This window comes from Acinetobacter sp. YH16056_T, assembly GCF_024605895.1.
Taxonomy (GTDB): domain Bacteria; phylum Pseudomonadota; class Gammaproteobacteria; order Pseudomonadales; family Moraxellaceae; genus Acinetobacter; species Acinetobacter amyesii.
Window position 1 is genome coordinate 1 of record NZ_CP094545.1, and the last position, 115,343, is coordinate 115,343.

The following is a 115,343-nucleotide window of genomic DNA, read 5'->3' on the forward strand; positions in this document are numbered from 1 at the left end:
ATGCTTTGGACAGACTGCTTAACTCGCTTGCGACAAGAGCTTTCAGGAAATGTCTATACAATGTGGATACGCCCACTGGTGGCAGAAGATGCAGGTGATAGTCTAAAACTCTATGCACCGAATCCGTATTGGACACGCTATATTCAAGAGCACCATTTAGAACTGATTTCAATTTTAGCGGAACAGTTGTCTGAAGGTCGGGTACGTAAAGTCGAGATTTTGGTTGATTCACGGCCTGGTGCAATTTTATCTGCAGCTGAGCAACCTGCAACAACCACCGCAGCATTAGAGTCAACGCCACAAGTGTCGGCACCAACACGTCCTAAAAAAGAAAAAGAAGAGACGTCTTCAAAAAATAACCGTAAGCGTCAGCTTAACCCATTATTTACCTTTTCCTTGTTTGTTGAAGGTCGTTCCAATCAGATGGCGGCAGAAACCTGTCGTAAAGTCTTGACGCAGCCCGGTGCTTCGCAACATAACCCGTTATTTTTATATGGACCGACTGGTTTAGGTAAAACCCATTTAATGCAAGCCGTAGGTAATGCATTATTACAAGCGAAGCCGAATGCACGTGTGATGTACATGACGGCTGAAAGTTTTGTACAAGACTTTGTGAGCTCGTTACAGCAAGGTAAGGTCGAAGAATTCAAGAAAAATTGTCGTTCGTTAGATTTGTTATTGGTGGATGATATTCATTTGTTAGCGGGTAAAGAGGCCAGCTTGGTTGAGTTTTTCTATACCTTCAACGCGTTATTAGATGAATCCAAGCAAATCATTTTAACTTCGGATCGTTATCCAAAAGAACTGACTGAGTTGGATCCACGTTTGGTTTCACGTTTTTCGTGGGGCTTATCGGTGGGTGTTGAACCGCCTGATATTGAAACCCGTATTGAAATTTTACTGAAAAAAGCGGAAAGCAATGGGGTGGAACTTCCACGGAATTGTGCGCTGTTTATTGCTCAACAAGTGGTTGCCAATGTCCGTGAACTAGAAGGTGCGCTGAATAAAGTCGTAGCCATTTCTCGTTTTAAAGGCACCCCAATCGATCTAGATGTGGTGCGTGAATCGTTAAAAGATGTGTTGGCAATTCGTGCGCGCACCATCAGTACTGAAAACATTCAGCGTGTGGTGAGTGAATATTTCCGTATTCCATTGAAAGAATTGGTTGGTCCAAAACGTACACGTATTTATGCACGTCCACGTCAGTTGGCTATGGGGCTAGCACGTGAACTGACAGGGGATAGTTTCCCTGAAATTGGTATGGCTTTTGGTAATCGTGACCACAGTACTGTGATGCATGCCTGTGAAAAAGTACAAAGCCTGCGTGAAGAAGATCCAATCTTCAATGAGGACTATAAAAACTTGCAACGTCTGCTGCAAAGTTAAGTCTTTTCGTTCAAATTCTGTTCTTGCAATGCGGTATATTCTGCCGCATAGTACACTGCTAAAAAATTAATTTATTTTGTCTATCTTCAGTTTTTAGAGGAATGTATCGTGCGTTTAAAAATCGCGAAAGAAAGCTTACTGAATGTTCTATCACATGTCGTAGGAGCGGTTGAACGTCGCCATACCTTAAATATTTTATCCAATGTAAAAGTACAGGTAACTGAGCAAGCTTTGACCATTACCGGTTCAGATCTTGAAGTTGAACTGGTTGCAAGCACACCACTTACTGAAGGTGCATGTTTACAAGCAGGAGTGACGACTGTTCCTGCACGTAAATTGATGGATATCTGTAAATCATTACCGTCAGCGGCATTGATTGATTTGCAAATTACTGAAGATCAACGTTGTATTTTAAAATCTGGCAACAGTCGTTTTGTATTGGGTACTTTGCCTGCAGAAGACTATCCATTATTAACCACTGAAAATACTCAAGGCACTCAAGTCGGTGTGACTCAACGTGAGTTAAAGCGTTTATTTGAAAAAACGTCTTTTGCCATGGCGGTTCAAGATGTGCGTTTTTATTTGACGGGTACTTTGCTTGAAATTGATGAAAATCAATTGCGTGCAGTAACGACCGATGGTCACCGTTTAGCGATGTGTGAAACAGTGGCAAGCTCGAATGCGACACAAGCAATGCAAGCGATTGTTCCACGTAAAGCTGTAGGTGAATTGCAGCGTCTATTGAGTGTTGAAGACGAGCAATTATCGTTGTTGATTGGTCGTGAATTATTAAATGTAACGATTACCATTGCCAGCCGTGATAAAGAGCAGGGTGATATTACCGTACGTTTCACCACAAAATTGATCGATGGTAAATTCCCTGACTACCGCCGTGTGATTCCACGTGGTGGTGATAAAAATGTGCGCATTGCACATGATGTATTTAAACAATCACTACAACGTGTGGCGATTTTAAGTAATGAAAAATTGCGCGGCGTATTCTTGAAGTTTGATGCGGACACTTTACAACTTCGTGCCAATAACCCTGAGCAGGATGAAGCTATCGAAGATCTCGCGATTCAATATGCTGATGCACCGATGGAAATGTCATTCAATGCACAGTACTTATTGGAAGTTCTGAATGTATTGGATGGTGATGATGTTGCAATGACCATGACAGAAGCGAACCAGTCGGTATTGGTACAAGATCCACAACAACAAGATCAAACCTATGTTGTGATGCCAATGCGTGTTTAATTTGGACTGACGTCTCAATTATTATGCATATCACGCGTTTACATGTAGAACGTGTTCGAAATTTAAAGACGGTTGCACTCTCTGGGTTGCAGCCGTTTAATGTCTTTTATGGGCAAAATGGTTCAGGCAAAACTTCTGTATTAGAAGCAGTACATTTGCTGGCAACAGGCCGTTCTTTTCGAACTCATATTCCGAAAAACTATATTCAAAATAATAGCCCTGACGCTGTCGTCTTTGCGCAGTCTGCAACAGATCGTATTGGTATGCAAAAAATGCAGTCGGGCGAGCAAGTGATTAAAGTCAATGGCGACCTTGTGGGGACACAAGGGCAGTTGGCTAAGATTTTACCACTACAACTCATCGACCCACAAAGTACCGATATTATTGATCATGGTGCGAAGCCACGACGTCAACTTTTAGATTGGTTGATGTTCCACGTGGAACCGGAGTTTTACCATGCATGGCAATATTATGCGCGGGCATTAAAACAGCGGAATAGTTTGCTGAAATCACGACGTCATTTGAGTTTGTCTGACCTAGAACCGTGGAACAAAATGCTCAGTGATTATGGTGAGATATTACATAGTCTGCGCAGTAATGTGGTGGAACAGTGGACGCGATATTTCCAACAAGATCTCGAAGCATTATTGCCGCATTTAACAGTGACATTGGAATATAGTGCAGGCTTTCATGCTGAAACAGGACTGCTGAATGATCTGACCAATCAGCACTTTAAAGACTGCGAACGTGGCTATACTGAGTATGGTCCGCACCGTGCAGATTTAAGGTTGAAAACCGCTATGGGTGATGCAGATGTTGTGCTCTCTCGTGGGCAAAAAAAGTTATTGATCATGGCGTTAAAACTGTCACAGATTGCAATGCTACATGCTTGTAATAAGGAAACTGTGGTATTATTAGATGATCTGACAGCAGAATTAGATTTAACCGCACAACAGCGTTTAATTGAGCGTTTAAGCCATCTTGGTAGTCAAGTTTTTATTACCACTTTAGACCATGATTCAGTGCAAAAACACTTACATGATTTATCTATTTCTTATCAATTATTCAAAGTTGAAAATGGTACGGTGCAGGCTGTTGTGCAATGAAATACCACCTTTGGATAGACCTATTTTTCACTAGGGAGAAACCATGAGTTCAGAAGATCAAGCTGCTTCTCAAACAGAACAAACCATAGAAAAAGCTTATGATTCCTCTAGCATCAAAGTATTACGTGGTCTAGACGCTGTACGTAAGCGTCCGGGCATGTATATTGGTGATACTGACGATGGTACTGGCCTACACCACATGGTGTTTGAAGTTGTCGATAACTCAATTGATGAAGCGTTGGCAGGTCATTGTGACGAGATCAATGTAACCATTCATGAAGATGAATCTGTAAGCGTATCGGATAACGGTCGTGGTATTCCTACCGACATTCACCCAGAAGAAGGTGTTTCTGCAGCAGAAGTGATTTTGACGATTCTGCATGCGGGCGGTAAATTTGACGATAACAGCTATAAAGTTTCAGGCGGTCTACACGGTGTAGGTGTATCCGTGGTGAATGCGCTTTCAAGCAAGCTCGAATTAACCATTCATCGTGCAGGTCAAATCCACCAGCAAGAATATAAACACGGTGATTCCGTGTATCCATTAAAAGTGGTGGGTGAGACAGATCGTACCGGTACACGTGTACGTTTCTGGCCAAGTGCTGAAACCTTCAGTCAAACGATTTTTAATGTCGATATTTTGGCACGTCGTTTACGTGAATTATCGTTCCTGAATGCAGGTGTACGAATTGTGCTACGTGATGAACGTATCAATTTAGAGCACGTTTATGATTATGAAGGTGGTTTGTCTGAGTTTGTAAAATATATCAACCAAGGCAAAACCCATCTGAACGAGATCTTCCACTTCACTACTCAAGCGGATAACGGCATTGGTGTGGAAGTTGCATTGCAGTGGAACGATTCTTATCAGGAAAATGTTCGTTGCTTTACCAACAACATTCCACAAAAAGATGGTGGTACGCATTTAGCGGGTTTCCGAGCTGCATTAACCCGTGGCTTAAACAGCTACATGGAAAGCGAAAACCTACTCAAAAAAGAGAAAGTGGCGGTTTCTGGTGATGATGCCCGTGAAGGTTTAACTGCAATTGTTTCGGTGAAAGTGCCTGATCCAAAATTCTCTTCGCAAACCAAAGAAAAATTGGTGTCGAGCGAAGTGAAAACTGCGGTTGAGCAAGCCATGAATAAATCGTTCTCTGAATATCTTTTAGAGAACCCACAAGCTGCTAAATCGATTGCAGGCAAAATTATTGATGCAGCACGTGCACGTGATGCAGCGCGTAAAGCACGTGAAATGACACGTCGTAAGAGTGCGCTTGATATTGCAGGCCTGCCAGGTAAATTGGCCGATTGTCAGGAAAAAGATCCTGCATTGTCTGAACTTTACTTAGTCGAAGGTGACTCTGCGGGCGGTTCAGCTAAACAGGGCCGTAACCGTAAGATGCAAGCGATTTTGCCGCTGAAAGGTAAAATCCTCAACGTGGAACGTGCACGTTTTGACAAGATGATTTCTTCTCAAGAAGTGGGAACGCTGATTACTGCTTTAGGCTGTGGTATTGGCCGTGAGGAATATAACCCAGATAAACTACGTTATCACAAAATCATCATCATGACCGATGCTGACGTCGATGGTTCGCACATTCGTACGCTACTATTGACCTTCTTCTTCCGTCAAATGCCAGAACTTGTGGAACGTGGTTATATTTATATTGCACAGCCACCGTTGTATAAGCTGAAAAAAGGCAAGCAAGAACAGTACATCAAAGATAATGATGCGCTTGAGACGTACCTGATTTCAAATGCAATTGATGAGCTTGAATTACACATCAGTGCAGAAGCGCCAGCCATTCGTGGTGAGGCTTTAGCTGGCGTGATTGCGGATTATCAAACCTCTCAAAAGAGCTTGCATCGTCTGACTGTACGTTATCCTGCAAGTGTGTTGGATGGTTTATTGGCAGTAGAAGGCTTTAAGTTAGATCAAGCAAATAACCAAGACTATGTACAGACTTGGGGGGAGCAGCTACGTGCCAATATTGAGAAAACTCAGCCTAGCTTACGTCCTGAATTAAGCTTAGAAACGTTTGAGCATGAAGATACCGAAGGCAATAAGTCAGCGACCTATTTCCCGCGTATTACCATCTATGTTCATAACTTACCGCACCAATACTTGTTAGATTCAGGTCTATTGGGTTCAGGTGAATATGCGCGTTTGCTCAAAAATTCGAAGAGTTGGTTCACCTTATTGGAAGAAGGTGCTTACCTGCAAAAAGGCGAGCGCAAAATTCCAGTGAGTAGCTTCCATCAGGTTTGGCAAAACATCCTACAAGACTCACGCCGTGGAATGATGATTCAGCGCTATAAAGGTTTGGGTGAGATGAATGCTGAACAGCTTTGGGAAACTACAATGGATCCTGAGAACCGTAACATGCTGCAAGTAACGGTACAGGATGCGATTGAAGCTGATCGTATGTTCTCTTGCTTGATGGGTGATGATGTGGAACCACGTCGTGCTTTCATTGAAGAAAATGCGTTAAATGCGGATATTGATGCCTAAATTCTGATTACAGAATCATTCAAAAAAGCACTCTTCGGAGTGCTTTTTTTTGTGCTATCTTAAATAAAATTGAATATTAAATCGCCAATTTGTGTTTTATAAAATTGACTTATTCTGATGCTAAGCTCACATCAAATTGAACTTAGCAGCTAAAAATAAGAGGTCTATATATGATGGACAATCAACTTGAACACATTCGTGACATCTGGGTAAATGCATTTTTTACCGGAAATTATACCGTTCTAGCCGAATACGAAGATGAGCACTTTAAGGTGGTTTATGAGCAAGACGGGCGTGTCGAAAGTAATTATGTCCGCTATGAACGTATTGCACATGCGGTGAAAAATGGGGTTTGGAAACCACAAAAACCAGACGTAGAATTTGAAGAATATGAGTTTAATCGTGACCAAACTGAGTGCAAAATTTTAATTGGTTTAGCTGAAACACTGCAGCAAATACAGGAAATCTGGCATTTTGATCAGACCTGGAAAATACAAGAATTACGTTTTTTAAAGGCAAAAAAAGCCCATCCTTCTGCCTTATCTTAAACAATAAAAAGTTTAAATTGATGTAGTCAGTGGAGATAAAATGCATCCATCTTGCAAATGTGGATAAGTTTTGTGAATTTTCACATTTAATAGTGTTCAACATCAAAGTCATTTATAATTGTGGATAATATCATTTAAAAATATTTATCCACAAAAAGGTGGTTCGATATTTTGAATTTAAAAAATAAAAATGAATTTAAAACCAAGATTTGAATTTAAAAATGGCTTTTGTGGATAACTGTGGCAATGAGTTTGATGTGAAGTGTATTTTTTGAATTCATTTATAAAAGTAGGATAAAAGCTATCGCTGAATTTTTAGATTCTTTCTGAATAGAAATGCCTTAACGATGCAATAACCAGTTGGATATGAACATTCGATTTTTTAAATATTTTTTAGATTTATAGTGTGATTATTATTGTGAAGTATAAATAAAAAATCGCCGTGGAACATTTAAACTTCACGGCGATTGATTTTTTGAGCTTAAGTTAGGTTTTCTTAATAATGCAAATCTAGGGTTTTGCTTTTTAAATTAAGCTTCAAAACTACTTTCCATTTCTTCTAATTCCATCATTAGTTCCAGCATCTGTTCTTCGGCTGTTTCCAGTTTGGCTTTCAGCTCAGTTTGCTCATTCATCAGTTTGAGCAAATCATTTTTACGTGAGGCATCATATAAAGCACTATCTGCCAATAATTCCTCGATTTCGTTTAAGCGTGGCTGAATTTTGCTGATTTGCGCTTCATTTTTTTCGATATTTTTACGAATCGGGCGGCTCAGTTCCCGCTGGCGTGCCGCTTCCTTACGCTGTGCTTCTTTGTCCAGTCTGGAAATGGTTGCTTTGACTTCGACCTGAGATTTCACCGGCTCGGCTGGCTTCTGCCCGTTTTTGATCATCTCAATGCGGGCCTGACGTAACCAGTCGGCATAAGCGGTCAGATCACCGTCAAATTCACGGCATTGACCATTATGTACCAGCAGCAATTCATCACAGACACTGGCAATCAGCTGGCGCTCATGCGATACCAGCACCACAGCACCTTCAAAATCCTGCAAGGCCATGGTCAATGCATGACGCATATCCAGATCTAAATGGTTGGTCGGCTCATCCAGAATCAACACGTTTGGACGCTGCCAGACAATCAATGCCAGAGCCAGACGGGCACGTTCACCGCCTGAGAAACTTTCACTTGGCGTATCCATGCGTTCGCCGCTAAAACCAAAACTGCCCAGGAAAGAACGCAGGCTGGCTTCACTGATTTTTTTATCGGCAATACGGGCCAGCTGTAACATCGGGCTGGCATTGCCATCCAGTGCATCCATTTGGTGTTGGGCAAAGTAGCCAATATTGAGCAGTTCTGAATCTTTACGCAGACCCTGAAGCAATTTTAAATCACCGACCAGCGATTTAATCAGGGTGGATTTACCGGCACCATTCATCCCGAGCAAACCAATCCGGCTGCTTGGCGTGATCTGTAAATTGACATTGGTGACAATCAGCTTGTCACCATAACCAATATCGGCATGTTCCAGTTGCAATAAAGGCGAACTCATTTTGGTCGGTTCACGGAAACTGAAGGTAAATGGTGTATCAACATGGGCAGCAGACAGTTCCTGCATACGCTCCAGCTGTTTGATCCGGCTCTGTGCCTGCTTGGCTTTGGTGGCTTTCGCTTTAAAACGGTCAATATATTTTTGCAGATGTGCGCGGGTTTCCAGCTGCTTTTCATAAGCCTGTTGCTGCTGCGCCAGACGTTCACTGCGGGTGCGCTCGAAGGTCGAGTAGTTACCGGTATATAAAATCAGTTCCTGATTTTCAATATGTAAAATATGATCGGTAATCGCATCGAGGAAATCCCGGTCATGCGAAATCAGCACCAGCGTACCTTCATAGGCTTTCAGCCAGTCTTCGAGCCAGAGAATGGCATCCAGGTCTAAATGGTTGGTCGGTTCATCAAGAAGGAGTAAATCGGAACGGCTCATCAGGGTACGCGCCAGATTCAGGCGCATGCGCCAGCCACCAGAAAAACTTGAAACATCCAGTTGGGATTGATGTTCAAAAAAGCCCAGACCGGCCATCAGTTGCGAAGCTTTGGCCGGCGCAGAATAACCTGAAATTTCATCAAAACGGCCATATAAATGGGCCAGTTCTGCATCATCCAGCTGATCTGGCTGCTCCAGTTTCTGTTGAATATCCCAGTATTCTTCATCGCCGGACAAGACGAAATCAATGGCTTTCATATTCAGCGCTTTGATTTCCTGCGCCATATGCGCCACGGTCCATACCGCAGGACGGGTCAACGAACCGGTGTCTGACTCCATGCCACCAAGCAAAGCTGAAAACAGGGTCGATTTCCCGGCACCATTGACACCGGTTAGGCCAATTTTCCATCCTGGGTGTAACTGCATCGACGCTTTTTGAAATAAAACACGTCCACCGCGACGTATAGATAACTGGTCTAACTGAATCATGGAACTAACTAAACAAGAAGAATGTGGGGCTATTCTAATGGATGGCTTTGCAAAAGAAAAAACAAAGCATCGCAACCATCTGAAAAAATGTGACAGATTCCACGTATTTAGGTATATTGAACGGGCTTTAGTATTAAAAAAATATTTCAAGTTGTTGTTTTAAATGGATTAATAAAACATATTGGAAATATAAGAAATGAGAAAAGGAATTTTAATTTTATCGCTTCTTTCAGGTGTGATGTCTGCACAAAGCTATGCCAATCAGAAGGTTTGTGTGTTCGATTTACTTGGAAAAGCGGGGGAATCTTATAAGCTAATGGAAGAGTGGTCTCTGGCCAGTAAGGCATGGGGAGCACAAGTTCAACTGATTTCATATCAAGATGAATCCAAAGTCGATAAAGATTTTAAAGAAGGGAAATGTGACGCATTTTATATGACCTCGATGCGGGCACGTGCGTATAACAAATTTGCTGGTTCGATTGATGCCATTGGCGGTGTACCGAACAATACCATCGCACAAAAAGCCATTACCTATGTCTTAGATAAGCGGAACAGTAAGCGACTGATTACCAATTCAGGTAAAGATAGTTATGAAGTGGCAGGGATTGGGCAAATTGGTTCAGCCTATATTTTTGTCCGTGATCGCAATATCAATAATTTAGAAAAAGCTGAAGGTAAAAAATTTGCCATTTTGCATTATGACTATGCGCAAAAAGAGATGGTCGACCGTGTCGGCGCTGTGCCAGTCATGTCGGAAATTTCCAATTTTATTCGCAAATTTAATCAGGCCGAAGTTGAAATTGTGGCTGCGCCGGCTTATGCCTTTAAGCCACTCGAAATTTCAAAAGGCTTAGGCACTACTGGGGCGATGGTTAATTTTCCTGTGGTGAATGTCACGGCAGACCTGATTATTCGTAACAATAAATTCCCAGATGGTTTTGCTGAACCCTCTCGGCAATGGTTCGTTAAACAATTACCGAAAAGTTTTGCCATGGTAAAACGCATGGAAGCTGAAATTCCTGCCAAATATAAGATGAATCTCAGCAAAGATGATCAGTTGAAATATCAGAAAATTTTGCGTGAAGGACGGATGGATTTAACCAAACAAGGAATCTACGACTCCACCATGATGACGGTACTGAAAAAAGCACGTTGTACGATTGAGCGAACCAATTTTGAGTGTTCAGTGGCGGGTGAATAAGCTTTTTTCTGTATTTCTTTGTAAAGTTTCATAAAAAGGCTGTAAATGCAAAAAGCCTTTTTTGCATACAACATGATGATTATATTTATAATTTTGCCTTAAATAAAAAAGTGATATTAATCACAAAAAAACAGAATGTGCCAAAATGACATAAATAAATGGAGTAAATGCTCTATTTTTTTTAAATTAACTTGCTTAATATCGGCGTTGTGTAAGGACACCTCTGAACCATAAAAAGATTTGAAAGGAAAATAGAATGAAAAAAACGCTCCTATCATTGGCTACATTTGCTGCAATTGGCTTTGCTGGTTCAGCTCAGGCAGCAAAAGTAGATATCTGTGTATTTGACTTACTGGGTAAGTCAGGTGAGTCATACCAAATGGCTCAGGAATGGGCGCTTGCAGCAAAAGGCTGGGGTGCTGAAATTAACTTAATTCCGCGTCAAGATGAAGCAGTAGCCGACAATGATTTTAAAGCGGGTAAATGTGATGGCGTATTTATGACGGCAATGCGTGCTCGTCAATACAATAAATTTGCAGGTTCGATTGATGCGCTTGGTGGCGCACCGAGCAATGCAATTGCGCAACGTGCGATTACCTTTGCATTAGACCAACGTAATGCTGCAAAAATGGTCAGCAACCTAGGTGGTAAGAAATACGAAGTGGCGGGTATTGCTCCACTGGGTTCAGCATTCATCTTTGTCAAAGACAAAAAAATTGACTCAATTGAAAAAGCAGCAGGTAAAAAGTTTGCAGTATTAGGCTATGACGAAGCACAAAAAATTATGGTGCAACGTGTCGGCGCTCAAGCTGTGGTTTCAGATGTATCTAACTTTGTGGCGAAGTTTAATAATGGTCAGGTCGATATGGTGGGTGCGCCTGCGTATGCCTACAAACCATTAGAGATTTATAAGGGTTTAGGTACCAATGGTGCGATGTTTAACTTCCCAGTTTTACAAGTGACCGCGGACTTTATTATTCGTCCTGATCAGTTCCCAGCAGGCTTTGGTCAAAAATCTCGTGATTGGTTTGTGAAACATTTACCGAAGAGTATTGCGATGATTAACCGTTTAGAGGCGGGTATTCCTGCGAAATATAAACTTAACTTAAGTGCAGAAGATAAAACCAAATATCAAAAATTATTGCGTGAAGGTCGTATGGATATGACGAAACGTGGCATTTATGATGCGGGCATGATGTCAGTATTGAAAAAGGCACGTTGTTCTGTCGATAAAGCCAATTTTGAATGTTCACTTAGCGGCGAATAAACTGATATTTAAAGAAAAAAGCCTGGATTTATCCGGGCTTTTTTTCGCAAATGCATAGGTCATTTTCGCCATTGAGTCAGCAAAATATTCAGGTAATCTAAATTGAAATCGAGGGCTGTGAGTATATTTAATCATACTCCGCATGACCCAAAAATCAAAAAATGGTTAAAACAAAAACAGTAAAAAACAAGGAAAGTCAGTATGAAACAATGGACAAAGGCATTGAGTATTGCTGCTGCGTTAATGGCGGTGAATGGCGTAGCTCAAGCAAAGCAAGTGGTGTGTGTATTTGATTTGGTTGGTAAAAATGGTGATGTTTTTACCCTGATGAGAGATTACCAATTGGCGGCAAAAAACTGGGGCGCAGACATTGAGCTCCGCGTCAGTCAAAATGAAGCGGTGATTGCGGAAGATTTTAAAGCCGGTAAATGTGATGGGATCAGTGTCACAGGTATGCGTGGTCGTCAATTTAATAATTTTACCGGTTCTTTAGATGCGATTGGTGCAATTCCAGATTTGAAACTTGCGGTTAAAGTGATGCAAGGTCTTGCGAGTCCAACGTTTGCTAAAAGCATGGTCAATAGTAAATATGAAGTGGCAGGTGTGATACCTGTTGGTGATGCCTACCTGTTGGTGAATGATCGTAGTATCAATACTGTCGCTAAAGCCGCAGGTAAAAAAATTGCGGTGCTTGATTATGATGAAGCGCAGAAAATTATGGTGCAGCAGGTCGGGGCTCAAGCGGTCAGTGCCGATGTAACCAATTTTGGCGCTAAATTTAACAATGGTCAGGTGGATATTATTGGTGCTCCTGCAGCTGTGTTCAAACCATTAGAATTACACAAAGGTTTAGGCAGCAAAGGCGCAATCGTCAATTATCCAATTTTACAAGTCACGGGAAATATCATTATTCGCCCAGATAAATTCCCAGCAGGTTATGGGCAAAAATCACGTGATTGGGTCAAAACACAATTACCTCGTGCATTCACGATTTTAGGCAAAATGAAGTCAGAAATTCCAGCTAAATATTGGATGGATGTTCCCACTGCAGACAAAGCTGGTTATCAAAAAATGATGCGTGAAGCGCGTATTGATTTGACTAAACGTGGCATTTACGACAAGCGAATGATGAAATTATTATGGCAATTCCGCTGTAAACAAGACCCGAAAAACTTCGAATGCGCATTACAGGAAGAAAACTATAAATAGGTTTTAAATGAATCTTGAGAAAAATACTCTGATTTAACTTTAAACTGTGAAGACTGACCATATATTGAGTATGTTATACTTGAAATATGGTCTTTTCTTTTTAAAGACACCCCAATGACTCAGAGGAATCCATCATGAATGCTCAAGCACTTGTGCTGACTGACAATGCTGCCAATAAAGTACGCCAATTGCGTGACAGTGAAGGTAATCAAGACCTCATGTTACGTGTATATGTGACTGGTGGTGGTTGTTCAGGTTTCTCATATGGATTTAATTTTGCAGAAAGCCAAAACGAAGATGATGCTGAATTTATCAATGAAGACGTGAAAATGTTGGTAGATTCACTTAGTTATCAATATTTGGTTGGTTCAACAGTCGATTATATTGAAGGTCTTGAAGGTTCTCGTTTTGTGGTACAAAACCCGAATGCGACAACCACGTGTGGATGTGGATCTTCATTCTCGATCTAATCAGGATGATGAATTGAGCCATAAAAAAGCCCTCATTTTGAGGGCTTTTTTAATGTTTAAAATCGATATTAGGCTTCAAATTTAAGCGCTTCTAACAGATCTAAAATCACTGTGGTCACGTCTTGACTCAATTGATAATTATTAAAAATTTCATAAGCCGTAATGGTGACATCGGTATCACTCGGAAGCAGGCGTTGTTCTTCTTCAATGAGGTCACGGATCGGCAAAAGGGTTTGTTTGACTTGTAAATGCAAGACATCTTTAAACTCAAGATTTTCGTCTTCGAGTTCGATGAGTTGCTCATTAAAAAATGGTAAAAGTACCGCATGGAGATAAGGTTGAATTTCGGTAATATCAAAAAGCTCAATATCACGGGTTTGTTCAATCGTGCTGATGTGGTCATTCACTTCAATTAAGATATGGTAGTAACTCACATTGCTCTCCACGGAAGATGTCATTGATATAAGGGGATTATTGCAGATCAACAATAACATGAAATGCTGATTTTTGTTGGTGAATCCTGCAATATCCTTATAAATTGTATGGTTTTTTATGCTCAGGGCACACTAGCGATAATACAGTAAGCTTTGGTCTGCTGGCATCAGTTTAAAGTTTTCTAATTGTTGCGCGCCCAAGATTGGGTACATTAATGCAGCAGGGTCATTATGGTGAGATAAGCCGAGAGCATGTCCGAGTTCATGGGCAAGGGTGAGGCGTAAATCATCTTCGGCATCAAATTGATAAATCTGAATCTGATCCCCCATAAAGACACCTTTATGAAACTCTCGTGCAGGAAAGCGCTGACTGGCTTGTATCACGCCTGCATTATATTGATCGATTTGCTGGTTATAGCTTGAGACTTGTTGGTTAAATTGATCATTTTGCTGATTAAATCGATCTATTTCTTGGTCTAATTGCATCGCTTGTGCTTTGACTTGCGCAAGTTCTCTTTCAACGCGTTGCATATTGGGGCCTTGCGCATGCTCGATTCGGCTCCAACTCATACGTTCTTGCGACAGCTGTGCGATTTCCGCACGGATCATGGCTTGTTTTGATCGGAGCTGTTGCTCATTCATCTCCAGACCTTTTCTCGAATTTGTTAAGTTCTCGGCATATAAATCATTACGGGCTTTATCTGCAGCTAAGGTCTTTTGGACTTGCTTATAGGCATTGTATTGTTCTTGGCGATCATCATAAATTAGATGGATCGCCAGTTGTGCATCTGGATCATAGATAAATAACGGTTTGAGCGTCCCTGCATGCCATATCTCTGTAGCCTCTTGGCTAAGTTGAATGACTTGTTGCTGGCTTAATCCAAAACGCGGATCTACATCAGCAACCCGATAACGCAGTCGGGTATCGAGAGGGTGTAAAAGTCGATCTGAAATTGAATTAAATTTCAGTTGAGGATGCTGCTTGGTTTGATAGATCCACCAAGTACTCAAAACGATGACAACAATAATTAAAATCAAACGCATAGCGTCGCAAAACTTGATTATTTTGCATTAATTTAACTGAAATTTAGCGCTATGCAAATCTAAGTTTAGATTGATAGTGAGTCGAGAAGAATGTGGCTGTTTGAACGTTTGCGTGTTATTTGAATATTGCCTGATGCAGATAAAATCATCCACAAAAAAAACCGCGCTTTCGCGCGGTCTTTTTGAGCTTTGAAAGACTCAGTTAAAGCGACAAATTATTTTTTGTCATCTTTCACTTCAGTGAACTCAGCATCTACAACGCCGTCATCTGCTTTTTGAGCTTGACCTTCAGCGCCTTGGAAAGCGTTAGGATCAAAACCTTCAGCACCGCCTTGACCTTGTGCAGCTTCATAAGCACGTTGAGTGATCGGCATAATGATGTTTTGAAGTGCTTCAGTTTTCGCTTTGATTGCATCTACATCGTTTTCTTTAGTTGCTGCTTCGAGCTCAGCTACAGCAGCATCGATTGCAGATTTCTCATCAGCAGTTACCTGTTCGCCAAGATCTTTTACTGCTTTTTGAGCAGAAGAAACAAGTGCATCAGCTTCGTTACGTGCTTTCGCTAATTCTTCAAATTTACGATCTTCTTCAGCATTCGCTTCAGCATCTTTGATCATCGCTTCAATTTCAGCATCGCTCAAACCAGAGTTAGCTTTAATTTGAATTGATTGCTCTTTACCTGTGCTCTTATCTTTTGCAGATACTTTCAAGATACCATCAGCGTTGATGTCAAATGATACTTCAATTTGTGGTACACCACGTGGAGCAGGTGGAATATCGCCCAATTGGAAGTTACCCAACAATTTGTTTTGTTGAGCCATTTTACGTTCACCTTGGTAAACTGAAATGTCTACAGCTGGTTGGTTGTCTGCAGCAGTTGAGAACACTTGAGATTTCTTCGCAGGAATCGTCGTGTTTTTCTCAATGATCGCTGTTAACACGCCACCCATTGTTTCAATACCAAGTGTAAGCGGAGTTACGTCAAGAAGAAGTACGTCAGTTTTATCACCTGAAAGTACTGCACCTTGAATCGCAGCACCCATCGCTACAGCTTCATCTGGGTTCACGTCTTTACGTGGCTCACGGCCGAAGAACTCTTGTACTTTTTGTTGTACAAGTGGCATACGAGACTGACCACCCACCAAGATTACGTCAGAGATGTCAGAGGTTGAAAGACCTGCATCTTTAAGTGCAATCTTACATGGTTCAATTGTACGAGCAACCAATTCAGCAACTAAACCTTCAAGTTTAGAGCGAGTCACGTTGATCACTAAGTGTTTAGGACCAGTCGCATCTGCTGTGATGTATGGAAGGTTGATTTCTGTTGCATTCGAAGAAGAAAGCTCGATTTTTGCTTTTTCAGCAGCTTCTTTTAAACGTTGAAGTGCAAGAGGATCTTGTTTCAAGTTTACGCTTTGTTCTTTCTTGAACTCTTCAACCAAGTATTCAATTAATGCATTATCGAAGTCTTCACCACCAAGGAATGTATCACCGTTTGTAGACAATACTTCGATTTGTTGGTCGCCATCAAGATCAGCGATTTCAATGATTGATACGTCGAAAGTACCACCACCTAAGTCGTAAACCGCAACTTTACGGTCGCCTTCTTTTTTGTCCATACCGAACGCAAGTGCAGCAGCCGTTGGTTCGTTGATGATACGTTTAACATCTAAACCAGCAATTTTACCTGCATCTTTCGTTGCTTGACGTTGAGCATCGTTAAAGTACGCAGGAACAGTAATTACCGCTTCAGTTACTGTTTCACCAAGGTAGTCTTCAGCTGTTTTTTTCATCTTTTTCAAGATTTCAGCAGAGATTTGTTGTGGTGCAAGTTTCTTGTCGTTTACGTCAACCCAAGCATCGCCATTGTCAGCTTTGATGATTTTGTAAGGTACAAGGCCGATATCTTTTTGCACAGCTTGGTCTTGGTACTTACGACCGATCAAACGTTTGATTGCAAATAATGTGTTTTTAGGGTTAGTCACTGCTTGACGTTTAGCAGATTGACCGACAAGGATCTCGCCATCTTTATACGCAATAATAGATGGAGTTGTACGAGCGCCTTCAGCGTTGTCGATTACTTTTACTTTGTCGCCTTCAAGTACTGCTACGCAAGAGTTTGTAGTACCTAAGTCAATACCAATGATTTTCGCCATTTGGATGTTTCCTCTAAAATTCTTTTATTCCCAAACTCTTCCCTTTCTCAAAGGGAAATAAAAAGGGATTTACTTGTTATCCGATATGAGAGCCAATCAAAAATTTTCAAGTAATATTGGTTAAAATTTTTAATTCGTCTCAGAAAATTTGGGTTTATGCACCAACCATAACCATAGCTGGACGTAATAGACGACCGTTTAAGCTATAGCCTTTTTGCAATACTGTCCCGATTTCATTCGATTTGGCATTTGGATCGATGCCCACAGCTTGGTGAAGATCTGCATTGAAACCATTTGCAGTATCCACAGCAACCACACCAAATTTTTCTAAAGTGCTGAGCAATGATTTCAGTGTAAGTTCTACACCTTCAGATAAACCTGATTTTTCATCACCTGCCGCAGCGATGGCACGTTCAAGGTTATCAACCGAATCAAGCAATTGTTTTGCAAATTTTTCCAGCACAGTGTCTTTATGCTTTTCAGATTCGCGTTGAATACGCTCTACACTTTTTTGCGCTTCATATACAGCATTTGCAGTACGTGCTTTTTCAAGTTTTAAGCTTTCTTCTAAATTGGTGATTTGTGCTTGTAAATCTTCAACTGAAACTTCAGCTTGCTCGTTTTCAGCTTGAGTTTGCTGTTCTGCTTGCTCTTGTTGAAGATCTTGAGCGTCTTGGTTTTGCTCAGTCGCCATTGATTTACTCCGTTTAAATGGGTTCTTAAACATGTTCAGTCCTTATAGCTGTGCGTTCAAACGACATCGATGCGTAACTGCCATGCGTTTTGAATTCATGATTAATAGAAGAAATCGGGGCAGGGGATAAAAATTCAAGCGAAGTCAGCGATTAAATGCAGTTTTTTATTCAAAAAAATGGTTTTTCAGCCAAATATCGACTGCAAAATTAAATTCTATGAAAATATAAATTATTGATTTAAATGTATAATCACATTTTGATCGGATTTATAGATTTTCATCATAAATTTTAACGGTTTCTCTTTGTGCCTGAAAATTTGCATAATTTATCTATCGGAAGTGACCATATCCACTGGAGAGAGGGATATGGTGACTACCTCTAGATTTTAGAAACACTTTTCCATGCTGATTTCCCAAGAATCAGCATTTTTTTTGCCTCAAAAATAGTGGTTAATATTTATACATAAAAACTCTTAGTATCAGTTTTATTAAATATTTCACAAAAAATGATCAGCACAGTATTCTTTGTTTCAGATTCTATCGCTGTAGTTTCCGAATTTATTTCGAATGTGTTTTTCATGGCCTGCTTCTCTCATAAGCAGGCTTTTTTTTGCATGAAATTTATAAAAACAGCCACTTAAGTAACTGAGCTGCAAGTTTTGTTGGTCTTTGTTGTATTCAAAAGCTCTGATCACGCTTTATTTAAAACTATTTATATTTATTTTATTAATAAAAAACAAAGCACTTGAGTTAAATAAATGATGTAAAGCCTCAAAATGAATGAAAACTGCCTGATTAATAAAACGTTTCATAAGCTGTACCGTGCCTCGTACAAAGTACAACTCAGAAGGTGGGAACTTCACAGAATTATTTTCCATTATGACTCGGGCAAAGTTGAGCTTTGCTTTTAATGATTCAATGAAGGAAATAATGAAGATGAAAAAAATTGGTTTATTCGCTGTCGCAGTTTTAGGTTTTGGTTTAGCTGCGGTAGGTTGTACTTCTCAAGAAACTGTAGAATCTCCAGAAACCGCACAAGTAACGTCTGCAACTGAAGCATCTGTAACGACAGAGCAATCGGGTGCTGTGGTTCAAGCAGATCCATCAGCTCAAGGTGCTGAAGTTCAATCTGCGCCTGCACCACAACCTACAATTCAGCAATAAGATTGTTTAATGCTCTCTGACCTGTAACAACAGGCAGTCAAGAATAGACAGAAGATAGGATGCCTCTTCTGTCTATTTTCTTTTCTATTGCTTTTTTTTATCTTTTCTATTTTTAGTGAACGAAAAAAAAGCCCATCATGTAGATGAGCTTTTTACTTTTAACCGATCTGCAAAAACAACAATTAACGGCGATTTTCCCACGCGCGACGACGTTCTTCAGCCGCTTTACGTTGTTGATCTGATGCCTTTCTTAAATCTTGAATATTTTTTTTGCGCTCTTGCTCAATTTGTTTTCTACGATCTTGACTGGCTTTACGGCGCTGTTCTTCTAAGCGCTGACGCTCTTTGCTGACTTTTTGACGATCTTGTTCAGCACGTTTACGACGTTCAGCTTCAGAGTATTTACGCTGTTGTTCTAGACGTTGACGTTCGAGTTCGTTTTTACGACGATCCCACTCTTGTTGATTTTTACGATTCTGTTCCCAGTTACGCTGGTCAAGTTGCTGCTTTCTACGTTCGAGCTCTAAACGATTACGTTGTTGTTGCTGACGTTCCCATGTACGGCGGTCTTGTTCATAACGACTGTCGTAACGGCGATCATAACGATTATCATAGCGTCGATCATTATTATCATAACGGCGGTCATAACGTTGATCATAACGTCCATCGTAGTAACCATCTTCAGGGAATGCTACGCAGCCTACAGCCAAAAAAGCAGTCGCAAAAGACAGAAGGATGATCTTTTTAGCCATGGTGAGTATCCTTTATCGAGAATGGGTTAGCATAATCAACCCATAAAACTTGGGTAAATTGTCAATGACAACTCTATAAAAGAAGATTAGCTTAACTAGGTTTGTACTATGTATGTCGATGTTGAGACTTATATGTGAATATGGTCACATTTGACCTAGATCATGTAGAAAGTATGAAGAGCATAATTCGAAGGATAGAGCATGTTTGCATTGAATGAATCACTTAAAAATATGAAAGATAAAGGCCAAGGTACGGCTGCTCGGTTACTTGATCGTCTTCCTAACTTTGCCAAAGAAAGCCTCGCAAAACGTCTCGATTATCCGTTTATTTTTCCAGAATTAGATCCGCTGGTGAAATGCATGATGGCGGCTCAACTCAAGCAAGGTAAGTCAGGCTTTGTGACCGAAGACTATGTGAAGTCTCGTAAATTATTTGATTTACAGATGGAGTCGATCAAGACCAAGCCGACCTTTGTGAAACAAGTGCAAGATATACGTCTACCTTTACAAAGTGCAACGCTGTTTGCGCGTCATTATCATCCTGCTCCAAATAAAAAATTACCGATGATCGTGTTTTATCATGGTGGTGGTTTTGTGGTGGGTGGTTTAGACACGCATGATGAAGTTTGTCGTTTATTGGCTGTGCATGCCAAAACACAAGTTTTAAGTATTGATTATCCTTTAACACCAGAAGCCAGCCCAGCTCAATTAATGCAAAGTTGTGAAGATGCATTGGCTTGGACTTATCAAAATAGTCGTCAGTTTAAAATTCTAAAAAATCGAATTGCGGTGGCAGGGGATAGTGCAGGCGGCAATATTGCTACTGCGGTTGCACAGCGCAGTGCTCAAAAAGTTTTTGCCCCGCAAGCTCAGCTATTAATTTACCCAGTAGTGGATTTTAAGAGTCGCCACCCATCTTTCTATGCGTATAAAGATGGTCTGGTTCTGACTGAAAAAGATATTGATGTCGTAACCGCTTTATATGCGGAACAACATGCAGTGGCCTTGGATGATCCATTAATTTCACCGACCTATGGAAAATTGGCAGGTATCGCACCCGCGTATATCGTGACGGCAGGGCATGATGTTTTACATGACGAAGGTGAAATTTATTCGCATAAACTCCGTCAGCAAGGGGTGAAAGTGTTTTATCAAGAATATACCGATCAAACCCATGGTTTTATCAATTTAACCCCGGTTTCGCACCGAGCTAAAAAATACGTGATCGAGATCAGTACGAAGTTCCGTAAATTTTGGGATAAACGTAGCTAATCATTCCTTTATATAAAGTAAACCCAGTGTTTCACGTGAAACACTGGGTTTTTATTTATTGGGTTATTTATCTTGGATTTTTGCAGCAGGAAAAACGAGGCTAAATTCTGGGATATAAAAGCTTTGCAATAATCGTGCTTCAGAAAAATTTGGAAAAATGTCCTGTGTGTTGTGCCATTCTACCTGTTTCAGTTTAGAGAGCCGTCCACGAAACTTCGGTGAAAATTGATAACGCTTACCTTCCCACGCTTGTCTGATTTGCAACATCGCTGCAGGGATATGATGACTATTAATATAGAAAGAACGCTGTGAACGTGATTTTTTTAAACGGATCTGCATTTTGTGTTGTTCAACTTCTATAGTACAGACCACTTCATTGTCATGTTGTTGCCATTCAAACTTTGCCAACTCTTTAGGAATACCCCAGAGTTTTTGACCATGAATGACAGAGATATCTGTCGAAACATAAATCTTAGGAATCGAACTTAACCTTTTCTTACTCCATAAAGGGTGATCTAAAATTAGCAATTCGTCATAAGGGCCCACAGGTGAATCATGGTATCGGACCAATAACACCTGAACCACACGACCTAAAGGCGATGTCGCTAAACGGAACATCTGCGCTTGTTGGATAAAACTCGGAGAGATCCAATAATTCAAAATAAAAGCATCGCCACGCAGTTGCCAAGGCGGTAAATGTGTCAATGCAGTGTCCGACGGTATTATTTGCGTCATCATTGTTCTCGTTTTAATAATGGCAGAATAATTACTTTTTAATCATCAAAGACTAATATACAGTCAATAACAAGTACGAGATCAACCAGAAGAGTTAGCAAATGTTAAAACAGATTTTATTTACCGCAGCACTTGGCTGTGTGAGCTTAAGCAGTTTTGCTGCCAATACTATTGTCGAAATGAAAACCTCTCAAGGCAATATTGAAATTGAGCTATTCAATGACAAGGCACCTATCTCAGCTAAAAACTTTGAAAGCTATGCAAAAGAAAAATTTTATAACGGCACGATCTTTCATCGCGTGATTCCTGGATTTATGGTTCAGGGTGGGGGCATGGATGTCAAAATGCAGGAGAAGCCAACAAAAGCGGCTATTAAGAATGAATCAAGTAATGGCTTGAGCAATAAGCGCGGCACATTGGCAATGGCACGGATGAATCATCCTGATTCAGCAAGTAGTCAGTTCTTTATTAATGTTGCAGACAATGACTTTCTCAATAAAAGTGCAATGAATGCGGGATATGCTGTTTTTGGTAAGGTCACTAAAGGTATGGATATCGTCGATAAAATCGTAAAAGTTCCAACTGCGAACTATGGAATGCATCAGAATGTCCCTGTAAACCCAGTAGTTATACAGAGTGTGGTGATTAAAGCAGCACCTGTAAAAAACTAAGCACACAAAATAGGAAAAATATTTTACATGATATTTGTAATAAATATCATGTATTTATGTGAGTAAAGTGTGTTTTTTGAACCATAATGGTGCATAAAAATAAAACACTCGTGTTCTTTGTGAGTGAAAAGCACTTGCACGTGTAAGAAATTGCCCTATAATGAGCACCATACCGACGAGATAGACGGAAACGAACGAAACGCGAAGCGTTGAGTTGTTAAGTTTATCGAAGTCCAGCTTCTAGCATTGACGAGATGTTAGGAAGATCATTAAGAGATTATGAAGAACAACTTGTGTGGATTTTTACTGATTGATTGATCGAAATTATTTTCATTGATTGATGGTAGAAATTACTCGAAGTTTATTTGAGCAAATTTTTGTCAGTAATTGATGAGCCAAGATTGGTACACTATATGTACTATTGATTTTAAACTGAAGAGTTTGATCATGGCTCAGATTGAACGCTGGCGGCAGGCTTAACACATGCAAGTCGAGCGGGGGAAGGTAGCTTGCTACTGGACCTAGCGGCGGACGGGTGAGTAATGCTTAGGAATCTGCCTATTAGTGGGGGACAACATTTCGAAAGGGATGCTAATACCGCATACGTCCTACGGGAGAAAGCAGGGGATCTTCGGACCTTGCGCTAATAGATGAGCCTAAGTCGGATTAGCTAGTTGGTGGGGTAAAGGCCTACCAAGGCGACGATCTGTAGCGGGTCTGAGAGGATGATCCGCCACACTGGGACTGAGACACGGCCCAGACTCCTACGGGAGGCAGCAGTGGGGAATATTGGACAATGGGGGGAACCCTGATCCAGCCATGCCGCGTGTGTGAAGAAGGCCTTTTGGTTGTAAAGCACTTTAAGCGAGGAGGAGGCTACCTTAGTTAATACCTAAGGATAGTGGACGTTACTCGCAGAATAAGCACCGGCTAACTCTGTGCCAGCAGCCGCGGTAATACAGAGGGTGCGAGCGTTAATCGGATTTACTGGGCGTAAAGCGTGCGTAGGCGGCTTTTTAAGTCGGATGTGAAATCCCCGAGCTTAACTTGGGAATTGCATTCGATACTGGGAAGCTAGAGTATGGGAGAGGATGGTAGAATTCCAGGTGTAGCGGTGAAATGCGTAGAGATCTGGAGGAATACCGATGGCGAAGGCAGCCATCTGGCCTAATACTGACGCTGAGGCACGAAAGCATGGGGAGCAAACAGGATTAGATACCCTGGTAGTCCATGCCGTAAACGATGTCTACTAGCCGTTGGGGCCTTTGAGGCTTTAGTGGCGCAGCTAACGCGATAAGTAGACCGCCTGGGGAGTACGGTCGCAAGACTAAAACTCAAATGAATTGACGGGGGCCCGCACAAGCGGTGGAGCATGTGGTTTAATTCGATGCAACGCGAAGAACCTTACCTGGTCTTGACATAGTAAGAACTTTCCAGAGATGGATTGGTGCCTTCGGGAACTTACATACAGGTGCTGCATGGCTGTCGTCAGCTCGTGTCGTGAGATGTTGGGTTAAGTCCCGCAACGAGCGCAACCCTTTTCCTTATTTGCCATCGGGTTAAGCCGGGAACTTTAAGGATACTGCCAGTGACAAACTGGAGGAAGGCGGGGACGACGTCAAGTCATCATGGCCCTTACGACCAGGGCTACACACGTGCTACAATGGTCGGTACAAAGGGTTGCTACTCCGCGAGGAGATGCTAATCTCAAAAAGCCGATCGTAGTCCGGATTGGAGTCTGCAACTCGACTCCATGAAGTCGGAATCGCTAGTAATCGCGGATCAGAATGCCGCGGTGAATACGTTCCCGGGCCTTGTACACACCGCCCGTCACACCATGGGAGTTTGTTGCACCAGAAGTAGGTAGTCTAACCGTAAGGAGGACGCTTACCACGGTGTGGCCGATGACTGGGGTGAAGTCGTAACAAGGTAGCCGTAGGGGAACCTGCGGCTGGATCACCTCCTTAACGAAAGATTGACGATTGGTAAGAATCCACAACAAGTTGTTCTTCATGACGATGTATCTGAGGGTCTGTAGCTCAGTTGGTTAGAGCACACGCTTGATAAGCGTGGGGTCACAAGTTCAAGTCTTGTCAGACCCACCATTCTGACTAACGAAGTATTTGAATAAAATACGGAAGCAAACAGAAAATCAGACACATTGACTTATTGATAAGCTGGGGACTTAGCTTAGTTGGTAGAGCGCCTGCTTTGCACGCAGGAGGTCAGGAGTTCGACTCTCCTAGTCTCCACCAAATTTCAAGATAAGAAAAACAACGTTTTTCCTTGAAATTTAAGCAAGAAGCTACGCTTCGCGCAGTATGTGATCATGCAGTGTTGAAGTTGTTTAGTCCTTAAGCGATCAAGTGTTTAGGTTATAGAGCTTAGCAACAAAGTGGCGTATGATTCGCTCCATTGTTATTAAGCTCTGTGATTTATCACAGTTTCCTGACCTGACGAAGGCTGGAAAAATCATTAACAGAATATATTTGAGTTGAAATAATTTGTTCATACTCGTTTGATTTAACCTAACAAGCAATTGTGAAAGTTGAATGAAATGAGTTACTAGCGAAATTAACTGAATCAAGCGTTTTGGTATATGAATCTAATTGAAGCTGTACAGTGATTAAGTTCACGAGACTCTAACTGTGGCAATTAAGTTTGCGACGCGAAATACAACTTGTATGTATTAGCGACTGTTTGGGGTTGTATAGTCAAGTAATTAAGTGCATGTGGTGGATGCCTTGGCAGTCAGAGGCGATGAAAGACGTAATAGCCTGCGATAAGCTCCGGGGAGGCGGCAAATATCCTGTGATCCGGAGATTTCTGAATGGGGAAACCCACCCGCTATAAGGCGGGTATCATAAACTGAATACATAGGTTTATGAGGCGAACGAGGGGAAGTGAAACATCTCAGTACCCTTAGGAAAAGAAATCAATTGAGATTCCCTCAGTAGCGGCGAGCGAACGGGGAAAAGCCCATTAAGTTATCTAAGCTTTAGTGGAACGCTCTGGGAAGTGCGACCATAGTAGGTGATAGTCCTGTACGCGAAAGGGCTTAGATAATGATGTCGAGTAGGGCGAGGCACGTGAAACCTTGTCTGAATATGGGGGGACCATCCTCCAAGGCTAAATACTCCTGACTGACCGATAGTGAACCAGTACCGTGAGGGAAAGGCGAAAAGAACCCCTGTGAGGGGAGTGAAATAGATCCTGAAACCGCATGCATACAAGCAGTGGGAGCCAACTTGTTTGGTGACTGCGTACCTTTTGTATAATGGGTCAGCGACTTACATTCAGTAGCAAGGTTAACCGATTAGGGGAGCCGTAGAGAAATCGAGTCTTAATAGGGCGTTTAGTTGCTGGGTGTAGACCCGAAACCGGGTGATCTATCCATGAGCAGGTTGAAGGTTGGGTAACACTAACTGGAGGACCGAACCCACTGTCGTTGAAAAGCCAGGGGATGACTTGTGGATAGGGGTGAAAGGCTAATCAAACTCGGTGATAGCTGGTTCTCCCCGAAAGCTATTTAGGTAGCGCCTCGGACGAATACCATTGGGGGTAGAGCACTGTTTCGGCTAGGGGGTCATCCCGACTTACCAAACCGATGCAAACTCCGAATACCAATGAGTACTATCCGGGAGACAGACTGCGGGTGCTAACGTCCGTAGTCAAGAGGAAAACAATCCAGACCGCCAGCTAAGGCCCCAAAATTATAGTTAAGTGGGAAACGATGTGGGAAGGCATAGACAGCTAGGAGGTTGGCTTAGAAGCAGCCACCCTTTAAAGAAAGCGTAATAGCTCACTAGTCGAGTCGGCCTGCGCGGAAGATGTAACGGGGCTAAAACTATATGCCGAAGCTGCGGATTTACACATTAGTGTAAGTGGTAGGGGAGCGTTCTGTAAGCCGATGAAGGTGGATTGAGAAGTCTGCTGGAGGTATCAGAAGTGCGAATGCTGACGTGAGTAACGACAAAACGGGTGAAAAACCCGTTCGCTGAAAGACCAAGGGTTCCAGTCCAACGTTAATCGGGGCTGGGTGAGTCGACCCCTAAGGCGAGGCCGAGAGGCGTAGTCGATGGGAAATTGGTTAATATTCCAATACTTCAGTGTAATGCGATGAGAGGACGGAGAAGGTTAAGTCAGCCTGGCGTTGGTTGTCCAGGTGAAAGGAAGTAGGCATGTATCTTAGGCAAATCCGGGGTACTCTATGCTGAGATCTGACAGCAAGCTGTACTTGTACAGTGAAGTGGCTGATACCATACTTCCAGGAAAAGTCTCTAAGCTTCAGTTACACTGGAATCGTACCCGAAACCGACACAGGTGGTCAGGTCGAGTAGACCAAAGCGCTTGAGAGAACTCTGCTGAAGGAACTAGGCAAAATGGTACCGTAACTTCGGGAGAAGGTACGCTGCTTTTGGTGATGGAACTTGCTTCCTGAGCTGAGAGCAGCCACAGAAACCAGGCCCCTGCAACTGTTTATTAAAAACATAGCACTCTGCAAACACGAAAGTGGACGTATAGGGTGTGATGCCTGCCCGGTGCTGGAAGGTTAATTGATGGGGTTAGCGTAAGCGAAGCTCTTGATCGAAGCCCCAGTAAACGGCGGCCGTAACTATAACGGTCCTAAGGTAGCGAAATTCCTTGTCGGGTAAGTTCCGACCTGCACGAATGGCATAATGATGGGGGCGCTGTCTCCAGCAGAGGCTCAGTGAAATCGAATTCGCCGTGAAGATGCGGTGTACCCGCGGCTAGACGGAAAGACCCCGTGAACCTTTACTGCAGCTTGACATTGAACTTTGATCTTACTTGTGTAGGATAGGTGGGAGGCTTTGAAACCGAGACGCTAGTTTCGGTGGAGCCAATCTTGAAATACCACCCTGGTAATATTGAGGTTCTAACTCTGTCCCGTTATCCGGGACGAGGACCATGTCTGGTGGGTAGTTTGACTGGGGCGGTCTCCTCCTAAAGAGTAACGGAGGAGTACGAAGGTGCGCTCAGCGTGGTCGGAAATCACGCGTAGAGTATAAAGGCAAAAGCGCGCTTAACTGCGAGACCCACAAGTCGAGCAGGTACGAAAGTAGGTCTTAGTGATCCGGTGGTTCTGTATGGAAGGGCCATCGCTCAACGGATAAAAGGTACTCTGGGGATAACAGGCTGATACCGCCCAAGAGTTCATATCGACGGCGGTGTTTGGCACCTCGATGTCGGCTCATCTCATCCTGGGGCTGAAGCAGGTCCCAAGGGTATGGCTGTTCGCCATTTAAAGAGGTACGCGAGCTGGGTTTAGAACGTCGTGAGACAGTTCGGTCCCTATCTACCGTGGGCGCTGGAAATTTGAGAGGATCTGCTCCTAGTACGAGAGGACCAGAGTGGACGAACCTCTGGTGTACCGGTTGTGACGCCAGTCGCATCGCCGGGTAGCTATGTTCGGAAGGGATAACCGCTGAAAGCATCTAAGCGGGAAGCCTACCTCAAGATAAGATTTCCCTTGGACTTTATGTCCACTAAAGAGCCGTTGAAGACTACGACGTTGATAGGTTGGATGTGGAAGTGCGGTGACGCATGAAGCTGACCAATACTAATTGCTCGTGAGGCTTGACTATACAACACCCAAACAGTTGTATGTAAAGCATCAATTGATTCACTTATAATCAAAGCAACTTGATTTAGTTGAAAAGCTTAGTAAAATTGAATATGAGCGAGAAGTTAAAGCACTGCTTTAACCGAAGCGCAAGTTTAACTCAGATATACCTGTTAATAACTCATTTGACCAAGCAACGGCACTGAAAAGATAAGACCAAATGCAAAGTCATAACAGTTGTGCTGGCGACCATAGCAAGAGTGAACCACCTGATCCCTTCCCGAACTCAGAAGTGAAACCTCTTAGCGCTGATGGTAGTGTGGGGTTACCCATGTGAGAGTAAGTCATCGCCAGCTCATTATTCGAAACACCCCCAACTTAAACGTTGGGGGTTTTTTTTATGCGTGGAGAAAAAAGGGAAAAAAATAATAAGAAAAGCAGCAGGATAAAATAGGGAAATGATAAAAATATTGTTAGATTGAGGCTTGAATTATTTAAACATGGATGATTATTAGACAATCAACGCATTCAAAAATCATCAATTAAAGTAATTCTCAGCTTAAAATGCCGGAAAATCTGAATGTAAGTCAGCTAAAACAACAGTTTAAATGTCTAACTATCGACTTAAGTGATGTCTGATGACTTATGATTTAGAAATCTACGACTTAGATCGTAGAGTTGCGATTTTTTTCTATAAAATTTGAGTTTTATTCTGACAATTTTCATATCAAATAATCTATCGTCTGATTGTGATTTAGCTTCTAATAACACATTGATAATTAATCATTATAAAAACTAGACCCGCAGTCCATCGACTTTTTTATGTATAAATATTTCAAAAATATCCGAGTTTTTATGACATTTTATTCCCAAACAACATGGATATATCTGAAAGGTATGGGTCTATACCTTTGTAATTTTGGACAATTTACAGTCAAAAACGGCATTGTAGCGAAAAATAAAACTCACAATTGGAGGTGAGGTTCAATGTCTACAAGCACAATGAATGTGAATAGCGTTGTCGATAACGCTAAGTTCACAAAATCGCATTTTAGCATCATGATGTGGTGTCTAATTCTTATTTTATTTGATGGTTACGACTTAGCGATCAATGGTGTTGCGCTGCCTTTATTGATGAAAGATTGGGGATTAACAGCTGTTCAGGCAGGTATGCTAGCGAGTACAGCACTTGCAGGGATGATGTTTGGTGCCATGATGTTTGGTACTTTGGCTGATAGGATTGGCCGTAAAAAAGTTATCATGATTTGTGTATTTTTATTCAGTACATTCACATTTTTAGGCGGTTTTGCATCAAATCCAACGGAATTTGGCGCGTTACGTTTTATTGCTGGACTTGGCATTGGTGGGGTATTACCGAACCTTGTGGCATTGACATCTGAATATGCACCTAAGCATCTACGCAGTACTTTAGTGACCACTATGTTCAGTGGTTATGCAATGGGTGGCATCATGGCGGCTCTCTTTGGTTCATGGTTTACTGCGGATTATGGCTGGCAAATCATGTTCTTCATTGCGGGTATTCCACTGTTACTGTTGCCATTTGCTTGGAAATTTTTACCTGAATCGCTCACATTTTTGGTGAAGGTGAATCGTCATGATGAAGCACGTCGTATGATTCAAACCATTGCACCTGAACAAACCGTGACTGCAAATACTCAACTGGAACTGACTGAAGTTGCGGTTCCGGGTGGAACATCTGTTAAAGCGTTGTATAAGCAAGGTCGTGGCGTAAGTACGATGTTGTTTTGGCTGTGTTTCTTTATGTGTCTATTAACGCTTTATGCATTAGGCAGTTGGTTACCAAAACTAATGATGGCCGCAGGTTATTCATTAGGTAGCAGTTTGACCTTCCTATTGGCGATGAATATTGGTGCCGTAATTGGTACGATTGGCGGCGGTATTTTAGCGGACAAATTCCACTTAAAACCGGTGATCATTACATTATGTCTTGCAGGTGCTGTGGCACTATCTTTACTCGGCTTTAATTCACCACAGCCTGTGATCTATCTTTTGGTTGCTGTCGCAGGTGCATCGGCAATTGGTTCGCAAATCTTGCTGTATAGCTATGTTGCACAGTACTATCCGTTGTCTGTACGTTCGACAGGTATTGGATGGGCATCTGCAGTCGGTCGTACAGGTGCGATTGTTGGCCCTATTCTGATCGGCTATTTATTATCACAAGAATTGCCACATCAAATTAACTTTATGGCCGTAGGAATTCCAGTAGTCATCGCAGCGATTGCAGTGTTCTTTATTCGCAAAGCGCAAACGGATGAAGAGGTTGCCGCTCTAGAAAATGTGAATAAGGCTACAGTCAAAACACAGCGTTCGTATAGTTAAAATTTAGATTTAAAAAAGCCCGTTATTTGATGGGCTTTTTTATGTTGTACTCATAAATTTTATCATTGAATTTAGGTTGAATGATTTATTAAAAAATTGATAAATAATGAGATTTAATATTTTTAAACAGCTCTTCTAATTTAATTTCATCGTTATATAGAGACTCGATCATACGTTTTTCAGTGCAAGCAGAGATCTGAAAATAGGGGTTAATATTCAAGGCATTTAGGTAGCTGAGTTTGACGCTTGTGGTTCATTTTGTTACTTAAATATAGTGAACTCTGTGCTCAGTCAGCGCATGATAGAGGCATAGATTTATTCACATTTATCAATAATGTCTCAAGATCATGGAAATATCGTCATGTCCAAAGCCGTACAAGATATAAAAGATTATCCGCTCTATGTTGCAGGTAAAGCAGCGACTACCGATCAGTGGTTAGAAGTGAATCAAAAATATACCCAAGACGTATATGCACGCGTTGCGCTCGCAGATGCTGCAACCATTGAAAAAGCCATTGATTCAGCGGTCAAATCTAGTGCTGCAATGGCGGCATTGGAACCTTTTCAAAAACAAAAAATTTTACTGCACTGTGTTAAACGTTTTAATGAAATGCGTGCAGAATTGACTGAAATTTTAATTGCGGAAGGTGGAAAACCGTGTAAAGCCGCAGCTGCTGAAGTTGAACGTTTAATTAATACCTTTCAAATTGCTGCCGATGCTGTCACACAGATGGATGATGGTCGCATGATCCCATTGGCGGTTACTGCAGCGGCATCTGGCTATCAAGGCATGGTCAAACATGTGCCGATAGGCCCTGTATCCTTGATCAGCCCGTTTAATTTTCCGATCAATCTGACTGCGCATAAAATTGCACCTGCCATTGCCGCAGGCTGTCCATTTGTTTTGAAGCCTGCAAGTTTGACGCCTATTTCAGCTTTAAAAATTGCGGAAGTTTTGGCAGAAACGGATTTACCTAAAGGTGCTTTTTCAGTTTTACCTTGTCCACGTGAACATGCAGATGTCTTGGTAACAGATGACCGATTTAAACTGCTCAGCTTTACCGGTTCCGATGTTGTCGGCTGGGATATGAAAGCGCGTGCGGGGCGTAAAAAAGTGACTTTGGAACTCGGTGGCAACGCTGCTGTATTGGTTGAGCCTGATACTGAAATTTCAGCGGCATTTATTGAACGCTTAGTCGGTGGGGCGTATAACCATGCAGGGCAGGTGTGTATTAGTGTTCAACGCATCTTGGTGCATGCCGATATCTATGCCGATGTGAAGAAAAAACTCGTGGCGAGAATGAAGCAGCTTAAAGCGGATGATCCACAGTTGGAAAGCACCATGGTCGGTCCAATGATTAAGGAAGCAGAAGCAACACGCGTGCATAAATGGGTCGATAAAGCAGTCAAAAAAGGAGCTAAAGCTTTGGTTCGTGGTGAACATCAGGGGGCTTTGCTCGATCCAATTTTATTAGAAAATGTCGATGAATCGCTAGAAGTGTATAAAGATGAAATCTTTGGCCCTGTAGCGATTTTAGAGAAATACAAAAACTTTGAAAAAGGTATCGCCAAAATTAATAGCAGCCGTTTTGGTTTACAGGCGGGCATCTATACGCAAAATTTGAATAAAATGTTGTATGCGTGGAATCACTTAGAGGTCGGTGGAGTGATTATTAATGACATTCCATCTTTCCGTGTTGATAACATGCCATATGGTGGCGTAAAAGATTCTGGCTTAGGTCGTGAAGGGATTCAGTCTGCCATTCGAGATATGCAAGAAGAACGCGTATTGGCGATAAAACTGTAGCAGTTTAAACTTGGGCTTGGTTCAGTATGGATCTGTTCGAAGCCCAGTTTTTGAATCATTTCAAAAAATCTAAAGTGAATAAGAAAAATGAAACGAATTTTATTATTGGTCAGTTTGATGACCGTGAATATGGCTGTCTTTGCCTTTAACGCCACTCAAATGGTGACGGATGCACGCAGTCAAATTGGGAAAACCTTATATTATGATCCTGCGTATACTGCACTGCGTTATCCAATGGGAGATGTCCCTTTAATCAAGGGTGTTTGTACCGACGTGGTAATTCGTGCATTACGACAGCAAGGGATTGATTTACAACAAACCATTCATGAAGATATGAAAGCCAATTTTAAGCAGTATCCACAAAAATGGGGCTTAAAAGGAACCGATAAAAATATTGATCATCGGCGTGTTCCCAATATTCAAACATGGATGCAACGTCAGGGTTATGTTGTCAAAGATAAGCAGTATTTGGCAGGAGATATTGTCACTTGGGACTTAGGACGTGGTTTAGTGCATATCGGCGTGGTTTCAGATCGTAAAGTGAAAGCTAGCGATGTTCCGCTCATCATCCATAATATTGGAGAGGGCACACAGGAAGAAGATATTTTACATGCCTATCAAATTACCGGACATTATCGAGTGAAATAACTTTAAAAATTTAATTGGAAATAAGATATTCCTAAAAGTTATATTATTGATAACTTAAATTGTATGAAAAATAAGCTGATTAAATGAACATTTAAGCCTAAACACATTATAAAAATGGAATATTTGCCGTAGAAATTACAGAAAAACTTAAAAAAAGTGAGTATTGTTAATTCATACAAAGGGAAAGTTATTTGTGGTGTTTTTAACCAAAATGCGCATGTGATTTTTCTGTTTGCAATTTGGTATAGACGCTCACAAGGTATCTCACCAGATCAAACACCCAGAATTTTATTTTTATGGTTCTTTTTTTGCTCGCGATATAACCATAACAAGCAGCAGTTAAAGATGCCTGAGGTTTAGGTGTTCTATGTCAGATAATCGTGAAAACTGGTCGGCACGATCAGGATTTATCATTGCCGCTATTGGTTCCGCTGTAGGTTTGGGAAACATTTGGCGTTTCCCTTACGTAGCATATGAAAATGGTGGCGGTGCATTTTTAATTCCCTATTTAATTGCAATTTTTGCAGCGGGTTTGCCTTTATTATTCTTAGATTATGCAGTGGGGCATAAATTCCGAAAAGCACCGCCTACTGCATATAAAAAACTTATGAACAGTGAGGCATTAGGCTGGTGGCAAGTGATGGTGACACTCATCATCGGGATCTACTATGCCAGCGTATTGTCATGGGCCGGTAGTTACATGTATTACGCCATTGGACAACAATGGGGCTCAGATACGGAAAGCTTTTTCTTTAAAACCTATCTACAAAATGGTGATGGCTTAACATTTGGTTTTGTTCCGACTTTATTTGTTGGTTTAGTCATTGTTTGGGCTGTGGTGATGTTCATTCTCTATGGCGGTGTACGTCGTGGTGTAGAACTTGCCAATAAAATTTTTATGCCGTTATTGATCGTGTTATTTAGCATTTTAGTCATTCAAGCATTGCGTCTACCGGGTGCGGCAGAAGGCTTAAATGCATTCTTTACGCCAAACTGGGAAGCGATGACCGACTATAAAGTATGGTTAGCAGCCTTTGGTCATATCTTCTTCTCGTTATCGATTGGTTTCGGGATCATGTTGACCTATGCGTCTTACTTAAAAGCAAAAACCAACTTAACCGGTTCAGGTGTAGTCGTTGCATTAGCCAACTCATCATTTGAAATCTTAGCGGGTATTGGCGTCTTTGCAGCACTTGGTTTCATGGCACAAAGTTCAGGTGTACCTGTAAAAGAAGTAGTATCTGGTGGTATTGGTTTAGCCTTTATTGCCTTCCCGAAAATCATTTCGAGTATGGGGGCAGGCGGTGATTTGTTTGGCTTCTTGTTCTTTGCTTCGTTGGTGGTTGCAGGGATTACCTCTATGGTGAGTATCTTGCAAGTGCCAATTGCAGCGTTTCAAGACAAATTGGGTTGGTCAAAAAATAAAGCTGTAACGATTGTTGCGGGCGGTTCAGCAATCGTATCTACACTTTTATTCTCTACACAAAGTGCCATTACTTTTGTTGATATCATTGACTACTTTGCCAATAACATTGGGATCGTGGGTGGTGGTTTACTCTCTATTATTTTGGTGTCGTGGTTCCATCGTCCATTGATGAAACAATTACAAGAGCATGCAAATCAATACTCAAGTATCAAGTTGGGTCAAGGTTGGAATTTCTTATTGACCGTGATCACCCCAATTTCATTATTGGTTGCACTTGTATTGACGATTAAGGCTGTCGCAACTGAAGGTTATGGCGGTTATCCTGCAACGACACTTTGGTTGGTGGGTGGTTCGGTATTGGCCTTCTTTGTATTGGGTTCTGTTCTATTAAGCTTGTGTAAAGACAAAGGTCCAGAGGAGAATTAATATGAATACATCTGCAATGATCATGATGATTTTATCAATTGTTTTGCTATGGGGTGGTTTACTTTTAGCGACGATTCATTTGGTGAAAAATCCTGACGAAGCTGAAGATTAAATTTAGAATGACGAAAAAAATGCCCGATGAAATCATCGGGCATTTTTTATGATTGTTTACATCTAAAAAGGTGTTTATTGATTTAGGCCGTTTTTACTATACGGCAATAATAGAAGCCATCGCCATAACCTACTTTCGGGAAAAGTTGACGACCATGGATTTGTTCAACTCCCCAATCTGCTTCAATTTTAATTTCTTGGGCATCGGCATGATTGGCAAAGAACTCAACCATTTGCTGTTCATTTTCAGCTTTTAAAATCGAGCAAGTGATGTAAAGCAGCGTACCGCCAACTTTAAGTTGCTTCCACATGTTTTCCAAAATTTGCTTTTGTAATACTACTGTTTTCGCAATGTCGCCCGATTGACGTAGTAAACGAATGTCAGGATGACGACGCATTACACCGACAGCAGTACATGGCGCATCGAGCACGATACAATCAGCAAGCTCAGGAACAGTGTAAGTGATGGCATCGGCAGTTTGGATTTCGACATGTTTACCATCGAGAACCAAACGATCAAGGTTTTCAACTACACGTTTCAGGCGCTTTTCATCTTGGTCGAGTGCGATGAGTTTCTTCGGTTGGAAGGTCTCTAAAATGTGTGCAGTTTTACCACCGGGCGCAGCACAAGCATCAATCACAAATTTACCATCGAGATTTGGTAAGAGTGTTGCACACAGCTGAGCATGTTCATCCTGTACCGAAAAACCACCTGCTTCAAAGCCCGGCAAACTTGGAATATGTAGACTTTCATCCATCACAATACCGACATTAGAGAGTTCACAACGATGTGCATCGATGCCTTCATCTTCCAGAATATCAAGGTATTCATCACGGCTCACTTGGCGTGTATTGACACGTAAAGTCAGTGGCGCAATTTGTTTAAGCTCATAGCTGAGCTCGTCAAATTGTTCACCCCAGTCTTTTTTCAGACGTTTGGTTAACCAACTTGGTAAATTGGTGGCTTGTTCAAGTACGTCGTAGAACTGTTCTGTTTCACGTGTTGCACGGCGCAAAATTGCGTTGATGAGGCCACTTAGACTTCCCATACCCAATTGTTTTGCAGCTTCCACCGTTTCAGAAATTGCAGCGTGAGCCGCGACACGGGTACACAACAATTGATACAAACCAAGGTATAAACAGGTTTCAACCACTTGGTTATCTACAGGTTTAGACAGTAATGGTAAAGTCAGTTGTTTCAATGCGTACCATTGACGTAAACAACCAAGCACCAATTCATGGAATAACGCACGGTCTTTATCTGACACGATATTCATTTGCTGCGCGAGTACCGATTGCAGCGATTGACCATTTTGGACAGCCAATAACGTCTTCACTACCTGAGCACGTAAATTAAGGTCTCGGGTCGAGGCGTTGGGAGATTGCTTCATTATAAAATTTGTCCAATAGTCAATTTTTGGGTTTGTAAAATTTGTACAGGGTTGAGTGGTTTAGCACCCGGCCATTGCAAAGAAGTCAAAATAATCACGCTGCCATTGGCACAGGCAACGTGTATGCCTTTTTTATCGATGGCAATGATTTCACCTGCTTGAGCATTCGGTGCAGACGCAGCAGAAAGTTCAGAATGCCAAACGCGTAAATTGTTTTGTTCATCTAACTGAATAAATGCTACCGGCCACGGATTAAAGGCACGGATGTTGCGATCGATTTGTACGGCATCGATGGACCAATCAATTTTTGCTTCAGCTTTTGATAGCTTATGTGCATAAACTGTTAATGCTTCGTCTTGAACTTCACGGCTGTCTAAATATTGCTGCAATGTTTGTTCAGTGTCTAAAACGGCAGCAATTGCAGTTGCACCTTGCTCTGCAAGTTTGTCATGCAAAGTTGCAGAGGTATCCGTTGCTTCAATCGGGCAGATGGTTTTATACATCATGTCGCCAGTATCTAGTCCGGCTGCCATTTTCATAATGGTGACACCTGTTTCAATATCACCTGTTGCGATGGCACGTTGAATCGGTGCTGCACCGCGCCAACGTGGCAGCAATGAACCATGAATATTCAGGCAACCATATTTCGGGGTATCTAGCACGACTTGCGGCAAGATCAAACCATAGGCTGCAACCACCATAACATCGGCATTTAAGGCCTTTAATTCCGCTTGTGCGGCTAAACCTTCTTCAGTCGATGATTTGAAATGAAGGGGTTGGTAAACAGGAAGATGGTGCTCTAAAGCCAATTGCTTTACGGCAGAAGCTGTGAGTTTTTGTCCACGTCCAGCTTTGCGGTCAGGTTGAGTGTATACCGCAACAATTTCATGTTGTGTGTTGAGCAATGCAGCTAGTGCTGTTGCGGCAAATTCTGGCGTACCGGCAAAGATGATTTTCAAAATGAATGAACCGAATCTGTGTTGAATATGTGGATTATAGCAAATGATTAATGCGTAATTTAGAACATTAGAAATTGATTTTTGCAACTTTGAAGCTGTCCAAGCTCAATGATTTCATAACCCAAAATCGCAAATTTGCAATTTTTAAATAAATTATATTTATATAAAATTTAAAAATTATTCATGAAAGTTTTGTATTGTGCAGCCATTGATGGCGGTATAGTAGATTTCAGTTAAAAGATTTTTGTCGTCAAATCACTCGTTTTTATTGATAGACCCATCTGCCCAAATCTCAGCTTAAAAAGCCATCTTTAAAAACAATGGCTTGGTGTATGATAGGTTTAAAATTCGACTGATTTTACATCATTGTCAGTATGATTTAGCCAGAGTGAATCTGTAGGATTCATTTCAAGCTCAAACTTTGTTGGAAATATAAAATGCCTGACTATCGTTCAAAAACATCGACACACGGAAGAAATATGGCGGGTGCGCGCGGCTTATGGCGCGCAACTGGTATGAAAGATGAAGACTTCGGTAAACCAATTATTGCCGTCGTGAACTCATTTACTCAATTTGTACCGGGTCACGTTCATCTTAAAGACCTTGGTCAACTCGTGGCGCGTCAAATTGAGCAAGCAGGCGGTGTAGCTAAAGAGTTCAATACCATTGCTGTCGATGACGGTATTGCGATGGGTCATGATGGCATGTTGTATTCATTGCCTTCACGTGACTTGATTGCAGACTCAGTAGAATACATGGTGAGCGCGCACTGTGCCGATGCCATGGTGTGTATTTCCAACTGTGACAAAATCACTCCGGGGATGTTGATGGCAGCAATGCGCTTGAACATTCCAGTGGTATTTGTATCTGGTGGTCCAATGGAAGCGGGTAAAGTCAAAATCCGCGGCAATGATAAAGCGATCGACTTGATTGATGCCATGATTGTGGCTGCAGATGACAACTATACTGATGAAGAAGTAGCAGAATACGAACGCTCTGCATGCCCAACTTGTGGTTCATGCTCAGGTATGTTCACCGCAAACTCAATGAACTGCTTAACAGAAGCATTGGGCCTGTCTTTACCGGGTAACGGTTCTACACTGGCAACACATGCAAACCGTAAAAAATTATTCGAACGCGCAGGCTCTTTAATTGTTGAATTGGCTAAACGTCATTATGAACAAGATGATTACAGCGTATTGCCACGTGAAATGGTGACCAAAGCCTCGTATGAAAATGCCATGACTTTAGACATCGCGATGGGTGGTTCAACCAATACCGTTCTACACTTGTTGGCGGCTGCCAATGAAGCGGGTGTTGATTTCACGATGGATGACATTGACCGTTTATCTCGCAAAGTGCCTGTTCTATGTAAAGTTGCACCTGCGAAAAACGACGTACATATGGAAGATGTACACCGTGCTGGCGGTATCATGTCCATTCTCGGTGAATTAGACCGTGCAGGCTTATTGGACACATCTGTAGGTACTGTTCACGAAGCAAGCTTAAAAGATGCTTTAGATAAATGGGACATTATCCGTACTGAAAATGAAGACGTTTACCAATTCTTCCGTTCAGCGCCGGGCGGTGTACCAACGCAAACCGCATTCTCACAAGATCGATATTACCAACGACTAGATGGTGACCGTGAAAATGGCGTGATCCGTAATGCTGAACATGCGTTCTCGAAAGACGGTGGCTTAGCTGTGCTTTACGGCAACATTGCGCTCGATGGTTGTATCGTAAAAACTGCGGGTGTAGATGATTCAATCTTGAAATTCAACGGTACTGCACGTGTGTTTGAAAGCCAAGATTCAGCAGTAGAGGCGATCTTGGGCAATGAAATCAAAGCCGGTGATGTGGTTGTGATTCGCTATGAAGGCCCACGTGGTGGTCCGGGTATGCAAGAAATGTTGTACCCAACCAGCTACTTAAAATCGAAAGGTCTAGGCAAAGAATGTGCATTATTGACTGACGGTCGTTTCTCGGGCGGTTCGTCAGGCCTGTCTATTGGTCACGTTTCACCTGAAGCAGCAGAAGGTGGTGCAATTGGTTTGGTGGAAGATGGCGATTTAATCGAAATTGATATTCCAAACCGTACCATCAACCTTGCTGTTGATGAAGCAACCATGGCCGCTCGCCGTGCAGCGCAAGAAGCCAAAGGTTGGCATCCAGTTGAAGAGCGTCCACGCAAAATTTCGAAAGCATTGAAAGCGTATGCAATGCATACCACGAGTGCGGCGAAAGGCGCAGTACGTGAAATCTAAACTTTAGATGTTTAATTAAAAAGCACTCCACATGGGGTGCTTTTTTAATTTACATCTACATAACTTGCATTGGATACGAGGAAATGTCATCCGCAACTGTCTGAGGCAAACGGTAATTTAAAAGTGAATGTTTCTGCGATCATTTTTTTAGTTGCAAACAGTTGCCGAGTTTTGCGGATGACAAATGGTTTTGGTTACTTTTGCCAAAACAAAAGTAGCATACGTGCTCCGAAAATTAGCTTTTATAGGATAAGACTCCGCTGTAATCAGCTTTTAAATGAAATAATGGGACAATAATTCTAAGTTATAGATTTATTAATCTGATTAAAAATAATGTTTCTTGAAGCAACTAAATAAAATTTAATAATTAGTTGATGTCATTAAAATTCTAAAAAAGACAGCCTCGAATAGTAGCTATAATTTATATGGCTTTGTGTAGGCAATCCCTTACTTTTGAAAGATCAAAAGTAACAAAAATCTTTTGTTCTCCTGATATGGCATCCCTGCCATACAGGAAAACAGCGACATCCATGTCGCTTTGTCATGTGATTGAATGGTATTGCATGCGCTAAAAATCTTTTTTGTTGAGATGTAATTTCTTTTACATGCCGAGCGCTTTCTATACAATAAATTTAAAAGAACCCGCCAAAGCTGAAGCCAAAATCAGCCATCGCCAAGGAACAACAATGAGTAAAAATAATATCCGCGAACATTCTGCTCCTGTTTATGAAGGCATAGAGAATGCGCCTGCACGTTCCATGATGCGTGCCACGGGCTTCCAAGATGCAGACTTTAAACGCCCATTTATTGGTATTGCTTCGACTTGGGCCAATGTCACGCCGTGTAATATGCATATTGATGGCTTGGCGCGTGAAGCTGAAAGTGGGGTGAATGCTGCAGGCGGGAAAGGCATTATTTTCAATACCATCACCATTTCTGACGGCATTTCCAACGGTACAGAAGGCATGAAGTATTCATTGCTATCGCGGGAAATCATTGCCGATTCCATTGAAGCTGTGTTGGGCTGTCAGGCCTATGATGGCGTAATTGCCATAGGCGGCTGCGACAAGAATATGCCAGGCTGTATCATGGGTTTGGCGCGATTAAACCGTCCGAGCCTGTTTATTTATGGTGGCACCATCAAACCCGGAGCAGGGCATACCGATATGATTTCGGTATTTGAAGCAGTCGGTCAGCACGCCAAAGGCGAAATCAATGAAATTCAAGTGAAGCAGATTGAAGAAGTCGCGCTGCCGGGGCCGGGTTCGTGCGGCGGTATGTATACGGCCAATTCGATGGCTTCAGCGATTGAAGCCTTAGGCATGAGCTTGCCAGGTTCATCGGCGCAGGAAGCAGTTTCAGCAGATAAAATTGAAGATTGCCAACGCGCAGGTGAAGCCGTGATGAACCTGCTGCGTCTCGATATTAAGCCGCGCGACATTATGACCAAAGCCGCTTTTGAAAACTCGATTAAAGTGCTGATTGCTTTAGGCGGTTCAACCAATGGCGTACTGCATTTGATTGCCATGGCGCATACCGCAGGCGTGGAACTGTCTTTGGATGATTTTGTGCGTATTGGCAAAGATATTCCTGTGGTGGCCGATGTGCGCCCATCGGGTAAATATTTAATGTCGGAACTGATTGCCATTGGCGGCATTCAGCCGCTCATGAAACGCATGCTGGATGCCGGCATGCTCGACGGTTCTTGCCTCACCGTTACGGGCAAAACTTTGGCGGAAAACTTAGCCGATGTAGAGGATTATCCTGAAGGACAGCAAATTATTTTGCCGTTTGATGTGCCAATTAAAAAGGATTCGCACTTGGTGGTACTGAAAGGCAATCTGTCACCGACAGGTGCCGTGGCTAAAATTACCGGTAAAGAAGGACTATATTTTGAAGGGCCCGCGCGGGTATTTGAGGGCGAGCAGGGCGCCATGCGCGGTATTTTAGATGGTGAAGTACAAGAAGGCGAAGTGGTAGTGATCCGCGGTGTCGGACCGAAAGGCGGGCCGGGTATGCCGGAAATGTTAAAACCGACTTCTGCAATTATTGGTAAGGGCTTAGGCCAATCTGTGGCGCTGTTGACTGATGGACGTTTCTCTGGCGGCAGTCATGGTTTTGTGATTGGGCATGTGACACCAGAAGCTTATGAAGGTGGCCCAATCGGCTTGGTCAAAAACGGCGATAAAATTTCAATTAACGCTGAAACTCGTGAAATGACTTGGCATGTGGCTGAGGAAGAAATTGCTGCACGTCGCGCGGCCTGGATCAAACCGAAACCAAACTATACCCACGGCGCTTTGGCAAAATTTGCCAAGCTGACCTCTGGTGCAGAAAAAGGTGCGGTGACTGACCTAAATCTAGACGTCTAATCCATTGTTAAACATTGAACATTCAGCCCTGAATTGATATAAGTTTTGCACAAGGCTTATATCTCATTTAAAACAGCTTCATAATAGAAGTTGAATTTTAAGCATGTGCTGGCAGTGCTCGGCACAATTCATCATTTTGAGGCAAAAACGCATGTCACTGTTACGCCGTTGGTTCGATCCAATCCGATCGAGTTGGTTTTATCAGAAACCGACCCGACAAGCGGTGTTACCCACGGAACAAGGTCTGAGTGTTTATCTTCGACTGGATGATGTCTATAGCTATTTGGCTGCGCAGCAACTGCCTCAATTAGAAGAAATTCTCAGTGATGAAATTAAACCACTAAAAGTGATTATTTGTCGTCAGAGTGCAGAACCTCCTAATCAAATGTCATCGATAGAATGGCAACAATATTGTCTGAATGATGCTCAAATTTTAGCGCGGCAGCATCGTTTTAGTTTTCATGAAGCACCTGAACAACCGACCGCTGAAGCTTTAGAACAAGCCGAAATTATTCTAAAAAATACTCCATTACGCGGCCAAGATTTTCTTTATTTACTTGAAGATGTGTTCCACATGCTTTGGCAAAAGCAGTATGGCAAGCTGAGAACACTGTACGCGATGGCCAGCCGTCATCATAAAGCGCAAGATTTTCCAGAACGGATCTTTTCCGACTTACCAATTTTGACGGGGTATTTTGAATTTGGCGAACGTAAGTACCATGCTGTAGATGATTTACTGCGTTTAACGCGCCGTTTAAAACAACAAAAACTCCTGACAGATAACCCGATCTTTATGATCAATCATATTGAATGGCGTGAGCACCTGATCAGTGATGCAGAAGAGTTGAATGAAATTCAGGGACTCGATCCTGAGCTTGATCTCTACATCGCGATGGAAGATCCGATATCATGGTTATTATTGGCTTATATTCGTGAGGAATTGGCGGACTATTATAATATTCAGCTGAATGTGTATCCATTGTCGTATCACGGTCGAGATTTGTTTGACTGGAGTTTGGCAACTCGTCTGTCTAAACGGACAGAAGTTAAGTTCACGCCATTTTGCCGGCCTACAGAAGCTGCGACTTTAGCTATGTCACAGCTTTACTACAGTGCTCCCGAAGAGCAGCGTATTGATGTGATGTATCGCATATTGGAAGCCGTATGGACCAAAGGGCGTGATTTATCTTTTAAAGCACATTTTCAGGCTTTACAGTATGAGTTAGAGATTTCTGAACTGACTACTAACGATATTGCTGAAAAATTAAAAGAAAATGATATGCACTGTGAGATGAAGTCACAGCCTGATTTTCCTGTTTTAGAATTACGTATTGCAGGTCAAAGCTATGTATTTAATAGCTTATACCGCGTATGGATGATTGAAAGTATTTTCAGTAATGTGTTAGAAGAGAAGTATAAAAGTGAAAACACCGCTGAAAGTGAAGCCAGAGAAGATGAAGAAAGTAAAAGTTGAGTCATTAGAGCAAGCCCGTGCACAGATTGATGTGATTGATCAGGGGATTATTGAGCTCATTGCTGCACGTCAGTTTTATGTCGATCAAGCGGTGCGTTTTAAGCGTTCAGTACAGGATGTTCAATCACCAGAACGTGTCGAAGCGGTGATTAGTAAAATTCGTCTACAAGCCACAGAGCACGGTGTAAATGCAGATATTGTGGAACGTTTATACCGCGATATGATTCAGCATTTTATTCAACGTGAGTTGAAAGAGATTCGACCGTAATTTTTAGTTTTTGAGATTAGATCAAATTTATTAATGTTCTTTTTTAATATCACCAACTGAAAAGATTATGATTTGATTTACATTTTGAAATTTTATTAATTTTTTTAGGGGCTGTACTAGATAAGGTTTAAATTCCAGTCCAAACTCGCAAAGTTTTTAACTGTTGACTTGGACTGCCATAATTAAATCTAAACTCACATTCCTTTAGAAACAAGCGAAAAGATTCTTTAGGAATACCATTATATTTTCTCAATATTCTTTTCGCTTGATTCCAAAAATTTTCAATTCCATTGATATGATTTTTCCCATTTGCGAAATGAGTTGAATGGTTAACTCTATGGTGACAAAAACCTGCAACATCCAAAGCATTGTAGCTACGCCATTGATCTGTATAAACAATGCTATCTGGTGTGATTTTCTTAGAAATTACAGGCATTAAAGTACCAGACTTAGTATCAGGAACAACAACAGTATAAACCTTACCATTTCGCTTCAATAGACCAAATACGATAACTTTGTCAGCAGCTCCACGTCCTCGTTTCCCTTTACGGGTTCCGCCGAAATAGCTTTCATCTAATTCAATCTCACCATCGAATATGTCAAAGGCTTCAACCTCTAAATGATAAGAAATAATTTTACGAATCTTAGTAAAGAAAAGTGCTGCTGAATTATGATGAATTTTTAATAAATCAGCAGCAGCTCTTGCAGTCACTCCTAGCACGAAAAACTCTAGTAGTTTTAATTGAGTTTTCTTATTTAATTTACAGTTAGTTAGCTTCATTTTCATCGATTAACATAGTGCTAATCTAGTACAGCCCCTTTTTTTATTTGTTATTCTACTTCTAATTACAATAATTGGATCTAGCATGACTAGCCCTACTTTTTTACATGAACTGTTAGAAGAACAGCTAAAAAAACTTTCTCAAGACGATATTCAAAAGATTCATCAAGCAGAACAACTCTATTGGAATCATAAGCCGCATACCAAATATTATGCAGCTTTTAATGGTTCAAAAACAAAAAAAGGTGGGTTAGTTCGAGCATCTAATCATGCTTATAAGGTCAACGGGATCTCTTTAGCTTTGGTCGGTGATGAAGCTATATATTTAGATGGTTCGACAGCAAAAATTATCTCCGGCGCAGGATTTCTTCTAAATGTTGATGGCAGAGCCGCAGCACTTATCGGATCATTATTAGAAAATGGCGATGAAATTAACCTTCATAACAAATGTTAATCCTGATGATCTGATGTTCAGAAGTTCAAATTCAGTTCTGTCTCGAAAGACAGCCTATAGAACAGGCTATTTAAAATTAGATTCTGGATGGACTTTTTATGAAACTGACTTATCAAATAATAAATTTAAAGAAACAATAGCACATGAAACAGGTCATGCAATTGTTGAAGCTTATGCCGGATTTAATGAGTCTGTAACACATCATGGATCATCAGAATATAGTCAAACTCCTAAAGCAGGTACAAAATATCCGCGCTCTGGTGAAATTGATTTAATGAAATACGCAGCTGAATCCTTAGTAAATATTCCTGATGGGTATACTAGGATGGTTGCCAACGAGCAAGATGTTAAAGGGCTCTTAATTCTTTCAGGGATATCAAAAAAATGAAAAAATTAATTACGGGCTTCTTATTTATTTTCATTATCTTACCCCTGGCTTCGTGTACTCAAAAAACGGTTTTTTTTACGTCTGAATTCAGTGGTTATGTTTATGATAATAAAACCAAGTTACCTCTAAAAAACAAATTAGGATATATTGGCGTAAATGGTATTCTTTCAGATCCTGATACTAAATTAGATGCGAATGGAAAATTCTTTATTCCTGCTAAAACTGAAAAATACTATTTAAAGAAACCTCCAGTAGATTATGCTAATAGTACAGGAGATTTATTTTTTTCATTCCCTAATTATCAAACAAAAAGAATTGAATATGCTGACCTCTATGTAGATCAAGTTCCCGAAGATAGGGCAGGCTTTGACCATCTTAATAAAATTGATGTGGGAATTATCTACTTAGATCCTGAATAAATAGATAGTCGTTTGATCCTAGACAAAATAATGGGCACATTTTCCCTCTAAAGATAAAGTAAGGTTAACTTTAGAGATATAAAAATAGCTAAACGCTGTAGTCTAAAAATATAAACAAGCTAATTATTATGCGCTTTCAAACTCACACGAGTCTGTAGTTTCAATCGCCCATAAATTAGGTGTAGGGTATCAACCTTAGATAACTGGATTTGCTAAGCTAATCCAGTTGGTTCAAGCAAACGTCAACTTCCAGCAAGACAACAGTGTATTCTAGACTTAGAAAAAGACGTCAAGCAGCTCAGGGAAGCTAATGCTTTCTTGTTTGAATATATTGAAATTTACTACAATCGAATCAGAAGGCATTCTGCAATTGGCAAGTTAAGTCCTGAAGCCTTTGAACAGAAATATTTTAAGAATTTAGAGGGATCTGTTGTCCACGATACTGTCTAGGATCATTTCTTAGCTTTAAAACTCATGTCTTAACCTTAAACTCTGTATCGAGAAAAGTTTGATGAAGCATTTTTTTATTTTCTTAACCATTTTGATATTCGGTAGTACTGCTTGTTCGTCTGAGAAAATTAGTTTGAATCAGAATGAAGTTAAAGAAGCTCAAAAAAAAGAATCAATTTCAACGCTGTCTAAAGAAGATACAGCTATAATAAATGATTATAAAAATACTATTAATAAACTTAATCTGAGAGATAAAGAAAACGCAGATAAAGTAATGAAAGATAGTTTGTCTGAAATAAAAAAGATCACGAATGATCAAGAACGACAAAAGATTGAAATGCAAATCTACTTAGCAACAGGCATGTATGAAGAGGCTTATAATCTTAATCATAAAATGTTAAATGACTCTTTCAGTCAGGAACTTTTAGTGACTCAGTGTGAGTTAAGCTATTATGCTAAAAGATCGAAAGATGAATATGAAAAATGTTATTCCGATTTAGCATTGATTTTAAAAGAAGAATTAAGGAAAGTATCAAAAAATGACCCTCAGTATATTTATGGTGAGTGGGGCTATTTGCTATCAATGTATAAATCTGGGAACGTTGAATATAAAAATAAAATAAAAAAATTTATTGATTCAATTCAAGATGAAACGGTGAAATATCAATTCGAAAGTTCTTATGAATTAGCTGAAGAGCAAAAGAGTAGTTATTACAGTAATTAAAATAAATAAGTTGTAATTCCTTTTTTATTGAATCCAACTACCTTGTCTATAGCTGATTTCAAGCACAGCCTCAATTTTTCATTGAGGCTCTATTCCAAAAACACTGATTTTTCAAAGTGCCTGAATTGCATAGCATAGAACCAATTCTTCAGCGAGTTTTGCCATGATTTGGTTCGTCATCACAGTTTTTGCAATCGCAGGTCTAATTAAAGGCACGATTGGGTTAGGCCTGCCTGCGGTATCGATGGGCTTACTCACCATGGTGATCAGTCCATTTCAGGCAGCCACGTTATTAATCATTCCATCTATGGTCACCAACTTTTGGCAATTATTTGCCGAAGGGCAGGTGCTGCGACTAATTCAACGCTTTTGGCCCTTGTTACTTGGGATTATCGTCGGTTCAATTTGGAGTATTTTTCCAACTTTAGGACATGGTGAATTTAAAAGTGAAGCTTTACTGGGGGGCATGTTGGCACTATACGGACTGTATGGGCTTTGTGCGAAAAGCTTACCAAACTTTGCACCACATGAAAAATGGCTATCTCCAATTATCGGTTATCTCGGTGGAGCGCTGACTGTAGCCACAGGTGTGGTGGTGATCCCGGTGGTGCCATATTTGCAAGGTTTGCAACTCAAACGCGATGATCTCGTACAGTCACTCGGTTTGGCCTTTACCACGTCAACCATTTGTTTGGCGGTGTTCTTACAGCAAAATCCTGTGGAAGATCTCCCGATTGATTATGCCATGTCAGCCATGGCACTGGTTCCTGCGCTCATTGGCATGTGGGCAGGGAAAAAAATCCGTTACCGCATTCCAGAACAAAAATTCCGTAAGGTGTTTTTTATCGGGTTGATTGCCCTTGGTGGCTATATGATGTTGCACCAGTTTGGCGTGATTTAAAGCCTAGACTTGGCCATCTAAAGTAGATTTTTGAGACAGTAGAAACTGACTGAAATGCTGATAATTTAAGGGTAAATCATCAAAATTACGTGCGGTGAGCAGCAATTTTCGATTGGCCCAGTCGCCGCTGAGCTCAACTTGGGCAAAGGCATATAAACTGATTAATCGTCCGGCCGCACATTTTGGCATGATGGCAATGCCCACACCATTCGCCACCACTTGGGCGATCGCGGCAAAGTTCGGCAAACGCAGCCGATACTGAATTTCACAGCCGAATAATTTGGCTTGTGCCTCGATCGATTGTTGCAAGGAATGATATTGCATCAAACCGACAAAGGGATAATTTAAAATCTCTGCGGGTTTGACGCTAAGTGTCGAGGCCAATTCATGAGTTATAGGACAAATCAGTACCAAAGGATCATCTGCAAACTCAAGTGTTTGTAACTTTTCGGATTTAAAGAAACCCGAAATTAGACCTAGTTGTGCATTGCCTTGTTCAATCGCTGCAATGATGTCTTTAGACTCGGCTTCATGCAGCTCAATTTGTGTGTTGGGATTTTCTAGCAAATAACGTGGTAGCAAGACCGGTAAATATTCACTTTGTGCAGATGAATTACACCATAAGGTCATATTTGAACTTAGCCCATGGGCAAAGGGCAGCATCGCGTGTTCTAATTGTTGCCCCTCACCTAAGATGCGCTGTGCATGTTCAACCAAGGTTTGACCGGCAAGAGTCAGTTTGACCCCTTTGGCTTGGCGAGTGAACAGGGCTGTGCGGTAATGCTGTTCGAGTTTTTTAATCCGTTCACTGGCTGCTTGTAGCGAGATGGCAGAACGAGCAGCGCCTTTGGTCAGACTGCCGCTGTCTACAATGTGCAGTACCAATTGAAGGTCGAACAAATCCAGTCGCATACGGTGTATTCCTTGGCTAATGCCTTATCTTACCGAAAGAGTAGCTATAAAAAAAAGCGACCTTTCGGCCGCTTTTCAAATGAATGTTGTATTCTTTTTTAAATGTCTTGGGGCTTATTCTGATTTGTCGCCCAAGCTAAAGAACCAGTTCAAAATCAACGCTGCAAATGTAGCAGTACCAATACCACCTAAGTTGAAGTTACCAAATTGAAGTGCAAAGTCACCTGTACCTAAAATAATCGTGACTGCTGCCACCATCAGGTTTTTATTTTTTGAGAAATCGACTTTGTTTTCAATCCAGATTTTCGCACCTGCAATGGTAATTAGACCAAATACAACAATCGATGCACCTGTCAAAATGGCTTGCGGAATAGTATGAATAATCGCACCAAACTTTGGAGAAAGACCAAGGAAGATGGCGAATACACCCGCAAATACAAACACGATGGTCGAGTAAACACGCGTTACTGCCATCACACCAATATTTTCGCCATAAGTGGTCATACCCGGACCGCCGACACCGCCTGAAAGTGTAGTCGCAACACCATCTGCAACGAAGGCTTTACCAATGTGCGGATCAAGATTTTCACCTGTCATCGCGCCCACAGCTTTGATGTGCCCAAGGTTTTCTGCAACCAAAATTAACGCAATCGGTGCAATGATGAGCATGGCATTGAAGTCAAAGACGGGTGAATGGAAGTGCGGAACACCAAACCAAGCGGCTTCTTGTACGGGAACGAAATTGATTGGTGTACCATGACCCATGACATTGGAAATGATGTAATACACCAAATATGCCAGTAACAGACCCACCAACAGCAATAAGCGTTGTAATAAGCCCTTCGTGAACACCGCAATCGAACCCATACATAGTACAGTGACTAATGCCATCCACATATTAAAGTTGTTGCCTGCAACCCCTTTAATAGTCACAGGAGCTAGGTTCAGACCAATAATCATCACCACCGCACCTGTAACGACAGGTGGCATGAGTTTTTCAATCCAACGCGTACCCGTTGCCATCACGATAAAACCAAAAATGGCATATAAGATACCGCAGGCCATGATCCCGCCTGCCGCCATTGCGATATTGGCATTTGGCGCGCCAGTACCTGATGCTGCATAACCGGTTGCCGCGATCACCACACCAATAAAGGCAAAACTAGAGCCTAAATAACTTGGTACACGACCACCTGTCATAAAGAAGAACAGGATGGTACAGATCCCCGACATTAAAATCGCAAGGTTGGCATCAAAGCCCATCAAAAATGGCGCAAGGACAGTTGCACCAAACATTGCAAAGGCATGTTGTATCCCCAATACAACACTTTGCACCGGAGGTAGGTACTCATTTGTACCTACAGGACGTGCATCAATATTGCCTTCGTACGGGCGCCATTTGGGAAACCAATTGGACATAAAATGAGCACTCAATAGATAAATTGTGCACATCATACTCTTGTTTTTTAGAAGATTTAATCTCTTTTAAAAATATTTTGTTCAAACTAATTACATGACTTTACATGTAAATTTACCAAATGGTAAAAGTTTTAAAGTTGTAAAAAAGGCATTAAATCATGCAATTAATCAAATAGGATAAGAGTCAATACTTCATAAATTTTTCTTATTTTATATATTCCAAAATAAATTAAAACCAATATGACTGATCAAAAAAAAAGCACACAGTTCTGTGTGCTTTTTGAAAACTTGGAAGATTTAGCCAGTGTTACGCAAACCTGCCGCAATACCCGCGATGCTAACCATCAACGCATGGTCGACTGGGGTATTTTCAGCTTGACGCTCGGCAAGGTATGCACGGCGGCGTTTCATCAGTTCGGCTTGTAGTAAATGTAGTGGCAATAAATAAGGCTTACGCACCTTCATGGATTGGTCGAGCACATCGTTACTGCTGAGTAATTTCGATTCACCTTTGAGTGCTAATAGCGTTTGTACCGCATCACGTAAACGCTGACGTAACTCTTCACCCAACTGTTTGAGGTCTGAGTCATCCGTCAGATGAGACTCATAATACAGCGCCACATGACCATCAGCCTTAGACAAGACCATTTCCAACATATCAATTAACGTTTGGAAATACGGCCATTGCTCTAACATTTCTTCGAGTGTCTGCTTTTGACCTTGATCAATCACTTGATTAATCGCAGCACCAGTACCTAGCCAAGCAGGAAGCATCAAACGGATTTGCGTCCATGCGAACACCCATGGAATCGCACGTAATGACTCAATCCCACCGCTAACTTTACGTTTGGCTGGGCGTGAGCCGAGCGGTAACATTTGCAGTTCCAGTTCTGGCGTTACAGTCCGTAGGTATTTTACAAAATGCGGATTTTCACGCACGGTTTGACGATACACCTGTACCGACAGATCCGTCATGCTGTGCATGAGCTGACGCCATTCCTGTTTCGGTTCAGGCGGTGGTAATAAGGTCGCTTCTAAGGTCGCTGCGGTGTAAATTTCTAAGTTTTGTAAGGCAATGCCTTCTAATCCAAACTTGAAGCGAATCATTTCCCCTTGTTCTGTGACACGGATCGCTCCTGAAATCGAACCCGGTGGCTGTGAAAATAGGGCTTGCTGTGTCGGCGCACCACCACGGCTGATTGAACCGCCACGGCCATGGAATAATGTCAGTTGTACATCATGTTTTTTCGCAACTGCGGTTAATTCTTCCTGTGCACGATACTGCGCCCAGTTTGCCGACATAAAGCCCGCATCTTTGGCTGAGTCTGAATAGCCAATCATCACCTCGTGTTTACCCTGAATATGCTGCTTATACCAATGCATATTGAATAGGGTATTCATGGTACGGGCTGCACCATCCAAATCTTTTAAGGTTTCAAACAGTGGCACGACACGTAGCGCTTGTTTGATGCCGGCTTCTTTTTGCAGTAACAATACAGCCAAGACATCACTCGGATGTTCGGCCATGGAAATAATATAAGCCCCTAAACTTTCAGGTGGCTGTTCTGCCAAAGTGCGCATGGTCGCAAAGACTTCTTGTACATCTGAATGTTCAATCAGGCTTTGTTTTGGCTCATTTAAAAACTTCGGTAGCAGTGGACGTTTGCTTTGGAGTTCCTGAATCAAGAAGTTTTGACGGGCTTGCTCCGTCCATGTTTCAAAATTGCCTAAACCTAAATATTCAGTAATGGCAGAAATCGCTTGGCGATGACGAGTCGACTCCTGACGAATATCGAGTTTGAGTAATTCGATACCGAAGCAATTCACTCGATGAATAAAGTCGAGTAACTGACCATTGGCAATTTCAGGTAAACCGCTGTCAATCAGTGAACGGTAGCAAACCAATAGTGGATCGAGCAGCTCATGGCGGCTTTTAATGACTTGGCTATCGTCAGCATCTTCACCACGGAGTTTTAGTGCCAACCAGTGACGAGTGGCTTTGAGGCGTTCCCGCGCATCACGTAGGTATTCACGATAGGGTTCAGGGTGGAAATGGCCCAAAGCATCACTGAGTTCTTTACTGCACTCCTGAATCGAAAGTTCCCAACGCAGGTCTTCGATGTCGCGTAAATACAGGTCGGCAGCTTTCCAACGTGAAAGCCACAGCACCTCTTGAGTAATATTATGGGTGACGTTTGGGTTACCATCACGGTCACCGCCCATCCATGACGCAAAGCGCACAGGGGCAACATGTAAAGGCAAGGTCTTGCCACAATGATCTTGAACCATGCCATCCAATTCACGCATGAATTTGGGTACAGCATTCCACAAGGTCTGTTCAATGGTCGTGAAGCCCCATTTAGCTTCGTCGACAGGCGTCGGGCGATGTTGACGAATTTCATCTGTTTGCCATGCCGAGCAAATCAGTTGTTTTAAATCATCCAGTACGGCTTTGCGTTCGCGTGGCGTAAGTTTTTGTTGATCCATTTTAAACAGGCAATCATTAATCCCATCATATTTTTGGATCAAGGTACGGCGGCTGACTTCAGTTGGATGTGCAGTCAGGACCAGTTCAATTTTTAATTCACAAATTTGTTGGAACAGTTGGTCCGCACTGATGTTATTGCTTTTAAATTTTTCAAATAAATGATCGAGTGGATTCGGTGATGGTGCTTGCTCATCAAACTCACTTTGGCGACGGCTGCGCACCACATTGTATTGTTCGGCAATATTGGCAAAGTTGAGAAAGTGCGTAAATGCACGGGTCAGTGGCAGAATTTCTTCATCTTTTAAATTTAAAAATAATTGTTCTAACTGTTTTTCGGCTTCAACTTGTCCATCGCGCGCGCCTTTAGACAAAGCACGAATTTGCTCTACCTGATTAAACAAATCTTGTCCTGCATGCTGCTTTAGGGTTTCACCCAATAAATTGCCCAGTAAGCGTACGTCTTCACGTAATGGAGCATCAATTTGTTGAATCATTTGTTATTTCTCCGCGTATTCCTGTCTCGACTATACCCCGAAAGTGCCGTGGCAAAAGGGGGTACAGACAAAAGTCGGATGACTTTTCTAGGTAAATGAGCAATAGCCATGCCATTTGTTTCAGTTTAGCGTTGAAATATTTCAGAAAATGCTTAGCTCTGCGTGCCGAGTTGATATTTCAGCATAAAGATGTCGATGGCAGAGTGAATAATGGCCTGTCGCTCTGCTGCTTCAGGTACTGGGCGCATGCCCAATAAAACCTCTTGATGGCGTAGTCCCATCAGTAGCGACACAATTAGTTCAGTTTGTCGGGCAGGGTGATCCTGCTGAATGAAATTTAAAGCGGCTGCGTCTTGAAAAAATTTTTCCCAGACTTGGCGCATTTTTAAATGTGAGGCACGGAAAAACTGGTCGACCAAGGGACTGTGTTCGGCAGCCAACTCCAAAAGTAATAAATCCAGTTTAATGGCTTCTGGCAAATTCATGATGTTCAGCCCCAACTCACAAATTTCAACGAAAGCCCGCATAAAATGACTTTCGCTGTGCAGATGTCGCGGGCGAGTATTTAAAATATATTCACAGGTATCTTCAATTGCACTGGTAAATAAAGTGGCTTTGTCCTGAAAATGGTTATAGACCGTCAGTTTGGTGACCCCTGCATGTTGGGCAATCTGATTCATGCTGCAACCGTGATAGCCCATTTCTAAAAATAATTGTTTTGCAGACTCTAAAATCCGTTGTCGTTTTTCTAAGTCTTTCGGGCGGCCGACATTCATTTGCTGAAAAAATTCCAAAAAAGGCGAAAAGGTCATTGATTTAGGATAATTAATCTAATTAATGTACCGCATGGTTTATTAATTAAAAAATAACCAAATTAATTGAATAATATTCTGCCCTAAAAAAGACTTTTTATTAAGAGCGAACTTCATGAGTACGATTAAGACCACAGTTGTCAGCATGATTATCGTTTGCAGTGTGACCTTATGGGGATGCAGCAAGGATAAAGCCCAAACGGAACAGGAAGTGCCATTTGTGATGGTGACTCAGCCGGGCGCCACACATTTTGAACAAAAAAGTTATGCGGGTGATGTACAAGCACGCCAGCAAACAGCTTTAGCGTTTCGGGTTGGCGGTCAAATCACTGAGCGCTATGTCGATGTTGGAGACCAAGTCCGAGTCGGGCAAGTCTTGGCAAAATTAGACGTCAAAGATGCACAGTTGCAACTGAATGCAGCACAAGCGCAGCTTGAAAGTGCGCGTTCCGCTGCACAAATTGCTGAAGATGAATTAAAACGATTTAAGCAATTATTGCCAGTCAATGCTGTGAGTCGTTCGCAGTACGATGCTGTGGAAAACCAATATAAAGCGGCACAGTCGAACTTAAAGCAAGCCCAATCAAATTATGATGTGAGTCGTAATCAGACCGGTTATAACCAATTAATTGCCAATAAAACTGGGGTCATTACTGAGCGCAATATTGAGATTGGTCAAGTGATTGCAGCAGGACAACCGGCATTTCAATTGGCGATAGCAGGTGAACGTGACGTGGTCATTGGTGTGCCTGAACAAGCGGTTACTGAAATTAAAACAGGGCAGGATGCATGGGTCACCTTGTGGTCGAAACCACAGGAAAAATTTGCAGGCTATGTACGTGAAATTAGTCCTGCTGCCGATCAGTCTCGTACATATAGTGTCAAGGTGGCATTGCGTGAAGGCAATAGTGCCATTCAACTGGGGCAAAGTGCACGAGTATTTTTAACCAAAGCACAGCAGAATGTTTTGCATGTGCCGTTATCGAGTGTGTCTGCGAGTGGTCAGCAGGCGTATGTGATGGTGGTCAATGCAGATAATACGGTACGTAAAGTTCCGGTAAGTTTAGGCGAATACGGACGTGACAGCGTGCCTGTACTTAGTGGTTTGCAAGCAGGGGATTTTGTGGTGGTTGGCGGCGTGCATTTGCTCCGCGAAAAACAAAAAATACAACCTGTTGATCGTGAAAATCGAGCGGTACACATTCAGGCAGGAGTTAAATAATGAATTTTAACTTGTCTGAGTGGGCACTGAAAAATAAAGGCTTAATCCTTTATTTTATGATTCTGCTGGGCATCGTTGGGATATTTTCTTATTCCAAATTGTCGCAGAGTGAAGACCCGCCATTTACTTTTAAAGTCATGGTGATTCAAACCTATTGGCCTGGTGCAACGGCCAAAGAAGTTTCGCTACAGGTCACCGATCGAATTGAAAAAGAACTGATGACCACGGGGCAGTATGAACGCATTATGGCGTATTCACGTCCTGGTGAATCCATGGTGACCTTTGTGGCCAAGGACAGTTTACGTTCGCAGCAAGTCCCCGATGTTTGGTACACCGTGCGTAAAAAGGTCAATGATATTCGCCATCAATTACCATCTGGGGTGCAAGGTCCTTTCTTTAATGATGAGTTTGGTGACACCTTCGGTAATATCTATGTGCTGACTGGCAAAGACTTTGACTATGCGACCATGAAGGAATATGCCGACCGTTTACAGCTCCAGTTACAACGGGTCAAAGACGTTGCGAAAGTGGATTTGATTGGTCTGCAAGATCAAAAAGTTTGGATTGAAATTTCCAACACCAAAGCCACGCAAATTGGCATACCTGTGACGGCGATTCAACAAGCCTTGCAGCAGCAAAACACGGTTGCCAGTGCCGGCTTTTTTGAAACCGATTCAGACCGGATTCAAGTGCGTGTTAGCGGCAATTTACAAAACATTGATGAACTGCGTCAGATACCCTTATTGGTGAATGGACGAACCATTCAATTGGGTGATGTAGCAGATGTACATCGGGGCTTTAGTGATCCACCGCAGCCGCGTATGCGTTTTATGGGTGAAAATGGTTTAGGCATTGCCGTGTCGATGCGTAAAGGTGGCGACATTCTGGCTTTGGGTAAAAACCTAGAAACAGAATTTGCCCGCCTGCAAAAAACCTTGCCCTTGGGCATGGAACTGAAGAAAGTGTCGGATCAGCCTGTAGCCGTGAAGCGCAGCGTCAATGAGTTTATGAAAGTCCTCGCTGAGGCCGTGATTATCGTCCTATTGGTGAGCTTCTTCTCCTTGGGTTTCCGTACAGGTCTTGTCGTTGCATTTTCCATTCCATTGGTCTTGGCAATGACCTTTGCCGGTATGCAGATGTTTGATGTCGGGTTGCACAAGATTTCTTTGGGGGCGTTAATTCTCGCACTCGGTTTATTGGTGGATGATGCGATTATTGCCGTCGAAATGATGGCGATCAAAATGGAGCAGGGCTATAGCCGGTTACAAGCCGCCGGACATGCATGGCGGACCACTGCATTTCCAATGCTGACAGGAACATTGATTACTGCGGCCGGCTTTTTGCCGATTGCCACAGCCGCATCGAGCACAGGGGAATACACTCGCTCGATTTTCCAAGTGGTCACTATCGCATTGGTGGTGTCATGGTTTGCAGCGGTGCTGTTTGTTCCCTATCTAGGGGATAAATTACTGCCAGATTTTAACAAAGATTTAGTACAAAAAGCCCCGTGGTATCAGCGCCTGTGGGCACGTTTACGTAAGCAGCCCGAACCTCAGCCGATGGTGCATCATGCCGGCGAACATCACGATCCTTATCAGTCGCCGTTTTATCAACGTTTCCGTGGTTGGGTTGACACTTGTGTGACCTATCGGAAGACGGTGATTGCAGCGACGGTGGGCATCTTTGTGTTATCGATTTTAATGTTTAAAACTGTACCACAGCAGTTCTTCCCACCGTCAAACCGTGCTGAAATTTTAGTGGATTTAAAGCTTGAGGAAGGCGCCTCACTGAAGGCCACAGAAGCGGCCGTAAAAAAAGTCGAAGCGTTCTTGTCGAAAAAACAAGGCATTGATAATTTTGTGGCTTATGTGGGGACAGGTTCGCCGCGGTTTTATTTACCTCTAGATCAACAGCTACCTCAAGCCAGTTTTGCTCAGTTTGTGGTATTGGCTTCATCTTTAGATGATCGCAATGAGATCCGCCAGTCATTAGCAGAAGAAATTCGTAAGCTTTTACCTGAAGTACGTACTCGGGTTTCACTTTTAGAAAATGGTCCACCCGTGGGTTATCCATTGCAGTTTCGCGTGTCGGGTGAAGATTTGAGCTTGGTGCGTGAGTGGGCACAACGGGTGTCTGCAAAAGTCAGTGAAAACCCGAACACCACCAATGTGCATTTGGATTGGGGTGAGCCAAGCAAAGTCATTAAACTGGACATCGACCAAGATCGCGCACGTCAAATGGGGGTTTCCAGTCTAGATCTGTCCAATTTCCTGAATAGTTCAATCAGTGGTGCAGTGATTAATCAGTATCGTGAGAAACGAGAGCTGATTGAAATTCGGATGCGTGGTGATCAAGCGGAGCGATTGGATGTCGGTTCGCTCAGCAGTTTGGCAGTACCGACCAGCAATGGTGGTTCAGTGCCATTGGCGCAGATTGCGAAAATTGAGTATAGCTTTGAAGAAGGTTTGATTTGGCATCGTAACCGTTTACCGACCATTACTGTGCGCGCGGATATTCGCAGTAAATTGCAACCTGCAACGGTGGTGGGTGAGTTAAAAGATTCATTTGATCAGTTACGTGCAGAGATGCCGAATGGATATCTCCTCGAAGTAGGCGGTACTGTGGAAGAGTCAGCACGTGGTCAAACTTCTGTAAATGCGGGCATGCCATTATTCCTCGCAGTTGTCATGACTTTGTTGATGATTCAATTACGCAGCATGTCACGGGCGATGATCGTATTTTTAACTGCACCTTTGGGCATTATTGGCGTGGTGTTATTCCTGTTATTGTTCAATAAACCCTTTGGTTTTGTGGCAATGCTCGGCACGATTGCACTGTCAGGAATGATTATGCGCAATTCACTGATTTTGATTGATCAGATTGAACAAGATATTCAGTCTGGGGAGTCGGCTTGGGATGCGATTATCAATGCGACGGTACGTCGTTGCCGTCCAATTGTGCTGACTGCATTGGCCGCTGTATTGGCGATGATTCCACTTTCTCGCAGTATTTTCTTCGGTCCAATGGCCGTGGCGATTATGGGTGGATTGATCGTGGCGACCCTGCTGACCTTGTTCTTTTTACCTGCGTTATATGCACAGTGGTTTAAAGTGAAAAAAACTCAGCAGAATCCTTAAAAGTGCCATAATATTGGGTGCGAAATATTGAATTTTTCTCTATAGTAGCACCTGATCTACAAAGACATTTTTAAAAAGTAAAACAACCACAAGTGCAGCGCGGCATATTGTGGTGTACGGGGTTGAATCACAGATGACAGCAGAGAGTTTAGCTAAGTATCGCCGTTATGTTGCGATTTCTTATGTCTTCATGTTTTTCGCTTTATTTACCCTGATTAGTGGTGTATTTGCCTACGGCTTTGCACGCAAAGTGACTCAAATCGATTCTGCAGAAGTTTGGCTCCAAGCCCAAGCGCTTTGGGTCATGCGCACCGTCGTGATTTATTCCATGATGGCCATTTTTGCCGCACTGTGGTTTATTCCTTTATTTTTCTATTATTGGGACACCTATCTTTGGGTGACTGCATGCACGGTAATTGGTGTGGTCTTTGCTGCGATTGCCTTTTTGTATTTATTAAATGCATGGATCCAAGGTCTATCCAAATTCGTTAAAAATAAGGCTGTTTTCTAAGTCGATTTATTTTTTTCCTGCCTACCCCTTGAAAAAATGGTTTGATTCCCCAATTTCAGACCACAGTTAAGTATTAAATTAAATTCCGTGAGGAGCATCGCCAGACATGGCTAAACGTGATTATTATGAGGTTTTAGGTGTATCTAAAACCGCAAGTGATGATGAAATTAAAAAAGCCTACCGTAAGTTGGCGATGAAGTATCACCCTGACCGTAATCCAGATAACCCAGAAGCTGAAGAAAAATTCAAAGAAGCTGCAGAAGCATATGAAGTTTTATCGGACAGCGAAAAACGTAGTATGTATGACCGTATGGGACATCAAGCTTTTGAAGGCGGCATGGGCGGCGGCGGTGGCTTCGGTGGCGGATTTGGCGCAGAAGATATCTTTAGTCAGTTTGGCGACATTTTCGGTGGCGCATTTGGCGGTGGTGGCCGTGGTGGTCAGCAACGCGCACGCCGTGGTTCAGACTTACGCTATGTCATGGAGCTTACCCTTGAGGAAGCTGTAAAAGGCGTGAAAAAAACCATTACCTTTACTGCGCCAGCGCCATGTGATGCCTGTGATGGGAAAGGATCTAAAAATCCGAATGACGTTGAAACCTGTAAAACCTGTCATGGTGCCGGTCAAGTGCGTATGCAACAGGGCTTCTTCTCTGTGCAGCAAACCTGTAGCACCTGTCGTGGTCAAGGTAAAATCATTAAGAACCCATGTAATAAATGTCATGGTTCAGGGGTTTCTGACCGTCAGCAAACTTTAGAGGTGACCATTCCTGCAGGTGTGGACAATGGCGACCGCGTACGTTTAAGTGGCAAAGGCGAGGCGATCCGTGATGGCCAAGCAGGCGACTTATATGTAGAAGTGGTGGTACGTGAACACGAAATCTTCCAACGTGATGGCGCTGACTTGTATATGGATGTGCCTGTAAGCATTGCAGATGCTGCATTGGGTAAAGAAATTCAAATTCCGACACTCGATGGTCGTGTGAGCTTGAAAGTGCCTGAAGGGACTCAAACTGGTAAATTATTCCGCTTACGTGGTAAAGGTGTGAAACCTGTACGTACCAGCATGACCGGTGACTTACTCTGCCGTATTGTGGTGGAAACGCCTGTGAACTTAACGGCTCGTCAACGTGAATTGTTGAAAGAGTTACAAGACACGATGGATGGCGATGACAATAAATCATCTCCGAAGAAAAAATCATTCTTCGACCGTTTGTTTGATTAATTGAAATGATTTGCTTGAGTTCGCTGTGATGTGAACTCAGGTATAAAAAAGCCTGCATAATTGCAGGCTTTTTTATCGAGCATTTTAAGGTTTCGGAGGAGTTATCGGCGTTAATAAACTCTCATAGCTCATGTCGAGCCGATAAATATTTTTAAGACGCTGTAGCTGATGACGTGCTTCAGCCTCACGACCATTAAATGCCAATAAACGTGCATATTTAATGATGTGGTATTTCGCTGGGTAGCTGCGAACCAATTTTTCAGTATCCTGAATGGTTTGTTCAGAAACGATGGAATATGGATTTAAACGAATAATCGCTACCCGATGTCTAAATTCCGTGAGTAAATAGATCGGCGCATGGTTGGTGATTTTCTCCGGTGTTTTTTCATATTTTGATGCCTGACCCAGCTGAATCGCTGCATTGGCATAATCACGATAAATCACCGTAATCAGCACAGCGCCAATCACGAAAACAATGCGGATAAACCACGGAGACAGGCTCAAAGTAGCCGTCTGTGGCTTCGCTGCTTGAAGAACCCCGATAATAAAACCCGCAGGCAGTAAGAAATATGCGTAGTTTTGCGGAAACTCCAACATGGCATGAATAACGAAGACACCGACCATCAATAGGCCAATCACAGATAATGCAGACTTGGCTAACTTCTGTAATTGAATGCCCCAATAGGCGAAATAGGCCAAGAACGGCACACCAATAATGGCGCCATTCCACAATAAGAAATCCAAAATAAAATTGTGTGAGCTACGAATCCATACAGGCCCTTGCACCGTGTCAGAGATCGAGACAAAAGCACTACTGGTTTGATGCCAACCATAGCCAAACCAAGGCTGTGCAGCCACGGCATGTGCCATTTGTTGCCAAATGGCTAACCGAGACATATCTCCACCAGCACGTTTGACTACGTCACGACTTTCTTGAATATTCATGTCGGACATTTGGCTCATGATTTGACTTAATTTTGGCATCAATACAATCAGTGCCACAAAGCCGATAAACCATGCCAAGCTGTAAAACCAGCGAAGACGGATATAATCTTTGTACTGTGCATAAGCCAAATAGATTAGGACGCAAATACTTGCTACCCAAGAGGTGCGAGATTGGCTGAGCGCGACCCCAATTAAAATAGGAATTGCACAAGCGACCAAATAGCGGGTTTTAACTTTTTGCTGTTCATAAACATATAAGCAGGCTAACAAGGACATGAGCAGAAACGTGGCCATGTTATTCGGCTGAGCAAAGTTTGCAAATGGGCGCGTAGTTCCACTAATTTTCATCACAAAAGGAAGAAACGAGTCGAAATCTAACCACTGACATATTGCGAAGAGCCCTGTCATGACCCCAGAAGCAACAAAGGTATAGCTCAGGAATAGGAAGGTTCTTTCGCGTTTTTCCGTACCTTGAGATAGGCTAAAACCAAGATTGATACATAGCCAGAAGCTGAACACAAACAGCATACAGAGTAAGGCAATACTAAAATAATACACCTGCCCAAAAGCCAATTGGACGAAGGGAATCAGCGCTAAAAGCAACAGGGGCAAGGAAATTTTTGCCACCATGAGCTTTTCTTTAAAGAACGTTGCCGCTAAGGCAAACAGGGCAAAGAAGGTATAAAGCTCACCGGTATATGTGGCCCAAGGTCGGTAATGAATCGGAATCAGCCATGCCAGTGCAATACAGACTGCCGCACAAAGATACAATAGGGTTTTCATGAATATTCAAGATCAATAGAACGTGCCTATCATACCGTGAAAATACCCAAACTTGGTGAGGGAATAGTCAGCGTCTGTCGAAGAGCTTGATTTGCAAAAGTCTTTCGGAAAATACAGGATTTTTTTGTTTGCAACTTAGCCTGCGCATGGAGTTTTGATATAGTAAGACCAATTTCGAATCAACATTAGGAAAATGTTATGTCAGCAGCTCCACGTATTGGTATCTTGGGCGCAGGCGGTCGTATGGGACGCATCTTAATTCAGGCGGTTCAGCAAGCTGGCTATCAATTGGCTGCTGCGGTAGAACGTCCTGAAAGTAGCTTGGTCGGTGCGGATGCCGGTGAACTTGCAGGGATTGGCGCGGTTGGCGTAAAGGTTGTTGGTAACCTTGCTGAAGTTTTAAAAGATTGTGATGTCGTGATCGACTTTACTGCACCTGCAGCAACGGCACAGCATCTAAAGCTTTGCCGTGAAGCAGGCGTTGCGATTGTCATTGGTACCACAGGTATGAATGATGAGCAAAAAGCTTATCTCGATGAAACAGCAACAGAAACCCCAGTAGTCTATGCAGCGAACTATTCTGTCGGTGTAAACGTTTCAATCAAACTTCTTGAATTGGCATCGAAAGTGTTTGGCGATACTGTAGATATTGAAGTGATTGAAGCCCATCATCGCCATAAAGTTGATGCACCATCAGGTACAGCGCTGATGTGGGGCGAAGCCATTGCCGGTGCTTTAGGACGTGACTTAAAACAAGATGCTGTGTATTGCCGTGAAGGTCATACGGGTCCACGTGAACGTCAAACCATTGGCTTCCAAACGATTCGTGGTGGTGACATTGTTGGTGAACATACTGCGATGTTTATTGCGGATGGCGAACGTGTTGAAATTACCCATAAAGCGACCAACCGTATGAACTTTGCCTCTGGTGCAGTACGTGCAGCTGCATGGGTAGTCGGTCGTGAAGCACGTAAGTACGATATGAAAGATGTACTGGGTTTTAACGATATTGACGTATAAAAGCGCGTTAAAATCCGTTATAACAACAGCATAAAATTAAAATAAGACGATCAATGGAATGAAAAAAGTCATCTTTATGGCCTGTGCTGTCGCATTCACTGCGGCAGTACAAGCGAAAACTATGGATAATGCCAAACTCACGATTAATAAAAATAATATTAAAGTTTGGACCTACCAAAATGCTCAAAATCCTGTCTTTCAATACAAAGCTGAAACCAGTTTTGATGTGCCCATCGAAAAAGCGGTTACCCTGATTTTAGATGTGGAAAATGCAGTGAATTGGGTCCCTTATATGGGCAGTGTCAAAGTCTTATCCCGCGATGACCAGAAAGGTGAATTCAGTTTATATATGGTGTTGGATTTTCCTTTTCCCTTAAAAGACCGTGATTTGGTGGTACAAGGCAAAATGCGTAAAGATGCACAGGGCATTATTAGCATCCAAAATAAAGCGGTGAAAAAAGGTTATCCGATCAATCCCAATTATGTACGCCTAACCGACTATGAGGGCGATTGGACCTTCCAGCGTTTAGGCAATCAAAAGGTCAAAGTTTCGACCTATGGCTACGCCAATCCGGAAGGTTCCATTCCGCTCAGTTTCGTGAATATGTTTGTGCAGCAACAGCCTTATCAAATGCTACAAAAAATGAAAGTGCAGTTGGGTAAAAGCAAAACTGCAACGGCATTTCCCGAAATTTTAAAATAAGCAGCAGTAATGATTCAGTTCAATATGAACGATCAATGACTTTGCATCTCAGGCAGGCGAAAAGCAGTCAACTGCTGCATGTGCTGTGCTTCTGGAAGTTCGATACTGAGTAAGGTCTGTTCTGGAAATTGATGCGGATGTAGCTTGATTTGAAATTGCCGCGCGGTCATTTGTTCACAGGCAAAGCGAAGTTTGGCTTGCTGCGGCATGATATTCATGCCGTTTTCAGATTTGGATTTATAAATATATAGCTGCTGATGTAACCCGCCGCTAGTGATCGGTTGGATCTGCTCAAGTTCATATTGCGTCAGTTTTTGGGCACTCAAAAAACCTTGAATTAAAGATTTACAGATAAAATTTTGCTGGCTTTGAGCTTGAGTGTGCTGTTCGGGTTGGCACGCCATAAGCGTGAGTGTGCTGATGATGATTAGACCCGCTCGAAGCTGTGTGAAGTCATTCATTTAATTGTCCCCCTATCGTTATTTTTGAGATATCAACCTGATGCCATCAGCTTAAATCTGTTAACTTAATGGGTACAGATACAAGAATGATTAAAAAAAGGGTACAGATGGCTTTTCAATATCAGCAGCTTGCGCAGCAGTTGGCACAGAAAATTTATAGTGGTGAATTGGCCGCAGGGCAGCGACTGTATGCGCTACGTCAATTTTCACAGCAGCATCAGATCAGTTTAAATACCGCGAAACGCTGCTATGAATTACTTGAAGCCAAAGGCCTCATTTATGTCAAAGAAAAGTCTGGTTATTTTGTGCAATCCTCACAGAAAGCCCAGCAAATTGCCGTGCCGAATCATCCTGATTTTGATTCCCAACCTCGTGAAATTTCGAATTTAGAATTGCAAATTCAGATCCATGAAGCATCTGCAAATAGTCGCCTGATTCATTTGGGTTCAATTCAGTTGTCCCCCAATTTTGTTCCTGTTGAAGCAATCAGACGTTCAATCCAAAGGGCATTAAAGCATTGTAAACCAGAAGATTTTTTATATAACAATCGGCAAGGTCATCCACAATTGCGTGAAGCTTTGTCGGCACATTGGGCTGAAGATGGTTTTTACATGCCTAAGGATGATATTTACATCAGCAATGGTTGTATGCCTGCTTTGTCAGTGATGTTGCAAAATCTGAGTGCGGAAGGGGAGAGTGTCATTGTTCCGACGCCGAACTATAACGGGCAATTGCAATTATTGGCTTTATTAAAGCGGAAAATTGTTGAAATTCCTGCCAATACGGAAGGTTTTGATTTAGATCGTTTAGAGCAGGCGATGCGGGATTCAGGCGCGAAAGTATGCTTATTGACTGCAAATTTTCAAAATCCTTTGGGTTTTTGTTTAAGTAATGAAGATAAGGAACGAATTGCACAACTCGCTGAAAAATATCAATGTTATGTGATTGAAGATGATATTTATGCGGAGTGTAGTTTCAATGCAAAGCGACCATTGCCTATCAAATATTGGGATCGGGCGGGCTATGTGATCTATTGTGCGTCGATTTCAAAATCTTTGTCGCCTTCTTATCGGGTGGGGTGGTTTTGTCTTCCACCACATTTGCAACATTTGCGTCCCAAATTACTTTTGCAAAATGATTCGGTGAATACGCCTTTGCAGTTAGGACTTGCAGATTTGATTTTTAGTCGTGCTTATCGCCAACATCTTGCTGAATTGCGTCCTAAATTAATGGGGCAAGTCGAGCAGTATCGTCAGTATATTTACGATGCTTTTCAAGGGGTTGATATCCGTCTAAATCGGCCTCAAGGCAGTTATGCACTGTGGTTGCAGATGCCTGAACAAATAGACAGTTTGGCGCTGTATTACCATGCGCAAAAACATGGCATCAACATTGTGCCAGGTTTAATTTTTGGTGAGGACAATCGTTATAACAACTGTATTCGTCTAAATGCCGGGCATGAGTTGTCTGTAGATATTCAGCAGGCCATTTTGTTGCTTGCAGATTGGGTGCGTAAGGAATGCAGAAACACAAATGTCATCTAGATTAATGAGTCCATAAAGCATACAAAAAAAAGCCTGCATGCAGCAGGCTTTTTGGGCTTAGATTTTTGCCGTTAAAAATCAGCTTTCAACACGATACGATAACGCACGTTTCCTGAATGCAAACGTTCAATCGCTTCATTCACCTGAGACATTGGATACATTTCAATTTGAGGTGCAATATTTTGACGTGCGGCGAATCGAAGTAATTCACGCAGTGCTGCAGGAGAGCCTGTTGATGAGCCAGTGACAGATTTAGCACCACTGATCAGCATACCTGCGGGGATTTGCATCGGCTCAAGTGCTAGGCCGAGCATGTGAACGCTTCCATTCGGTGCCAAAGTTGAAAGATAGGCTTGCCAATCCAACGTCACATTGACCGTGCTTAAAATTAAATTGAACTTACCACGTTGTGCTTTAATCGCGGCAAGATCACGACTATTCACCACATGGTCAGCCCCCATAGCTTTAAGTTCATCGGTTTTATCTAAGTTTGAGCTGAATGCGGTAATTTCACAGCCCCAAGCTTTGAGCAGTTTAATCGCCATATGACCTAAACCACCAATGCCGATCACGGCAACATGGTGAATGGCCTGAATTTGGTGCTGTAAAATGGGATCAAATACCGTAATCCCACCACAGAGTAGAGGGCCAGCACTGGTTGGGTCGAGATCATCCGGAAGGGGAATAACCCATTGCCAGCCTGCACGCACTTTGTTGGCAAAGCCACCTGCATGACCGACGATTGTCGCCGTCTTGGTTCCAGTACATTGCACTTGGCGACCATCGATACACGAGTCACAGTGTTGACAACTTTCTGCTGTCCAGCCAATGCCTACACGCTGTCCGACTTTGAGTCCTTTTGCTTCGCTGCCGAGTTGTGTAATGGTTCCAATCACTTCATGTCCTGGGACCACAGGATATACCGAAGATTTCCAATCATTTTGGATAATAGAAATATCTGAGTGACAAAGCCCGCAATATTCAACTTTAACTTCGACCTGATGGGCTTGTAATTCACCTGCATCAAATTGGTAGGGAACAAGGGCTTCACCACTGTTCATTGCTGCATAGGCGTGGATTGTATTGTCACTCATTATTCTATCCTTTATGTTTTGAGGTCATTCTGCATGTGTGTATTTAAAGTCACAGTGATTTTCATGATCATTGACCATGCCGATAGCTTGCATCAGAGCATAGCAAGTCGTTGGGCCGACAAATTTAAAACCATGCTGTTTTAATGCTTTGGACATGGCCTGACTTTGAGCGGTTTGTGCAGGGGCGCTGCGATATTCAACTACATCATTATTGGCAATTTGACCTTCGACAAAACTCCAAAGAAATTCCACAGGATGAATCCCTTGGGCTTTTAACTGTTGCCATGCTTTGGCATTATCTCGAATGGCAGTGAGTTTGCCGATATGACGAATCAAACCTGAATCTTGTAATTTTTCTTGTAATTGTAGGTCACTCAACGCTGCAATTTCGGCAATGGGATATTGAAAAAAATGCTGCTGATAACAGGCCCGCTTTTTCAGCACAGTAATCCAAGACAGCCCTGCTTGCTGTCCTTCAAGACACAGCATTTCAAAGAGATGCTGCTCATCAAAACTGGGTTTAGCCCACTCAGTATCGTGGTAGGCAATATATAAAGGATCTTCGGAGCACCAAGCACAGCGTTGTATCGTCATGTTGAATGCTCCTTTTTGACTTAAATTTTAAAGACAGTCCATTGATCGTTTTTATTGTCCCAATACAACAGTTCCGCTTGATCGAGATCGGCAAATTGAATCCATACATCTTTACCTGATTTGTCTGCGTAGCCAGTGCTGATGAGTAATGCTTCTTCAGTGATCTCCATGATCCAGCCCTGATAAGACTGCCCATTGAGGCTGATTTTTTGTTGATTACCAGATTCTGCAAATTCCACCAGACGATTGATCAACGCTTCTGACATGTATGTTTCCTAAAATTAACGTAAATACGGATAGGGGTTAACGGCATTGCGACCTTTACCACCCAAGTAAATGCCATAATGCAAATGTGGTGCAGTATGTCGAGCATTGCCAGTATTACCTACATAGCCAATGACATCACCTTTTTTGACATAGTCGCCGACATTTAAGCCACGTTTATGACCATCAAGATGCGCATAATAATGCCAAGAACCTGCGGGCCCCATAATCCATATCACTTTACCACCCAAATTGTTATTACGTAAGTCAGCAACTAAACCTTCTGTAGCACTGAGGACTTTTGTTCCACGTGGAACAATAATATCAATGCCTTCGTGGCTTCGTCCTTGGCTACGCGCTGCGCCCCAAGTATCCTTAAGCGCACTTCGTTTGACTTGATGAACAGGAACAGGCAATTGATTGGATAAACGCATGTTTTGTAATTTTTTCACTTCATGAGCAGGCAATGTACTGCCTGATGGTTTGGGTGGAGTCGACGTACAGGCGCTGAGTAAAAGCAACATAAAACCAATACCGCCGAACAACCCTTTGCGAAGCTGAAAAAATTCTTGAGTCACATTTGTCCCTATACAATTGATGAGCAGTTCAAAACTATGGCATAGAATAGCTTTCGAGTTCTAGCGTAGAAATGAGTTTTTTCATGGCAGTAGGAATACCGAGAGCAGTGGCTTGTATCGGGGTATACCACTGCGCGTTGCATTCAATGGCTAAATGCTCTTTTTGATCGGCAGCAACAGTAAATACAGTAGCCTCTAAAAGCCAAGTGAAGTGAGTAAAGCTATGTGATATCTGCACTTGAGTGGTGGTAGGTTTCAGTCCAAGCTGCTGAGTGTGGGATTGAAACTCATGGTGTTGATCAAAAATAGGTAAACACCACAGACCACCCCATAGCCCGCTATTCGGACGTTGTATCCAAAGCCATTCTCCTGCAGATTGAATCAGCATGACTTGGGCCTCTCTCACTGGAACAGGCTTTTTAGGCTTTTTATAAGGTAATTCAGTCTCTAAACCTTGAGCATGTGCTTTGCAGTGCTGTTGCATGGGACAATATAAACAGAGCGGCTTTTTCGGCGTGCATACCGTTGCACCAAGATCCATAATCGCTTGGGTATAATCGTGGTTGCGTTCAGTGGGGCAGAGCTCTGTCGCCAGTTGCCACATGGCCCGTTCATGTACAGGTTTCGATAAATCATCTTCAATAGCAAAGAATCGAGACAATACTCGCTTGACGTTGCCGTCCATAATCACGCCATATTGTCTTAAACCTAAAGACATCAGCGCACCCGCGGTAGACGGGCCGATGCCTGGTAGTTCCATCCACTGCTCAAGATTGCTTGGAAAATGTCCCTGACGTGCAACAATACCCGCGGCTTTATGTAAGTTCCGAGCCCGTGCATAGTAGCCTAAGCCAGCCCAATAGGGCGCCACATCATCCCAAGAGGCATGGCCTAAATCTTCAACAGTCGGAAACCGTTGAATAAATCGATCAAAATATTGTAAGACGGTTTTGACTTGAGTCTGTTGTAGCATAATTTCTGAAACCCATACTTTGTAAGGGTCATCCTTCACTTGCCACGGTAAGTCATGACGACCATGGACATCAAACCAGTCGAGAAGGGCATCAGAAAAGTTAAACATGCAATACAGTCAAAATTGAAAAAACCTGCCTAGTATACATCTTTCAATAGGCATTCTTTTTGTTCAAAACGAAAACTGTATATCAGGGGAAATGCAAAAATAGTGGCCATCAAAAAAGGAGCCGAGGCTCCTTAGTGAGTGTAAATTTAAAGTTTAGCTTTTAAAGCCCCAGCGGGTATCGAGCGCCAATGTTTGGTTTTCATAACGTGGAATAATGTGAATATGCACATGTTCAGTGGCTTCGCCAAAAACTTGTCCATCATTAAACCCAATATGAAAGCCAGTGGGGTGATAGCGTAAATTTAATTCATTACGCGCTTGTTCAAGTAAGGACATTAAACTTTTACGTTCTTTATCAGTAATTTCAAAAAATGAACCAACATGACGTAGCGGGACAATGACAGCATGCCCTTTAGACAGTGTATGTGGTTCAGGAAGTACAACACCAAAATCATTTTTTGCAATCACGTCATATTCGTCAAAATTGCAATATGGACAATTGAGTTCTGTCATTGTGCTCTCCTCATTTTTATAAATTAAATATTGGTATTGGTTCTTAGCGCTTTAAGAACTAAGCTGGCGTGCTAACAAAGCATACATGGCCGCTAAGCTTTGTTGTTCTGCAGCAGCGTTATAAGCTAAATCTACGCCGTTTGCTTTGGCGCGTTCATCCGCCATCGGGTTGCTAAAGCCATGTTTTGCACCTTCAAAAATATTGATTTGATACTGCACTTGGGCAGCATCCATTTCATTTCTAAAGGTTGCAACATCATCTAAGCTCACCATCGAGTCGAGCTCACCATGTTGCACTAAAATCTCTGCTTGGACTTGTCCTGTTTGTGCAGGAGTCGCTGTAGCAAGTGTTGCATGGAAGGTCACCACTGCTTTTAATTCAGCACCTGAACGAGCTAAATCCAGCACGACTTTTCCGCCATAGCAAAAGCCTATAGCTGCGAGTTTATCTGCATTTACTTCCTTTTGCTGTGCCAAAGTGTTTAATGCAGCAGACGCACGGGTCACAATGGTGTCGGCATGATCAAAAGTCTGCATCATCCATTCATAAGCTTGCTTGGCATCTGTGGTGACTTTTTTGTCACCATACATATCCAAAGCGAAAGCAGCATAGCCTTGTTCAGCCAATTCGCGCGCACGTTGTTCGGTATATTCATTGCGTCCCCACCATTCCGGGGCAACTAACACACCTGCGACTGCAGTGTCTGACTCTGGTGCGGCAAAATAGCCAAAAAGTTGAGTTCCATCAGCTGCTGTATATTGAATTTCGCGAGTCTTAATTTTAACGGTCATGGTCAAATCCTTATGTGCGGCTACGCAGTTGATGGAGATTTAAAATAAAGGGAAATTGGTTTTTGTGAAATAAATATAAGATATCAATGTGAATTTTAAGTCAAATCAATCAAAAAAATTGTAAAAGAAAATAATGGAAAGAAGAAATATTGAGGAGCACCGAGATTTGTCGATGCTCCTGAAGGGAGTATTGTTATTTCGGGAGAACTTCAATGAGCTCTACATCAAAAATCAGCGTGCTGTTTGGCTCAATGACATCTGCTGAACCAATTTGACCATAGCCTAAATTTGCAGGAATGAAGAAGCGATATTTTGCACCTTCTTTCATCAACTGTAGACCTTCCGTCCAACCCTGAATGACTTGGCTCACTTGGAACATCGCAGGTTGGTTACGTGCAATTGAACTATCAAAAACAGTGCCATCAATTAAGCGACCTTCATAGTGAACTTTCACTGTTGAATTGGCTTTAGGTGATTTACCTTTGCCGGCTTGAATGACTTGATATTGCAGGCCAGATTTCGTGACCTGAATGCCCAGTTTTTTGGCATTTTCAGCAAGGAAAGCTGAACCAATGGTGGCATTCGCATCCGCTTTTTGCTTCAGTTCAATCAGTTGTTTCGCTTCGGTTTGCTTTTTATATTGGGTTAAGGCACGGGTCATTTCTTCATCTGTTAATGACGAAGCTTGACCTTTAGATGCTGCCTTTAAACCTGCAACAAATGCATCAATATCTAAATCCTTAATGGATTCAGCATTACTGCGTCCCATTAAATAACCAAAACTATAACCCACTTGTTCTGCAGCACTACTTTTATTACTGACATCTTTGGCAAATACAGTGCTTGAGCAGAGTGCCAAACACAACATACTGATCTGTAATTTCATGACCGAGTCTCAAAATAAAGCAGGAGAGCGAAAAGCTCTCCTGTACCGGTTTTATTATTTAACTTCAATGAGTTCTACATCAAAAATTAAAGTACTGTTCGGTGGAATCGTTCCTGGAACACCTTGAGCACCATAACCTAGGTTTGAAGGAATATACAAAGTGGCTTTACCACCTTCCTTCATTAACTGTAGACCTTCAGTCCAACCCGGAATCACTTGATTCAACGGGAATTCAATTGGCTCGCCGCGCTGTACTGAGCTATCAAATACAGTGCCATCTACTAACTTACCTGTGTAGTGAACTTTAACAACTGATGTAGCTTGCGGTTGTTTACCTGTACCTTCTTTCGTTGTTAGGTACTGTAAACCAGAAGCAGTGGTTTTAACCCCCGCTTTGCTTTTGTTTTCCGTTAAGAAATTATCACTGCTACTTTGTGCTTGCTTATTGCTTTCAAGCTGCTTGTTTTGCATTTCTTGCTGGAACTCAGCATATGCTTTTTGTAATTCTTCTTCAGTATATGCAGGTTTTGCACGAGCATGGCCTGCACGAACGCCAGTGACAAAGCTATCAATATCTAATTCTGGAGGCGTTTGATGGGCAACTTCATAACCAAGGGCATAACTGATTTTAGCGACAGCAGAAGCATTTGCAGCTGGTTGAGTTGATGTTGCTGATTGCGTAGCAGGTGTTTTAGTTGCATAGTAAACAGGAACAAGTGCGGCACCGCCGAGTAATACAGCGACAGCGATAGGTAGGGCCTTACTCATATATTTTCCCACAATTATTTTATATGTAAAAAGTTGCTGAAATTCTAGCAGACTTTTCCTGTTCAGCGCTTACCTATCTCTATGATCAGGTAAGGTGCAGGAAAGATCATCATAGTCATGTTCTTATTTTTATACTATAACGGTATGAATATATAAAACATTTTTTATACAGAAAGATGCATGCAACATAAATTTCGAAAATAAAAAAAGCCACCGTATTCGGTGGCTTTTTTGAATAGGCTTGAATTAGTCTTGGTCTTTTGAAGCTTTATAACCATAAGAATAGTTATAGCCATAACCATAACCATAACCATAACCAGCTGAGCTACGTTGAATGTCGTTTAGAATAATACCATTGACCTTCACACCCACTTGTTCAAAGCGGTTCACGGTTAACTCTAGTTCTTTCAACTGAGTTTTCGCATAACGAGCAATCACCAAATTCACACCAGCATATTGCGAAATAATGATACCGTCTGTCACCGCAAGTACAGGAGGGGTATCAATGATCACATGATCAAACATCGGTGAAATCAAATCTAAGAATTCTTTGAATTTACCAGAACTTAAAAGCTCAGATGGATTAGAAGGGCTTTTACCACGAGTAATCACACTCAAATTTGGAATTTCAGTGGTTTTAATGATGCTGTCTAGATCACGCTGGCCATTTAAATACTCAGAAAGACCTGGTTGGTTGTCATGATTGAAGTATTTGTTCAAATAACCACGACGTAAATCGGCATCAATAATTAAAACACGTTTATCGCTTTGCGCAAGAATCGTAGCTAAATTGGTTGAAATAAACGATTTACCAACTTCTGGTGCTGGCCCCGAAATCATGATCAGGTTATTTTTTGCAGATGTCAGTGCAAAGTGAATGGCAGTACGCATACTGCGCAGGCTTTCAATTGCAATATCATCGCTATTTTTAACCGCAAGTACAGGAATGGTCTTTTTCTTCTTCAGTAACTTGATGCGACTTTCTTGAACAGGGGAACGTGGCACAGTGGCATAAACCGGAAGATCCAGATTATTTTCAATTTCTGAAGAATCTTTAATTCCTGAGCGAAGCATATTGCGAACAAGAGCAATGAGTACACCAATAAAGCCACCGACAAATAGCGAGAGTATAAGGACAATTAACTTTTTAGGTTTAATAGGTTCAATTGGCTCTACTGCAGTATCAACGATGCGGACATTACCAATTTCCCCTGCTTTTGCAATACGGAGTTGTTGGTAAGAGTTGAGTAGAGCGGTATAGAGTTGCTGTTTCACTTCAACTTCACGATAAAGCTGTAAATAGCGGCGTTGTAAATCTGGAAGTTTTTTTAATGTGGCATTTAGTTCAGCAATTTTGCTATTAATTGCCCCCAATTGTGCATTCATTTGCTGCATCACTGGGTGTTCGCTGGTGTATTTTGCAGACGCCTCAGCTACTTTTTGTTCAAGCTGTGCTTTTTGGGTTTCGAGTGTAATACTTTGAGTTAAATACAACTCAGACTCTTTAGTGACATCTACCGTATTAAACTCTTGACGGAATTTGTTAAATTCGCGTTCCGCAACATCCAGTTGTTGTTTTAGTTCAGGTAGTTGCTCATCCAAAAACTTTAAGGTCTGCGCGCTTTCAGCTGAACGGCGTTCAATATTTTGCTGGCTATAGGCTGCTAAAATTGAATTGAGTACTTGGGTAATATGTTCTTTATCTTGACCCTGATAATTTAATCCAAGGACACCGGTCATTTTCCCTTTTTCAGCAACCGAAAAATTCTCTAAAATATTATCAACTGCAGCAGGTAAAGATTGCTTTTGAATTAGGTAGTGATCTTTTAACTTGTCGCGGGTAAAAATCGAAATATCCCACGATCCATCAGTGGTACGTAATGAATTCGCTTGATTGAGCTTCGCAGTCAGAATTTTTTCTTCAGTTTCGGTATCTATCAGTGTAATGAGATTATCTTCGAAGCTTAAACTGAGGTCTTTATCACGATATACGTTAGGCACATTAAATTGACGGACTTCAAAACTTTTTTCATCGTCTTTAAAAGTTACTGATTTATTTTTATATTCTGTGACATATTCATGCGGGGAAAATAAGCGATCAGTGAAAGAATTTTCTGTACCGGAAATTTTTAGGTCGAGATGTAAACTCTGAATGACATTACCAAGAACTAAACGTGATTTAAGAATCTCAATTTCTGCTTGGGCAGGTTGTTTTTGATCAATCATGCTTGATAGATCACCCAAGAGTGCTGCTGAAGTTCCTTTACTTTCCTCAACCTGTACCAGTGCATTTACTGCGTAGGTATCAGGCGTGGTTCTTAAATAAAGCAGGGCACAAACGAGACTTAAAATTACACATAAAGCAATTAACTTCCACTGTGCAATCAGAGAGAAAAATAATTCTTTTAAATCAATTGTATCTTCTGTATTGGTATTTTGGCTCATAATCGTACATCAAAAGTTAAATATGTTTAGTCCAATCCGCAACGCAAGATTGGATCAGTTCTGAGGTCTGGTCAAAAAAAGCTTGATCGTGCTGATATGGGTCAGGCACATTTTTACCTTGCCAATGACCTAAACGAAAAGTCTTTCCCTTTGCAAATGGCCATGTCTGTTCAATATGCTTTTGTTGATTTGAACTCATGACCAAAATTAAATCTGATTTTTTGATCAGTTCAGCATTTAATTTTTGGGCAATATGTCCACTCATATCGATGCCAATTTTTTGCATACAGTATTGAGCTTTTTCATCTGCTGCATGTCCAATCATACCTGAGATTCCCGCTGAATAAATATTCAGATCGGGATGAGCTTTTTTTAGGAGATATTCTGCCATCGGGCTTCGGCAAATATTACCTACACAGACCACCAAAATATTTTTAAATAACATTATTGGCCCAATCTGTCCATGTTATAGATCATATTTGAGAAAGGAATCACTTGATTGATCACACGCTGCCAACGAGCTAAACCGGATGCATCAACATACACAATATCATTGCTACGCATTTTGAACTGGTTTGCGAGACCAAAATCACCGATACTGGTCAAATCTAAATGGTAAATTTCAGTCATTGGGCTATTCATATCGCTACGCACAACGTATATTTTACCTCGACTCGCTGAAAGTGAGTTAATCCCTAGACTTTCCCCCAGGACATCACTGAGGCTCATGCCTTGTTCACGCATGGGTAAAGATTGGTTTTTTCCAGACTCTCCCATCACATAAATTTTTTGGTTTTCACGGGAGTTGACATAAATTGTGTCATTCGGTTTGATGAGTAAGTTGTGTAAAGAATATCCAGCTTTTTCAAGTTCAATACTATTGAGTACATAACTTTGACCATTTCTAACTAAGGTTAAAGATGCATTGTCACCAAATTGACTATTTACTCCGCCCGCCATACCTAAAGCAGTATAAATACTTGTCGGCTGATCGGTTAGATTAAACTGACCACCTTTCATTACATTACCTTGAACCGAAAAACGTTGTCCTTGGTAGGAAAGTACGCGAACAATCACATCTGGGGTTTTTAAGTAACGAGCAAGTTGGCTGCGTAATTCCTGATTGACTTGTGTCAGCGATTTTCCTGCAGCTTTATATCGGCCAATAATTGGAAATTGGATATAGCCACTTTGATCAATTTGGTAGCCATTAGAAATAATGGCATCTTGATTGTTAATTGTATTTGTGGGTGGTGTAATTTCAGGGTATGCCCATAAATAAATAGATAAAATATCACCCGGATTTAAACGATAACTTTTTTGTTGTTGATTGAACAGATGGGCAAAATTTTGCTGATTTACTTGGGCGGGTTGAACAGCAACTAAATTTTCTTGAGTTAGTTTAATAACATTGACTGTCGAGCCTAAATCAGTCTGAAATGTGCCTTCTTTAGGAAGGTCATAGGTTTGTAAGCCTGAAGTAATGGCACAACCCGTCATACTTAGACTCAAAGCTAACATACAACTATAACGATAGTAACTCACTCGAATACAAATCCTATTTATAAAATATTTGAATCATTGAAATACGGGTTTAAGTACCCAAATTACTCATTTTAGAATGTTAAGTTTATACTATTCACCTTGTAGAATATAGCTTTACATTTGTTTTAAATCGTAAGTTTAATCAAGACTTGCATGGATGAATATCTTTTTAAAGATCTTATTGTTATTTGAATTTTTTTAAATATACAAAGTTGGTTTTATAGGGTGAATTGTTTAATCCTATAAATATTTTTGATTAAAATTACAGTCCTCATAGAACATCATTACACAATCGAAATTTGATTTTCTGATATAATTTAACGCTATTTACAACATAACGATGATTGATAATTCATCGATGACATGGGCTTCAGTATGTTACAACTCTCCGAATTAAAAATTGCCATAATCGGATTAGGTTATGTCGGTTTACCGCTAGCTGTTGAGTTTGGAAAAAAAGTTCCCGTTGTGGGTTTTGATATTCATCAGAAGCGTATTGATGAGCTACAGAGCGGACAAGATCATACTTTAGAAGTTTCACCAGAAGAATTAAAGCAAGCAACGCATTTAAGCTACACCACGAACTTAGAGCAGTTAGCAGACTGTAATTTCTTTATTGTGACAGTGCCAACCCCGATCGATGAATTTAAGCAACCCAACCTGACTCCTTTGATTAAAGCATCCGAAAGTATCGCTAAAGTATTGAAAAAAGGCGATGTGGTTGTCTATGAATCAACGGTTTATCCTGGTGCAACTGAAGAAGTATGTATTCCAGTTTTAGAAAAAAATTCAGGATTAAAATTCAATCAGGATTTTTATGCAGGTTATAGCCCAGAGCGTATTAACCCGGGCGATAAACTGCACCGTGTCACCAATATTTTAAAAATCACTTCGGGTTCAACACCTGAAGTGGCTGATTATGTTGATCAAGTCTATAACTTGATTATTGAAGCAGGCACACATAAAGCCGCAAGTATTAAAGTGGCAGAAGCCGCGAAAGTGATTGAAAACACACAGCGCGATGTGAATATTGCCTTAATTAATGAATTGGCGCTTATTTTTAATAAAATGGGCATCGATACAGAAGCCGTCTTGCAAGCTGCAGGCACGAAGTGGAATTTTTTGCCGTTCCGTCCGGGTTTAGTCGGTGGTCACTGCATCGGTGTTGATCCGTACTATTTAACCCATAAGGCTCAAGCCATTGGTTATCACCCTGAAATTATTTTAGCGGGTCGCCGTTTAAATGATGGTATGGGTGCTTATGTCGTGACTCAACTGGTTAAAGCCATGTTGAAAAAACGCATTCAAGTTGAAGATGCCAAAGTACTGATTTTAGGCTTAAGCTTTAAAGAAAACTGCCCAGATATTCGTAATACCCGCATTATTGATATCGTCAATGAACTCAAGGAATATCATACTCAAATTGATGTTTATGACCCTTGGGTAGATGCATCTGAGGCTGAGCATGAATATGGTATTCGCCCAATTTCAAACTTAGAAAATGGCAAATATGATGCCGTTATTTTGGCGGTTGCACATCATCAATTTAAAGATATGGGCGTGCAAGCTATTCGTGCTTTAGGTAAATCTGAGCATGTGCTATATGACTTGAAATATGTGTTATCTCAAGCCGAATCTGACCTTCGTCTATAAGAGGACATACCATTATGAATCAATATCAACAGGTATGTGACAACCTAAAAACGACACCTAAAACTTGGTTGGTGACAGGTGTAGCGGGTTTTATCGGCTCAAACCTTTTAGAAACTTTACTCAAGCTCAATCAAACTGTGGTGGGTTTAGACAACTTCGCCACAGGTCATCAGTATAATTTGGATGAAGTAAAGGGCTTAGTGACTGCTGAGCAATGGGCGAATTTCCGTTTTATTGAAGGCGATATTCGACAGTTTGCAGACTGCCAAAAAGCATGTGTAGGTGTGGATTATGTCTTACATGAAGCAGCGCTCGGTTCTGTACCGCGTTCAATTGCTGACCCCATCACCACCAATGAAACCAATATTAGTGGTTTCTTAAATATGCTCACTGCGGCACGTGATGCAGGTGTTGCGAGCTTTACTTATGCGGCCAGCAGTTCAACCTATGGTGACCATCCAGCATTGCCAAAAGTAGAAGAAAATATTGGTAAACCACTTTCACCCTATGCAGTAACGAAGTACGTCAATGAGTTATACGCAGACGTATTTGCGAAAACTTATGGGTTTAAAACAATTGGCTTACGTTACTTTAACGTGTTTGGTCAACGCCAAGATCCGAAAGGCGCTTACGCAGCAGTGATCCCGAAATGGACATCATCAATGATTGCTGGTGAAGATGTGTTTATTAACGGTGATGGTGAAACCAGTCGAGATTTCTGTTTTATTCAAAATGTGGTGCAAGCGAATATTTTAGCTGCGACAACGCAAAGCGATGAAGCAAAAAATCAGGTCTATAATGTTGCACTAGGTGACCGCACAACTTTGAATGAGTTGTATCGTGCGATTCAGGCAGCGCTTGCGACAAACGATGTGAGCTTTGAGCGTGATCCTGTGTATCGTGAATTCCGTGCGGGTGATGTACGTCATTCACAAGCCAGCATTGCCAAAATTGAGCAGCATTTGGGTTATGCACCGCAGTTTAAAATTGCCGAAGGTATTCAGTTGGCTATGCGTTGGTACGTAAACAACTTAAAATGATATTGAATAGATGATTGCGAAATTTTTCGCAAAATATCAGTCCATTGGACTGATTACATTAAGTTTACTGGTCGGTGCGATAATTACATTTATCGCACTTCCTGTTTTAACACGCCTATATTCTGTTGCTGACTTTGGTGCTTACGGGATTGCATTGGCGATTGTCAGTATTTTATCCACGGTTGCCAATTTACGTCTTGATCAAGCATTGTTAGTCGCGGACGAGCAAGATAAAAAGAGTCTGATTTTTGAAGGGGCGGTGTTCTCAACAGCAATCGCTGTGATGAGTGGCATCGTCATCAGTGTTATTTTAAATGTTGAAATGGCAGGGGCTGTCGCGACAGGTGTGCTTGCCAATACCCTAATTCAAAGTCTGTATAATTATCAATTTTCTGCACATAAAGAATATTTCTGTGCAGGTTTAAATATTTTCCGTAGTGCCATTGTGGTGGCTGTTCAACTTTCTTCACCGCTCGTGATGCAAATTAGCTTGGTGAACAGTTATAACGTCAGCTCAGTCATTATGATTGTGGCAGTATTACTTTATCTGCTGAAACATCAGCTCTATCAAGTCAGTTGGCAGGCATTTAAAAATTATAAAGACTTTATCTATGCCAATACACCACATGCCTTGCTGAATAGTTTTTCACATAATTTGCCTTACTATGTGGTGTCGCATTTTGTCGGTGTACAGGCGATGGGTTTCTATGCCATTGTTGAACGGACTTTACGTGTTCCGATTAATCTGATCTCACAAACCCTGCGTCAGTTTTTTATTCGCAAATTTAAAGATACGGACTCAAGCCAGAATGCGTTAAAAGCCAGTGTGCTACTGAGTTTAGTTTCACTGCCGTTATTTGCCTTGGTCTTTGTATTGCCTGAATCTTTATATTTATGGGTTTTTGGCAGTGAATGGGTGGGTATTTCGAGTTATTTCCAAATTTTAGCTTTGGGCTATTGGGCAATTTTCTGTAATCCACCAAGCTCGGCTTTTTTGATTGCTCAGCGCAACAGCCAAGTGCTATTCAAGTTGCAAATCGTAGAACTCATGATTAAGTTCGCTTTATTTGCAGGCTTTTATGCAGTCTTTGCTGATAAAGTGTATATGTTACTTGCGGTGCCTGTGGCATTAATTTTCTATAACTTTGCCATTTTATATGTGGTGTGGAGAAACAAAAACTGATGTTTTTTAAAATCTTAAAATACATGAATTGGTTTGCTTCACAGTGCCGTAAAGTGATGTACAACATGGCATTTGGCACACAATTCCGTTACTTCGGCAAAGCGTGTACCCTAGAGATTAAGGGCCAAGTCAAGATCGGCAAGAATGTCTATATTGGCGATCATGTCAGTTTAATTGTTGAGCAAGGTGCAATTTTAGAAATTGCAGATCACAGTTTTATTGGTGAAAGCTGTTATATCAAATGCTTTGGTGGCAAGGTGTCAATTGGTCAAGACGTTAGCATTAATTCTAAGTCTTTTATCAATGGCTGTGGTGGTATCACGATTGGCGATAACACCCGTATAGGTACGCAAAGTATTTTGATTGCCAGCAACCATAAATTTGGTGAGCCTGATCTGTTGGTGAAAGATGCGATTACCAAGCAGGGCGTGCGTTTGGGTCAAAATATTTGGCTTGGTGCACGAGTTACGGTACTTGATGGTGTAACTATTGCCGATGACAGTGTAATTGGCGCCTGTAGTTTGGTGTCTAAATCTTTGTCTGAATCAGGGGTGTATGTCGGTATTCCGGCCAAAAAAATCAAATCTGTGTAAAGTGCTATGCATATCGTAAAACATATTTTCAGCGTAAAATATTCAGCTTATTTTTTCTTTTGATTTTCTGATCCTGACATAGGTCATACGTATGGCATTTATGGTTTCTGCTTTTCGACAGCTGTATGATCTTGCTTATTTTATGGCGAAGGGCAGTGTGGCTTATGCACGTAAAAAAGGTGTGAAAGTCGGTGAGAACTGCCGAATCTATATTAAAAGTTGGGGCTCAGAACCGTTCTTGGTCAGTATTGGCGACCATGTGACGGTCACTTCGGGGGTAAAATTTATTACCCATGATGGCAGTACCTGTCTAGTCAAAGATGAGCAAGGGAAGCGCTATCAACGCTTTGCGCCAATTCAGGTGGGTTCGCATGTGTTTATTGGAGTGAATAGCATTATTATGCCGGGAGTGACCATTGGCTCCAATGTGGTGATTGGTACAGGTTCGGTGGTGACCAAAGATATTCCGGATCATAGCGTGGCGATTGGTGTACCTGCTAAAGTGGTATCTAGTTTTTCCGATTATCAATCCAAAATTCAAAGTACCTGTGCCAGTGATAGCGACTTGGTTGGCATTACGGATTATCGCGAGCGCGTGGAACGTGCCATGGCGATTCAAGCCTCAAAAAACCACCTTTAATATTCTCCCATTTCATAAAATTTAGGTCTGATTATGTTGAATAAAGTCATGTTCTTTTTGCCAAGCTTGGGTGGTGGCGGTGCAGAACGTACGGTCATTCAACTGGCGAACAGCTTTGCTGAACAAGGACTCAAAATTCATTTAGGCGTATGTGATCTGAATGGCGACAAAGCCAAACTGTTACCCGAAGTCAGCCCGAAAATTGAATTGGTCAATTTTAATTGTGGTCGGGTGATGAATAGCATCACGCCTTTAAAAATAAAAATGAAAGCTGAGCAATACGACTGCTTGGTTGCAACGCAAACCCATACCAATATTGTGGCAGGCATTGCAAAAAAGCTTGCAGGTGTTGCAACGCGATTGATCTTCCGTGAAGTATCGACACCGTCCAAAAATATGAAGTTGCAAGGTGTGGCTAAATTTGTGCTGAAAACTTTGGTGAATTGGACCTACCCCATGGCACAGCAGGTGGTCTGCGTCTCTAAAGGGGTTGAAGCCGATTTTCGTGAATATTATGGCTATAAAAATAATAATCTGAGCACGATTTATAACCCTGTATTGGACGATGCCTATTTTGAAAAGCTTAAAGCGCCAGTCACACACAAATTTTTGAACGATGACCATAAAGTGATTTTGGCAGTGGGGCGTCTCACTGAAGCAAAGAACTTTGGTTTTCTGATTCGCTCTTTTAAAGCCTTGCATGATCAACATCCTGAAACTCGATTATTGATTTTAGGTGAGGGCGAACTGCGTGCAGAGTTTGAGGCTCTAGTTGCTGACTTGGGTTTAAAAGACGTGGTGGATTTGCCGGGCTTTGATTCAAATCCATATGCTTATTTTAAATATGCATCGCTATTTGTTTTAAGCTCCAATTGGGAGGGTTTACCGGGCGTTCTCATTCAGGCCTTAGCTTCTAAAGTCAAAGTAGTGAGTACCAACTGTCCAAGCGGGCCAATGGAAATTTTAGAAAACTCCAAGTTTGGTTTATTGGTTGAATGCAATGATCAGGTAGTTTTAACTCAAGCCATGCAACAAGCAATTTTTGCAGATTATGTGCAATATCAAAATGTTGATTTTGAAATGCATATTCAGCAGTTTCATAAGCAAACCGTACTTAAGCAGTATTTCCATATGATGGAGTCAGCAACATGAGCAAACCATTAATGCTACATGTGATTACCAACTTTGCAGGCGTGGGTGGTGCTGAGATGATGCTGGCTCGCTTAATCCAGCAAACTGAACATGACTATCAGCATGTAGTTATTGCATTGATGAAAACCTCTGAGGTTTATCAAAGTACTTTAGATCGTTGTCAGGCGCATTATGCACTGGGTTGGAATGGCATAAACACACTGGGTACGGTGAGTAAGCTGCGTGCATTACTCAAAAAGCTGCAGCCTGCAACGGTGCAATGCTGGATGTACCATGCCAATGTGTTGACCAGTCTCAGTGTTATTGGTTTAGCGAAAAAACCAAAGGTCGTATGGGGTATTCATCATTCTCTTGCTTCTCCTAAAGATGAATCAATCAGCACCAAGATTGCCTTGGGCATAAGCAAAATGCTGTCACAGCAACCTAGTGCTATTATTTATTGTGCGCATTCGTCTATGCAGCAGCATCAGGCCTTCGGCTTTAAAAATGGCAATAGCCAAGTGATTGCCAATGGTGTTTTTCTCGATAAGTTTCAGCCAAATTTACAGTTAAATGAACCAACCGTGATTGGTTTTGCAGGACGTTATCACACCGCCAAAGGTTATCCGTATTTGTTTGAAACCATGGGTTTACTGAAAGATAAAAACATCATCTTTAAAGTCGCAGGTAGTGGTGCAAGCTTAGATAACGTGGAAGTGAAAGCTTTATTTGAGCAGTATCAGTTAGATACTCAAAAAGTGCATTTGCTTGATCAAATCTCGGACATGCCTGCTTTTTATCAATCCATTGATGCATTCCTCATGACCTCAATTACCGAAGGTTTTCCGAATGTATTGGTCGAAGCCATGGCATCAGGTTTGCCGTGTATTAGTACCGATGTTGGCGATGCCAAATATATTGTGCAAGATTTAGGAAGTATCGTTCCACCACGTAACGCGCAAGCTTTGGTAGATGCGATTTTAGCCTATACACAAAAATCTGAAGCAGAAAAACAAAGCTTAAAACAGGCGACGCGTGAACGGGTAGAACAGAATTTCAGTATTGAAACTGTCAGCCGTCAATATATGCAGGTGTGGAGCCAACAGGCATGAAGTTTTTAATGATCAGCAGTTTTTTGCCTTCTGTTTTAAATTTCCGCGGGAAACTATTGGAAGCCATTCATGCGCAAGGCTATGAAATTCACGTTATGGCGCCTGAGTTTGCAAACTTTCCTGAAGAACAGCAAAAACTGCAAGCCCTTGGCTATCATCTGCATGAGATTCCAATGCAGCGCACGGGCACTAATCCATTGGCTGATTTTAAATTATTAAAACATCTCTATCAGCAAATTCGTCAAATTCAGCCTGACTATGTGCTGTCCTATACCATTAAACCGGTTATTTACGGTACGCTTGCGGCTTGGCTTGCGAAAGTACCGCATCGTTTTGCTTTAATTACAGGTCTGGGCTATGCCTTTCAAAATGTGGAATCTGGCAAGCGTAGTCTGTTTCAAAAGCTGGTGCATGGCTTATATGCCCAAGCGCTCAAACGTAGCGATAAAGTCTTTTTTCAAAACCCAGACGATTTAAAGCTATTCCAAGACATGCATTTGCTTGATGCCAATAAACCAACGGTGGTGGTGAATGGTTCAGGGGTGAATGTGCAAGACTTTGATGTCATGCCTTTACCCAAAAATGAACAAGGGCAGGTCAAAGCCTCATTCTTACTCATTGCACGCCTTTTGGGTGATAAAGGCGTACGTGAATATGCTGAATCGGCACGTATCATCAAAGAAAAGCATCCTGAAGCGGAATTTCAATTGGTCGGTTGGATTGATGATAATCCATCTGCTATCTCGCAATCTGAACTCGATACATGGATTGCAGATGGTCGCCTCAAATATTGGGGCAAGCTCAGTGATGTCCGTCCTGCAATTGCGGAAAGTTCCGTGTATGTGTTGCCATCTTATCGTGAAGGCACGCCACGTACGGTATTAGAGGCAATGGCTATGGGACGGGCGATTATTACCACTGATGCACCAGGTTGTCGTGAAACGGTATCGCACGGTGTGAATGGTTATTTGGTTGGAGTGAAGTCTGTAGATGATTTGGTGCAAAGCATGCAGTATTTTATTGAAGATCCAAAACTGATTGAGTATATGGGACAGCGTTCGCGAGAAATTGCGCTGAATAAATATGATGTGCATCAAGTGAATAAGCACATGATGGCTGAAATGGATATTCATTAAAGGCGATTTACCCAATTTTAGAGACGATCTAGATGACCTTAAAATATATAAAAAGTGATTTATACCGTTATACCGGTCATGTCAGTTTGAAAACCTTTTTGAAAACTTATTTTTTCAATCGCGGTTTTAATTTTTCATTTTGGCTGCGTTTAGCCAGCGCGCAAAGTGTGTGGGCAAAACTGGCTTATCCTATTTATTATTATAAAAAAAAGCAGTACGGCATAGATATTCATACCACAACTCAAATTGGATATGGCTTGTTTATTGGGCATGGCGGGCCGCTAGTTGTTAACCCTACGACTGTGATTGGCAATAATGTAAACTTATCGCAATTTACCACCATTGGTGCAAATGGCGGCCGTCAAGCTGCAGAAATTGGCGATAATGTTTATATTGGGCCCAATGTCTGCATCATTGAGCATGTCAAAATTGGCAAGAATGCCACTATAGGTGCAGGAAGCGTTGTGACAAAAGATATTCCTGAAAATGCAACTGCGGTGGGAAACTATGCGAAGGTGATCAGCATGAATAATCCGGGTCATGCAGTTAATCGTCGTTGGACAGATCTCTAAACGGCTATATGGTTTGGCTGCTTTTAGAATGGGGAATACTTGAATCCCTGTGATGTTGAAATATTTTACAAATCTGATGGCTTTGGACAGGGTATAATCATTGCTAGAAATGAATATTGACTCCGCCATTTTTATCTAACCTCAAGAGTGAACCATGTTAAAGCGCTTATTGGATATTGTGATTGCATCATCTGCGCTAGTGCTGCTGTCTCCTGTATATGCTTTTGTGGCATATAAGGTGCGAAAAAATTTGGGTTCACCCGTGTTGTTCCGTCAGGTGCGTCCGGGGCTCAATGGCAAACCTTTTGAAATGATCAAATTCCGCAGTATGAAAGATGCGGTTGATACACAAGGTGATTCCTTGCCCGACAGTGAGCGTTTAACACCCTTTGGTCAAATGCTGCGTTCCAGCAGTTTGGATGAAATGCCTGAACTGTGGAATGTGATTAAAGGGGAGATGAGTATTGTCGGACCACGACCACTGCTGATGGAATATTTACCCCTCTATAATGAGCAACAAGCCAAACGTCATAACGTGCGTCCGGGCATCACAGGGTATGCGCAAGTGAATGGTCGTAATGCCATTTCATGGGAAAAGAAATTTGAGCTAGACACATGGTATGTCGAAAACCGTTCATTATGGCTCGATTTTAAAATCATGCTGAAAACGGTGCAGAAAGTATTGTCTAAAGATGATATTAGTGCCGAAGGTGAAGCGACCATGAGTAAATTTACGGGTACTTCGGAGCCTAAAGATGACTAAGCTCTATGCAATTTATGGCGCTTCAGGTTGCGGGCGCAGTTTAATGCCTGTCGCGCGTCAGCAATTGGCACGTCAAGGTGATGCGTCCGAAATTATCTTTATCGATGATGCGTTAACAGACATTGCTTCGGTCAATGGTCATCGTGCCATGAATTACCAAGCATTTCTCAATGAATTTGCATCGACAAAATACGTGCAAATCGCGATTGCCAATAGTCATGTACGCGAAAAAATCGCCCAGCGTTTAGAGATGGATGGCATTCACCTTTGGTCGATCATCGCGGACAATGTAGTTCTAATGGATCAGCTTGAGCTCGATGAAGGCTCTGCTTTAAGTCCATTTGTCAGCATTGGCTCCAATGTCAAAATCGGCAAGTGTTTTCATGCCAATTTATACAGTTATGTCGAGCATGATTGTGTGATTGGGGATTTTGTTACTTTCGCGCCAGGCGTAAAATGCAACGGCAATATTCATATACACGCGCATGCCTATATTGGCGCGGGTGCAATGATTAAGCAGGGCACACCTGATCAGCCTTTAGTGATTGGTGCAGGTGCGATTGTGGGTATGGGTGCTGTCGTGACTAAAAGTGTACCCGCAGGCGTCACTGTGGTGGGTAATCCTGCCCGAATTGTGACTTCAAAATAGATTTTTAAACTCGATTTTTAGACTGGGAAAATTCCATGTTAAACAGTGCATTTGAGCCTTGGCCAAGCTTTACCCAAGCAGAAGCCGATGCGGTGTCAAAAGTCCTATTATCCAATAAAGTGAATTATTGGACAGGTCAGGAATGCCGTGAATTCGAAAAGGAATTTGCACAGTTTGCAGGAACCAAGCATGCGGTTGCCGTTGCCAATGGTACTGTGGCACTTGATTTAGCCCTCAAAGCTTTGGGTATTGGTACAGGTGATGACGTGATTGTCACCTCACGGACTTTCTTAGCTTCAGCAAGCTCAATTGTGACTGCGGGTGCCAATCCGATTTTTGCTGACGTTGAACTGGATTCACAAAATATCTCACGCCGTACTATTGAAGCGGTGATTACCCCAAACACCAAAGCCATTATTTGTGTACATTTGGCAGGTTGGATGTGTGATATGGATCCGATCATGCAGTTGGCTGAGGAAAAAGGCATCTTTGTAATTGAAGACTGTGCCCAAGCACATGGCGCTATGTACAAAGGTAAATCGGCAGGTTCAATTGGTCATATTGGTGCGTGGTCATTCTGCCAAGACAAAATTATGACCACAGGCGGTGAAGGCGGGATGGTCACCACCAATGATGAAGGCCTTTGGAAAACAATGTGGTCGTATAAAGATCACGGCAAAAACTTTGATAGCGTGTATAACAAGCAACATCCACCGGGCTTCCGTTGGTTGCATGACTCATTTGGCACCAACTGGCGCATGATGGAAATGCAAGCCGTGATTGGTCGTTTACAACTCAAACAAATGCCTGAATGGACGGCAAAACGTAATGCCAATATGGCGCGCATCCAAGCCGTATTTGAAAACAGTCCTTACTTTACCGTAGCGAAACCATCTAGCGACTATGTACATGCCGCTTATAAATGCTATGTGCAAGTCAATGTTGATGCTTTGCCAGAAGGCTGGTCACGTGACCGCATCATGGCGGAAATTTCATCTCAAGCTGTTCCATGCTTTAGCGGTTCATGTTCAGAAGTGTATTTAGAAAAAGCCTTTGATGGCACAGCTTGGCGTCCAAAACAATCATTGTCAAATGCAAAACAACTCGGTGAAAGCAGTTTGATGTTCCTTGTACATCCAACATTGTCGGATGCCAGCCTACAAAAAACAGTGGATGCTATTACGCAAGTCATTGCAAAAATCTAAACCTGAAAAGCGCGTATAATATTAGGCGCGAATATTCCTTTGACCTGATTCGAGCACGTTGTGAAAGACATTATCCGATCTATAGCATCATTACCGCGTCGCCAAAAGCAAATTGTTTTGGTGTTGATGGATATCTGTGTTTTACCGTTGATGATGTGGCTGGCGTATGCCATTCGTTTGGCGCGTCCGAATGTACAGGTCATGCAAGGCTTAGACGCTTGGTATATCTATGTCGGTCTTTTTGGCATTGCTATTTTTGCTTTACTTGGGATTTACCGCGCAATTGTCCGTTCATTTAATGAAGACTACTTACTGCGGATATTAATTGGGACATTTATTCAAATCGTGGCCTTGTATACGATTAAAAAACTCAATGTCGCATTTATTCCCATGAGTATTCCGCTGATGTATGGCTTTATGCTGTTTTCATACATGTGGTGGAGCCGTGCCGTCATTCGCTACGCTACTCTTAAAACTTTTGCCAAAAAGCAAAGTCGTAAACGCGTGGCAATTTATGGCGCAGGGCTGGCAGGCCAGCAAATTGCCGCCGCTTTAAACCGTTCAGATGACTATTTACCCGTGTGTTTTATTGACGATAAACGTTCTTTACATGGACAGTCGCTGAGCGGTTTAAAAATTTATTCACCCAAAAAAGCGCAAGCGAAACTTGGAAAATTTGGCATTGAAGAAGTTTTGCTGGCAATGCCTTCTGTAGGTCGAACCCGTAAAAAAGAGATCATTGAATCTTTTGATTCGGCAGATGTCAAAATTATGGAGCTGCCAGGGGTAACGCAACTGGTGGATGGGCAAGTCCAAGTTTCAGATATTCGCGAAGTGGATATTATTGACTTATTAGGGCGTGATCCTGTACCGCCGAAACCTGAACTGTTAGAAAAAAATATTAAAAATAAAGTGGTCATGGTGACAGGAGCAGGGGGGTCGATCGGCTCTGAGTTATGTCGTCAGATTGTGAAGCATCAGCCGAAATTGCTGGTGCTGTTTGAAATGTCTGAATTTGCTTTGTATTCAATTGATCGTGAATTGCAGGCTTCTGATATACAAATTATTCCAGTGCTAGGTTCTGTCACCAATCAGCAAAAATTAGAACGTATTATTCAAGAGTACAAAGTGCAAACAGTTTATCATGCCGCAGCTTATAAACATGTACCACTTGTTGAAGCAAACCCATTTGAAGGTATTTATAATACGTCCATTGGCACACAGCGTAGTGTAGATGCAGCGGTGAATCAAAATGTTGAAACTTTTGTTTTAATTTCAACCGATAAAGCGGTACGTCCAACCAATGTGATGGGGGCGTCTAAACGCATGGCAGAATTGTATTGTCAGGGCCTAGCGTCGACGAATCCAAAAACGCAAATCAGTATTGTACGCTTTGGTAATGTACTTGGTTCGTCAGGTTCTGTCGTCCCTTTGTTTAAAAAGCAGATTGCTCAAGGCGGGCCTGTTACAGTAACGCACCCAGAAGTTACGCGTTATTTTATGACGATTCCTGAAGCAGCTCAGCTCGTGATTCAAGCAGGTGCGATGGGGACAGGTGGTGATGTATTTCTGCTTGATATGGGCGAGCCAGTTAAAATAATAGACTTAGCTAAACAAATGATTCGTTTGAGTGGTTTTCGAGCAATCGATGAAAATGGTATAGGTGATATTGAGGTACAATTTACAGGTTTACGTCCGGGTGAAAAGCTATATGAAGAGTTGTTAATTGATGCTGAAAATGTTGAAAAAACAGAGCATGAGCGGATATTAAAGTCTTTTGAGGAGTTTTATGAATATAATAAAGTATTTATTATATTTAATAATTTGGAAGAGATCGTTAAAATTGAAAATAAGATTAAGTTATTGTATTTTTTTAAAAAACATGTAGAAGGATATATAAATAAGACTACAAATATTTTTTAAAAGTAAAGACAATATTGGTCTGATTAACTATACTAATGCGAAATTATTTTTGTGAATGTTCAAAGGAAACTAAAAAATTATGATTGTTTGTATCTTGGAGTAGAATTTTGTGATGAAAATGATATTTTCTAACAAGATTTTTTCTAATTCCTTATGGATGATGCTTGAAAAAGTTATTTCCATTTTTGGCTTAATTTTTGTGAATGCACTTATGGCCAAATATATTGGGCCTGAAAATTTTGGTAAATTGGCTTTCACCACTTCTATCTTTTTATTCGTACAGACTTTGGCATGGTTTGGTGCTCAAAATATTTTATTTAAAAGATTTAGCCAAAATGCTCAATCTGGATTGAAGCTAGCTATATCCACACAAAAAATGCGACAATTTTTGTGTGTGTTAGTGTCTGTAATCGCTCTTTTTTATTTATGGCTGTATACAGATCCGCTCACATTTATATTTGGTATAGGCAATTTTATAGCAAGCTATTTTATAGTGAGTGATTTTTACACGACTTATAATAATAGTCAGTTAATATCCTATGTGAATGCTATATCAAACACCATTGGTTTAGCTGCAGCATTAATTTTAAGGTTTTTGCTGGTGTTTTTTGAAGCTGAGCCTTACACTATGGTTTATCCAATTGTTATAATTGCATTTATTCCATATTTACTCAGGAAAATTTATTACCATCAGAAAAACAAGAAAATTTATGTTGCACATACGCAAAAATATAATAAATATTTATTTTTAACGGGTAGTAGTTTAGTTTTTTCAACGCTTTCGATTGTATTTTATACACAAATTTCAAATATATTTTTAGCGAAGTTTGTATCATTTTCAGAATTAGCTATTTATAACGTGGCCATGACTTTAGGTGGAGCATGGGGTTTTGTAAATCTTGCTTTAATTACAAGTTTTTTTTCCAAAATTTATGAAGAAAGGCAATTTGAAGCTCAACAAAAGATTTTAAAGCAATTACATATTATTGTTCTTCTAATTTCAGGTTGTGCACTCTTAGGTGTATTTTGGTTAGGCGAATGGATCGTTGCATGGCTATATGGGGCTGAATATAGTCTATCGTCAAATTTACTTCCTTATATTGTTATTGGTACAGCATTGTCAGCACTGGGTACAATTAGTTATCGTTATATGATTGTATTTAATGCTTATAAATATTTAGCTATAAAAATGTTTATTATGGCTATTTTAAGTGTGTTAATGTCATATTTTTTAATTCTTCAATATGGTGTTTTTGGCGCAGTAATTTGTTTTGTAATGATTGAACTTATTTCGTTAACAATAGCGAATTATTTTTTTAAAAATTCAATTATTTTAAAAATGCATGCAAATATTCTATCGGGTAAGTTATTCAAATGAAATATCTCAGATTTTTATCATTAATCTCTCCAAAACTACATACAAAAATTCTTTTTTTATTTATTTTTAAAAGATGGTTGTTTTTGTCAAAGAGTAAAGTAAAAACATTGAATGAAAAAATTCAATGGCTTAAGTTTAATGAATACCATAAAAATATCTATACTAAATGTGCAGATAAATATTTAGCTAGAGAGTATGTTGCTGAAAAAGGTTGTTCAGAAATTCTAAATCCTTTGATTGCTAATTATAATAATTTTGAAGAAATTGACTTTGATAAATTGCCTGAAAAATTCGCATTAAAATGTAATCACGGTGCAGGCTTTAACATTATTGTTGAAGATAAAAATCAATTAGATCGAAAAAATATTAAGTTAAAACTTGATGACTGGATGAAAACCGATTTTTCATTGTTTAGTGCAGAGCCACACTATAAAAAAATTCCTAGAAAAATTATTTGCGAGGAGTTCTTAGTTAACGAATTGGGGCAATTTCCAGATGACTACAAGTTTTACTGTTTTGATGGAGTGCCAAAATATGTAATGCTTTGTCAAGGTCGTAAAAATGCAGAAACTAAATTTTATTACTTTGATATGGATTGGAATTTAGCTCCTTTAAGTAATGATTCTTTGGATGCAATTAATCAAAACATAAAAATAGAAAAACCAATTGCATTTGATGAGATGAAAAAATATGCATATAAGCTTTCATCAGACTTTAAATTCGTAAGAACTGATTTTTATCATGTAAATGGAAAAGTGATTTTTGGCGAGTTAACTTTCACACCATCAGCAGGATTAGATAGAGATAGGTTGAAAAAAACAGATTTACTTTTAGGTAATTTATTAAATTTAGGTTAAAGGAATATTTATGAATATTTTGATTATAGGTTCAGGGAATTGTGGTATTACATATGCTGCAGATTTAACATTGAAAGGTCATAAAGTTTCTTTGCTTAAAAGCTCGTCTAGAGATTTTGATGTTAAAACAAAATATATTATTGAAAATAATAATACTTTATTATATAAAGATGATGGTAAATCAAAAAAAGTAAGTATATCTAAAATCACTAATTCATATGATGAAGCATTTTTGGAAGAAAGAGATATTATTATTATATGTTCTCAAACAAATTATCATGAGGAAATAGTAAAAAAAATAAAACCTTATATTGTTAATACTGATGTGGTTTATATCCAACCTGGATATGCATCAACTGCATATTTTATAAAAAATAATATACAATGCACAATTGTAGAAGCGCAAAGTTCACCAATTGATTGTCGTGTTACAAGTAATGGTGAGGCTGAAGTGTTGTTTAAAAATGTTAGAAATCCTATAGGCATCTATCCAAAACAAAATTTAGATACTGCTAGAATAAAACTTGATCAATTGGATTTCAATTTTGTTTATCTCAAAAATATTTTTGAAGCTGCTTTACATAACCCTAATCTGATTGTACATACTATTGGTGCAATTATGAGTATTCCGAGAATCGAATATTCAAAGGGGGATTATTGGATGTATAAAGAGGTTTTTACCCCTAGTGTTTGGAACTTAGTAGAAAATTTAGACCAAGAAAAAAATAATATACTTTTAAGTTTAGGACTTCCTATACTTAGTTATGTAGATGCATGTAAATACAGGAATTTCCATGATCTCACAATTGACTCCAAATCAGCTTTTTTTGATTATGCAATGAATCATTCTCCAAAAGGCCCTGATATTAGTAATTCTAGATATATTACTGAAGATGTATCACAGGGCTTAGTTTTACTAGAATCTTTAGGGAAATTGTTAAGCGTAGAGACACCATTAGTTACATCACTTATTAATTTAGCTAACTTCTCATTGAACAGAGATTTCCGTGTAGATGGTAGAACAGTTGAAAATTTGGGATTAACAGCCGAATTAATAAACCTTCTGGTAAAGGAATAAATATTTTGAAAATTACAGTCGTTGGAACAGGCTACGTAGGATTGTCAAATGCTGTTCTTTTTGCGAGGCAGTATCAAGTCATCAGTTTGGATATTAATTCTGCTCGTATTGATCTAATTAATCAGAAAAAGTCGCCCATAGCAGATGACTATATTGAACAAGCGTTAAGTGAGCAAAAGTTGACTTTAACCGCAACTTTAAATGCTGAGGAAGCATATAAAAATGCCGATTATATTATTGTTGCGACGCCAACCAATTATGATGCGGAAACGAATTATTTCGATACATCATCGATTGAAAGTGTGATCGCTCAAATTTTACCGATCAATAGCACGGCAACAATTATTATTAAATCCACAATTCCAGTGGGATATACTGCACAATTAAAAGAAAAATTTAAAACCAATCAAATTGTATTTGCACCAGAGTTCTTACGTGAAGGAAAGGCACTTTATGATAATTTGCATCCATCTCGAATTATTGTGGGTGAAAAATCTGAACGTGGTGAAAAGATTGCTCAACTTTATTTAGATGCAACAATCGAGAAAAATGCGCCAACACGTTGCATGGATTCGACTGAAGCAGAAGCGGTAAAGTTATTTTCGAATACTTATTTAGCAATGCGAGTGGCTTATTTTAATGAGCTTGATACTTACTGTGAAAAAAATAATCTAAACAGTTTAGATATTGTCCAGGGTGTGAGTTTAGACCCACGAATTGGAAACCATTATAACAATCCTTCATTTGGTTATGGTGGATATTGTTTACCAAAAGATACTAAACAGCTATTAGCAAACTATAAAGGTGTACCACAAAATTTAATTCAAGCGATTATTCATTCAAACCAAACACGTAAGCAGTTTATTGTTAAAGAAATTTTGAAAAAACGCCCTAATGTCGTGGGTGTTTATCGTTTAACCATGAAAGCGGGTTCAGATAACTTCCGTGATTCTGCAATTCAAGACATTATGCGTGAGTTGAAAGAATACAATATTGAAGTTGTAATTTATGAACCAACATTGAATGTTGAGCATTATGAAGGATATTCAATCCAAAATAATTTAAATGAATTTCTAAATATTTCAGATGTAATTTTAGCGAATCGTATGAATGATGATTTAAAGGAAGTGCAATGTAAGTTATATACACGTGATTTGTTTGGTAATAATTGAAACTAAATAACTTAGTGGGAAATCTAGTTGAAAAAAATTAATTTAAAAATTAGAGAAGAAGCATTATTCGCATATATAGTAGTCTTATGCTTTTTTTGTAGTATTATATTTTCAAGTTATATTTTTTTAATTCTTGTTTTCGCTCTGAGTTTGAAAGAGCTGTATAAGACGAGATTTATTGTTATATTTTTGTTTGTTTTTTCAATATATTTTTTAGTTCTTGGTTTTGATACATTTAAATACTTTTTATTGATGTGTTTGTCAATAATACTAGTTTCTGAGAAATTTAAAAATAATCCAAAGATTTTATTGCAAGCATATTCTAATGTTTGTTTAATTTGTTTAATATACTTAACAACACTAGACCAAAAGTATGGTGATATTTCAAGTGTTTTTCAGTTTAAAGATAGATTTTGGCCAGTAATAAAAAATGGAGAAGAATTAAATCCAAATGCAGTGGGTATTTATAGTTCAATTTGTGCATTGGGTTATTATGTTAATAGAAATAGATTTATAATGTTAATCCCTATTTTTTTTCTGTTAGCTACCCAATCTAGATCAGCAATAATGTTTTTTTTGATGAGTGTAGCAATATTTAATGGAATTAAAATTTTAAATTTAATATCATACTTTTTATTACTTATGATTTTTTTATATGCTTTGTCAGTTACTGGTGTATTTAAGAGGTTTGTAGAGGATGGTGAAAATGGAAGATTGGAACGAATTTTTCATTATTCACAATATATTAAAGAAAATTATATTTCTGGGATGGGGTATAGTCAGTATATAGATGTTGTAAAAAATGTGGGTTCTTTAGATAATTTATTTTTATCAGTTAATTTGGTTTATGGTATTTTTGGTGTATTTTTCTTAATTTTAATCTGTTATTCATTTTATAATAATAAGATGGATGAAAATTACAAAATTAGACTTGGTCTATTTTTATCATTTTTTGCTTTAGGTTTTTTGGAGGGCTCTTTTGCATTTAATCATTTATTATGGATTATTTTTGCATTATCATTCAACTCATTTAGTTCTTTTCAGGGCAAATTTAGGTAAAATATTACATTATATTAGGTTAAATAGATGAAATTAAGTATTATTGTTCCAATATATGGAGTTGAGTGTTATATAATTGACTTTGCAAAAAGTTTATTTCCTCAATTGGATGAAAGGGTAGAGCTTATTTTAATTAATGATGGTACTAAAGACGAATCATTTATAAAAATAAAAAAATTTTATCAAGAATACTATTTAAATAAGCTAAACGTTATTTTTTTGGAGCAAGAAAACCAAGGGCAAAGTGTGGCAAGGAATTTTGGTATAAAAATTTGCAAGGGTGATTATGTTACATTTTTAGATCCTGATGATATTGTTGCTTCAAATTATATTTTAAAAATTATGCCTGCGCTTAATAATAATCCAGATATGATTCAATTTAATGCTAAGGTTTTTTCTAAAGATATTAGTAACTTTGAAAATTATATAATTTTGGCTAAAGATACTGAATTCATTAATGTAAATAAAAAAAATATAATTAATATTTATAAAAAGAATTTTTGGTTTTCGTGGTTGAGAGTCACAAAACGTGAATTTTTAACAGATAATTTTTTTCCTAAAAAAGTCAATTATCAAGATATGATGGCTTTTCCTCAGATTTATAAATCCATAAATACTATTCAAAATTTAGAAGAATTTTTGGTTTATTATAGGGTGCATCAGTCGAGCTCTGTTAATATTTTTAGTCCTAAACTTATTAAAAGTGCTGATTATGGATTGAAAATGTATGAGGGTTGCAACGACTCATTTGATCAATTAATTTATCAGCAGTTTATTGATTTAAGATTTAATTTAACTATTACTTCATCTGGTTTATTATTTGCTTATAAGTGGTATTATTTTGATATATATAAAAATAAATATTCTAAATATTACTCTAGTGTGCTGAAATTAGTTTTTACATTTTTAAAGTTTTTTGTAATATTGATTTACAGAAATTTTAAACAAAAAATTGGATTGTGAGATTGTGAGAATTTATTTATGATTCCGAAGAAAATACATTTTTGTTGGTTTGGGCCAAATGAATATTCACCATTGGTTGAAAAGTGTATGCGTTCATGGAGTGATAAGCTAAAAGATTGGGAATTTATTCTTTGGAATGAAAAAAATTCTCCTATGGATCACCCTTTTGTAAAAAAAGCCTTACGTGAAAAAAGATATGCTTTCGTAGCTGATTATGTAAGATTTTATGCCTTATATAACTTTGGTGGTATTTATTTAGATACTGATATGGAAATTATAAAGGATCTTACACCACTATTAGATAATGATTTTTTTGTAGGGTCTGAAACTTCTAAAAAAATTTGTATGAGTGCTGGCATAATTGGATCGGTAGAGAATAATCCTTTTTTATTTGATGTTTTAAAATATTATGATACTTTAAATTATTATAGAACTTCACCAAACATAATGGATTATATTTTTTCTCTTAAAGATTATAAAGGGATAAATATTTATAATTACAAATATTTTTATCCATATAATCCATATGATGAAGATAAAAAAGTTAAGCAATTGTTTTTTTCTGACATTTCAAGCGAAACTTTTGCCATACATCATTGGAATTTTTCATGGAAGTTAAACTTTTTCCAAAAAGTTTTAGATTTTATAAAAAAGAAATTCAAATTAAGTTGATTTTTATATGATAAAATTAGCAATATTAAAGCCAGAATTATGTTATGGCCCTGAAATATATGCCTTGCATAACATTATTCTGAAATCTTTTACTTCTGAAATTTCTTCAGAGGTAATAGATTATCAATCTTTTTTAAAACGTCAGAATGATTTTGATATTGTATATAGAATGATGGGTTATTCACCTATGATTTTTAACTCAATTGATATTCCTGAAATTCATGACTATGCTTCTATTTCTACTGGTAAATTTATTGGTTTAAAGAATTTCATTAAAAGAAATTTCCAGAAAAAGCCAGTATTCCGGACTTTTCTAAACCAAAATGTGATGACCGTTTTTAATTTTAGGGATAATGTTCCATTCGGTTTTCGTGATATGGGTGTTAATGAATCATTCTTTGATACATATGATTTTGATTTTTTTGGGAAAAAATTTGATTTTTGCTACGTTGGTGATATTTCTAAAGAAAGAGGAATTGATAGCCTTATTGAATTTTTTAAGAAGACAAAATTAAAAGTATTATTAATCGGAGATAATAAATTAGGCTTAAATGATTGTGAAAATATAGTATTTAAAGGGCGTGTTAATAACGATGAGATTCCACATTTAATGAATCAATCTCGGTTTGCTATTAATCTTGTTCCTGATGTTTATCCTTATAATATTCAAACTTCGACTAAGCTTTTAGAATATTTGGCTATTAATATTCCAGTTTTATCTAATCGTAATTTTTGGGTTGAAGATTTTGTAATTGAAAATAATATTTCCTTAATTTTTTTTGATGATTTTAATGCCTTAAATAAAGATTTTTATAGTTTTTATGAGGAAAGAAGATCTCAGAGCTATTGTCAAGTAAAAAAATGGGAAGATGTTTTTTTAAATTCAGGCTTGATAGATTTTTTGAGGAATTTTAAAAAATGAATAAGGTTATCTTATTAATAGGCACAACTGCATCAAATCTATATTTATTTCGCAAAGATTTTATTCTATCTTGTATCAATAAAGGTTATCAAGTTTATGCATTAGTATCTGAATATGACGATTACTGGATAAAAAAAATTCAAAAATTAGGTGCTGAAGTAATCACATATCAGCTTAGTAGAAGTGGTTTAAATCCTTTCAAGGATCTTAAATCAATGGTTGAGTTAAAGCGATATATTAATCAGTATAATCCGGATATTGTATTCTCATTTTTTACAAAACCCGTTATTTATGGTTCTCTTGCGGCCAAATTAGCAGGATCACCAAAAGTCATTGGTATGATAGAAGGGTTAGGTTCTCCTTTCACGGAGCACCCGACAGGCCAATCATGGAAGATGAAAATGATTCGATTCTTTCAGGTCACATTATATAGAATTGTATTTCCATTTTTAGATAAAATTATTTTTTTAAATGAAGATGATCCTAAAGATTTGATAAATAAAAATAAAATATTTCACAAGAAAAATGCAGTTAATGTTTTAGGAGCAATTGGCTTAGATCTTAAAGATTATCCATTCCAAAAATGGGATGAATCTAAAGATATTACTTTTATTTTTGTGGCACGTTTATTGGCAGAAAAAGGTATTTATGAATATATCCAAGCTGCTAAATTGGTTAAAGCTCAATTTCCAGATGTTAAATTTAAAGTAATTGGTGGTCTCGATTTAGAAAATCCATATGGCTTATCAAAAAAAGAGCTAGATCGGTTAGTTGCTGAAGATATCATTATTTATCCTGGTTTTGTAACGAATGTAACAGAGCATGTAGCAGATAGTGCAGTCTTTGTTTTACCTTCTTATTATAGAGAGGGGGTTCCACGCAGTACGCAAGAAGCTATGGCTATAGGACGTCCTGTTATTACTACAGATGTGCCTGGATGCCGTGAAACTGTAGTCGATGGTGTAAATGGCTTTTTAGTTCCTAAGTGGAATGTAGACGCATTGGTTGAAAAAATGTGTTATTTTATCGAAAATCCAATCCAAATTAATCAAATGGGTCATGCGAGTTATACTATTGCTTGTGAAAAATTTGATGCTCAAAAAGTTAATGAAAAGTTGATGAAAATTATAGGATTAAATAAATGAAACGACTTACAGATATTGTTATTGCAATAATAGCACTTATTTTGTTATCGCCTATATTTATTTTAGTTGCAATAAAAGTTCGTAAAAATTTGGGTTCTCCAATTTTTTTCTTGCAAGAGCGTCCTGGTAAAGACGGCAAGCTTTTTAAAATGATTAAGTTTCGCTCTATGAAAGATGCAGTCGATAAAAACGGTGAACCGTTGCCAGATGAACAGCGCATTACACCATTCGGCCAGAAACTACGCTCTACCAGTTTGGATGAAATGCCACAGCTCATTAATGTATTAAAAGGTGATATGAGTATTGTTGGACCACGTCCTATGCTGAAAGACTTTGTAGCATTATATTCACCAGAACAAGCACGTCGTTTGGAAGTTAAACCCGGTATGACTGGCCTAGCTCAGGTAAGTGGTCGAAATGAACTTGATTATGAAGAGCGCTTTAAATGCGATGTATGGTATGTAGATAACCATAATACTTTGGTTGACTTTAAAATCATGTTCAAAACAGTCGGTGTGATGACCAAACGAGAAGGTATTAATGCACCGGGTCATGTAGGTCCTTCTTTATTTCAAGGAAATGATCCTGAAAAAATTAAAGATAAAATCAAGTCATAAATTTTTATTAGTGAACTATTTGTAATGATCAAAAAAGCCATTCTCCCAGTTGCAGGTTTAGGTACGCGTTTTTTACCTGCCAGTAAATCTATTCCCAAAGAAATGGTCACCGTGGTTGACCGACCAGCGATTGAATATGTAGTTAAAGAAGCAGTTGCTGCTGGTATTGACCAGATTATTCTTGTTACCCATTCCTCAAAAGCATCCATTGAAAACTATTTTGATCGTAACTTTGAGCTGGAAACCACTCTAGAACATAAAAAGAAATTTGATTTACTCAAAGAAATCACTGAAATTTTACCGCGACATGTCAGTGTTATTAGCGTACGTCAACCACAGCCACTTGGTTTAGGTCATGCTGTACTGTGTGCTAAAGCTGTAGTAGGTGATGATGATTTTGCTGTGCTATTACCAGATGTTCTTGTAAAAGATTCATCAGAAACCAATGATTTGAGTTTAATGATTCAACGTTTTGATGAAACCCATGCATCACAAATTATGGTGGAAGCTGTACCAGATCACATGGTAGATCAATATGGCATTGTGGATGTAGTTTCTATACCTGCCGAAGGGCATAGCATTCAAATGCAAGGCATTGTCGAAAAACCTGCTGTCGGCGCTGCACCATCCAACTTATCGGTAGTGGGTCGTTATATCTTACCTACTAAAATTATGCAATTGCTTGAAAACACAACTAAAGGGGCGGGGAATGAGATTCAGCTGACCGATGCAATTGCAGCTCTGCAAGCGACCGATACGGTGGAAGCCTATCGCATGAAAGGGCAAACCTTTGATTGCGGCAGTAAATTAGGCTATCTCAAAGCGGTTTTACATTATGGCGTAGACCATCCAAAATTAGGTGAGGAATTTAAAGCGTTGATTAAAGAACTAAAACTATAAAAAGAGATTGATATGAAGGTTGCAGTATTTGGACAAACACTCTTTTCAAGTGTATTTGCTGCTTTGCTAGCAGAATGCGGTCATCACGTTTTTTGGTATGAACCACTGAAAACATATGAAAGTGAACCAATGTATATGCAAGATGAAGCTGTAAAAAATCTACTCAATAAACAACAACGTAGTTTTTTAAAATACTGCAACTTTAATGATATTCCACTAGATGTAGATGCTTATTTCTTCAGTTTTAACCCTGTTGAAGAAGTGCAATGTATTGAAATTCTTCAAAACATCAAACAACGTCCCATTATTCACCCTAAACTGATGATCAATGCGTCCACTTTAGGGCTGCATGGGACTGAAAAGTTTGTAAAAATTTTACATGAAGATGACTGGATATATTTACCTGACATGATTCAGGAAGGAAACGCTTTGCAAAGCTTTGCCCAAGCCAAGCAGTTGATTGTTGGGGCTGCATCTGACGTTGCTCAAATTAAAATTAAGGAACTCTTACGCCCTTTATTTCCACGTCAGCAGCAATATTTATTTATGCCCATTTTAGATGCCGAATTTACCAAGTTGAGTATCTCCGGCATGTTGGCGACACGGATTAGCTATATCAATGACTTGGCAATGGTTGCTGAAAAGTTAGGTATTGATATTGAGTCAGTTCGTCAGGGGATGGCAGCGGATAACCGTATTGGTGGATCTTATCTCTATCCAGGGGCAGGTTTTGGTGGAGAAAACTTTTCACATGATATTCAAACCCTAACGCATACGGTGTCAGGTGTGGGTGCAAATAGCCAATTACTTGCACAAGTTTGGGAAATTAATGAGCAGCAAAAAGAAGTTTTATTCCGTAAATTATGGAATTATTATCGTGGTGATTTAAAAGGGAAAACTGTTGCGATATGGGGTGCTGCATTTAAAGAAAAAACGTCCAGTACGCGACAATCTCCTATACATGCCATGTTGGCAGCACTATGGGCTCAAGATGTAAAAGTTAAATTACACGACCCTCAAGCCTTGGATGAAATTAAAAAAATATATGGTGAGCGACCTGATCTTATATACTGCATAGAGCAATATGAGGCAGTGCAAGATGCACATGCTTTGTGTTTATTGACTGCATGGAAACAATATTGGAGTCCTGATTATCCTCAATTATTAAAAACCATGCAGCATCCGCTTATTTTGGATGGGCGCAATATTTATGATCCAGCATATGTGAAGTCTCAAGGTTTTGCATATATGGGGGTAGGACGTTAATGGCTATGAAAACTCAACCCTATACGGTCGAATATTTAGATTCAGTTTTAGGCAGTCTTCATAGTTTGAAAACTGAATTTGAAAATAAGCATTTAACAGAACTCTTTGCTGAAGACCCTCAGCGATTCGAAAAATTCTCTGTGACTTTAGAGCCGGCGGTTTTTGATTTTAGTAAACATAGAGTCAATCAGCCCGTTGTCAAAAATCTAGTCCAGTGGGCACAGACACAAGATTTAACCTCGTGGATAAAGCGTTTATTTTCTACTGAAGAAATTAACTATACCGAACAGCGTGCAGCCATGCATTGGGCGCTGCGGTTGCCAAAACAGGATTCGCAGCATCCTAAAATAGCTGCTCAAGTCCATACACAACTTGAGCGTATGTATGCTTTGGTAGAAAAAATTCATGCTGGTCAGTGCCGCGGCGCAACTGGTGAAGTCATTCAAGATGTGGTCAATATTGGGGTCGGAGGGTCAGATTTAGGACCGCTGATGGTGAGCCATGCCTTATCTGATTTCAAAAAATCCACATATAAGCCACTCAGTGTACATTTTGTGTCGACTATTGATGGTAGTCAGCTTTCAGATTTATTGCATCAACTTCGCCCCGAAACCACGCTGTTTATTATTTCTTCAAAATCGTTCGGGACCATTGATACCTTATCCAATGCGCAAACAGTACGTTTATGGCTTGAAAAAGCACTTGGACAAGAATCACAAATTTTAAAGCATCATTTTATTGGCGTATCTACTAAAGCAGATAAAATGACCGAATGGGGCATTGCAGCTGAAAACCAATTTTTGCTCTGGGATTGGGTCGGCGGTCGCTATTCACTTTGGTCATGTATTGGTTTACCGATTGCACTGACGATTGGAGTTGATGGCTTTAAACAACTGTTAGCTGGCGCATATGCGGTAGACCAGCATTTTCAGACGGCACCTTTCGAACAAAATATTCCTGTATTAATGGGCTTATTAGGTGCATGGAATAATAATTTCCTTGATATTCAGACCCATGCAGTACTGCCATATGATGGGCGTTTGAAATATTTCGCCTCTTATTTGCAGCAGTTGGAAATGGAGTCGAATGGTAAATCGATTCAGCGTAATGGTCAAAAAGTGGATTGGGATACTTGCCCGATTATATGGGGGGAAGTGGGACCGAATGCTCAGCATGCTTTTTACCAATTGCTACATCAAGGCAGTCAAGCAGTGAGTTGTGATTTCATTGCGCCCGTGCAGCGCTATCAGGCCCAACAATTTACCTATGTCGATAATGCAGAGGCGCTGGTGGAACAGCATCATTTGGCCTTATCCAATTGTTTGGCTCAATCGCGCTTACTGGCATTTGGTAATCAGGCTTTTGATCAACAGGAAGTACAAGATTTGCCGGAATATAAACAATATGAAGGTAATCAACCAAGTTCAACCATTTTATTGCAAGAGCTAAATCCATATAGTTTGGGCATGATGATCGCAATGTATGAACATAAAGTTTTTGTACAGTCGGTGCTTTGGAATATTAACCCGTTTGATCAATGGGGTGTAGAAAAAGGCAAAGAAATTGCCAATCAGCTACTTCCAATATTAAATGGTGATCGAAAGGATATTTCGGATTTAGATGGTTCAACGCAAGGCTTACTACAAATATTATTAGGAAAAACCAATGGCTAAAATTTTAGTAACAGGTGGTGCAGGTTATATTGGTTCACATACTTGTATTCAACTTTTGAGCGCAGGGCATGAGGTTGTTGTACTGGATAATTTGTCCAACAGTTCTGTCGAATCTTTAGCACGTGTTCAAGCGTTGGCAGCTGAAAAATTAGATTTTGTTGAAGGTGATATTCTCGATCAGCAAATTTTAGATCAAATCTTTAAAAGTCATGCGATTGATGCGGTGATTCACTTTGCAGGCTTAAAAGCTGTGGGTGAAAGCCAAAAAGAGCCACTAAAATATTTTGAAAATAATATCTCAGGTTCTATTAGCTTAGTTAAAGCGATGGAGCGTGCTCAAGTCTTTAAGTTGGTCTTTAGTTCATCTGCAACCGTTTATGATGAAGCCAATATTTCACCCTTGAATGAAACCATGCCTACAGGTATGCCAAGTAATAACTATGGCTATACCAAACTGATTGTCGAGCAATTACTAGAGAAATTATCGGCTGCAGATGAGCGCTGGTCAATTGCATTGCTGCGTTATTTTAACCCTGTAGGGGCACATCAAAGTGGTCAAATTGGTGAAGACCCACAAGGGATACCCAATAATTTGATGCCTTATGTCACACAGGTGGCAGTCGGCCGTCGTGATAAGTTGTCAATTTTTGGCAATGATTATGACACGGTAGATGGTACAGGTGTGCGTGATTATATTCACGTGGTTGATTTGGCCAATGCACATTTATGCGCATTGAATCATCGTTTAAAAACGCAAGGATGCCGTGCTTGGAATATTGGTACAGGCAATGGGATTTCAGTAAAACAAATTCGGGATACTTTTGAGAAGGTAAATGGTGTTGAGATACCATTTGAATATGTACCTCGTCGAGAAGGTGATGTTGCAACTTCATTTGCTGATAATGCCCGTGCTGTCGCAGAGTTAGATTGGCAGCCTCAATATGGTTTAGAAGATATGTTGAAGGATAGCTGGAACTGGCAAAAGCAAAATCCAAATGGATACAACTAAGATTTAAATTTAGTGTGTAAATTCATTAAAGACAGTATGGCAAATTTTGTATTTGTCATACTTCTAACTATTTAACTTAAGTATTGAATCATGTATTGATTGTGCAAAAATGATGATAGATCTTATCTTTTGTTTGAAAAAAATCGTTATCATATGTGAAAGATAAATTGACTGAAATAATATATGAAATATCAAGCTCTTAGGGTTTTATCATTTGCCATTTTTTCTTCTCTAGCTCTGCCGGTTTACGCTCAAGGGATCATTTTGAATAATAATGATCTACGTACAGATCTAAATTGGCTGAATCAGCAAGGTGTGATCCAAATCAGCACTTCGACTTGGCCATTGAGTAGTGAAGAAATTCAGCGTGCATTATCTACTGCCAAAATTGAAAATAATGCTCAGCAGAAAGTTGTCAATTCGGTTATGGCAAATTTAGAAGCAGAAAATACCTCTATTAAGCTCGCTTTATTTGCTGAAACAGATCCACAGAACATCCCGCAAAAATTTGCAGATGAGCAAAAATCGCAATATCAAGCGGCCCTTGAATTGAATGCAGGTGGAACGCAGTGGGATGCAAGACTGCGAGTGAATACTGAAAAAGATCCAATCATTGACCATGGACATGATGTCAATTTAGAAGGTTCTTATATTGCAGGAAAATTGTGGAATCAATGGTTGATTGCGGGACAAATCCCAACCTATTGGGGACCTGGACATGAAGGAAGCCTAATCCGTGGTGATGCGAGTCGCCCTGTTTATGGTTTTACTATGCAAAGAGCGGAACAACAGGCCTTTGAAACAAAGTGGTTGTCTTGGATTGGACCTTGGCAATATCAAGCTTTTGCAGGTCAATTAGATGATTATCATGCAATTCCAGACGCCAAACTATTAGGATTTCGTTTAACTGCACAGCCATTGCCGTACTTGGAGCTTGGTGCTTCTCGAATTCTTCAATGGGGAGGTGAAGGGCGGTCAGAAAGTTTTGACTCATTATGGAATGCGATTAAAGGGAATGACAACTTTGATGATGGTGCTCTAGATAAGTCTAATCAAATTGCGGGTTTTGATGCACGCCTTAATTTAAACCGCTGGAGTGGTGTGCCGATTAGCCTTTATGGGCAATATGTCGGTGAAGATGAAGCTGGGCTTCTTCCTTCAAAAAAAATGTATTTAGCAGGTATCGATTATTCTTCACAATTGAATAATTTACCTTTGCAGGTGTATGCGGAATGGGCTGATACTCGAACCAATGGCGACGTACAAGGTATTTCTTATAACCATCGTAACTATAAGGATGGCTATTATCAACACGGCTTCCCGTTAGGGCATGCCATGGGCGGGGATGGTCAAATGCTAAGTCTGGGTGGAGACATTCGCTTTGATGTTATGAATCGCTTAAATGGGCGAGTAATGGTGGCAAAAGTTAATCAATCAAATTCGATAAATAATCATGCATTTACTCAAAAAGATGAAATTAAAGCTTTAGATCTTACTTGGACACATTACTTAAAACCGAATGCGCCATTGAAAATGAATGGATGGGTGAGTGATTCTGATGTCTATGGTCAAGATGCGGGAGTATCTATTGGAGTCGAAATTCCATTGGATCGTTCATTATTTTAATCAGTTGTCAGCTTAAATAGAATTTCTTTCTAGTTGAGCTAAGAAAAAAACCATTCAACTTAATGAATAAGTTGAATGGTTTTTTTTATTGGAATGCAGAACAATACTAACCTTGAATCAGCTGTGTTAATTCATCCACATAGTCTTGCATCGGTTTCGGATTTTGATCTTTTCGGCTTTCAATATTTAAACGTAAAAGTGGTTCAGTATTCGATGCTCGAACATTGAAGCGCCATGCACCAAAATTTAGACTGACACCATCCGTTTCATCAATCGCAGGATTTTGATCGGCAAAGTGATCAAAAATCTTTTGAATGGTGGCTTGAGTATCCGCAACTTTAAAATTGATTTCGCCCGAACAAGGGAACTTTTCAATCATACCTTCAACCAGTGAAGACAATGTTTGCTGGGTTTCTGAGAGTACAGAAATTGCCAATAACCAAGGAATCATACCGCTATCACAATAAGAGAAATCACGGAAGTAATGATGTGCTGACATTTCACCGCCATACACTGCATTGTGCTCACGCATTTTTTCTTTAATGTATGAATGCCCTGATTTAGACTGAATCGCTTCACCTTGGTACTGTTCAATGACATCAAAGGTATTCCAAACCAGACGAGGGTCATGCACAATTTTCTCACCAGATTGTTTCAGTAAGAATGCTTGTGCCAATAGACCGACAATATAATAGCCTTCAATGAATTGGCCTTTCTCATCAAATAAGAAGCAGCGGTCAAAGTCGCCATCCCAAGCGATACCCATATCTGCATGATGTTCAATCACCGCATTACGGGTGCTGTCACGGTTTTCAACTAAAATCGGGTTGGGAATACCATTCGGGAAGGTGCCATCGGCATCGTTGTGAATTTTGACAAATTCAACAGGCATATTGAACTGTTTAAATTTTGCTTCAATGGCATCAACCACATGGCCCGCAGCACCATTACCAGCATTCATGACTAATTTGAGTGGGCGAATTTTGGCAGGATCAATATAAGACATTAAATGATCAATATATTCAGGAAGAATATTGTATTTTTCAGTTTTGCCTTTTGTGGTAACTTCATTAAAGTTGCCTGATTCAGCCAATAAACGAATTTCTTTTAACCCTGAATCCGCTCCAATCGGACGTGCATTTTCACGGACCAATTTCATGCCGTTGTAGTCCATTGGATTGTGGCTCGCAGTAATTTCGATACCACCTTGCACATCTAGATGAAAGGCACCGAAATAGACTTCTTCAGTCCCTGTCATGCCTAAATCTAATACATCAACACCCGCATCATTTAAGCCTTTGATGGTGGCTTGTTTTAAATCTTCACTGCTGAGGCGGATGTCGCAGCCCATCACAATCTTGTTTGGTTGATAAATTTGCCCATACGCACGACCAATTTTATAAGCAATCTCTTCATTGAGTTCTGTACCAAGTTTGCCGCGAATGTCATAGGCTTTAAAGCAAGTTAGTTTTGTCATGTAATCCTGCAATATCCCTCAAAAAAGGAAAAGATATAAATATATATTTTAAAGATGAGCATCTGATATACACATCTCAGCTAAGCATTTTAACAGCCTGAATAGGTCTTTATTCAAAAATTACCGATAGACATCCTTTATGGGAAAAATACTTCAATGTTTACAGTATATGCCATCAATAAATGATATATCTACCGCATGATTTTTAATCGTATTATTTAATATCAATTGAATGTGGAATGCCCCAGGATAGATAGGTGTCTGATGATATTCAGCCGCCATAGCTCTATTTCTTCCGAAGTATATGTCATTGATGCCTGTGACTTTTTAGGATGATTAATAGTTTTAAATAATCCCCATTCTGAAAGTATTTCCTTAGCAGGCCAACGTAAAGAGAGTCTCACAATCTCTAGTGTAAGTTTCTTGATGACCTCTTGACTAGGATGCGTGTCAGAATTCCATTGAATTATTAGAGTAGAAATACTCTTCGCACGATCATCAAGATCAATTTCAAAAATACTTGAAGCTCTGTCTTGATATTTGAATCTGAACTCAAGCAATGTTCGGGGATGATCTTTATGAATATAGTGTAGCCGCGATTTACCCACTTTGGGTAATCGATGGTAATGTGGATCTTCAGAGTCTAATACAATAACCTTTGACTCATTTAAGCCTATGATCATTTCTTTGAATGCAGTAAGGCTTTCACTGTAATATTCTAGATATTGAAGATCATCTGCGAGGCCCATGAATTCACCTTGTCCAAGGGTCCCTAATATTGATGGTTCATCTGTCGCAACGACATCTGGATCATCAAAGGTACCTCGTTCTTCCCCATATGACTTGTTCATTCCCTTGAGTTTTATATAGCGTTTGGCAGTACGGATTGGTTGCTGAAAACTTAACAGTACTGGTTCAGATTTAATAATTACCGTACCTTTATCTGAACTTGCTTCCTGTAGATCATCAATAGCCGGTTCTTCTGGCGTTTTTTCAATGCGATAGCTACCCTTTGTTGTATTGGTCGTTTCGTTTTGTTTTTGGATAAATTGAGAGCTAGAAAACTCAACCAGCTTAGGAAGTTTGGGTTGTATATTTTTAATTTCAAGAATTTCATTGATATAAATCTGATCTGATTCTTTTGAATAATAGGCTTTTACCGTAATTTCTGTATTTCTTAAAGACGGACAGCTAAAGTCGAAATTCCATTTCTCTCTTGATTTGTCTTGATATTTTTGTGAAATTAAGTGGGCGGCAATACTTTTATAGCAGGCTTTAATTTCACGATTAACTAGGATCCAAGCGAGAACACTGCGTATTTCAACAGAGTTATAAAGCGTAGTAGGAAAACTTTTTGACACCAATTCATGAATGATGTAATGATCTTTGTTTATTTTTTTGACAGCAAACTCTGCATCCAAAAATTCAGGATTGAACACATTACGGGCAAAGTATGCATTATGAAAAAACAAGGCACGGGCAAGTTCAAGCTTGGGTAAATGCACTAAGGTATTTTCATAGCGATGATCAAGATCAGTCATGATCTGAGACAACTGATTTTGTTGGCTGTAGATGTTGCATGTATTGTGCCAGCGTCTGAGATGTTCAATTTTATATGTCAGAATGAGTGGATCTGCCGATTTGTACTCTGGAGTTGGTTTTAAACATCTTTGACGTGCAAGTAAATGCATATTTGAGAATCTAACCCCGACAGGATATTTTTTTTTCGACATCAGGTCGTTGAGCTGAAGTTCGATCATCCAAGCTTTGTTTTTTTGTTCTCTATAAATAGTCCCCATGGAACGAATAAAGGCATTCTCAGGAAAATTTTTCAGCATTATTACACCTTAATAATCTGATCATATTGTATGACCTGGTTGAGGAAGTTTTGGGTTTCTTTTGTCATTCTGTCTGTTGTTAAGCCAGCTTTTCTGAGTAATACCCACAAGGGGATAGACTCATTTTTGAGTTTATTTAGCAGAAGTTCACGTGATAAGCGCCGAATTTGATAGCAGCTGACATCTTCTTGGTATTTGCTTAGAAATTTTGCGATTAATGGTAAGTTATCTAAATTCTTTTCAATAGTTGATGGGCTTTTTAATTGTTTGATCCACCAGGTTCTTGTTCTTCGAGGAGAGTCAAGGTTTTCCAGCAATTGTTGGTGTAAGCGAAGTAATGTTTTGACGCCTTCCCAATCACGTTGTTTCCAATTGACTTTTTTCCCAGATGGAATAAATGGCATCTGTTTCTGAGCATTGGTTTCTACTAGCCATTTTTTATCATTACGGTATAACCAAGCATACAGGGCTGTATTTTGTCGTCTTGCATTCACAATAGAGGTTTGTGCTAAAGCAGTTAACCATAAATGACGTTGGGTATGGATAACTGTGGGTTGTAACTTTTCGCCTACGGTGTTGTCACAGAAGCTTGTTGGCGTAGGTGAATATGCTTTCACCACTTTGAGAATCTCTTGAAAAGTCCAAGACTTCCCACCGTAAAATGCTTCAATCACGATGAAATGTTCTAAGTAAGAAAAACTGCGTCGATGTTTTCTAAACATATGATGAAGCCAGCTATTTTCCGTACACAGATCACCTAGTCCATGCTGTATTAGAAATGACATCGGCCAACGTTGCATAATCTTTTGGTAAATGAGTTCATGTACTATGTGATGTTTGCCTTTGACCATATTATGTTTTAAGGCAAGGTCTTTATAAAAAAGTGTCCATTGCGCTAAGTTAGCAGACGGGGTGTTTGTAAGTGAACAAAGTTCAATGGCTTTTTGTGCAATCAAAATTTCATCTAGGGAGGCGGGTTCTTGGGCATGTGTTGGACAGTTCTCTAAACAAGCGGCTTTGAATTCATGCTTATGGACGGGTCTATATTGCACGCTACTATTGAGGAGTTTCCCATGTTGAGGACAGCAACTAACACCTGGAATTTGCCACAGTCTAGACCAATACCATTCGCCATAGCTTTGTAATTGTTCTTCGAAACATCGAGGACAGTAGCGTAAGTATTCCGGAATATTAACTTTTGATGCATTGAGTCCTACAGCTAAGTGCAAAGCACCATGCGATGCTCCTTGCATGAAATGTAAGCAGTTTTGGCGTCTTTCTTCGGGAATAAAGCAAGCATATATTGGGAATAGTGTGTGTTTATCAATAAGATGATTTAAATCATAAAGTCTTTGGGGTAGCCAGTGCAAAATTTTTTCAAGATGACATGGCAGATCTACCGTTGCAGAAACTTTACGATTTTGAAACACTTCATCAAGGAGTTGTTTCGGGCTACTGAGGGCCAAACGTATTCCAGCACGTGCTACAGTACTGTAGATCAACTCATCAGGATAAGGCGTGGGAAAATTAAACATGTTGATGACTCTCCCTGAGCCATTGCTCAATATCAATTACATACCCTGTGTGATCTTTCAGGTGTTGATAAAATGAAAGAAGAGGGTCTTTTTGACTGTATTGAAAACGTAAGTCAGCATTATCTAACTGATGCCATGCTGCAGCTTTGATGGTAGGTTTTCGAGGGGATTGGAGCGCTTTTTTCTGATCATTTTCCATGACTTTTTCGAGGTCATTTTCATCTTTGAGCCATTGCATAATCACAGGCAACAAAGTTTGCATGTCTGTATTTGGATAAGACTGAAATGCTCTTTTAATCATGTTTGGGAGTAGATCTGATTGATACCCCAATTCAACCAATAGTCGATGCAGACGAATCGCCTGTGAGTTTCCATCATAGATATCGACATCATCTTTCTCGCCATGTTCTTGTCTAATCTTTTCCTGCAAGTACAGTAATTTTTTGTCGACTTCGGGGATACTTAAGTCTGAGTACTGTGCAATTCTTTGAGGATCCCCACTGCGTAATGCCTCAATCATGGCATGGATTGGGATCATATCTTGCATGTAGGTGGTTTCTAGCAGTCTGATCGTAATACGTTCTACCCCAGTCTCGATCGCTCTGATCTGAGCCAATACAAACAGTTTCACCACCACATCTGGTATACCTTGTGATAGTTTATACCAACATTCCCGTATATCTTCAGATAGAGAAAGATCTGCTTTAGTCAGCCATTGATATTTCCAAAGTGTATCTGTAAACCCCACCCATTCAGACTTGATCACTTGCTGAGTGTGAGGAGAAACACTATTTTTTTCATTTTTGATCGGCTCCCATAATACTGCCCCAAATCCAATTGCTCTTCGAGCTGATCTGAAATCAGCATCAAATATAGGGCGTGCTTTTGGTGTACCGACCATTACAACAGGTAAGCTGATGATATTGACGAGGGTGACGAAAAAATTAAGCATCTTTTTCTCTCCCCCAGATTTATTAACGCTCAAATGTTGAATTTCATCGATAATTAATAAGCCAATCGCGTGAAGATTGGCAATTTGGCTCATTAGATGCATCAGCGTTTCAACACCATGCCTTTTTAAAGCATATTTTCTTTCATAATCTGAGCCAATTGCAGAATCCACAGCTCTGAAAAAATGTAAGCATAAACTTTTTAATGATCCATCGTGTGGACAGTCAATTTTAAGATAGACAATTTGGGTGAAGTTATATTTTTCGTGAAAAATGACCTGAGGATATGTTGCTAGAATTCGATTTAATGTGGTGGTTTTTCCACTCCCTGAGCAGCCAATAAAAGACATACTCTTGGCAGTCGATTGTGCTGTTTTAAATCGAAACGCATGGATATCCCCTGTCATCATTCGTTCGTAACCATTTTGCAGGTGAGTAGCTAATTCACCTTTTTCAAGATTACGTGCGACATATCCATCACGAATCATAATGCCAAGCTTTTGCTCAAGTGAATAGTGTCTTGAAATAGGCAGAAAAAAACTATTCATGAGCTGAGAAATCAGATGACTTCTAACCACTCCGGGTTCATGTTTCTCAAGCGGACTAATATCTACTGTACATTTCAAGGCTGTTTTAATATCGTTGAAATTACGTATTGGCGGCAATGCTTCTATAAGTGGATTGCCTCTATATTGACCAAAGCTCGGTTGATAAATGGCGTTGACTTTCATCTTTTTTCCTCACTTTAATCATCATCGAATAATTGATCAAAAAATGCAGGTCGATCGTATTGATCCTGGTCATCTGTGTGTGCTTTACCTTTTGAAAAAGAAACGATATTGCTTGGTCGTTCTTGATTTGATTTACAGGTAGGCACTGATTCTTTGAGCACTTCTCTTTCTTGGTCGCGTGCCTTTATACGATTCTCTTTAATGGTTGAAAGGCGATCAGCATTGCTTCGGGTTGATTGTCGTGTCGATTCAAGGGCTTTTTGAATGATTTCTTCATTTGAACGTTCTAATTCAGCACGGGCAATTTGTAATGAGGTATGGTAATTTGCCTGGCTAGACTTTTGCTCCTTCTTAACTTTCCAAACTTCCCAAAAACTACAGCCTATAAATTCTCTTGAACGTTGTGCTAATTGTGCTTCCCAATACTCAGAGTTAGGCTGCGAAAAAAACACATATATTTTTTCAGCATTAGCCGGATCATAGGCTATGGTTAATTTTTGTGGGCGCTGTATTGATGTAGAGCGATGCATCCAACCATTTTCTAAGATTTCTTTACAAATATAGTAAACACCAAAAACTTTAAGGCCTAAATGCGACAGTGTAGCTTCAGTCCGTGGGAGGAGAGCAATGTAGATCGCACGTTCAGAAGCTGTTCTTAATTTACCAGTCCTATTTTGGATCCCCCAATTCCACAGATGTAATGGAATATTTGGAAGATCTGTCGGCATATCGATATCACGATCATAAGATCTGATTTCATGCGTCTGATTATGCATTAACACAGAATTAAGTATAATCTTGGTAAACTCATGTATAGTCAGAGTAGCATCTAGCCGATAATCTTTACCCCCACGTTTCTTTTCTTTAATAGGTTGTACAACACCTGGTGCATAGGGTTTAAAGTCAGCCTGTATGGTACGAAAATATCGCTCGATAATCCCTTTAAGATCACCTCGATATGCAGGGGCATTTTCAATTCGGATAGCAAAACTTTTTTCTAGGTGTTCAATTTGATGACCGAGTAGTTCACCACGATCTGCTAAAATGGCTTCAGGTAAACCGATGCAAGGCCAATCCTCAGAACGTATTTCACGGCCAAAACTTTGACAATATTTGACTTTGTCACACATGGCAACACGTAGAACTTGCATGCTCGTAACATATGATGGATTTTCGAGACCAACATATATACCGGTCACCATACGACTAAATTCATCTATCATAAAATAGACAGTTGGCCGCCCAATAATGCATGAGCGATCAGAGTCAGAAATGAGATATATATCTGCAATTGTTGCGTCAATTTGATATCGCGAACCTGGCCCTGAAACTTGTGAATTTGTTGTAGACAATAAAGGTCTGTTATCTTTCAAATATTGAATTTGAGGAGAACGCTTTTTAAGCCTAAAAGTGCGGCTAAAATCTCTTTCATAAAAATATTTAAATTGCCAAAAAGAAGGATACTCAGTCTTTGGTATATCAGGATATTCCTCCTGATAAAGCATCAGAAATTTACGGTAAGCGTATTTAATGGAAATTTTTTTGTCATTGAGTAAGTATTGATTGATGACTTTCTTAAATAATTTTTCCACATTTTTATCAATTAATGCACCTGTCCCAACAGAAATAATACGTGGTCGACCTAATTTCTTTTCTGTGACGGTTTTTTTTATCCCTTTTCCACCAGAATTATAGTATTGAGGAATAAGCGCATTAGGTGTCATACCACGTTGCCAATAGCATCGTAATAGACGATAAATCGTTTGTTTAGTCGCGATTTTTTGTTGTACAAGTTGTTCAATTAGATAAGCACGTTCTTTAGGATCATAAAATCGTTCATGCTCAATAATTCTTTTGATTATCGCAAAGTTATGATCACGTTTTATCTGGTAAATAGATCCTGTATCTACAGAGAATAAACTGAGATCTGAAAATGGGTCATGTGCTAGTTGTGCTTGACTAGCGATAACGTGTTGTTCAAGTTCAGAAATTGGAAAAAGTTCAGGCAACGCCTTATTAGACTGTATATCTATCCACACTAAATACTGAGGGTATATTTTTAAAATCCGAAATAAAACATGATCTAATTGATAAACCTTATTAACCTGAAACATTGTGAAGTTTCTCCAAATATTGAATGTTTCCGATCTCAATGTCACGACAACGAATCTTTCTATAGCCTTTAGTGATATCGAAAAGAAAATAGCGCTGAGCAAGCAGTTCCCTAATTTCTAGAAGAGAGCCACCCGCTTCCATTGAGTAGTGAGTATCAAGATATTTGGATAGCTCTATCAGCGTAAGTTCTGGTTTTTGAATAAAATAAGTTTGGTAGAAATCTATTTTTGAGAAGGTATAGATATCAGTATTGACTTTATTCAAGGGGTAGAGCCATTTAATATTATCTATAGCTGTAGGTGAAATATCTTTTTCTGTAAAGAGAAACCAAGGTATGTTTTTTTGCTCCCAATAACGTCTCTCGAGTTCTAATTGAGCAATGGTCCTTTTTAGTTCAAGGTGTGTTGACTTAAGCGCTTTTACAACAAAGCAAGGGGGTTTTAGAGGAGAATGATTGACGATAAAAAATGTTGAGGTAATGATTTGATGGACATTTTGTTCAATGGGGTGTGGAATTTTTAGATCTTCAGCAATTTGAACAGTAGTTTCAAGATCGAGTGGAATTTGCTCCCGTATATCTACAATATCCTGAATTCTTTCTAGTGCTAAAAATAGTGCTAATTCTAAGTCAGAAAATAAATGGTGAGTCCTTTGAGTTTTATAACCATATACACGACTCGATCTTTCAGTCAGCGACTTATTATCTCTGACATTCAAAAAAGGCTTGTATGCATCTAATTGCCCTTGACCACGTCCTTCTTGCAGCCAACGTAATTGTTGTTGTTTTGAAACCATTCTAGAACTCATCTCTTTTTTTTAGAAATTATCATTTGATTTAATTTTGATCAATATGGTTTCCTACTTTATTTCTAAAATATTAATTTTTTTTACTCTGTATGAATGATTATTTCTTCTTATGTATTGAATGTTATTGATCTAAAATTTATTTAATTTTTTAAAATCAATA

Annotated in this window: 95 protein-coding genes, 2 tRNA genes, 3 rRNA genes and 1 pseudogene; 67 read left to right on the forward strand and 34 right to left on the reverse strand. The window is 40.3% G+C overall.

Annotated features, from left to right (window positions below; genetic code table 11):
• The 5 genes from dnaA to MST17_RS00025 all read left to right on the forward strand — a co-directional run bounded on the left by dnaA (position 1) and on the right by MST17_RS00025 (position 6,809).
• A complete protein-coding gene (gene dnaA / locus MST17_RS00005) occupies positions 1-1,386 on the forward strand; it encodes a chromosomal replication initiator protein DnaA (protein WP_180005504.1) in 1,386 nt (461 codons plus the stop codon).
• Between the two features lie 108 nt (positions 1,387-1,494).
• On the forward strand, positions 1,495-2,643 hold the full coding sequence (dnaN, locus tag MST17_RS00010; RefSeq protein WP_180005503.1) for a DNA polymerase III subunit beta: 1,149 nt from the start codon (positions 1,495-1,497) through the stop codon (positions 2,641-2,643).
• 23 nt (positions 2,644-2,666) lie between these two features.
• Complete coding sequence (gene recF, locus MST17_RS00015; RefSeq protein WP_078189506.1) at positions 2,667-3,749, forward strand: DNA replication/repair protein RecF; 1,083 nt, start codon at positions 2,667-2,669, stop codon at positions 3,747-3,749.
• Positions 3,750-3,792: 43 nt separating this feature from the next.
• A complete protein-coding gene (gene gyrB / locus MST17_RS00020) occupies positions 3,793-6,261 on the forward strand; it encodes a DNA topoisomerase (ATP-hydrolyzing) subunit B (RefSeq protein ID WP_180027161.1) in 2,469 nt (822 codons plus the stop codon).
• Positions 6,262-6,431: 170 nt separating this feature from the next.
• Positions 6,432-6,809 (forward strand): hypothetical protein, encoded by a 378-nt coding sequence (locus tag MST17_RS00025; protein ID WP_180022817.1) that lies wholly within the window; start codon positions 6,432-6,434, stop codon positions 6,807-6,809.
• A 530-nt stretch (positions 6,810-7,339) separates the two neighbouring features.
• Here the strand turns inward: MST17_RS00025 and MST17_RS00030 are convergent.
• The gene (locus tag MST17_RS00030; RefSeq protein WP_257246876.1) at positions 7,340-9,277 is read right to left on the reverse strand and encodes an ATP-binding cassette domain-containing protein; all 1,938 of its coding nucleotides are present in this window, start codon (positions 9,275-9,277) and stop codon (positions 7,340-7,342) included.
• A gap of 196 nt (positions 9,278-9,473) precedes the next feature.
• Between MST17_RS00030 and MST17_RS00035 the strand changes: the two genes are divergently transcribed.
• The 4 genes from MST17_RS00035 to erpA all read left to right on the forward strand — a co-directional run bounded on the left by MST17_RS00035 (position 9,474) and on the right by erpA (position 13,424).
• Positions 9,474-10,478: a putative solute-binding protein gene (locus MST17_RS00035; protein ID WP_180022815.1), complete on the forward strand. Its 1,005-nt coding sequence runs from the start codon at positions 9,474-9,476 to the stop codon at positions 10,476-10,478.
• A gap of 256 nt (positions 10,479-10,734) precedes the next feature.
• Positions 10,735-11,745, forward strand: a complete 1,011-nt coding sequence (locus MST17_RS00040; protein WP_180005536.1) for a putative solute-binding protein — start codon at positions 10,735-10,737, stop codon at positions 11,743-11,745.
• Between the two features lie 201 nt (positions 11,746-11,946).
• The gene (locus MST17_RS00045; protein WP_180027162.1) at positions 11,947-12,954 is read left to right on the forward strand and encodes a putative solute-binding protein; all 1,008 of its coding nucleotides are present in this window, start codon (positions 11,947-11,949) and stop codon (positions 12,952-12,954) included.
• A gap of 134 nt (positions 12,955-13,088) precedes the next feature.
• Positions 13,089-13,424, forward strand: coding sequence for an iron-sulfur cluster insertion protein ErpA (gene erpA, locus MST17_RS00050; protein ID WP_078189499.1), 336 nt, complete (start codon positions 13,089-13,091; stop codon positions 13,422-13,424).
• Between the two features lie 68 nt (positions 13,425-13,492).
• On the opposite strand, the gene MST17_RS00055 is transcribed toward erpA, so the two are convergent.
• From MST17_RS00055 to grpE, 4 genes are all read right to left on the reverse strand, one after another.
• Positions 13,493-13,870 carry a hypothetical protein gene (locus tag MST17_RS00055; RefSeq protein ID WP_168379524.1) on the reverse strand — a complete coding sequence of 126 codons (378 nt, stop codon included), beginning with the start codon at positions 13,868-13,870 and terminating at the stop codon, positions 13,493-13,495.
• A gap of 120 nt (positions 13,871-13,990) precedes the next feature.
• Positions 13,991-14,902 carry a matrixin family metalloprotease gene (locus MST17_RS00060; RefSeq protein ID WP_180027163.1) on the reverse strand — a complete coding sequence of 304 codons (912 nt, stop codon included), beginning with the start codon at positions 14,900-14,902 and terminating at the stop codon, positions 13,991-13,993.
• Between the two features lie 215 nt (positions 14,903-15,117).
• Positions 15,118-17,058: a molecular chaperone DnaK gene (gene dnaK / locus MST17_RS00065; RefSeq protein WP_078194438.1), complete on the reverse strand. Its 1,941-nt coding sequence runs from the start codon at positions 17,056-17,058 to the stop codon at positions 15,118-15,120.
• A gap of 154 nt (positions 17,059-17,212) precedes the next feature.
• Entirely contained in the window at positions 17,213-17,752 is a 540-nt protein-coding gene (gene grpE, locus MST17_RS00070; RefSeq protein WP_078189495.1) for a nucleotide exchange factor GrpE, read from the reverse strand.
• A gap of 936 nt (positions 17,753-18,688) precedes the next feature.
• Here grpE and MST17_RS00075 point away from each other — a divergent pair.
• On the forward strand, positions 18,689-18,916 hold the full coding sequence (locus tag MST17_RS00075) for a hypothetical protein (protein ID WP_252725869.1): 228 nt from the start codon (positions 18,689-18,691) through the stop codon (positions 18,914-18,916).
• A gap of 182 nt (positions 18,917-19,098) precedes the next feature.
• On the opposite strand, the gene MST17_RS00080 is transcribed toward MST17_RS00075, so the two are convergent.
• Positions 19,099-19,668 (reverse strand): hypothetical protein, encoded by a 570-nt coding sequence (locus tag MST17_RS00080; RefSeq protein ID WP_168379529.1) that lies wholly within the window; start codon positions 19,666-19,668, stop codon positions 19,099-19,101.
• A gap of 201 nt (positions 19,669-19,869) precedes the next feature.
• Here MST17_RS00080 and MST17_RS00085 point away from each other — a divergent pair, with 201 nt between their 5' ends.
• Positions 19,870-20,940 (forward strand): alpha/beta hydrolase, encoded by a 1,071-nt coding sequence (locus tag MST17_RS00085; RefSeq protein ID WP_180027164.1) that lies wholly within the window; start codon positions 19,870-19,872, stop codon positions 20,938-20,940.
• A 63-nt stretch (positions 20,941-21,003) separates the two neighbouring features.
• Here the strand turns inward: MST17_RS00085 and MST17_RS00090 are convergent, their stop codons facing one another.
• Positions 21,004-21,675, reverse strand: a complete 672-nt coding sequence (locus MST17_RS00090) for an acetoacetate decarboxylase family protein (RefSeq protein ID WP_180027167.1) — start codon at positions 21,673-21,675, stop codon at positions 21,004-21,006.
• Positions 21,676-21,776: 101 nt separating this feature from the next.
• On the opposite strand from MST17_RS00090, the gene MST17_RS00095 reads away from it, so the two are divergent.
• The 11 genes from MST17_RS00095 to MST17_RS00145 all read left to right on the forward strand — a co-directional run bounded on the left by MST17_RS00095 (position 21,777) and on the right by MST17_RS00145 (position 34,710).
• On the forward strand, positions 21,777-22,346 hold the full coding sequence (locus MST17_RS00095) for a peptidylprolyl isomerase (RefSeq protein WP_180005529.1): 570 nt from the start codon (positions 21,777-21,779) through the stop codon (positions 22,344-22,346).
• A gap of 429 nt (positions 22,347-22,775) precedes the next feature.
• Positions 22,776-24,313, forward strand: a 16S ribosomal RNA gene (locus MST17_RS00100).
• Positions 24,314-24,374: 61 nt separating this feature from the next.
• Positions 24,375-24,451 (forward strand) — tRNA-Ile (locus tag MST17_RS00105).
• Between the two features lie 74 nt (positions 24,452-24,525).
• Positions 24,526-24,601 (forward strand) — tRNA-Ala (locus tag MST17_RS00110).
• Between the two features lie 457 nt (positions 24,602-25,058).
• Positions 25,059-27,952 (forward strand): 23S ribosomal RNA (locus tag MST17_RS00115).
• A gap of 219 nt (positions 27,953-28,171) precedes the next feature.
• Positions 28,172-28,286 (forward strand): 5S ribosomal RNA (gene rrf, locus MST17_RS00120).
• Together the 16S, 23S and 5S rRNA genes with 2 tRNA genes alongside form the textbook arrangement of a ribosomal RNA operon.
• A 631-nt stretch (positions 28,287-28,917) precedes the next feature.
• Positions 28,918-30,291 (forward strand): MFS transporter, encoded by a 1,374-nt coding sequence (locus tag MST17_RS00125; protein ID WP_180026230.1) that lies wholly within the window; start codon positions 28,918-28,920, stop codon positions 30,289-30,291.
• A 361-nt stretch (positions 30,292-30,652) separates the two neighbouring features.
• Complete coding sequence (locus tag MST17_RS00130; RefSeq protein WP_180022914.1) at positions 30,653-32,098, forward strand: aldehyde dehydrogenase family protein; 1,446 nt, start codon at positions 30,653-30,655, stop codon at positions 32,096-32,098.
• A gap of 117 nt (positions 32,099-32,215) precedes the next feature.
• Positions 32,216-32,746: a DUF1287 domain-containing protein gene (locus tag MST17_RS00135; protein WP_373685453.1), complete on the forward strand. Its 531-nt coding sequence runs from the start codon at positions 32,216-32,218 to the stop codon at positions 32,744-32,746.
• A gap of 367 nt (positions 32,747-33,113) precedes the next feature.
• Positions 33,114-34,598 carry a sodium-dependent transporter gene (locus MST17_RS00140; RefSeq protein WP_180026228.1) on the forward strand — a complete coding sequence of 495 codons (1,485 nt, stop codon included), beginning with the start codon at positions 33,114-33,116 and terminating at the stop codon, positions 34,596-34,598.
• 1 nt (position 34,599) lies between these two features.
• Positions 34,600-34,710 carry a methionine/alanine import family NSS transporter small subunit gene (locus MST17_RS00145; protein WP_180005359.1) on the forward strand — a complete coding sequence of 37 codons (111 nt, stop codon included), beginning with the start codon at positions 34,600-34,602 and terminating at the stop codon, positions 34,708-34,710.
• Positions 34,711-34,792: 82 nt separating this feature from the next.
• Here the strand turns inward: MST17_RS00145 and rsmB are convergent, their stop codons facing one another.
• Together rsmB and fmt are read right to left on the reverse strand one after the other, a co-directional pair.
• Positions 34,793-36,100, reverse strand: coding sequence for a 16S rRNA (cytosine(967)-C(5))-methyltransferase RsmB (rsmB, locus tag MST17_RS00150; RefSeq protein WP_180026227.1), 1,308 nt, complete (start codon positions 36,098-36,100; stop codon positions 34,793-34,795).
• Positions 36,100-37,059 (reverse strand): methionyl-tRNA formyltransferase, encoded by a 960-nt coding sequence (gene fmt / locus MST17_RS00155; protein WP_180005357.1) that lies wholly within the window; start codon positions 37,057-37,059, stop codon positions 36,100-36,102. The genes rsmB and fmt overlap by 1 nt, the downstream gene beginning before the upstream one ends.
• Before the next feature lie 437 nt (positions 37,060-37,496).
• On the opposite strand from fmt, the gene ilvD (MST17_RS00160) reads away from it, so the two are divergent.
• The 4 genes from ilvD (MST17_RS00160) to MST17_RS00175 all read left to right on the forward strand — a co-directional run bounded on the left by ilvD (MST17_RS00160) (position 37,497) and on the right by MST17_RS00175 (position 43,440).
• Positions 37,497-39,326, forward strand: coding sequence for a dihydroxy-acid dehydratase (gene ilvD / locus MST17_RS00160; RefSeq protein ID WP_111885144.1), 1,830 nt, complete (start codon positions 37,497-37,499; stop codon positions 39,324-39,326).
• Between the two features lie 686 nt (positions 39,327-40,012).
• Positions 40,013-41,698, forward strand: a complete 1,686-nt coding sequence (gene ilvD / locus MST17_RS00165) for a dihydroxy-acid dehydratase (RefSeq protein ID WP_180026226.1) — start codon at positions 40,013-40,015, stop codon at positions 41,696-41,698.
• A 151-nt stretch (positions 41,699-41,849) separates the two neighbouring features.
• Entirely contained in the window at positions 41,850-43,172 is a 1,323-nt protein-coding gene (locus MST17_RS00170) for a hypothetical protein (protein WP_180026225.1), read from the forward strand.
• Positions 43,153-43,440 carry a chorismate mutase gene (locus MST17_RS00175; RefSeq protein WP_180026224.1) on the forward strand — a complete coding sequence of 96 codons (288 nt, stop codon included), beginning with the start codon at positions 43,153-43,155 and terminating at the stop codon, positions 43,438-43,440. The genes MST17_RS00170 and MST17_RS00175 overlap by 20 nt, the downstream gene beginning before the upstream one ends.
• A gap of 127 nt (positions 43,441-43,567) precedes the next feature.
• On the opposite strand, the gene MST17_RS00180 is transcribed toward MST17_RS00175, so the two are convergent.
• The gene (locus tag MST17_RS00180; RefSeq protein WP_180026237.1) at positions 43,568-44,221 is read right to left on the reverse strand and encodes an IS1595 family transposase; all 654 of its coding nucleotides are present in this window, start codon (positions 44,219-44,221) and stop codon (positions 43,568-43,570) included.
• An 85-nt stretch (positions 44,222-44,306) separates the two neighbouring features.
• Between MST17_RS00180 and MST17_RS00185 the strand changes: the two genes are divergently transcribed.
• From MST17_RS00185 to MST17_RS00215, 6 genes and pseudogenes are all read left to right on the forward strand, one after another.
• Positions 44,307-44,675, forward strand: coding sequence for a PAAR domain-containing protein (locus tag MST17_RS00185; protein ID WP_180026223.1), 369 nt, complete (start codon positions 44,307-44,309; stop codon positions 44,673-44,675).
• Positions 44,647-45,063: a hypothetical protein gene (locus MST17_RS00190; protein ID WP_257224506.1), complete on the forward strand. Its 417-nt coding sequence runs from the start codon at positions 44,647-44,649 to the stop codon at positions 45,061-45,063. Before MST17_RS00185 ends, MST17_RS00190 begins: the two co-directional genes overlap by 29 nt.
• Positions 45,060-45,482 carry a hypothetical protein gene (locus tag MST17_RS00195; RefSeq protein ID WP_180026222.1) on the forward strand — a complete coding sequence of 141 codons (423 nt, stop codon included), beginning with the start codon at positions 45,060-45,062 and terminating at the stop codon, positions 45,480-45,482. The genes MST17_RS00190 and MST17_RS00195 overlap by 4 nt, the downstream gene beginning before the upstream one ends.
• Before the next feature lie 300 nt (positions 45,483-45,782).
• Positions 45,783-45,932 (forward strand): annotated as a pseudogene (locus MST17_RS00205) (IS3 family transposase); the annotation flags it as partial.
• A gap of 61 nt (positions 45,933-45,993) precedes the next feature.
• A complete protein-coding gene (locus MST17_RS00210) occupies positions 45,994-46,656 on the forward strand; it encodes a hypothetical protein (protein WP_180026220.1) in 663 nt (220 codons plus the stop codon).
• A 163-nt stretch (positions 46,657-46,819) separates the two neighbouring features.
• Positions 46,820-47,557, forward strand: coding sequence for a sulfite exporter TauE/SafE family protein (locus MST17_RS00215; RefSeq protein ID WP_180026219.1), 738 nt, complete (start codon positions 46,820-46,822; stop codon positions 47,555-47,557).
• A 3-nt stretch (positions 47,558-47,560) separates the two neighbouring features.
• Here MST17_RS00215 and MST17_RS00220 read toward each other — a convergent pair whose 3' ends face one another.
• The 4 genes from MST17_RS00220 to MST17_RS00235 form a co-directional block, all read right to left on the reverse strand.
• Positions 47,561-48,469, reverse strand: a complete 909-nt coding sequence (locus MST17_RS00220) for a LysR family transcriptional regulator (RefSeq protein ID WP_180026218.1) — start codon at positions 48,467-48,469, stop codon at positions 47,561-47,563.
• Positions 48,470-48,583: 114 nt separating this feature from the next.
• Positions 48,584-49,888, reverse strand: a complete 1,305-nt coding sequence (locus MST17_RS00225) for a solute carrier family 23 protein (protein ID WP_078191643.1) — start codon at positions 49,886-49,888, stop codon at positions 48,584-48,586.
• A 297-nt stretch (positions 49,889-50,185) separates the two neighbouring features.
• Entirely contained in the window at positions 50,186-52,870 is a 2,685-nt protein-coding gene (ppc, locus tag MST17_RS00230) for a phosphoenolpyruvate carboxylase (protein ID WP_180026217.1), read from the reverse strand.
• Positions 52,871-53,022: 152 nt separating this feature from the next.
• Positions 53,023-53,646 carry a TetR/AcrR family transcriptional regulator gene (locus tag MST17_RS00235; RefSeq protein WP_180026216.1) on the reverse strand — a complete coding sequence of 208 codons (624 nt, stop codon included), beginning with the start codon at positions 53,644-53,646 and terminating at the stop codon, positions 53,023-53,025.
• A 151-nt stretch (positions 53,647-53,797) separates the two neighbouring features.
• Between MST17_RS00235 and MST17_RS00240 the strand changes: the two genes are divergently transcribed.
• From MST17_RS00240 to dnaJ, 4 genes are all read left to right on the forward strand, one after another.
• Positions 53,798-54,904 (forward strand): efflux RND transporter periplasmic adaptor subunit, encoded by a 1,107-nt coding sequence (locus tag MST17_RS00240; RefSeq protein ID WP_180026215.1) that lies wholly within the window; start codon positions 53,798-53,800, stop codon positions 54,902-54,904.
• The gene (locus tag MST17_RS00245) at positions 54,904-58,041 is read left to right on the forward strand and encodes an efflux RND transporter permease subunit (RefSeq protein ID WP_180026214.1); all 3,138 of its coding nucleotides are present in this window, start codon (positions 54,904-54,906) and stop codon (positions 58,039-58,041) included. The genes MST17_RS00240 and MST17_RS00245 overlap by 1 nt, the downstream gene beginning before the upstream one ends.
• 133 nt (positions 58,042-58,174) lie before the next feature.
• The gene (locus tag MST17_RS00250) at positions 58,175-58,552 is read left to right on the forward strand and encodes a hypothetical protein (protein WP_078194105.1); all 378 of its coding nucleotides are present in this window, start codon (positions 58,175-58,177) and stop codon (positions 58,550-58,552) included.
• A 106-nt stretch (positions 58,553-58,658) separates the two neighbouring features.
• Positions 58,659-59,777 carry a molecular chaperone DnaJ gene (dnaJ, locus tag MST17_RS00255; protein WP_180026213.1) on the forward strand — a complete coding sequence of 373 codons (1,119 nt, stop codon included), beginning with the start codon at positions 58,659-58,661 and terminating at the stop codon, positions 59,775-59,777.
• A gap of 84 nt (positions 59,778-59,861) precedes the next feature.
• Here dnaJ and MST17_RS00260 read toward each other — a convergent pair whose 3' ends face one another.
• Positions 59,862-61,505: a PglL family O-oligosaccharyltransferase gene (locus MST17_RS00260; RefSeq protein ID WP_180026212.1), complete on the reverse strand. Its 1,644-nt coding sequence runs from the start codon at positions 61,503-61,505 to the stop codon at positions 59,862-59,864.
• A gap of 198 nt (positions 61,506-61,703) precedes the next feature.
• Here MST17_RS00260 and dapB point away from each other — a divergent pair, with 198 nt between their 5' ends.
• Positions 61,704-62,525 carry a 4-hydroxy-tetrahydrodipicolinate reductase gene (dapB, locus tag MST17_RS00265; protein ID WP_078194102.1) on the forward strand — a complete coding sequence of 274 codons (822 nt, stop codon included), beginning with the start codon at positions 61,704-61,706 and terminating at the stop codon, positions 62,523-62,525.
• A gap of 58 nt (positions 62,526-62,583) precedes the next feature.
• A complete protein-coding gene (locus MST17_RS00270) occupies positions 62,584-63,228 on the forward strand; it encodes an START domain-containing protein (RefSeq protein WP_180026211.1) in 645 nt (214 codons plus the stop codon).
• Positions 63,229-63,260: 32 nt separating this feature from the next.
• On the opposite strand, the gene MST17_RS00275 is transcribed toward MST17_RS00270, so the two are convergent.
• The gene (locus MST17_RS00275) at positions 63,261-63,689 is read right to left on the reverse strand and encodes a hypothetical protein (RefSeq protein WP_257222632.1); all 429 of its coding nucleotides are present in this window, start codon (positions 63,687-63,689) and stop codon (positions 63,261-63,263) included.
• 107 nt (positions 63,690-63,796) lie between these two features.
• Here MST17_RS00275 and MST17_RS00280 point away from each other — a divergent pair, with 107 nt between their 5' ends.
• Positions 63,797-65,233 (forward strand): PLP-dependent aminotransferase family protein, encoded by a 1,437-nt coding sequence (locus MST17_RS00280; protein WP_180026210.1) that lies wholly within the window; start codon positions 63,797-63,799, stop codon positions 65,231-65,233.
• Positions 65,234-65,304: 71 nt separating this feature from the next.
• Here the strand turns inward: MST17_RS00280 and MST17_RS00285 are convergent, their stop codons facing one another.
• The 12 genes from MST17_RS00285 to MST17_RS00340 all read right to left on the reverse strand — a co-directional run bounded on the left by MST17_RS00285 (position 65,305) and on the right by MST17_RS00340 (position 75,769).
• A complete protein-coding gene (locus MST17_RS00285) occupies positions 65,305-66,327 on the reverse strand; it encodes an NAD(P)-dependent alcohol dehydrogenase (protein WP_180026209.1) in 1,023 nt (340 codons plus the stop codon).
• 24 nt (positions 66,328-66,351) lie between these two features.
• A complete protein-coding gene (locus MST17_RS00290; RefSeq protein ID WP_180026208.1) occupies positions 66,352-66,921 on the reverse strand; it encodes a DNA-3-methyladenine glycosylase I in 570 nt (189 codons plus the stop codon).
• A 20-nt stretch (positions 66,922-66,941) separates the two neighbouring features.
• The gene (locus MST17_RS00295; RefSeq protein ID WP_078191630.1) at positions 66,942-67,187 is read right to left on the reverse strand and encodes a hypothetical protein; all 246 of its coding nucleotides are present in this window, start codon (positions 67,185-67,187) and stop codon (positions 66,942-66,944) included.
• Positions 67,188-67,202: 15 nt separating this feature from the next.
• A complete protein-coding gene (locus MST17_RS00300) occupies positions 67,203-67,709 on the reverse strand; it encodes a M23 family metallopeptidase (RefSeq protein WP_180026235.1) in 507 nt (168 codons plus the stop codon).
• An 88-nt stretch (positions 67,710-67,797) separates the two neighbouring features.
• Positions 67,798-68,844, reverse strand: a complete 1,047-nt coding sequence (gene mutY, locus MST17_RS00305) for an A/G-specific adenine glycosylase (protein WP_180026207.1) — start codon at positions 68,842-68,844, stop codon at positions 67,798-67,800.
• 153 nt (positions 68,845-68,997) lie between these two features.
• Positions 68,998-69,357 (reverse strand): HIT family protein, encoded by a 360-nt coding sequence (locus tag MST17_RS00310; protein ID WP_180026206.1) that lies wholly within the window; start codon positions 69,355-69,357, stop codon positions 68,998-69,000.
• 51 nt (positions 69,358-69,408) lie between these two features.
• Positions 69,409-70,149, reverse strand: coding sequence for a dienelactone hydrolase family protein (locus MST17_RS00315; protein ID WP_180026205.1), 741 nt, complete (start codon positions 70,147-70,149; stop codon positions 69,409-69,411).
• A 193-nt stretch (positions 70,150-70,342) separates the two neighbouring features.
• Complete coding sequence (locus MST17_RS00320; protein ID WP_180026204.1) at positions 70,343-71,035, reverse strand: FKBP-type peptidyl-prolyl cis-trans isomerase; 693 nt, start codon at positions 71,033-71,035, stop codon at positions 70,343-70,345.
• Between the two features lie 54 nt (positions 71,036-71,089).
• Positions 71,090-71,803 (reverse strand): FKBP-type peptidyl-prolyl cis-trans isomerase, encoded by a 714-nt coding sequence (locus MST17_RS00325; RefSeq protein ID WP_078191625.1) that lies wholly within the window; start codon positions 71,801-71,803, stop codon positions 71,090-71,092.
• A 246-nt stretch (positions 71,804-72,049) separates the two neighbouring features.
• Positions 72,050-74,248 (reverse strand): polysaccharide biosynthesis tyrosine autokinase, encoded by a 2,199-nt coding sequence (locus MST17_RS00330; protein WP_180026203.1) that lies wholly within the window; start codon positions 74,246-74,248, stop codon positions 72,050-72,052.
• Between the two features lie 16 nt (positions 74,249-74,264).
• The gene (locus tag MST17_RS00335) at positions 74,265-74,693 is read right to left on the reverse strand and encodes a low molecular weight protein-tyrosine-phosphatase (RefSeq protein WP_180026202.1); all 429 of its coding nucleotides are present in this window, start codon (positions 74,691-74,693) and stop codon (positions 74,265-74,267) included.
• Positions 74,693-75,769, reverse strand: a complete 1,077-nt coding sequence (locus MST17_RS00340) for a polysaccharide biosynthesis/export family protein (protein WP_216076663.1) — start codon at positions 75,767-75,769, stop codon at positions 74,693-74,695. The genes MST17_RS00335 and MST17_RS00340 overlap by 1 nt, the downstream gene beginning before the upstream one ends.
• Positions 75,770-76,168: 399 nt before the next feature.
• Here MST17_RS00340 and tviB point away from each other — a divergent pair, with 399 nt between their 5' ends.
• From tviB to MST17_RS00480, 28 genes are all read left to right on the forward strand, one after another.
• Entirely contained in the window at positions 76,169-77,446 is a 1,278-nt protein-coding gene (tviB, locus tag MST17_RS00345) for a Vi polysaccharide biosynthesis UDP-N-acetylglucosamine C-6 dehydrogenase TviB (protein ID WP_180026201.1), read from the forward strand.
• Positions 77,447-77,460: 14 nt separating this feature from the next.
• Entirely contained in the window at positions 77,461-78,486 is a 1,026-nt protein-coding gene (locus MST17_RS00350) for an NAD-dependent epimerase/dehydratase family protein (protein WP_180026200.1), read from the forward strand.
• Positions 78,487-78,496: 10 nt separating this feature from the next.
• On the forward strand, positions 78,497-79,669 hold the full coding sequence (locus MST17_RS00355) for an oligosaccharide flippase family protein (protein ID WP_180026199.1): 1,173 nt from the start codon (positions 78,497-78,499) through the stop codon (positions 79,667-79,669).
• Complete coding sequence (locus tag MST17_RS00360) at positions 79,669-80,262, forward strand: DapH/DapD/GlmU-related protein (protein WP_180026198.1); 594 nt, start codon at positions 79,669-79,671, stop codon at positions 80,260-80,262. Before MST17_RS00355 ends, MST17_RS00360 begins: the two co-directional genes overlap by 1 nt.
• A 91-nt stretch (positions 80,263-80,353) precedes the next feature.
• On the forward strand, positions 80,354-80,902 hold the full coding sequence (locus MST17_RS00365) for an acyltransferase (RefSeq protein ID WP_180026197.1): 549 nt from the start codon (positions 80,354-80,356) through the stop codon (positions 80,900-80,902).
• 33 nt (positions 80,903-80,935) lie between these two features.
• Positions 80,936-82,054: a glycosyltransferase gene (locus tag MST17_RS00370; RefSeq protein ID WP_180026196.1), complete on the forward strand. Its 1,119-nt coding sequence runs from the start codon at positions 80,936-80,938 to the stop codon at positions 82,052-82,054.
• Complete coding sequence (locus MST17_RS00375; RefSeq protein WP_180026195.1) at positions 82,051-83,145, forward strand: glycosyltransferase; 1,095 nt, start codon at positions 82,051-82,053, stop codon at positions 83,143-83,145. Before MST17_RS00370 ends, MST17_RS00375 begins: the two co-directional genes overlap by 4 nt.
• Positions 83,142-84,281, forward strand: coding sequence for a glycosyltransferase family 4 protein (locus tag MST17_RS00380; RefSeq protein ID WP_180026194.1), 1,140 nt, complete (start codon positions 83,142-83,144; stop codon positions 84,279-84,281). The genes MST17_RS00375 and MST17_RS00380 overlap by 4 nt, the downstream gene beginning before the upstream one ends.
• Before the next feature lie 32 nt (positions 84,282-84,313).
• A complete protein-coding gene (locus tag MST17_RS00385) occupies positions 84,314-84,853 on the forward strand; it encodes a serine O-acetyltransferase (RefSeq protein WP_180026193.1) in 540 nt (179 codons plus the stop codon).
• 154 nt (positions 84,854-85,007) lie between these two features.
• Positions 85,008-85,616: a sugar transferase gene (locus MST17_RS00390; protein WP_180026192.1), complete on the forward strand. Its 609-nt coding sequence runs from the start codon at positions 85,008-85,010 to the stop codon at positions 85,614-85,616.
• Entirely contained in the window at positions 85,609-86,265 is a 657-nt protein-coding gene (locus tag MST17_RS00395; protein WP_180026191.1) for a NeuD/PglB/VioB family sugar acetyltransferase, read from the forward strand. Before MST17_RS00390 ends, MST17_RS00395 begins: the two co-directional genes overlap by 8 nt.
• Positions 86,266-86,300: 35 nt before the next feature.
• Complete coding sequence (locus MST17_RS00400) at positions 86,301-87,470, forward strand: DegT/DnrJ/EryC1/StrS aminotransferase family protein (protein WP_180026190.1); 1,170 nt, start codon at positions 86,301-86,303, stop codon at positions 87,468-87,470.
• 60 nt (positions 87,471-87,530) lie between these two features.
• Positions 87,531-89,393, forward strand: a complete 1,863-nt coding sequence (locus MST17_RS00405; RefSeq protein ID WP_180026189.1) for a nucleoside-diphosphate sugar epimerase/dehydratase — start codon at positions 87,531-87,533, stop codon at positions 89,391-89,393.
• A 112-nt stretch (positions 89,394-89,505) separates the two neighbouring features.
• Positions 89,506-90,771, forward strand: a complete 1,266-nt coding sequence (locus tag MST17_RS00410) for an oligosaccharide flippase family protein (RefSeq protein ID WP_257223992.1) — start codon at positions 89,506-89,508, stop codon at positions 90,769-90,771.
• Positions 90,768-91,628, forward strand: coding sequence for an ATP-grasp fold amidoligase family protein (locus MST17_RS00415; RefSeq protein ID WP_180026188.1), 861 nt, complete (start codon positions 90,768-90,770; stop codon positions 91,626-91,628). The genes MST17_RS00410 and MST17_RS00415 overlap by 4 nt, the downstream gene beginning before the upstream one ends.
• A 10-nt stretch (positions 91,629-91,638) precedes the next feature.
• On the forward strand, positions 91,639-92,706 hold the full coding sequence (locus MST17_RS00420; protein ID WP_180026187.1) for an NAD/NADP octopine/nopaline dehydrogenase family protein: 1,068 nt from the start codon (positions 91,639-91,641) through the stop codon (positions 92,704-92,706).
• Positions 92,707-92,711: 5 nt separating this feature from the next.
• A complete protein-coding gene (locus MST17_RS00425; RefSeq protein ID WP_180026186.1) occupies positions 92,712-93,878 on the forward strand; it encodes a nucleotide sugar dehydrogenase in 1,167 nt (388 codons plus the stop codon).
• 27 nt (positions 93,879-93,905) lie between these two features.
• On the forward strand, positions 93,906-94,937 hold the full coding sequence (locus MST17_RS00430; RefSeq protein WP_180026185.1) for a hypothetical protein: 1,032 nt from the start codon (positions 93,906-93,908) through the stop codon (positions 94,935-94,937).
• Between the two features lie 27 nt (positions 94,938-94,964).
• The gene (locus MST17_RS00435; RefSeq protein ID WP_180026184.1) at positions 94,965-95,900 is read left to right on the forward strand and encodes a glycosyltransferase; all 936 of its coding nucleotides are present in this window, start codon (positions 94,965-94,967) and stop codon (positions 95,898-95,900) included.
• 18 nt (positions 95,901-95,918) lie between these two features.
• Complete coding sequence (locus MST17_RS00440) at positions 95,919-96,572, forward strand: glycosyltransferase family 32 protein (protein ID WP_180026183.1); 654 nt, start codon at positions 95,919-95,921, stop codon at positions 96,570-96,572.
• 7 nt (positions 96,573-96,579) lie between these two features.
• Positions 96,580-97,494, forward strand: a complete 915-nt coding sequence (locus MST17_RS00445; RefSeq protein WP_180026182.1) for a glycosyltransferase — start codon at positions 96,580-96,582, stop codon at positions 97,492-97,494.
• Positions 97,491-98,639 carry a glycosyltransferase family 4 protein gene (locus MST17_RS00450; RefSeq protein ID WP_180026181.1) on the forward strand — a complete coding sequence of 383 codons (1,149 nt, stop codon included), beginning with the start codon at positions 97,491-97,493 and terminating at the stop codon, positions 98,637-98,639. Before MST17_RS00445 ends, MST17_RS00450 begins: the two co-directional genes overlap by 4 nt.
• Complete coding sequence (locus tag MST17_RS00455) at positions 98,636-99,256, forward strand: sugar transferase (RefSeq protein WP_180026180.1); 621 nt, start codon at positions 98,636-98,638, stop codon at positions 99,254-99,256. The genes MST17_RS00450 and MST17_RS00455 overlap by 4 nt, the downstream gene beginning before the upstream one ends.
• 24 nt (positions 99,257-99,280) lie before the next feature.
• Positions 99,281-100,156, forward strand: coding sequence for a UTP--glucose-1-phosphate uridylyltransferase GalU (galU, locus tag MST17_RS00460; RefSeq protein ID WP_180026179.1), 876 nt, complete (start codon positions 99,281-99,283; stop codon positions 100,154-100,156).
• A gap of 12 nt (positions 100,157-100,168) precedes the next feature.
• Positions 100,169-101,422 (forward strand): nucleotide sugar dehydrogenase, encoded by a 1,254-nt coding sequence (locus MST17_RS00465; RefSeq protein ID WP_180026178.1) that lies wholly within the window; start codon positions 100,169-100,171, stop codon positions 101,420-101,422.
• On the forward strand, positions 101,422-103,095 hold the full coding sequence (pgi, locus tag MST17_RS00470) for a glucose-6-phosphate isomerase (protein WP_180026177.1): 1,674 nt from the start codon (positions 101,422-101,424) through the stop codon (positions 103,093-103,095). The genes MST17_RS00465 and pgi overlap by 1 nt, the downstream gene beginning before the upstream one ends.
• Positions 103,088-104,104, forward strand: coding sequence for a UDP-glucose 4-epimerase GalE (galE, locus tag MST17_RS00475; RefSeq protein ID WP_180026176.1), 1,017 nt, complete (start codon positions 103,088-103,090; stop codon positions 104,102-104,104). Before pgi ends, galE begins: the two co-directional genes overlap by 8 nt.
• Before the next feature lie 183 nt (positions 104,105-104,287).
• Positions 104,288-105,730, forward strand: a complete 1,443-nt coding sequence (locus MST17_RS00480; protein ID WP_180026175.1) for a capsule assembly Wzi family protein — start codon at positions 104,288-104,290, stop codon at positions 105,728-105,730.
• Between the two features lie 106 nt (positions 105,731-105,836).
• Here MST17_RS00480 and MST17_RS00485 read toward each other — a convergent pair whose 3' ends face one another.
• The 6 genes from MST17_RS00485 to MST17_RS00510 all read right to left on the reverse strand — a co-directional run bounded on the left by MST17_RS00485 (position 105,837) and on the right by MST17_RS00510 (position 115,171).
• Positions 105,837-107,207, reverse strand: a complete 1,371-nt coding sequence (locus tag MST17_RS00485; RefSeq protein WP_180026174.1) for a phosphomannomutase CpsG — start codon at positions 107,205-107,207, stop codon at positions 105,837-105,839.
• Positions 107,208-107,431: 224 nt separating this feature from the next.
• Complete coding sequence (locus tag MST17_RS00490) at positions 107,432-109,045, reverse strand: Tn7-like element transposition protein TnsE (RefSeq protein WP_180026173.1); 1,614 nt, start codon at positions 109,043-109,045, stop codon at positions 107,432-107,434.
• A 2-nt stretch (positions 109,046-109,047) separates the two neighbouring features.
• Positions 109,048-110,580 carry a TnsD family Tn7-like transposition protein gene (locus MST17_RS00495; RefSeq protein ID WP_180026172.1) on the reverse strand — a complete coding sequence of 511 codons (1,533 nt, stop codon included), beginning with the start codon at positions 110,578-110,580 and terminating at the stop codon, positions 109,048-109,050.
• A complete protein-coding gene (locus MST17_RS00500) occupies positions 110,573-112,261 on the reverse strand; it encodes an AAA family ATPase (protein ID WP_104504097.1) in 1,689 nt (562 codons plus the stop codon). Before MST17_RS00500 ends, MST17_RS00495 begins: the two co-directional genes overlap by 8 nt.
• A gap of 14 nt (positions 112,262-112,275) precedes the next feature.
• Positions 112,276-114,375: a Mu transposase C-terminal domain-containing protein gene (locus MST17_RS00505; protein ID WP_180026171.1), complete on the reverse strand. Its 2,100-nt coding sequence runs from the start codon at positions 114,373-114,375 to the stop codon at positions 112,276-112,278.
• Positions 114,362-115,171: a TnsA endonuclease C-terminal domain-containing protein gene (locus MST17_RS00510; protein ID WP_180026170.1), complete on the reverse strand. Its 810-nt coding sequence runs from the start codon at positions 115,169-115,171 to the stop codon at positions 114,362-114,364. The genes MST17_RS00505 and MST17_RS00510 overlap by 14 nt, the downstream gene beginning before the upstream one ends.
• Positions 115,172-115,343 lie beyond the last annotated feature (172 nt).

Coding starts and splice junctions, on each gene's coding strand:
- dnaA (WP_180005504.1), top strand. CDS start 1: ATGCTTTGGACAGACTGCTTAACTCGCTTGCGACAAGAGCTTTCAGGA.
- recF (WP_078189506.1), top strand. CDS start 2,667: ATGCATATCACGCGTTTACATGTAGAACGTGTTCGAAATTTAAAGACG.
- gyrB (WP_180027161.1), top strand. CDS start 3,793: ATGAGTTCAGAAGATCAAGCTGCTTCTCAAACAGAACAAACCATAGAA.
- MST17_RS00025 (WP_180022817.1), top strand. CDS start 6,432: ATGATGGACAATCAACTTGAACACATTCGTGACATCTGGGTAAATGCA.
- MST17_RS00030 (WP_257246876.1), bottom strand. CDS start 9,277: ATGATTCAGTTAGACCAGTTATCTATACGTCGCGGTGGACGTGTTTTA.
- MST17_RS00035 (WP_180022815.1), top strand. CDS start 9,474: ATGAGAAAAGGAATTTTAATTTTATCGCTTCTTTCAGGTGTGATGTCT.
- MST17_RS00040 (WP_180005536.1), top strand. CDS start 10,735: ATGAAAAAAACGCTCCTATCATTGGCTACATTTGCTGCAATTGGCTTT.
- MST17_RS00045 (WP_180027162.1), top strand. CDS start 11,947: ATGAAACAATGGACAAAGGCATTGAGTATTGCTGCTGCGTTAATGGCG.
- erpA (WP_078189499.1), top strand. CDS start 13,089: ATGAATGCTCAAGCACTTGTGCTGACTGACAATGCTGCCAATAAAGTA.
- MST17_RS00060 (WP_180027163.1), bottom strand. CDS start 14,902: ATGCGTTTGATTTTAATTATTGTTGTCATCGTTTTGAGTACTTGGTGG.
- dnaK (WP_078194438.1), bottom strand. CDS start 17,058: ATGGCGAAAATCATTGGTATTGACTTAGGTACTACAAACTCTTGCGTA.
- grpE (WP_078189495.1), bottom strand. CDS start 17,752: ATGGCGACTGAGCAAAACCAAGACGCTCAAGATCTTCAACAAGAGCAA.
- MST17_RS00075 (WP_252725869.1), top strand. CDS start 18,689: ATGAAAAAAATTGGTTTATTCGCTGTCGCAGTTTTAGGTTTTGGTTTA.
- MST17_RS00080 (WP_168379529.1), bottom strand. CDS start 19,668: ATGGCTAAAAAGATCATCCTTCTGTCTTTTGCGACTGCTTTTTTGGCT.
- MST17_RS00085 (WP_180027164.1), top strand. CDS start 19,870: ATGTTTGCATTGAATGAATCACTTAAAAATATGAAAGATAAAGGCCAA.
- MST17_RS00090 (WP_180027167.1), bottom strand. CDS start 21,675: ATGACGCAAATAATACCGTCGGACACTGCATTGACACATTTACCGCCT.
- MST17_RS00095 (WP_180005529.1), top strand. CDS start 21,777: ATGTTAAAACAGATTTTATTTACCGCAGCACTTGGCTGTGTGAGCTTA.
- MST17_RS00125 (WP_180026230.1), top strand. CDS start 28,918: ATGTCTACAAGCACAATGAATGTGAATAGCGTTGTCGATAACGCTAAG.
- MST17_RS00130 (WP_180022914.1), top strand. CDS start 30,653: ATGTCCAAAGCCGTACAAGATATAAAAGATTATCCGCTCTATGTTGCA.
- MST17_RS00135 (WP_373685453.1), top strand. CDS start 32,216: ATGACCGTGAATATGGCTGTCTTTGCCTTTAACGCCACTCAAATGGTG.
- MST17_RS00140 (WP_180026228.1), top strand. CDS start 33,114: ATGTCAGATAATCGTGAAAACTGGTCGGCACGATCAGGATTTATCATT.
- MST17_RS00145 (WP_180005359.1), top strand. CDS start 34,600: ATGAATACATCTGCAATGATCATGATGATTTTATCAATTGTTTTGCTA.
- rsmB (WP_180026227.1), bottom strand. CDS start 36,100: ATGAAGCAATCTCCCAACGCCTCGACCCGAGACCTTAATTTACGTGCT.
- ilvD (WP_111885144.1), top strand. CDS start 37,497: ATGCCTGACTATCGTTCAAAAACATCGACACACGGAAGAAATATGGCG.
- ilvD (WP_180026226.1), top strand. CDS start 40,013: ATGAGTAAAAATAATATCCGCGAACATTCTGCTCCTGTTTATGAAGGC.
- MST17_RS00170 (WP_180026225.1), top strand. CDS start 41,850: ATGTCACTGTTACGCCGTTGGTTCGATCCAATCCGATCGAGTTGGTTT.
- MST17_RS00175 (WP_180026224.1), top strand. CDS start 43,153: ATGAAGAAAGTAAAAGTTGAGTCATTAGAGCAAGCCCGTGCACAGATT.
- MST17_RS00180 (WP_180026237.1), bottom strand. CDS start 44,221: ATGAAGCTAACTAACTGTAAATTAAATAAGAAAACTCAATTAAAACTA.
- MST17_RS00185 (WP_180026223.1), top strand. CDS start 44,307: ATGACTAGCCCTACTTTTTTACATGAACTGTTAGAAGAACAGCTAAAA.
- MST17_RS00190 (WP_257224506.1), top strand. CDS start 44,647: ATGAAATTAACCTTCATAACAAATGTTAATCCTGATGATCTGATGTTC.
- MST17_RS00195 (WP_180026222.1), top strand. CDS start 45,060: ATGAAAAAATTAATTACGGGCTTCTTATTTATTTTCATTATCTTACCC.
- MST17_RS00210 (WP_180026220.1), top strand. CDS start 45,994: ATGAAGCATTTTTTTATTTTCTTAACCATTTTGATATTCGGTAGTACT.
- MST17_RS00215 (WP_180026219.1), top strand. CDS start 46,820: ATGATTTGGTTCGTCATCACAGTTTTTGCAATCGCAGGTCTAATTAAA.
- MST17_RS00220 (WP_180026218.1), bottom strand. CDS start 48,469: ATGCGACTGGATTTGTTCGACCTTCAATTGGTACTGCACATTGTAGAC.
- MST17_RS00225 (WP_078191643.1), bottom strand. CDS start 49,888: ATGTCCAATTGGTTTCCCAAATGGCGCCCGTACGAAGGCAATATTGAT.
- ppc (WP_180026217.1), bottom strand. CDS start 52,870: ATGATTCAACAAATTGATGCTCCATTACGTGAAGACGTACGCTTACTG.
- MST17_RS00235 (WP_180026216.1), bottom strand. CDS start 53,646: ATGAATGTCGGCCGCCCGAAAGACTTAGAAAAACGACAACGGATTTTA.
- MST17_RS00240 (WP_180026215.1), top strand. CDS start 53,798: ATGAGTACGATTAAGACCACAGTTGTCAGCATGATTATCGTTTGCAGT.
- MST17_RS00245 (WP_180026214.1), top strand. CDS start 54,904: ATGAATTTTAACTTGTCTGAGTGGGCACTGAAAAATAAAGGCTTAATC.
- MST17_RS00250 (WP_078194105.1), top strand. CDS start 58,175: ATGACAGCAGAGAGTTTAGCTAAGTATCGCCGTTATGTTGCGATTTCT.
- dnaJ (WP_180026213.1), top strand. CDS start 58,659: ATGGCTAAACGTGATTATTATGAGGTTTTAGGTGTATCTAAAACCGCA.
- MST17_RS00260 (WP_180026212.1), bottom strand. CDS start 61,505: ATGAAAACCCTATTGTATCTTTGTGCGGCAGTCTGTATTGCACTGGCA.
- dapB (WP_078194102.1), top strand. CDS start 61,704: ATGTCAGCAGCTCCACGTATTGGTATCTTGGGCGCAGGCGGTCGTATG.
- MST17_RS00270 (WP_180026211.1), top strand. CDS start 62,584: ATGAAAAAAGTCATCTTTATGGCCTGTGCTGTCGCATTCACTGCGGCA.
- MST17_RS00275 (WP_257222632.1), bottom strand. CDS start 63,689: ATGAATGACTTCACACAGCTTCGAGCGGGTCTAATCATCATCAGCACA.
- MST17_RS00280 (WP_180026210.1), top strand. CDS start 63,797: ATGGCTTTTCAATATCAGCAGCTTGCGCAGCAGTTGGCACAGAAAATT.
- MST17_RS00285 (WP_180026209.1), bottom strand. CDS start 66,327: ATGAGTGACAATACAATCCACGCCTATGCAGCAATGAACAGTGGTGAA.
- MST17_RS00290 (WP_180026208.1), bottom strand. CDS start 66,921: ATGACGATACAACGCTGTGCTTGGTGCTCCGAAGATCCTTTATATATT.
- MST17_RS00295 (WP_078191630.1), bottom strand. CDS start 67,187: ATGTCAGAAGCGTTGATCAATCGTCTGGTGGAATTTGCAGAATCTGGT.
- MST17_RS00300 (WP_180026235.1), bottom strand. CDS start 67,709: ATGTTGCTTTTACTCAGCGCCTGTACGTCGACTCCACCCAAACCATCA.
- mutY (WP_180026207.1), bottom strand. CDS start 68,844: ATGTTTAACTTTTCTGATGCCCTTCTCGACTGGTTTGATGTCCATGGT.
- MST17_RS00310 (WP_180026206.1), bottom strand. CDS start 69,357: ATGACAGAACTCAATTGTCCATATTGCAATTTTGACGAATATGACGTG.
- MST17_RS00315 (WP_180026205.1), bottom strand. CDS start 70,149: ATGACCGTTAAAATTAAGACTCGCGAAATTCAATATACAGCAGCTGAT.
- MST17_RS00320 (WP_180026204.1), bottom strand. CDS start 71,035: ATGAAATTACAGATCAGTATGTTGTGTTTGGCACTCTGCTCAAGCACT.
- MST17_RS00325 (WP_078191625.1), bottom strand. CDS start 71,803: ATGAGTAAGGCCCTACCTATCGCTGTCGCTGTATTACTCGGCGGTGCC.
- MST17_RS00330 (WP_180026203.1), bottom strand. CDS start 74,248: ATGAGCCAAAATACCAATACAGAAGATACAATTGATTTAAAAGAATTA.
- MST17_RS00335 (WP_180026202.1), bottom strand. CDS start 74,693: ATGTTATTTAAAAATATTTTGGTGGTCTGTGTAGGTAATATTTGCCGA.
- MST17_RS00340 (WP_216076663.1), bottom strand. CDS start 75,769: ATGTTAGCTTTGAGTCTAAGTATGACGGGTTGTGCCATTACTTCAGGC.
- tviB (WP_180026201.1), top strand. CDS start 76,169: ATGTTACAACTCTCCGAATTAAAAATTGCCATAATCGGATTAGGTTAT.
- MST17_RS00350 (WP_180026200.1), top strand. CDS start 77,461: ATGAATCAATATCAACAGGTATGTGACAACCTAAAAACGACACCTAAA.
- MST17_RS00355 (WP_180026199.1), top strand. CDS start 78,497: ATGATTGCGAAATTTTTCGCAAAATATCAGTCCATTGGACTGATTACA.
- MST17_RS00360 (WP_180026198.1), top strand. CDS start 79,669: ATGTTTTTTAAAATCTTAAAATACATGAATTGGTTTGCTTCACAGTGC.
- MST17_RS00365 (WP_180026197.1), top strand. CDS start 80,354: ATGGCATTTATGGTTTCTGCTTTTCGACAGCTGTATGATCTTGCTTAT.
- MST17_RS00370 (WP_180026196.1), top strand. CDS start 80,936: ATGTTGAATAAAGTCATGTTCTTTTTGCCAAGCTTGGGTGGTGGCGGT.
- MST17_RS00375 (WP_180026195.1), top strand. CDS start 82,051: ATGAGCAAACCATTAATGCTACATGTGATTACCAACTTTGCAGGCGTG.
- MST17_RS00380 (WP_180026194.1), top strand. CDS start 83,142: ATGAAGTTTTTAATGATCAGCAGTTTTTTGCCTTCTGTTTTAAATTTC.
- MST17_RS00385 (WP_180026193.1), top strand. CDS start 84,314: ATGACCTTAAAATATATAAAAAGTGATTTATACCGTTATACCGGTCAT.
- MST17_RS00390 (WP_180026192.1), top strand. CDS start 85,008: ATGTTAAAGCGCTTATTGGATATTGTGATTGCATCATCTGCGCTAGTG.
- MST17_RS00395 (WP_180026191.1), top strand. CDS start 85,609: ATGACTAAGCTCTATGCAATTTATGGCGCTTCAGGTTGCGGGCGCAGT.
- MST17_RS00400 (WP_180026190.1), top strand. CDS start 86,301: ATGTTAAACAGTGCATTTGAGCCTTGGCCAAGCTTTACCCAAGCAGAA.
- MST17_RS00410 (WP_257223992.1), top strand. CDS start 89,506: ATGAAAATGATATTTTCTAACAAGATTTTTTCTAATTCCTTATGGATG.
- MST17_RS00415 (WP_180026188.1), top strand. CDS start 90,768: ATGAAATATCTCAGATTTTTATCATTAATCTCTCCAAAACTACATACA.
- MST17_RS00420 (WP_180026187.1), top strand. CDS start 91,639: ATGAATATTTTGATTATAGGTTCAGGGAATTGTGGTATTACATATGCT.
- MST17_RS00435 (WP_180026184.1), top strand. CDS start 94,965: ATGAAATTAAGTATTATTGTTCCAATATATGGAGTTGAGTGTTATATA.
- MST17_RS00440 (WP_180026183.1), top strand. CDS start 95,919: ATGATTCCGAAGAAAATACATTTTTGTTGGTTTGGGCCAAATGAATAT.
- MST17_RS00445 (WP_180026182.1), top strand. CDS start 96,580: ATGATAAAATTAGCAATATTAAAGCCAGAATTATGTTATGGCCCTGAA.
- MST17_RS00450 (WP_180026181.1), top strand. CDS start 97,491: ATGAATAAGGTTATCTTATTAATAGGCACAACTGCATCAAATCTATAT.
- MST17_RS00455 (WP_180026180.1), top strand. CDS start 98,636: ATGAAACGACTTACAGATATTGTTATTGCAATAATAGCACTTATTTTG.
- galU (WP_180026179.1), top strand. CDS start 99,281: ATGATCAAAAAAGCCATTCTCCCAGTTGCAGGTTTAGGTACGCGTTTT.
- MST17_RS00465 (WP_180026178.1), top strand. CDS start 100,169: ATGAAGGTTGCAGTATTTGGACAAACACTCTTTTCAAGTGTATTTGCT.
- pgi (WP_180026177.1), top strand. CDS start 101,422: ATGGCTATGAAAACTCAACCCTATACGGTCGAATATTTAGATTCAGTT.
- galE (WP_180026176.1), top strand. CDS start 103,088: ATGGCTAAAATTTTAGTAACAGGTGGTGCAGGTTATATTGGTTCACAT.
- MST17_RS00480 (WP_180026175.1), top strand. CDS start 104,288: ATGAAATATCAAGCTCTTAGGGTTTTATCATTTGCCATTTTTTCTTCT.
- MST17_RS00485 (WP_180026174.1), bottom strand. CDS start 107,207: ATGACAAAACTAACTTGCTTTAAAGCCTATGACATTCGCGGCAAACTT.
- MST17_RS00490 (WP_180026173.1), bottom strand. CDS start 109,045: ATGCTGAAAAATTTTCCTGAGAATGCCTTTATTCGTTCCATGGGGACT.
- MST17_RS00495 (WP_180026172.1), bottom strand. CDS start 110,580: ATGTTTAATTTTCCCACGCCTTATCCTGATGAGTTGATCTACAGTACT.
- MST17_RS00500 (WP_104504097.1), bottom strand. CDS start 112,261: ATGAAAGTCAACGCCATTTATCAACCGAGCTTTGGTCAATATAGAGGC.
- MST17_RS00505 (WP_180026171.1), bottom strand. CDS start 114,375: ATGTTTCAGGTTAATAAGGTTTATCAATTAGATCATGTTTTATTTCGG.
- MST17_RS00510 (WP_180026170.1), bottom strand. CDS start 115,171: ATGGTTTCAAAACAACAACAATTACGTTGGCTGCAAGAAGGACGTGGT.